99 protein-coding genes, 1 tRNA gene and 1 pseudogene (2 of these 101 cut by a window edge) are annotated in these 115,343 nt (G+C 59.1%); 41 read left to right on the top strand and 60 right to left on the bottom strand.

Annotation, left to right across the window (positions count from 1 at the left end; genetic code table 11):
• The 3 genes in view from recD to recC are tightly spaced (each overlapping or abutting the next) and all read right to left on the bottom strand, a layout consistent with a single transcriptional unit that may run on beyond the window.
• Positions 1-1,962 carry the 5' portion of an exodeoxyribonuclease V subunit alpha gene (recD, locus tag AC13E3_RS16795; RefSeq protein WP_482902256.1) on the bottom strand. The gene continues 306 nt to the left of window position 1, outside the view, so 1,962 of the gene's 2,268 nt are visible here — the first part of the coding sequence; the start codon lies at positions 1,960-1,962; its stop codon lies beyond the left edge, outside the window.
• Entirely contained in the window at positions 1,959-5,681 is a 3,723-nt protein-coding gene (recB, locus tag AC13E3_RS16790) for an exodeoxyribonuclease V subunit beta (RefSeq protein ID WP_482902255.1), read from the bottom strand. The genes recD and recB overlap by 4 nt, the downstream gene beginning before the upstream one ends.
• Positions 5,678-9,304, bottom strand: a complete 3,627-nt coding sequence (gene recC / locus AC13E3_RS16785) for an exodeoxyribonuclease V subunit gamma (RefSeq protein WP_482902254.1) — start codon at positions 9,302-9,304, stop codon at positions 5,678-5,680. The genes recB and recC overlap by 4 nt, the downstream gene beginning before the upstream one ends.
• A gap of 155 nt (positions 9,305-9,459) precedes the next feature.
• Between recC and AC13E3_RS16780 the strand changes: the two genes are divergently transcribed.
• Positions 9,460-10,245 (top strand): SDR family NAD(P)-dependent oxidoreductase, encoded by a 786-nt coding sequence (locus tag AC13E3_RS16780; RefSeq protein ID WP_053113407.1) that lies wholly within the window; start codon positions 9,460-9,462, stop codon positions 10,243-10,245.
• Positions 10,246-10,263: 18 nt separating this feature from the next.
• Here the strand turns inward: AC13E3_RS16780 and AC13E3_RS16775 are convergent, their stop codons facing one another.
• Entirely contained in the window at positions 10,264-10,554 is a 291-nt protein-coding gene (locus AC13E3_RS16775) for a DUF6482 family protein (RefSeq protein ID WP_014578848.1), read from the bottom strand.
• A 77-nt stretch (positions 10,555-10,631) separates the two neighbouring features.
• On the opposite strand from AC13E3_RS16775, the gene AC13E3_RS16770 reads away from it, so the two are divergent.
• Both AC13E3_RS16770 and AC13E3_RS16765 read left to right on the top strand, forming a co-directional pair.
• The gene (locus AC13E3_RS16770) at positions 10,632-10,973 is read left to right on the top strand and encodes a hypothetical protein (protein ID WP_288365720.1); all 342 of its coding nucleotides are present in this window, start codon (positions 10,632-10,634) and stop codon (positions 10,971-10,973) included.
• 12 nt (positions 10,974-10,985) lie between these two features.
• Complete coding sequence (locus AC13E3_RS16765; RefSeq protein WP_273045192.1) at positions 10,986-11,426, top strand: DUF4864 domain-containing protein; 441 nt, start codon at positions 10,986-10,988, stop codon at positions 11,424-11,426.
• A gap of 5 nt (positions 11,427-11,431) precedes the next feature.
• Here the strand turns inward: AC13E3_RS16765 and folM are convergent, their stop codons facing one another.
• Complete coding sequence (gene folM, locus AC13E3_RS16760) at positions 11,432-12,139, bottom strand: dihydromonapterin reductase (protein ID WP_053113411.1); 708 nt, start codon at positions 12,137-12,139, stop codon at positions 11,432-11,434.
• 105 nt (positions 12,140-12,244) lie between these two features.
• Between folM and AC13E3_RS16755 the strand changes: the two genes are divergently transcribed.
• Positions 12,245-13,954, top strand: coding sequence for a VRR-NUC domain-containing protein (locus AC13E3_RS16755; RefSeq protein WP_273157787.1), 1,710 nt, complete (start codon positions 12,245-12,247; stop codon positions 13,952-13,954).
• Positions 13,951-16,248 (top strand): ATP-dependent DNA helicase, encoded by a 2,298-nt coding sequence (locus AC13E3_RS16750; protein ID WP_227510507.1) that lies wholly within the window; start codon positions 13,951-13,953, stop codon positions 16,246-16,248. The genes AC13E3_RS16755 and AC13E3_RS16750 overlap by 4 nt, the downstream gene beginning before the upstream one ends.
• On the opposite strand, the gene cra is transcribed toward AC13E3_RS16750, so the two are convergent.
• The gene (gene cra / locus AC13E3_RS16745) at positions 16,169-17,203 is read right to left on the bottom strand and encodes a catabolite repressor/activator (RefSeq protein WP_482902253.1); all 1,035 of its coding nucleotides are present in this window, start codon (positions 17,201-17,203) and stop codon (positions 16,169-16,171) included. The two genes, AC13E3_RS16750 and cra, sit on opposite strands and share 80 nt — an antisense overlap.
• 132 nt (positions 17,204-17,335) lie before the next feature.
• Here cra and ptsP point away from each other — a divergent pair, with 132 nt between their 5' ends.
• From ptsP to AC13E3_RS16730, 3 genes are read left to right on the top strand one after another with little or no spacing between them, the layout of a single operon-like run.
• Positions 17,336-20,167, top strand: coding sequence for a phosphoenolpyruvate--protein phosphotransferase (gene ptsP / locus AC13E3_RS16740; protein ID WP_482902252.1), 2,832 nt, complete (start codon positions 17,336-17,338; stop codon positions 20,165-20,167).
• Positions 20,167-21,132, top strand: coding sequence for a 1-phosphofructokinase (gene pfkB / locus AC13E3_RS16735; protein ID WP_482902251.1), 966 nt, complete (start codon positions 20,167-20,169; stop codon positions 21,130-21,132). Before ptsP ends, pfkB begins: the two co-directional genes overlap by 1 nt.
• Entirely contained in the window at positions 21,129-22,892 is a 1,764-nt protein-coding gene (locus tag AC13E3_RS16730; protein ID WP_273157783.1) for a PTS fructose-like transporter subunit IIB, read from the top strand. Before pfkB ends, AC13E3_RS16730 begins: the two co-directional genes overlap by 4 nt.
• Positions 22,893-22,933: 41 nt before the next feature.
• Here AC13E3_RS16730 and AC13E3_RS16725 read toward each other — a convergent pair whose 3' ends face one another.
• From AC13E3_RS16725 to AC13E3_RS16705, 5 genes are all read right to left on the bottom strand, one after another.
• A complete protein-coding gene (locus AC13E3_RS16725) occupies positions 22,934-23,305 on the bottom strand; it encodes a VOC family protein (RefSeq protein ID WP_104270983.1) in 372 nt (123 codons plus the stop codon).
• Positions 23,306-23,360: 55 nt separating this feature from the next.
• Positions 23,361-24,650 (bottom strand): diguanylate cyclase, encoded by a 1,290-nt coding sequence (locus tag AC13E3_RS16720; protein WP_273157782.1) that lies wholly within the window; start codon positions 24,648-24,650, stop codon positions 23,361-23,363.
• 33 nt (positions 24,651-24,683) lie between these two features.
• Positions 24,684-27,050, bottom strand: coding sequence for a sensor domain-containing phosphodiesterase (locus tag AC13E3_RS16715; protein ID WP_482902250.1), 2,367 nt, complete (start codon positions 27,048-27,050; stop codon positions 24,684-24,686).
• Positions 27,051-27,119: 69 nt separating this feature from the next.
• A complete protein-coding gene (locus AC13E3_RS16710) occupies positions 27,120-28,673 on the bottom strand; it encodes a methyl-accepting chemotaxis protein (RefSeq protein ID WP_273157780.1) in 1,554 nt (517 codons plus the stop codon).
• Between the two features lie 204 nt (positions 28,674-28,877).
• Positions 28,878-30,134 (bottom strand): NAD(P)/FAD-dependent oxidoreductase, encoded by a 1,257-nt coding sequence (locus AC13E3_RS16705; RefSeq protein ID WP_482902249.1) that lies wholly within the window; start codon positions 30,132-30,134, stop codon positions 28,878-28,880.
• Between the two features lie 222 nt (positions 30,135-30,356).
• Here AC13E3_RS16705 and AC13E3_RS16700 point away from each other — a divergent pair, with 222 nt between their 5' ends.
• A complete protein-coding gene (locus tag AC13E3_RS16700) occupies positions 30,357-30,800 on the top strand; it encodes a hypothetical protein (protein WP_273157778.1) in 444 nt (147 codons plus the stop codon).
• 44 nt (positions 30,801-30,844) lie between these two features.
• Here the strand turns inward: AC13E3_RS16700 and AC13E3_RS16695 are convergent, their stop codons facing one another.
• Both AC13E3_RS16695 and AC13E3_RS16690 read right to left on the bottom strand, forming a co-directional pair.
• A complete protein-coding gene (locus AC13E3_RS16695) occupies positions 30,845-31,390 on the bottom strand; it encodes a rhodanese-like domain-containing protein (protein WP_273157777.1) in 546 nt (181 codons plus the stop codon).
• Positions 31,391-31,456: 66 nt separating this feature from the next.
• Complete coding sequence (locus AC13E3_RS16690; RefSeq protein ID WP_014578868.1) at positions 31,457-32,083, bottom strand: peroxiredoxin; 627 nt, start codon at positions 32,081-32,083, stop codon at positions 31,457-31,459.
• Positions 32,084-32,326: 243 nt separating this feature from the next.
• Here AC13E3_RS16690 and AC13E3_RS16685 point away from each other — a divergent pair, with 243 nt between their 5' ends.
• A complete protein-coding gene (locus AC13E3_RS16685; protein WP_482902248.1) occupies positions 32,327-33,883 on the top strand; it encodes a phospholipase D family protein in 1,557 nt (518 codons plus the stop codon).
• Between the two features lie 98 nt (positions 33,884-33,981).
• Here the strand turns inward: AC13E3_RS16685 and AC13E3_RS16680 are convergent.
• From AC13E3_RS16680 to def, 8 genes are all read right to left on the bottom strand, one after another.
• Positions 33,982-34,058: transfer RNA gene (locus tag AC13E3_RS16680), tRNA-Pro, on the bottom strand.
• A 35-nt stretch (positions 34,059-34,093) separates the two neighbouring features.
• Positions 34,094-34,651, bottom strand: coding sequence for a D-glycero-beta-D-manno-heptose 1,7-bisphosphate 7-phosphatase (gene gmhB, locus AC13E3_RS16675; protein WP_338355825.1), 558 nt, complete (start codon positions 34,649-34,651; stop codon positions 34,094-34,096).
• Between the two features lie 28 nt (positions 34,652-34,679).
• Entirely contained in the window at positions 34,680-36,761 is a 2,082-nt protein-coding gene (gene glyS / locus AC13E3_RS16670; protein ID WP_405417756.1) for a glycine--tRNA ligase subunit beta, read from the bottom strand.
• A gap of 2 nt (positions 36,762-36,763) precedes the next feature.
• Positions 36,764-37,789: a glycine--tRNA ligase subunit alpha gene (glyQ, locus tag AC13E3_RS16665; RefSeq protein WP_041645858.1), complete on the bottom strand. Its 1,026-nt coding sequence runs from the start codon at positions 37,787-37,789 to the stop codon at positions 36,764-36,766.
• Positions 37,790-37,894: 105 nt separating this feature from the next.
• Positions 37,895-39,298, bottom strand: a complete 1,404-nt coding sequence (gene trkA / locus AC13E3_RS16660) for a Trk system potassium transporter TrkA (protein ID WP_008176663.1) — start codon at positions 39,296-39,298, stop codon at positions 37,895-37,897.
• Entirely contained in the window at positions 39,295-40,596 is a 1,302-nt protein-coding gene (gene rsmB / locus AC13E3_RS16655) for a 16S rRNA (cytosine(967)-C(5))-methyltransferase RsmB (protein ID WP_405417760.1), read from the bottom strand. The genes trkA and rsmB overlap by 4 nt, the downstream gene beginning before the upstream one ends.
• A gap of 1 nt (position 40,597) precedes the next feature.
• Positions 40,598-41,533 (bottom strand): methionyl-tRNA formyltransferase, encoded by a 936-nt coding sequence (gene fmt, locus AC13E3_RS16650; protein ID WP_273069643.1) that lies wholly within the window; start codon positions 41,531-41,533, stop codon positions 40,598-40,600.
• A 92-nt stretch (positions 41,534-41,625) separates the two neighbouring features.
• Positions 41,626-42,129 carry a peptide deformylase gene (gene def / locus AC13E3_RS16645; RefSeq protein WP_008176668.1) on the bottom strand — a complete coding sequence of 168 codons (504 nt, stop codon included), beginning with the start codon at positions 42,127-42,129 and terminating at the stop codon, positions 41,626-41,628.
• A 418-nt stretch (positions 42,130-42,547) separates the two neighbouring features.
• Here def and AC13E3_RS16640 point away from each other — a divergent pair, with 418 nt between their 5' ends.
• The 8 genes from AC13E3_RS16640 to AC13E3_RS16605 all read left to right on the top strand — a co-directional run bounded on the left by AC13E3_RS16640 (position 42,548) and on the right by AC13E3_RS16605 (position 49,249).
• A complete protein-coding gene (locus AC13E3_RS16640; protein ID WP_008176670.1) occupies positions 42,548-43,564 on the top strand; it encodes a LysM peptidoglycan-binding domain-containing protein in 1,017 nt (338 codons plus the stop codon).
• A gap of 71 nt (positions 43,565-43,635) precedes the next feature.
• On the top strand, positions 43,636-44,778 hold the full coding sequence (gene dprA, locus AC13E3_RS16635; protein ID WP_273155871.1) for a DNA-processing protein DprA: 1,143 nt from the start codon (positions 43,636-43,638) through the stop codon (positions 44,776-44,778).
• Between the two features lie 45 nt (positions 44,779-44,823).
• Positions 44,824-45,396, top strand: a complete 573-nt coding sequence (tsaC, locus tag AC13E3_RS16630) for an L-threonylcarbamoyladenylate synthase type 1 TsaC (RefSeq protein WP_273155869.1) — start codon at positions 44,824-44,826, stop codon at positions 45,394-45,396.
• A gap of 8 nt (positions 45,397-45,404) precedes the next feature.
• On the top strand, positions 45,405-46,331 hold the full coding sequence (hemF, locus tag AC13E3_RS16625; protein WP_273155867.1) for an oxygen-dependent coproporphyrinogen oxidase: 927 nt from the start codon (positions 45,405-45,407) through the stop codon (positions 46,329-46,331).
• A complete protein-coding gene (gene aroE, locus AC13E3_RS16620) occupies positions 46,324-47,151 on the top strand; it encodes a shikimate dehydrogenase (protein ID WP_008176678.1) in 828 nt (275 codons plus the stop codon). Before hemF ends, aroE begins: the two co-directional genes overlap by 8 nt.
• Before the next feature lie 55 nt (positions 47,152-47,206).
• Positions 47,207-47,980, top strand: coding sequence for a motility protein A (locus tag AC13E3_RS16615; protein ID WP_008176680.1), 774 nt, complete (start codon positions 47,207-47,209; stop codon positions 47,978-47,980).
• Between the two features lie 4 nt (positions 47,981-47,984).
• Entirely contained in the window at positions 47,985-48,818 is an 834-nt protein-coding gene (locus AC13E3_RS16610; protein ID WP_008176682.1) for a flagellar motor protein MotB, read from the top strand.
• A 113-nt stretch (positions 48,819-48,931) separates the two neighbouring features.
• On the top strand, positions 48,932-49,249 hold the full coding sequence (locus tag AC13E3_RS16605) for a PA4642 family protein (protein WP_008176684.1): 318 nt from the start codon (positions 48,932-48,934) through the stop codon (positions 49,247-49,249).
• A 41-nt stretch (positions 49,250-49,290) separates the two neighbouring features.
• Here AC13E3_RS16605 and AC13E3_RS16600 read toward each other — a convergent pair whose 3' ends face one another.
• The 17 genes and pseudogenes from AC13E3_RS16600 to AC13E3_RS16520 all read right to left on the bottom strand — a co-directional run bounded on the left by AC13E3_RS16600 (position 49,291) and on the right by AC13E3_RS16520 (position 65,341).
• Entirely contained in the window at positions 49,291-49,746 is a 456-nt protein-coding gene (locus AC13E3_RS16600; RefSeq protein ID WP_273084050.1) for an Hsp20/alpha crystallin family protein, read from the bottom strand.
• Between the two features lie 189 nt (positions 49,747-49,935).
• Positions 49,936-51,486: an alkaline phosphatase family protein gene (locus AC13E3_RS16595; protein WP_482902247.1), complete on the bottom strand. Its 1,551-nt coding sequence runs from the start codon at positions 51,484-51,486 to the stop codon at positions 49,936-49,938.
• Complete coding sequence (mdoH, locus tag AC13E3_RS16590) at positions 51,483-53,588, bottom strand: glucans biosynthesis glucosyltransferase MdoH (protein ID WP_405417775.1); 2,106 nt, start codon at positions 53,586-53,588, stop codon at positions 51,483-51,485. The genes AC13E3_RS16595 and mdoH overlap by 4 nt, the downstream gene beginning before the upstream one ends.
• The gene (locus tag AC13E3_RS16585) at positions 53,581-53,826 is read right to left on the bottom strand and encodes a hypothetical protein (RefSeq protein WP_062783603.1); all 246 of its coding nucleotides are present in this window, start codon (positions 53,824-53,826) and stop codon (positions 53,581-53,583) included. Before AC13E3_RS16585 ends, mdoH begins: the two co-directional genes overlap by 8 nt.
• A 66-nt stretch (positions 53,827-53,892) precedes the next feature.
• Positions 53,893-54,429: a gamma carbonic anhydrase family protein gene (locus AC13E3_RS16580; RefSeq protein ID WP_482902246.1), complete on the bottom strand. Its 537-nt coding sequence runs from the start codon at positions 54,427-54,429 to the stop codon at positions 53,893-53,895.
• A gap of 473 nt (positions 54,430-54,902) precedes the next feature.
• Positions 54,903-55,721: pseudogene (apbC, locus tag AC13E3_RS16575) on the bottom strand (iron-sulfur cluster carrier protein ApbC); the annotation flags it as partial.
• A gap of 26 nt (positions 55,722-55,747) precedes the next feature.
• A complete protein-coding gene (locus tag AC13E3_RS16570) occupies positions 55,748-56,524 on the bottom strand; it encodes a ferredoxin--NADP reductase (protein WP_482902245.1) in 777 nt (258 codons plus the stop codon).
• 36 nt (positions 56,525-56,560) lie between these two features.
• Entirely contained in the window at positions 56,561-57,568 is a 1,008-nt protein-coding gene (locus tag AC13E3_RS16565) for a YeiH family protein (RefSeq protein WP_482902244.1), read from the bottom strand.
• Positions 57,565-57,876, bottom strand: coding sequence for a DUF971 domain-containing protein (locus AC13E3_RS16560; RefSeq protein WP_482902243.1), 312 nt, complete (start codon positions 57,874-57,876; stop codon positions 57,565-57,567). The genes AC13E3_RS16565 and AC13E3_RS16560 overlap by 4 nt, the downstream gene beginning before the upstream one ends.
• A 48-nt stretch (positions 57,877-57,924) precedes the next feature.
• Complete coding sequence (fdxA, locus tag AC13E3_RS16555) at positions 57,925-58,248, bottom strand: ferredoxin FdxA (RefSeq protein ID WP_482902242.1); 324 nt, start codon at positions 58,246-58,248, stop codon at positions 57,925-57,927.
• Between the two features lie 65 nt (positions 58,249-58,313).
• Positions 58,314-59,273 (bottom strand): HEAT repeat domain-containing protein, encoded by a 960-nt coding sequence (locus AC13E3_RS16550; protein ID WP_482902241.1) that lies wholly within the window; start codon positions 59,271-59,273, stop codon positions 58,314-58,316.
• Positions 59,274-59,281: 8 nt separating this feature from the next.
• Complete coding sequence (locus AC13E3_RS16545) at positions 59,282-59,515, bottom strand: 4Fe-4S dicluster domain-containing protein (RefSeq protein WP_135803081.1); 234 nt, start codon at positions 59,513-59,515, stop codon at positions 59,282-59,284.
• A gap of 38 nt (positions 59,516-59,553) precedes the next feature.
• Entirely contained in the window at positions 59,554-61,287 is a 1,734-nt protein-coding gene (locus tag AC13E3_RS16540; protein WP_482902240.1) for a fumarate reductase/succinate dehydrogenase flavoprotein subunit, read from the bottom strand.
• A 9-nt stretch (positions 61,288-61,296) separates the two neighbouring features.
• Positions 61,297-62,040 carry a GntR family transcriptional regulator gene (locus tag AC13E3_RS16535; RefSeq protein ID WP_482902239.1) on the bottom strand — a complete coding sequence of 248 codons (744 nt, stop codon included), beginning with the start codon at positions 62,038-62,040 and terminating at the stop codon, positions 61,297-61,299.
• Positions 62,041-62,112: 72 nt separating this feature from the next.
• The gene (locus AC13E3_RS16530; RefSeq protein ID WP_482902238.1) at positions 62,113-62,991 is read right to left on the bottom strand and encodes an ABC transporter ATP-binding protein; all 879 of its coding nucleotides are present in this window, start codon (positions 62,989-62,991) and stop codon (positions 62,113-62,115) included.
• Entirely contained in the window at positions 62,988-63,758 is a 771-nt protein-coding gene (locus AC13E3_RS16525) for an ABC transporter permease (RefSeq protein WP_482902268.1), read from the bottom strand. Before AC13E3_RS16525 ends, AC13E3_RS16530 begins: the two co-directional genes overlap by 4 nt.
• A 221-nt stretch (positions 63,759-63,979) precedes the next feature.
• Positions 63,980-65,341 carry an ABC transporter substrate-binding protein gene (locus AC13E3_RS16520; RefSeq protein WP_482902237.1) on the bottom strand — a complete coding sequence of 454 codons (1,362 nt, stop codon included), beginning with the start codon at positions 65,339-65,341 and terminating at the stop codon, positions 63,980-63,982.
• 347 nt (positions 65,342-65,688) lie between these two features.
• Here AC13E3_RS16520 and AC13E3_RS16515 point away from each other — a divergent pair, with 347 nt between their 5' ends.
• Positions 65,689-66,207, top strand: coding sequence for a hypothetical protein (locus AC13E3_RS16515; protein WP_482902236.1), 519 nt, complete (start codon positions 65,689-65,691; stop codon positions 66,205-66,207).
• A 126-nt stretch (positions 66,208-66,333) separates the two neighbouring features.
• Here AC13E3_RS16515 and AC13E3_RS16510 read toward each other — a convergent pair whose 3' ends face one another.
• From AC13E3_RS16510 to AC13E3_RS16485, 6 genes are all read right to left on the bottom strand, one after another.
• Positions 66,334-67,095: a TSUP family transporter gene (locus tag AC13E3_RS16510; protein WP_482902235.1), complete on the bottom strand. Its 762-nt coding sequence runs from the start codon at positions 67,093-67,095 to the stop codon at positions 66,334-66,336.
• A gap of 183 nt (positions 67,096-67,278) precedes the next feature.
• Positions 67,279-67,692 (bottom strand): GntR family transcriptional regulator, encoded by a 414-nt coding sequence (locus AC13E3_RS16505; RefSeq protein ID WP_482902234.1) that lies wholly within the window; start codon positions 67,690-67,692, stop codon positions 67,279-67,281.
• A gap of 617 nt (positions 67,693-68,309) precedes the next feature.
• Positions 68,310-68,720 carry a DUF6262 family protein gene (locus AC13E3_RS16500; protein WP_482902233.1) on the bottom strand — a complete coding sequence of 137 codons (411 nt, stop codon included), beginning with the start codon at positions 68,718-68,720 and terminating at the stop codon, positions 68,310-68,312.
• Positions 68,704-70,560 carry a hypothetical protein gene (locus AC13E3_RS16495; protein WP_482902232.1) on the bottom strand — a complete coding sequence of 619 codons (1,857 nt, stop codon included), beginning with the start codon at positions 70,558-70,560 and terminating at the stop codon, positions 68,704-68,706. The genes AC13E3_RS16500 and AC13E3_RS16495 overlap by 17 nt, the downstream gene beginning before the upstream one ends.
• Entirely contained in the window at positions 70,557-72,203 is a 1,647-nt protein-coding gene (locus tag AC13E3_RS16490; RefSeq protein WP_482902231.1) for a hypothetical protein, read from the bottom strand. The genes AC13E3_RS16495 and AC13E3_RS16490 overlap by 4 nt, the downstream gene beginning before the upstream one ends.
• The gene (locus tag AC13E3_RS16485; RefSeq protein WP_482902230.1) at positions 72,200-73,252 is read right to left on the bottom strand and encodes a tyrosine-type recombinase/integrase; all 1,053 of its coding nucleotides are present in this window, start codon (positions 73,250-73,252) and stop codon (positions 72,200-72,202) included. The genes AC13E3_RS16490 and AC13E3_RS16485 overlap by 4 nt, the downstream gene beginning before the upstream one ends.
• A 483-nt stretch (positions 73,253-73,735) precedes the next feature.
• On the opposite strand from AC13E3_RS16485, the gene prlC reads away from it, so the two are divergent.
• Positions 73,736-75,781, top strand: a complete 2,046-nt coding sequence (gene prlC, locus AC13E3_RS16480) for an oligopeptidase A (protein WP_482902229.1) — start codon at positions 73,736-73,738, stop codon at positions 75,779-75,781.
• A 57-nt stretch (positions 75,782-75,838) separates the two neighbouring features.
• Positions 75,839-76,093 carry a YheV family putative zinc ribbon protein gene (locus AC13E3_RS16475; protein ID WP_041645867.1) on the top strand — a complete coding sequence of 85 codons (255 nt, stop codon included), beginning with the start codon at positions 75,839-75,841 and terminating at the stop codon, positions 76,091-76,093.
• A 320-nt stretch (positions 76,094-76,413) separates the two neighbouring features.
• On the opposite strand, the gene AC13E3_RS16470 is transcribed toward AC13E3_RS16475, so the two are convergent.
• Both AC13E3_RS16470 and AC13E3_RS16465 read right to left on the bottom strand, forming a co-directional pair.
• Positions 76,414-77,736, bottom strand: a complete 1,323-nt coding sequence (locus tag AC13E3_RS16470) for a Na+/H+ antiporter family protein (RefSeq protein ID WP_104270378.1) — start codon at positions 77,734-77,736, stop codon at positions 76,414-76,416.
• Between the two features lie 116 nt (positions 77,737-77,852).
• Positions 77,853-78,083, bottom strand: a complete 231-nt coding sequence (locus tag AC13E3_RS16465) for a DUF1653 domain-containing protein (protein ID WP_104270379.1) — start codon at positions 78,081-78,083, stop codon at positions 77,853-77,855.
• 159 nt (positions 78,084-78,242) lie between these two features.
• On the opposite strand from AC13E3_RS16465, the gene AC13E3_RS16460 reads away from it, so the two are divergent.
• A complete protein-coding gene (locus AC13E3_RS16460) occupies positions 78,243-80,039 on the top strand; it encodes a sensor domain-containing diguanylate cyclase (RefSeq protein ID WP_199185491.1) in 1,797 nt (598 codons plus the stop codon).
• 14 nt (positions 80,040-80,053) lie between these two features.
• Here the strand turns inward: AC13E3_RS16460 and AC13E3_RS16455 are convergent, their stop codons facing one another.
• The 7 genes from AC13E3_RS16455 to AC13E3_RS16425 all read right to left on the bottom strand — a co-directional run bounded on the left by AC13E3_RS16455 (position 80,054) and on the right by AC13E3_RS16425 (position 87,002).
• A complete protein-coding gene (locus AC13E3_RS16455; protein ID WP_008176705.1) occupies positions 80,054-80,440 on the bottom strand; it encodes a DoxX family protein in 387 nt (128 codons plus the stop codon).
• A 16-nt stretch (positions 80,441-80,456) separates the two neighbouring features.
• Positions 80,457-80,906, bottom strand: a complete 450-nt coding sequence (locus AC13E3_RS16450) for a group I truncated hemoglobin (RefSeq protein ID WP_405417787.1) — start codon at positions 80,904-80,906, stop codon at positions 80,457-80,459.
• A gap of 2 nt (positions 80,907-80,908) precedes the next feature.
• The gene (locus AC13E3_RS16445) at positions 80,909-81,784 is read right to left on the bottom strand and encodes a DUF3034 family protein (protein WP_053113469.1); all 876 of its coding nucleotides are present in this window, start codon (positions 81,782-81,784) and stop codon (positions 80,909-80,911) included.
• Positions 81,781-84,135, bottom strand: coding sequence for a putative bifunctional diguanylate cyclase/phosphodiesterase (locus AC13E3_RS16440; RefSeq protein ID WP_482902228.1), 2,355 nt, complete (start codon positions 84,133-84,135; stop codon positions 81,781-81,783). The genes AC13E3_RS16445 and AC13E3_RS16440 overlap by 4 nt, the downstream gene beginning before the upstream one ends.
• Complete coding sequence (locus tag AC13E3_RS16435; protein ID WP_008176712.1) at positions 84,135-84,800, bottom strand: methylamine utilization protein; 666 nt, start codon at positions 84,798-84,800, stop codon at positions 84,135-84,137. Before AC13E3_RS16435 ends, AC13E3_RS16440 begins: the two co-directional genes overlap by 1 nt.
• A gap of 16 nt (positions 84,801-84,816) precedes the next feature.
• Positions 84,817-85,467, bottom strand: a complete 651-nt coding sequence (locus tag AC13E3_RS16430; RefSeq protein WP_008176713.1) for a hypothetical protein — start codon at positions 85,465-85,467, stop codon at positions 84,817-84,819.
• A gap of 206 nt (positions 85,468-85,673) precedes the next feature.
• The gene (locus tag AC13E3_RS16425) at positions 85,674-87,002 is read right to left on the bottom strand and encodes an MATE family efflux transporter (protein WP_008176715.1); all 1,329 of its coding nucleotides are present in this window, start codon (positions 87,000-87,002) and stop codon (positions 85,674-85,676) included.
• Positions 87,003-87,202: 200 nt separating this feature from the next.
• On the opposite strand from AC13E3_RS16425, the gene coxB reads away from it, so the two are divergent.
• The 4 genes from coxB to AC13E3_RS16405 are packed head-to-tail and all read left to right on the top strand — an operon-like array spanning position 87,203 to position 91,487.
• The gene (gene coxB, locus AC13E3_RS16420) at positions 87,203-88,327 is read left to right on the top strand and encodes a cytochrome c oxidase subunit II (RefSeq protein ID WP_008176717.1); all 1,125 of its coding nucleotides are present in this window, start codon (positions 87,203-87,205) and stop codon (positions 88,325-88,327) included.
• A 57-nt stretch (positions 88,328-88,384) separates the two neighbouring features.
• Positions 88,385-89,968 (top strand): cytochrome c oxidase subunit I, encoded by a 1,584-nt coding sequence (gene ctaD, locus AC13E3_RS16415; RefSeq protein WP_008176720.1) that lies wholly within the window; start codon positions 88,385-88,387, stop codon positions 89,966-89,968.
• 12 nt (positions 89,969-89,980) lie between these two features.
• Entirely contained in the window at positions 89,981-90,583 is a 603-nt protein-coding gene (locus tag AC13E3_RS16410; protein ID WP_008176722.1) for a cytochrome c oxidase assembly protein, read from the top strand.
• Between the two features lie 16 nt (positions 90,584-90,599).
• Positions 90,600-91,487, top strand: a complete 888-nt coding sequence (locus tag AC13E3_RS16405) for a cytochrome c oxidase subunit 3 (protein ID WP_273155846.1) — start codon at positions 90,600-90,602, stop codon at positions 91,485-91,487.
• Between the two features lie 9 nt (positions 91,488-91,496).
• Here AC13E3_RS16405 and AC13E3_RS16400 read toward each other — a convergent pair whose 3' ends face one another.
• Positions 91,497-91,700, bottom strand: coding sequence for a twin transmembrane helix small protein (locus AC13E3_RS16400; RefSeq protein WP_008176725.1), 204 nt, complete (start codon positions 91,698-91,700; stop codon positions 91,497-91,499).
• A gap of 80 nt (positions 91,701-91,780) precedes the next feature.
• Here AC13E3_RS16400 and AC13E3_RS16395 point away from each other — a divergent pair, with 80 nt between their 5' ends.
• The 6 genes from AC13E3_RS16395 (at position 91,781) to hrpB (ending at position 98,515) form a co-directional block, all read left to right on the top strand.
• Complete coding sequence (locus tag AC13E3_RS16395) at positions 91,781-92,518, top strand: SURF1 family protein (protein ID WP_482902227.1); 738 nt, start codon at positions 91,781-91,783, stop codon at positions 92,516-92,518.
• Positions 92,511-93,149: a hypothetical protein gene (locus AC13E3_RS16390; RefSeq protein ID WP_008176729.1), complete on the top strand. Its 639-nt coding sequence runs from the start codon at positions 92,511-92,513 to the stop codon at positions 93,147-93,149. The genes AC13E3_RS16395 and AC13E3_RS16390 overlap by 8 nt, the downstream gene beginning before the upstream one ends.
• Positions 93,150-93,213: 64 nt before the next feature.
• Complete coding sequence (locus AC13E3_RS16385; RefSeq protein WP_050898353.1) at positions 93,214-94,275, top strand: COX15/CtaA family protein; 1,062 nt, start codon at positions 93,214-93,216, stop codon at positions 94,273-94,275.
• Positions 94,272-95,192: a heme o synthase gene (gene cyoE, locus AC13E3_RS16380; protein ID WP_008176734.1), complete on the top strand. Its 921-nt coding sequence runs from the start codon at positions 94,272-94,274 to the stop codon at positions 95,190-95,192. Before AC13E3_RS16385 ends, cyoE begins: the two co-directional genes overlap by 4 nt.
• Positions 95,193-95,340: 148 nt before the next feature.
• Positions 95,341-96,012, top strand: coding sequence for an SCO family protein (locus AC13E3_RS16375; RefSeq protein WP_008176736.1), 672 nt, complete (start codon positions 95,341-95,343; stop codon positions 96,010-96,012).
• Between the two features lie 22 nt (positions 96,013-96,034).
• Positions 96,035-98,515 carry an ATP-dependent helicase HrpB gene (hrpB, locus tag AC13E3_RS16370; protein ID WP_482902226.1) on the top strand — a complete coding sequence of 827 codons (2,481 nt, stop codon included), beginning with the start codon at positions 96,035-96,037 and terminating at the stop codon, positions 98,513-98,515.
• Here hrpB and AC13E3_RS16365 read toward each other — a convergent pair.
• Complete coding sequence (locus AC13E3_RS16365; RefSeq protein WP_008176740.1) at positions 98,469-99,323, bottom strand: eIF2B alpha/beta/delta subunit family protein; 855 nt, start codon at positions 99,321-99,323, stop codon at positions 98,469-98,471. The genes hrpB and AC13E3_RS16365 overlap by 47 nt on opposite strands.
• A 141-nt stretch (positions 99,324-99,464) precedes the next feature.
• On the opposite strand from AC13E3_RS16365, the gene AC13E3_RS16360 reads away from it, so the two are divergent.
• Both AC13E3_RS16360 and AC13E3_RS16355 read left to right on the top strand, forming a co-directional pair.
• Complete coding sequence (locus AC13E3_RS16360) at positions 99,465-100,283, top strand: hypothetical protein (RefSeq protein ID WP_008176743.1); 819 nt, start codon at positions 99,465-99,467, stop codon at positions 100,281-100,283.
• 178 nt (positions 100,284-100,461) lie between these two features.
• Entirely contained in the window at positions 100,462-101,637 is a 1,176-nt protein-coding gene (locus AC13E3_RS16355) for a type III PLP-dependent enzyme (RefSeq protein ID WP_008176745.1), read from the top strand.
• A gap of 170 nt (positions 101,638-101,807) precedes the next feature.
• On the opposite strand, the gene AC13E3_RS16350 is transcribed toward AC13E3_RS16355, so the two are convergent.
• From AC13E3_RS16350 to AC13E3_RS16335, 4 genes are read right to left on the bottom strand one after another with little or no spacing between them, the layout of a single operon-like run.
• Complete coding sequence (locus tag AC13E3_RS16350) at positions 101,808-103,010, bottom strand: MFS transporter (protein ID WP_053113478.1); 1,203 nt, start codon at positions 103,008-103,010, stop codon at positions 101,808-101,810.
• Between the two features lie 12 nt (positions 103,011-103,022).
• Positions 103,023-103,418 carry an ectoine synthase gene (locus AC13E3_RS16345; protein WP_008176749.1) on the bottom strand — a complete coding sequence of 132 codons (396 nt, stop codon included), beginning with the start codon at positions 103,416-103,418 and terminating at the stop codon, positions 103,023-103,025.
• 50 nt (positions 103,419-103,468) lie between these two features.
• Positions 103,469-104,899 (bottom strand): GTPase/DUF3482 domain-containing protein, encoded by a 1,431-nt coding sequence (locus AC13E3_RS16340; RefSeq protein WP_053113479.1) that lies wholly within the window; start codon positions 104,897-104,899, stop codon positions 103,469-103,471.
• Positions 104,896-106,305, bottom strand: coding sequence for a DUF2868 domain-containing protein (locus tag AC13E3_RS16335; RefSeq protein WP_053113480.1), 1,410 nt, complete (start codon positions 106,303-106,305; stop codon positions 104,896-104,898). Before AC13E3_RS16335 ends, AC13E3_RS16340 begins: the two co-directional genes overlap by 4 nt.
• A gap of 97 nt (positions 106,306-106,402) precedes the next feature.
• On the opposite strand from AC13E3_RS16335, the gene AC13E3_RS16330 reads away from it, so the two are divergent.
• A complete protein-coding gene (locus tag AC13E3_RS16330) occupies positions 106,403-106,765 on the top strand; it encodes a DUF6164 family protein (protein WP_008176755.1) in 363 nt (120 codons plus the stop codon).
• Between the two features lie 11 nt (positions 106,766-106,776).
• Here AC13E3_RS16330 and AC13E3_RS16325 read toward each other — a convergent pair whose 3' ends face one another.
• Positions 106,777-107,688: an alpha/beta hydrolase gene (locus AC13E3_RS16325; protein WP_053113481.1), complete on the bottom strand. Its 912-nt coding sequence runs from the start codon at positions 107,686-107,688 to the stop codon at positions 106,777-106,779.
• 354 nt (positions 107,689-108,042) lie between these two features.
• On the opposite strand from AC13E3_RS16325, the gene AC13E3_RS16320 reads away from it, so the two are divergent.
• From AC13E3_RS16320 to AC13E3_RS16295, 6 genes are all read left to right on the top strand, one after another.
• On the top strand, positions 108,043-110,148 hold the full coding sequence (locus tag AC13E3_RS16320) for a 3-hydroxybutyrate oligomer hydrolase family protein (protein ID WP_053115511.1): 2,106 nt from the start codon (positions 108,043-108,045) through the stop codon (positions 110,146-110,148).
• A 109-nt stretch (positions 110,149-110,257) separates the two neighbouring features.
• Entirely contained in the window at positions 110,258-111,703 is a 1,446-nt protein-coding gene (locus AC13E3_RS16315) for a sigma-54 interaction domain-containing protein (RefSeq protein WP_008176761.1), read from the top strand.
• 327 nt (positions 111,704-112,030) lie between these two features.
• Positions 112,031-113,083, top strand: a complete 1,053-nt coding sequence (locus AC13E3_RS16310) for a TRAP transporter substrate-binding protein (protein ID WP_053113486.1) — start codon at positions 112,031-112,033, stop codon at positions 113,081-113,083.
• 116 nt (positions 113,084-113,199) lie between these two features.
• Entirely contained in the window at positions 113,200-113,838 is a 639-nt protein-coding gene (locus AC13E3_RS16305; protein WP_008176766.1) for a TRAP transporter small permease subunit, read from the top strand.
• Positions 113,838-115,202: a TRAP transporter large permease gene (locus tag AC13E3_RS16300; RefSeq protein ID WP_053113488.1), complete on the top strand. Its 1,365-nt coding sequence runs from the start codon at positions 113,838-113,840 to the stop codon at positions 115,200-115,202. Before AC13E3_RS16305 ends, AC13E3_RS16300 begins: the two co-directional genes overlap by 1 nt.
• Positions 115,203-115,215: 13 nt before the next feature.
• A protein-coding gene (locus AC13E3_RS16295) for a 3-hydroxybutyrate dehydrogenase (RefSeq protein ID WP_053113490.1) crosses the window boundary here: on the top strand, positions 115,216-115,343 show its 5' end (the start). The gene runs 652 nt beyond the window's last position; only the first 128 of its 780 coding nucleotides appear in the window; it begins with the start codon at positions 115,216-115,218; its stop codon lies beyond the right edge, outside the window.

Below are 115,343 nucleotides of genomic sequence, written 5' to 3'. Positions count from 1 at the left end.
CCGCAGGGTATAGCGGGGCTCACCGGTGTCGGTCCGATCCCAGGGCACGTTGACGGCAATGCCAATGTCGCCGTTCATCAGGCCCAGGTTGTAGTCGTTGCCGGTAATCAGCACAGGCCGGCCCTCATACCAGCCCTCGGCCCGCGGGATCAGTTTTTCAGCCAGTAACTGCTTTGCGATCCGGTCGTTGAGGCCTTCTACGCCCCAGGGGCCCTTGCGCAGGGCACAGAGCACCTGAAAGTCACTGAAGGCTTCAAGGAGCTGCACCGCCATCGCATCCCAGTCTTCGCGGGGGCTGTTTTCGTTCAGGCCATGATTCTGCAAGCGTTCGAGGTAATGGCGGTAACCAACGGGTGGTGGCAGGCTCTGACCATTCACTTGCCGGCCCTGCCCGGCATTTCGGAATGCCTCTGGTGAGCCGGTGATGGCATGTCGACACACCAGGTCCAGGGTGTCTTCCGTGTCCCCACTTTTCGACCGGCTGTTAAGCAAAATTACGTCGTCGAATTCTGCTTGCCGGATCTGGCGCAACATGGCGTTATCAAGCGCGTTAGTGTTCACTGCTTCGGCAAAGGCGCGGATACCGCTGTCCTCCCGGAACCGGTAGCTCTTGCGCAGCATGGCCACGGCCTGATCCATGGGTTGGCCGGTTTCGTCCACCAGTGACTCCGGTATCTCGCCTTCGGCCATGGCGGCCAGCCACCGGGCCGTCTCCGGTGTGTAATGCGCCAGCAACGCCCGCTGGCAAAGTTCCCCCAGTACTGCACCGGCGTCCACCGAGGCCAGCTGGTCCTTGTCGCCCAACAGGATCAGCTGGGCGTTGGCGGGCAGGGCATCAAACACCGACGCCATAAGATCCACGTCCACCATTGAGGCCTCGTCGATCACCAGGATATCCACCAGCAAAGGGTTGTCCCGGTTATGGCGGAATTTGCGGGTATCCGGCCGGCTGCCCAGTAACCGGTGCAGGGTAGTGACCCTGGTGGGGATATCATTCAGGTCCACGTTGCCCGGCAGTTCGGCAAGGGGTAACCGGCTCACTGCACCACCGATGGATTCGTTCAGTCGGGCCGCCGCCTTGCCGGTCGGGGCTGCCAGGCGGATCCGGTATTTCCGACCGGCCCGTTCGGGGGATTCCCCGGCGACGGCCTGCAGGGCCGCCAGCAGGTTGACCACGGTGGTGGTCTTGCCGGAGCCCGGCCCGCCGGTGATCACGGCGAAATGGTTGCGGGCCGCCAGGGCACAGGCCAGTTTCTGGTAATCCACCGGTTCTGACGACCGGAACAGCGTATCCAGAGCGAGAGACAGGGTGCGGGCCGGACCGGATTCCGGATCTGCCAGGGGTGATGGCAAAGCCAGGCGGTGCCGGATACCCGCCGCAATGCGTTGTTCGTAGCGCCAGAATCTGCGCAGATAGAGCCGGGTTCCGTTCAGCACCAGGGGTGTTGTATGTGAGCCATCACTTACGGCGCAGGCGCCTTCCAGTATGATCAAGCATTCCGGCAGCGTTACAAGTGCAAGCACGTCGGCGGGCTTGGGCCGGTCCGGCTCGCTGGTGCCGGAATCGGTGAGCGGCTCCTGGACCGACTCCTCTGGCGGCAGTGACAGGGTATGCCCGGCATCGGCCAGGAGATTGCCCAGATCGACGCAGACATGGCCACGCCCCACCTGATGGGAGACCAGTGCCGCCAGCAGCAGGAGCAGTGGGTCCGGGCGTTCGCCCTGCTCTTCCGAGAGCTCCCGGATCAGCCGGGCAAACCCCACATCCAGCGCGCGGATCCACTCCGCCTGCTGCCAGTGCAGCAGCAGGGTCTCGGTTCTATCCGGGCTCGAGAGCAGATCGTTGATAGCGAAGGTGGTATCACCGGCAGCGGGTATGGTCGGCGTTTCCGCAGCGATGTCCTCCGCGAACAGATCAATCTGGTGGTCGGACTTTCCGGTTTGGGAGCGGGAACGGCTCATGCGGCCACCTCCGCAACCGACTCGCCATCAAACAGGGCATCCAGTTGTTCAATCAGGGCTCTGGGCGGTTTGTCGGTGAAGGCGCCACCTGTGCTGGAATCAATGCCTCGCAGGAACAGATACACCGCGCCGCCAATGTGTCGGTCGTAGTCGTAATCCGGCAAACGGGCTTTCAGCAGCCGGTGCAGGGCCAGCAGGTAGAGCACGTATTGCAGATCGTAGCGTTTATCCAGGATGGCGTTGCCCATGGCCTGATCGGTATAGGCGCTGTTGTCTTCGCCCAGGGTATTGGATTTGTAGTCCAGCACGTAATAGCGCCCGTTGTGTTCGAACACCAGATCGATAAACCCCTTGAGCATCCCGTTGAATCGGGTCTCTTCGACTCGGGGACGGTCCGCGCGATTCAGGGTGTGCACGGTTACCAGCTCGTCGAGTTTGCGGATACTGACGTTGCGGCTTTCAAACCAGAACTCCAGTTCCGGGCGCAGGGTGATCAGGTCCGCCAGGCAGACGGTTTCTGCACCGGCCCGGTCGAGGCTCAATGGTTTGCTGATCAATGCCAGCAACCAGCGCTCCAGCGGCTCCACCCATTCGTTCCAGCCACGAGTGCCGCAGCGCCGGGTCAGCTGCTCATGAAGTAGCGGCGGGTTATCCACAACCCGTTGAAACCCCTGCTGTGTGCACCATTCCAGCAATTCGTGCAGGAAGGTGCCGGGTCCGGCGCCTTTCGGAAAGTTATGCTGGTTGCGCTGGTTGGCCATTTGAGCCGGGTTTTCCTCTTCGTCCAGGGTACTTTCTTCCAGCAGGTTCTGGGTCTGGGCATCTTCCACCTCACCGGTAAACGCGATCCCGGTGCCGGTCATGCCGGTGTATTCGATGGAGGAGTAGCTGGCAATCCACCAGTCCTCTCTGGCCTCGCGGGAAGAGACCATGGCCGGGCCAAGCGCTTCCGGCGCCGGTTCGTGGTAGTGCGTGTCGTCCGGATCCGGTAACGGGGTTATCCGGATCTCTGCTCTGCCCTCTGCCAGTTTCCCCAGGCAGTCGCTGATACGGCTTTGCCCTTCGCTTCCAATCAGGTAGCCCAGTCCGCTTTGCTGCCAGTTGTCCAGGGCCGCCGTGCCGACCCAGGTGGCGAAGCGGGCCCGGGTCAGGGCTACGTAGAACTTGCGGATATCCTCACCTAGGCGCTCCCGGTCAGCCCTGGCCACGTCGTCCGGCGACGGGTCGAATACCGTGACCAGCCTGCCCTGCTCATTGTGATAGCGCACGAAGGCCTGCTTTTCACTCTGGGCGCGAAAAGCTGTGCCAAAGGGCAGAAACACCAGCGGGTACTCCAGGCCCTTGGACTTGTGCACGGTGATGACCTTCACCAGGCCGGCATCACTCTCCAGCCGCAGGGTACGGTGTTCATCTTCCTCGTCGGCTACACGCAGAATCTGGGTGTAGTGGTGCACCAGGGCATGTTCGCCGTCCAGTTGCAGGCTGTCCTGCTGCAGCAATTCGGCAATGTGCAGAATGTCGGTCAACCGCCGTTCGCCGTCAGGGCGTTGCAGTAACCGGCCTGGCACCTCGAAATCCATCAGGAAGGTTCGCAGCATGGGCAGTACACCCTGTTTCTGCCATTGCTGCTGGTAACCAATAAAGCGCTCGATTTCCCGTTCCAGCACGAGCTCGTCGGTCAGCAGCTGATTCATGGCATGCCAGGACTGACCGAGGGTGGGTGTAGCCAGGGCCGCGCGGATATAGGCCAGCTGCCGGGGCTCGGCAAACGCCCGCAGCCAGCACAGTATTTCTTTGGATTCCCGGGAAGTCAGCACCGAATCCCGGTCTGACAGGTAGACGCTCTTGATGCGTCGGCGACCCAGGGCGTCCCGCACCGCGCTGGCCTCGTTGCGGTTGTTGACCAGTATCGCGATGTCTTTCGGGGCAACCGCCTCCAGATCCTCCGGATGTTCCGGCAAGGCAAAACCCGCCTGCCCGACCTGGCCCAGGGTCAGCAAACGGGCGATCTCGCTGGCGCAGGTTTCTGCCACGTCGGCCGTGGCGGTGCCCTTGGCAATGCCTTTCGGATTGCCGTCCCTGTCCTCTTCCCCGGATTCGTGGGTCCAGAACACCAGGCTGGGTTGAACTTCTCCGTCGATCAACCAGCTTCGTTTGGTGCCGTTGGCGTCCACACCCTGGAACGGCAGCGGTGAGGTGTCGCCCTTGCCGAACAGGAAGGCGCCGTCCCGGCTGTTCTGGTCGCTGTGTTCAAAGACCCGGTTAACCGCCGCCACCATGGACTTGGCGGAGCGGAAGTTCTTACCCAGTGTGTAGGTGCGCTCTTTCACGCCCTGCCGGGCCTGCAGGTAGGTGTAGATGTCGGCCCCCCGAAAGCCGTAAATGGCCTGCTTGGGATCCCCGATCATCAGCAGGCAGGTACCGTGATCACTGCCCGCCACGTTGTAGATGCGGTCGAAGATACGGTACTGCACCGGGTCGGTGTCCTGGAATTCGTCAATCAGAGCAACGGGAAACTGGCGACGGATCGTCGCGGCCAGCTGGTCGCCCCGGGAGCCGTGCAGCGCATCGTCCAGCCGGGTGAGCAGATCGTCAAAGCCCATTTCCGAGCGTTTCTGCTTTTCTGACTCCAGCCGCCCGGCAATCCAGTGGCTGGCGTGGCGCAGAATGTCGGATTTGGCGTTGGGCTGGTTCTGGCTGAAATCCAGCAGCGCTCCGATGGCATCAAAGGCCGGGTGATGAGGGGCAGAATCATCGCCCTTGAGAATCTTGTCGAGCCCTTCGGGCGTCTGATTCTTGAAGCCCGCGGCGCTATCGATCTTTTCCGGCAAAAGGTCGTCCGATTCCGCCCAGGCAACCAGCAAGTCCCAGACCTTGATCATGGCATTCTTGCTGGCGCCATGGAGTCGCTTGCTCTTGTTCAGATCGTTCAGCAGCTCGATGACGTCATCGCGCCACTGGCTCCAGGGGTGGGCTTTCAGAGACTGTGACTGTTCCAGACGCTGCTGAACCACTTGATCAATGGCCTGATGAACGCTGTCCGGGGGTGTGCCCAGGCTCAGGGGATCGTCAATCAGATTGCGAACACCCTGGCGCAGGTCCCCGGGGGTTTTCCAGTGGCTCAGGGCCTCGTCCATCAGCGCCGGTGGCAGAGGATAGACAAAGGTGCGCCAGTAATCCCGGGCGACCTCGTCCAGCAATTCGCTCTGGTCGGTTTCGAGGGTGAGTTTGAACAGGCTGCCGCTGTCGAAGGCGTGCTCGCTGAGCATGCGGTTGCAGAAACTGTGGATGGTGGATACCGCCGCCTCGTCCATCCATTCGGCGGCCAATAGCAGCTTCTTTCGGCATTCCGGCCAGCTGGCCGGATCCGGGTAGCTTTCATCCCGTAGCTGGTAGATCAGTGCCGTTTCCGCGGGCGGATTGGGCTCGTCGGGCGCGTCAGAAAACACCTCGGCGGCCTGGGTGAGCCGGGTGCGGATACGGTCACGCAGTTCCTTGGTAGCGGCCTCGGTAAAAGTGACCACCAGCAGGTTGGGAGGCAGCAGGTTCTGCAGAGGGCTGTCGGGCGACTGACCGTGGCCAAGCACCAGGCGCACGTACAGAATGGCAATGGTAAAGGTTTTGCCGGTGCCGGCACTGGCCTCGATCAGGGCACTGCCGTTGAGGGCCAGTGCCAGGGGATCCAGATTCGGATTCCGGTTGGTCATCTGCTCGGTCATTCCAGGCCTCCGATCTGATCTGCAGCCGACTTGTCCTGCTCGGCTTCCCAAACCGGCACGTAGAGCTGATGAAGCAGGGCTTCGAATTCACCGCTGGCCATCAGCAGCTCCGGTGTTTCAAAGGCCCCTCTCAGGTAACCGGTATCCCGCTCCAGAGCAATGGAATAGGCCTGCTGCGCCTCCGATATGGCTCGTTCATGGTCACCGACGTACTTTTTGCTGCCGTAGAAACTGGTGATCCAGGCAAAGCCGGCCTCGCAGTGAATGGGCAGCGCCCGGGTGGTGGCGTCCATCCATCCGCTGAGCACCGTTTCGAACAACGGTCTGGCCCGCTCTGGATGCAATGGAGCAAAGCGGAATTTCCGTCCCTCCTCCTTGCCCAGAACCAGGGTCTCAAAAGGTTGACCGCCGAGCTGGCCTGCCAGATGGATCAGCCAGTCCCGCATCAGATTGGCATAGCGTACTTTCTTGCTGGATCCTGAACCGGTCAGCAGGCTGGAACTCGCCACCACCAGCCGGCACAGTTCCCCCTGGGCATTGCAGCGCAGGTTGTCGATCAGATCCGCGATTTCCACCGAACCCAGGGCGCTTTCAAACCGGTAATCAAAGGGCAGCGGTTCAGCAACCGCTTCCGGCCAGTCAGCCAGTGCGTTCTGGTAACGCTCGAACAGATCGGGCAAGCGCCCCGCCAGCTCGGAACGCAGGCGGTGTTCGGTCACGCCCATACCCAGGTCCCCGCGTCGGGCCATGCGGTCCAGAGTTGCCTGCAACCGGTCGTGCAGTTCCTCTTCGCTGCTGGCTTTCAATAGCCCGTCCTGGATCAGCTCGTTGTCCAGGCGCCAGCGGTCGAGGCCGTCCAGCTCGAAATTCTCGTTGTCGGTGTCGTCGTCTTCGACATCCTCGAAGCGCACCTGCAGCCGGCGCTGGTAAAAGGTATCGATGGGCTTTTTCAGGAAAGCCGCCAGATCGTTCAGACTGATGGGCTCTTCGGGCGCCTGGTAAGGTAGTGCCGACTGTGTCTGCGCGGCAGCCTCACCACCATGGGCACTGCGCCATTCCCGCTCGTAGGTGAATAACCGGCGTGCCTCCAACACCTCGGCCAGGGGACGGGGCGAACTGTTTTCCCCCTTTCCACCCTCCTCCAGCCCGTTGGCTTTCGGGAAATAGCTCCGGCTGAACGGCTGCAACGGGTGTTGGGTCGTCAGTGCCTCGATGACCCTGGTTTCGGGTTGCCCTGACACAGACCAGAGACTGTCCAGATGATCCTGAAGCTGCCCCACCAGAACCGACGGCGGCCGTTCCGAATCGTCCTTGATGCTGCGGCCGACCCAGCTGATGTAAAGCTGCTCCCGGGCAGACAACAGGGCTTCCAGGAACAGGTAGCGATCGTCTTCCCGGCGGGATCGGTCCCCCGGGCGGTAATCCTGGGCCATGAGATCGAAATCCACCGGCGGCCGGGAGCGGGGATAGTCGCCGTCGTTCATGCCCAGCAGGCACACTTTCCGGAAGGGTATGGCACGCATGGGCATCAGGGTGGCGAAATTGACCTTGCCGGCCAGGAAACGCTGGTTCAGGCCGCCTTCATCCAGCCCCTCCAGCAGCACATCCTTGACGATGTTCAGGGGCAGGGTCTGTTCCTCAAGGCCCGCTGCCAGGGCGTCTTCCAGCCACTGCGCCAACTGGCGGCGGAAACGGTTCAGCAGCAACAGGTCGCTGCCTTCGACCTTATGGAAGAACTGCCCGAGCATCTCTGAGAACAGGCCCTCCCATTCGTCCGGTGTGCGATGGGTCTGCAGCGCCTGCCAGAGGGTTTCCAGCTGATGCACAAAGTCGTTCAGGCGGCCGGCAAGGCTGGCCTGCAGGCCCCCGATTTCCCCGAAGGGTTCCACACCGGCCCAGGGCTCATCGTCGCCCATGCCATAGCCCAGCAGCATCGAACGCAGCCCGGATTGCCAGGTGTTGCGCTCCAGCTCGGCGGGCAGGTCCAGGCTTTCCCGGTGCTGGCCGTGCAGACCCCAGCGGATATTGGCGCCCTCGACCCAGCGACGAGCCAGGGGGATCTCGTCTTCATTGATCCCGAAACGGTCCCGTATGCCGGGTACTTCCAGCAGGCTGATGATCTCACTCACCGCAAAACGGCTGCGGGGCAGTGACATCAGGGTTTCCAGAGCAATCAGCACCGGCTCGTGGTGGCGCTGGCCCTGGTCGGAAATGGCGAAGGGAATGTGGCGCTTCCGGCCCGGCTGGTAGCGGCCGAATACGGCCTGGATGTGGGGCGCGTACACGTTGATATCGGGCACCATCACGATGACGTCCCGGGGCCGCAGCGTGGGATCGACGTTGAAGGCGGCGAGAAGCTGATCGTGCAGAATTTCCACTTCCCGCTGCGGGCTGTGGGCCTCGTGGAACGCCAGGGAATGATCCCGCTGAATATCCAGTTGTCGTTGTTGCTGGCGGATTTCCTGGAGGGGCGTCAGGTTGTGGATATCGTTCTGCAGCTGATGCAGCAGGCGCGGTGCGTCCTCGTTGCCATGGTCCGAAAAAATATCGATTTTCTGGTCCGGAGTCTGGAAGCTGCCACGGTACTGGTCCGGGTTGTCGAACTCGTCCAGCAGCCGGATGTAGTCCCGGCCCTGCTTGCCCCAGGCGGCCAGCAGCGGATTGGCGTGCTGGTGCAGCTGGTCCGGATCCTCAATGGCGGAAAGTGCCGGATGGGTCCTGCCACGTTTGCGTTCGGCGGTGAGCAGCTCCCGGTCGCTGATGATGTCGGCCCAGTAGAACTGGCAGGGGTTGTGAACACACAGCACCACCTGACTGAACCGGCTCAGGACGTACAGGGCTTCCAGCGCTTGCCGGGGCAATGAGGAGACGCCAAAGACGACAATGCGGGTCGGCAGCCGGAACGGGTTGGCCGGCGCCTGAAGTCGCTGGCCCTGTTCCATGAACCGGGTATGGATCTGCGAGCGGCTGGTATGAGCGTCTGCGCCCACATCCTCAACCAGCCGGCGCCAGAGCAGGGGCTGCCAGCGGGTTTCCGCATCCAGAGGCTTTTCCTCGGCCCGGGCCGTGATAATCACGTCCTTGCCCTGCTCCCACGCAGCCAGCCAGTCGGCCCGGAACACCTGGTACTGATCAAACAGATCGGCCACCTTTTCCGCCAGCTGGAAATTGCGCAGGTCCGGATCGTTACCTTCCAGAAACCGGGCCAGCGGTGTAAAGGCCTCGTCCTGCCCCACCAGACGTGGCAATAACCGGTACAGCCGCCACACCAGCCGCCGTTTGTCGAAGGGCGACTGTTCCGGTACCTCACCGTCCGGAAGCACGGCCCGGTAGGCTTGCCAGATAAACCGGGCCGGGAACAGGAAATCCATACCGGCAGCGATCCCGAGGCCGCCCTCAAGGCCATCTTCGGTGCGCTTCTCCGCCAGCGCCAGCTTCAGCCACTGGGCAATACCGTTGCTCTGCACCAGGAAGGTCTCGCTCTCCAGTGGCGGCATGGGGTTGTGCCGACAGATGTAGACAACGGCCCGGCGCAAGTCTTCCAGATGGTTGGCGTGGATCGCGTGAAACCCGGGTTCGATCCTGGCGCGTTGCTCGGTGGGCTCGGTGGAGAGTGCGGCCATGAATTTCCTTGTCTGGTGTGCAGTTCAATCCTGTTGCCACAGGTTACCGTATGTGACCACAGATGCGGACTGTCTGAAACGTCTGATCTCCAAAAATCATAACGGCCCGTCGCGACAAACGGTGTCGTGAATTATCGGCAAAAGGGAGAAGCACTATGTGGACACTGATCACTGGCGCGGGGTCGGGCATTGGGCGGGCCCTGGCCCTGGAACTTGCTGCTCAAGGCCACGACCTGATCCTTGCAGGTCGCACCGTGTCAAAGCTGGAGGAGGTCGCGACAAAGCTCCGCGTGGAGGCGCCCGACCGTGAAGTGATGACGCTGGAAGTGGACCTTGCGGATCCCGAAAGCACCCGCAATCTGGCTCAACAGCTAAGTGATGCCGTCGATCATCTCTCAGCGTTCGTGTATTGCGCTGGCGTGGGTGAGCCGGCTGCGGATTTTGCCAGCCTTGGGCTCATCGATTTCCAGGAAGCCCTGGCCGTGAACGTGTCCGCGCCCATGCTGCTCACCCAATCGTTGTTACCGATACTCAAAGGGGGTGAACCCTCGTCGCGAATCGTGATGATTGGTGCGGGTATGGACAAGCATGCGCAACCCGGAACGGGCAGCTACGGGATCAGCAAGATGGCGCTGCGTCGGCTGGTGCGTCAGATGTCCGTTGAGTTCGACACCATGTCGGACGGGCCGGTTGTCAGCCTCTTTCAGCCGGGGCTGGTGGATACGCCGGGTATTCGAAGCCATATCGACAAGGCGGGCAAGTTAGATCTGCCCCACGCGGAGTGGCTGGCCAATCGTCTGACGTCGGGGGATTGCCTGAGTGCCGAACAGGCCGCCAGTGCCATCGTGTTTACGCTCAATCAGATACCGGAGAGCGATTTTCACGGGGCCGTTTTCAACGGCGCCGATCTGGTGGATTCGCTCTCATTCGCTGGAAGCTAGGGGAACGTCAAGCGGGCCCTAGAGAGGGACCCGCATGGTTTCGGAGCCGCTGTCAGGCATACCAATCATTTCATCGGTTCCAGTCGGCGGAATCACCTCGGTGCGCTCGACCTCGTATTCGTGGAAATGTTCTCGCACCGCGCAGGCGCCGGTGAACATGACTGGCTTGTCGTAGGGGTCCGTCAGAACGTAGCCCTGACCATCCAGATAGAACCGCGCCATATAATAGCGCCCTTCCATCGAGACAATCTCCAACAGAGAAATCGTGTCGTGCTTGTGTTTTTTCAGTTCGCCAGTGTCCATGTGCATGGGAAGTCTCCCGCAGGTTTGTTGTCGTAAGGAACAGTACGAAACGCTTTCCGTTACAGGTCATAAAACGAGCAATTATGAGCAGGATTGATTTGGTCAAAGCCGCCGTGGACGAGCAGTTGAATGACAGCTACGACCTGCTGGCCATGCGGATGCTGTTTCCCCCGGACCACGTGGAAGTAAAAATTGATCAGGAAATCAAAGACCTGTACGTGTATCCGGAAAGGCTCGATACCGGGTATCGCGACGAATGGCGTGCCATTGCCACCCGGGCCCTGTTCCGGAACGCCTTTGGCGATCACTGGCGGCCTGATGAAGATCATCTGGCCGGAGAAGGGGCGTCGGTGAGAGCAAGCTGGCTGGCGGAACGCGAATCCGGAGCCCTGATCCGACCGTATTGTTTAAAAGATGAACAATAGAGAGGTGCCATCATGGGTCACCAACACATCGTTTCCGGAAAGTGGCTGATTCCCGTGCTTCTGGCTTTCATTGGCTTCGCGGTTCTCGGGTCCCCACAGTCTGTGGCCAGTGACAAAGACGCAGAAATCCGCGACACCATCCTGCGCCAGATCGAAGCGTTTGCGAACAACGACGAGGAGCAGGCCTGGGCCCACGCCTCCGAGGGTATCAAGCGTCGATTCGGGTCGTCACAGGTGTTTGTCGATATGGTTCGTGAAGCCTACCCGGCGGTGCACAACGCCACGGCCATCGAGTTTACCCAGCGCGTGCCCCACGGCGCCTTTGAAATCCAGGTGGTGCGTTTGCAGGGGCCGGAGGGCAAGCGATGGGACGCCTATTACCGGATGGTGCTCACTGAAGGGGTCTGGAAGGTGGCCGGCGTGAGACTCCAGTCGGCCGAGCTGGGCATTTAACGGTATCAAACCAGATGGCGCCCACCATCCAGGGGCAGGGTGCGGCCCGTGATATAGGGGTTGTCCAGCAGAAACTGAAGCGTGGCGACAGCGACCTCAGCCCCCGGTTCTATTCCCATAAGCGACTTCTTCAGGGTTTTCTCCCGATACGCCTGGCTATCGCCCTGGTTGAACATGATCAGGGACGGCGCCACGGCGTTCACCTTGACCCTGGGCGCCAGTAGACGGGCGAACGACAGAGTCAGGTTAGTCAGGGCTGCCTTGCTGGCGGCATAGGCGATATGCTTCGCGCTGCCCTTCTCCACCACGTAGTCGGTCATGTGGATAATGTCGGTTGTCGAACCCTCCTGCTCCAGCATCGACCGGCACGCGAGGTTTATCCGGTAAGGTGTCATCACGTGAATCTGCATCATGGCGTTCATCACGTCTGCCGGGTCGGAGTCTTCGCTCTCTGGTATCCAGTCCGAGGCATTGTGGATAATGGCACGTAGCGTGTCCGTCCGGGATTTCAGGGCCTGGATGAAGTCATCAATGCCCGCATTCGTGGCAAAATCCGCATGGAGACACACTGCTCCCGCCTTCTGCAGCGCGTCGATGGCCGGTCGATAGGAGCGGTAGGTGACGATGATGGGCTGGCCGCGGTCAAGGCAGGCTCTGGCAAAGGCCAGGCCGATGCGTTGGCCGGCGCCGGTAATCAGGATGGGTGCGGTCATGGTGTTCTCCTGTAATCAGTGTCTTACCTACGTTAATGTCATGCCGACGGCTCAACGTGGTAGCGTCACTTTCCCGAACCATCTTGAAGGAAGATCAACCTGGCCATGTCACCGGCGAAGCGACAGAGCACACAACTGGCCACTGCGGATCTCGATAATCCGCTCTATTACCTCGAGAACATGGAAACCGTCCTTGGCTGGGTTCAGAGCCATCACGGTGACTTGCTGACAGCAGAAGAGCTGGATCGACTGGCCAGTTTTCATACCCTTTCAATGCCGGCCCGGGCCTTGCTGACCCGAATGGTGATGCGCACGGGCGATCTCTTCCGGTCGGACAAGCTCAAGTATCCGGAGCTCGGCGTACCAGAGGCCCGTGCCCTCGACGAAATCATGGAGGCAGGCTGGTTGGACACCGATCCTCTGCTCAGCCTGGATGAGCTGTTTCGGTTGTTCACGCTTGGAGAACTGCGTCCGGCCATGGAGCCGCTTTTAAAGGCGGCCGGAGAGCCCGCCAACCTGCCCAAAGGCCGGATGCGGGACGCTCTGCTTCTGCGATTTCCCGACCCTCTGATCGTTGCCGACTGGCTCGGCCAGCACGCCAGACCGGTTATCAGGCTCAAAACCATGGCGTTGTTTGACCGGGTGCGCCTGATGTTTTTCGGCAACCTCCGCCAGAGTTGGTCCGATTTTGTGCTGGTGGAACTGGGCCATCAGCAGTATGAGCCGGTGACCTTCACGCCTGATTCCCGGGCGTTCCAGTATCGTTCAGAGGTCGACCTGTATCTTGCCATGCACCAGTGCCGGGAATGGCTGGACCAGGGCGTACTCGCCCACGAGGTTTGGCAGGCGGTTCCGGCACCCTCGGATAACGCCTGGCTGACCAGCCGCCGGGACCGGCTGTTGCTGGAATTGGGCCGGCAGGCAGAGCGCCAGGGGGAACGGAAGCTGGCGTTGGAGGCTTTCGCCAGCAGCGGCCATCGGGAAGCGCGGCTGAAACAGCTCCGGTTGCTGGAGCGGATGAAGCGTCACCAGGAAGCCTGGGCCATTGCCTCCGAGTGGCAGAACCAGGAACTGAGCGATGCTGAAGCCCAGGGCCTGGCGCGGATTCTCAAGCGGCTTGCGAGCCGGCTTGGCGAGATACCGCCACCGCCCCCAGAGCAGCCGCTCATCCGGGAGATCACCTTCACCCTGCCGAAGCCAGAGGTCGGGTCGGTCGAATACGCCGTTCGGGACCACCTGTATCGGGACGAGGCGCCCGTGCTTTATGTGGAGAACACCCTGATCAACGGCCTGTTCGGCCTTCTGTGCTGGCAAACCATTTTTGCGCCGGTGCCGGGGGCCTTTTTCCATCCCTTCCATGTGGGCCCGGCGGACCTGACCCGGGAAGATTTCGTCAGCCGTCGGAAGGGATCGTTCGAGCAATGCTTTGCGCGGCTGGCGGATGGCAGTTATCGGGAGCGGATACTGGCGAATTACCGGGCCAAACAGGGCACCACCAATCCGTTCGTCATCTGGCCGGTCATCACCGAGGAACTGCTGAGCCTGGCGCTGGACTGTCTGCCACCGGCGGATCTGGAACGCCTGTTCCGTCGCCTGCTGTTGAATATCCGGGAGCATCGTAGCGGCTTTCCTGATCTGATCCGGTTTCTCCCCAATGCGGCTGAGCCTGACAAGCGTTATGAAATGATCGAAGTGAAGGGGCCGGGTGACCGTTTGCAGGACCACCAGATTCGTTGGCTCGAGTTCTTTGCGGTTGAAGGCATCCCCGCCAGTGTTTGTTACGTGCGATGGCAGGCGAGCGAGGCGATGGAATGACGGTGACAGTTGCCGTCCGGACTCTGTGCGAGTTTGCCGCGCGTAAGGGCGACCTGGACTTCCGCTATACCCCGGCACCCAGTGCCGAGGAGGGCATTGCTGGCCATCAGGCAATCCAGTCCCGGCGCGGCTACGGCTATAAAAGCGAGCATTTACTGACCGGTGAATGTATGGGGTTATTGCTTTCCGGCCGCGCCGATATCTATAACCCCCACCGAGGCCGGCTGGAAGAGATCAAAACCCATCGGGGCGACCTGTCCCGAATCCGTGAGCATCAGCGGGCACTCCATCGCGCTCAGCTGAGAGCCTACGGCGCGCTGTTGTGCCGGCAGGAAAACCGGAAAACCCTGGAGCTGGCACTGATCTATTACGACACTGGAAGAGACAAGGAAACGCCAGTGGTGGAGACCGCCAGTGCCAAAGAGCTCTGGCAGGAACTGGAAACCCTGTGTAGTCATTACAAGGCCTGGGCTGAGCAGGAAGAACATCACCGCGAGCAGCGCAATGTCCTGCTTTCAGGCCTTAGATTCCCCTTCCCCGCATTTCGCCCCCGGCAGCGCCAGCTGGCGGAGACGGTGTACAAAAACTCGGTAAAGTCCGGCACCCTTTTGCTGGAAGCCCCCACAGGCCTGGGCAAGACCCTCGGCACCCTGTTCCCGGCGTTGATGGCGATGCCAGCAGCCGGCCAGGACCGCCTGTTCTACCTCACCTGTCGCAATACCGCCCGTCAGCTGGCCATGGATGCGGTAGCCCGCCTGCGTTCGGCTCAAGCTGCCCAGCATTGGCCACTGCGAACATTGGAACTGGTCTCGAAAGACGATGCCTGCGAGCACCCGGACAAGGCCTGTCATGGCGATTCCTGCCCCCTGGCTAAAGGGTTTTTCGACCGGCTTCCTGACGCCCGGGCGGAAGCCGCCCAGAGCGAAGGCACGCTGGATCAGCACACTCTGGCGAAGATCGCCGCCGGTCACGATATTTGCCCCTACTTTCTGGCCCAGGAAATGGCCCGGTGGAGCGATGTGGTGATCGGGGATGTGAACCGGCTGTTCGATCAATCCGCCCTGCTCCACGGTTTGATTCGCCAGAACAGCTGGAAGGCCAGCGTGCTGGTGGATGAGGCCCATAACCTGGTGGACCGTGGCCGGGGTATGTATTCGGTTCGGCTGGATCAGCAGCGCTTACTGAGGATCAAAAAAACCGCACCGAAGCCGCTGAAATCCGCCATCGATCGCACCGCCCGCGCCTGGCAGAGCCTGATCCGGGATTACCAGGCTGATACAGAAAGCCCGGAGTTTCTGGAGACACTGCCGACGCAATTGCTGGGTGCCCTGCAGGCCATGGTCTCGAATCTGACCGATTACCTGGCCGATAATCCCCCGGATCTGGCCCTGCAGGAGCTGTTGTTTGAAAGCGTCGCCTTCATGAAGCTGGCGGACTCCTTTGGTGATCATTCCCTGTGTGAGTTCCAGCGCGCCGGTCGGGGGCGGGCCAGCCTGACCATCCAGAACCTCATTCCGGCGGATTTCCTGAGGGAAAGGTTCGAGGCGGCGCATTCGGTTCTGCTGTTTTCCGCCACCCTGAGCCCCGGTGTTTACTTCCGGGATTTGCTGGGGTTGCCCGAGGATTCCCGTTTTACCTCCTTGCCCAGCCCGTTCAGCGCCGACCAGCTGCAGGTGCAGTTCACGCCTGGTATCAGCACCCGCCAGGCTCACAGGGAGGCATCACTCAAACCGATTGCCGACCTGATCGCCCGCCAGTTCCGTGAGCGGCCCGGGCATTACCTGGCGTTTTTCAGCAGCTTCAAATACGCGAAGCAGGCCAGCGACGCGTTGGCGGAGCATGCGCCGGATATACCCCAGCGAGCTCAGCAACCGGGCATGTCGCCTCAGCATCGAGCAGACTTTCTGGCCGGTTTCCGGAACCCGGAGGGCAGTGTGGCGTTTGCGGTGTTGGGCGGGGTGTTCAGTGAAGGCATTGATCTGCCCGGCGATCAGTTGATCGGTGCCTTTGTGGCCACCCTGGGCTTGCCGCCGTTCGATGCCTGGCATGAAATCCTGAAGGGTCGCCTCGAAAAACGCTTCGGCGCCGGCTATGACTACACCTATCTGATTCCGGGGCTGCAGAAAGTGGCCCAGGCGGCGGGGCGGGTGATTCGCACCCCGGAAGACCGGGGGGTGATCTGGCTCATTGATGACCGGTTTCTGCAGCCGGCCATCAGCAGGTTTTTTCCGCGCTGGTGGTTTGCACAGGGCGACTCTGCCGATCCGCGGCCCGAGTCTTCAGAGACCGGTTAATCACTATGGTGTCTACAGGGCCTTCCTGTGCAATAGCCGACAGTGCCTGCTCAAGTGTCGCATTGGCGATGGCCTCATGATCCTGGGGCAGAGAGTTGACCGCCAGTGGAAGAAAGTCCAGCAGCCGGTCATCGCCGAAGGTCGCTATTTTCAGAGCCTTCGGAAGCGGGTCCGGCTGATCGAGCAGAACATCCAGAACCCCTTGAAGCAGTGTGAAAGAGGCTGTAACCAAGGCATCCGGCAAGCCATGGTCAGTCAGGATCCGACGCATCATTGCGGCACCGGAGGCGCGATCGTAGTGGAGGCCACTTTCTACCAGCGGGGCAATGCCGGCCTCATTTGCGGCCGCCATAAAACCTTCCCGGCGCTCCCGGGTCATGGCGATCTCCGGCACGGCATCCAGCCAGGCGATACTGCCGGTTTCTCCTTCCAGCACAGAACGGGTCAGGATCTCGGCTGCTGAGCGGTTGTCGCTGACTACACATCGAATCTGATCCGGAGACTGGGCGCGATCAACAGCAATCACCGGTAGACCTTCTTTTTGCAGTTGGGGATAAAAGGGGTCGTCCAGGGACAGAGCACTGGCAACAATCAGGGCGTCGCAGCGCCTTGCTTTCAGTGCTCGGGCCAGGGATTTTTCGGTCTCGGGGTCGTCATCAGAGCCGGCAATCAGGAGCTGATAGCCTCTCGCCCTCGCGCCCTGTTCAAGCAATTTGGCCAGGCGGGCATAACTGGTGTTCTCGAGATCTGGCAGAATAAATCCGAGGGTCCGGCTGGCCCCACCCCGTAGCGCTGCCGCCTGGGTATCTACCTGAAAGTTGTGCTTATGAGCCACCGTAAGCACTTTTTCGATGGTGTCCTGTTTGATGCGCCGTGCAGCCCCCTGACCATTAATGACATAGCTGGCCGTGGTTCTTGAAACGCCGGCAAGCAGGGCAAGTTCTGCAAGGGTCATGGACGACAGCTCCGATTAAAAGATTGCTTGATTTCTGATCATATCTGTTTCACCATCGATTTTAAGCATGCTGACACGATTCAGCAAACAAAAACTGATACGCAGTATCAAAACAAAAAGCGAGGCAACCTCATGCTGACGCTAACTGCCAATGACGTTCGATTGGGTGCCACTGCCTCTGACTGGCAGGACGCACTGCAACAGGCTGCTCGAGACCTTGAGCGCGCTGGCCGGACTTGCCCGGAATACCTGGCTGGAATGAACGCCCGTGAACAACAGTCTTCCACGGTATTGGGCAACGGCATCGCCATTCCCCACGGTACACCGGAAAGCCGGGATGCCGTCCTTGAAACCGGTGTTCGCATTCTTCAATTCCCCGAGGGGGTCACCTGGCACGATGGTGCGCGGGTAAATGTACTGGTGGCCATCGCTGCACAGTCCGACGAGCACCTGGATATTCTCCGACATTTGACCCGGGTACTGGATAAGCCAGGACTGGCTGAGAAGCTTGGCCATGCTACGGATGCCGCGGAACTGGTTGCCTTGCTTTCCAAAGCTCCGGCCGTTGCCAAATGCGACAGCGAGACGCTCTGTCTGGGAATAGATGCCTCCACACCGAACGAACTGGCCTTGATTGCAGCTGCACGTCTGCAGAGTTTGCGGTGCGTCGACACGGATTTTCTGGCCAGCATTGTCGGCCAACCGCCGGTGGACCTTGGTCAGGGCTTCTGGCTGACCCACCACACTGTTGGCGCCAGGCGCCCGACCCTTTCATTGGCAACACCAAAGCGTGCAACTGCGGAGCTGCGTGGGGTGTTCTGTCTGGCCGGACCCGGTGATGAGTGCCATGACCTGCTGGAGCGCATCGATACTTTCCTGGCTGGTGATGAACCTATTCTGGGCCTGAGTGCTGAGGCTTTGTTGGCAAGGCTTTCCGGCGAGGCGGCCGACGCAGTGACGGCTAAAGTCACCCTGTTGAATACCCATGGCCTACACGCGCGACCCGCCAAGCAACTCGTCCAGGAGGCGCGTCGCCACAATGCCAGTATTCGGTTGCGCCTGTTGGAAGGCGAAGGTGCCGCAGTATCCGCTACCAGCCTGACTCGGGTGATCGGCCTGGGCGCCCGCAGGGGTCAGACGTTGCTGCTTTCGGCGACTGGGGATGACGCAAGCCAGGCCATTCAGTCTCTGACCAGCGCCATTGAAGGCGGCCTGGGTGAAAAAGTTTCTCCATTGCGGTCTGCGGATCCGCAAACCAAGGTGCCTGAAGCCGAACAGGCTCCCGCACTGACGGATGATCAGCCGGTTAAAGCGGTTGCCGCATCTCCCGGACTGGCGCTGGCACCGGCTTTCGTCATGCGACAGCCGACCCTTGAATATCCGCAATTCGCAGAAGATAGCGAACAACAGATCCAGCGCCTCAAACAGGCCGTCGATAGTGCTGACGGTCAGCTTCGAACCCTGATCCGTCAGGCGGAAGGCGGCGAAGCCGCGCCTATTCTCTCGGTTCACGTGGAAATGCTTCAGGACGAAGATCTCTACCAGGCTACGTTGGAAGCGATCAACGAAGGGGCGTCCGCCGAGGCAGGTTGGTGGAAAGCCATAGATACCGCGGCCAGGGCCCAGGAAGCGCTGGCGGACCGTTTGCTGGCCGAACGTGCCGCGGATCTGCGGGATGTCGGGCGCCGGGTCCTGTCCAACCTCTGTGGCGTGGCCATGCCGACGCCGCCGGACACTCCTTATATCCTGGTGGCTGACGATCTCGGGCCATCGGATGTGGCTCGGCTGGATACCACCCGGGTGCGCGGCCTGGTCACAGCCCGCGGGGGAGCGACGTCCCACAGTGCGATTCTGGCGCGAGCCTTGGGTCTGCCAGCGGTTGTGGGTGCCGGTGAGCGAATACTGACTATCCTGAATGGCTCTGATCTGGTGGTGGATGGCGAACGGGGCTGCCTGGTGCCCAACCCCGGGGCCGAGCGATGCGAAAAGATCCGTCGCAGTTTGCAACAACTAGAAGCGTTGCAGGCCGAAGCCCATGAAAACCGCAATCAGCCTGCTACCACCGAAGATGGCCATACCATCGAAGTCTGCGCCAATCTCGGCAACACCGCCCACACCCCGGATGCCGTAGAACGGGGTGCCGACGGTGTTGGCCTGCTCCGTACCGAGTTCATTTTCATGGCCCATCCGGAGGCGCCGGATCTGGCTACCCAGGTCACTGAATACCAACATGCGTTTGATGCCCTGAACGGCCTGCCCCTGGTGGCCCGTACTCTGGACGTGGGCGGCGACAAGCCCCTGGATTACTGGCCGTTGCCCCAGGAAGACAACCCGTTTCTGGGCATGCGTGGTATCCGGTTATCCCTAACCCGCCCGGACATTCTGGAAACCCAGGTGCGGGCGCTGCTGACCGCCGCCGGCGACCGGCCCCTGCGCATCATGTTCCCCATGGTCAAGGATGTGGAAGAGTTCCGGGCTGCCAGGGCAATTGTCTCCCAGGTGCAGGCGGAGGTGGCGGCCAGTGATGTTCAGGTCGGTGTGATGATTGAAGTGCCCTCCTGCGCGTTGCTGGCTTCGACCCTGGCGCCCCAGGTGGACTTCTTCTCGGTTGGCACCAATGACCTGACCCAGTACACCCTGGCCATCGACCGTGGCCACGGGCAGCTTTCGGCTGAATCAGATGGTCTGCACCCGTCAGTATTGCGGCTGATCCGAATGACAGTTGAGGCGGCCCATGCCCACGACCGTTGGGTCGGGGTGTGTGGGGAGCTGGCCTCAGATCCCCAGGCGATTCCGGTTCTGGTCGGGCTGGATGTCGACGAACTGTCTGTGACCAGTCGTCGGGTGCCCCTGGTTAAGGCCTGTATTCGCGGTCTGAACCTTGAAAACGCCCGACAACAGGCTGAAAAGGCGCTGTCTCTGGCAACGGCGTCCGAGGTACGTGATGCCCTGGAGGCCTGGTGATGGCCCGTATCCTGACAATCACCCTGAATCCTGCTCTAGATCTGAGTGTTGAGACGGCGCCCCTCACTCTCGGAGAGGTAAATCGAACAGGTCATACCCTGATGGAGCCGGCCGGAAAAGGCATCAATGTGGCTCGGGTGCTCGCGCGTCTGGGCCATTCGGTCACCGTTGCAGGCCTGTTGGGCGACGCCAATGCCGCGCCCTTTGAACGTCTGTTTGAGGCAGAGGGCCTGCAGGACAGTTTTGTACGCGTTCCCGGCCAGAACCGAATCAACATCAAGATTGCTGAGGCTGGCGGCCGGGTAACCGATCTGAATGGCCCCGGTTTCCGGGTCCCGGATGACGCAGTTCAGCGCCTTCAACTCCGCCTTAAATCCCTGCTGCCGGAATGCGACGCGGTGGTCATCGGAGGCAGTTTGCCAGATGGCTTTCCGCCTTCTGGATTGGCAAACCTTGTCGAGCAAGCTTCCCAAGCAGACAAACCGGTATGGCTGGATACCAGTGGCGAGGGTCTCAAGGCCGGCATCAAAGCTGGCCCCTTTGCCATCAAACCCAACACGGATGAGCTGTCTGACTGGGCCGGCACACCCCTGAAGGATTTGGCCTCAGTGGCAGCTACGGTTGACGGCATCCGTGCCGGCGGCGTGTCCCACGTGGTGGTATCCATGGGCGCGGATGGCGTGTTCTGGTCGTCAACGGCCGGCACCTTGAGATCGCAGGTACCTCCGGTCTCGGTGGTCAGCACCGTGTGCGCCGGCGATACGCTGCTGGCGGGCATGCTTCACGGTGTGCTTCTGGGCCAGCCCGACGAGGCAATATTGAAGTTTGCCACCGCTTTGTCTGCCGAATGCGTGCAACACATTGGCGTCGGAGACCCCGAGGCCCCGGACTTTCCCTCCCTTCTCCAACAAACCCGGGTGCAGCCGTGGCCCGCGGAAAACAACACCGGAGAGATACGGTTATGAATCTGATCATTGTGACTGCCTGCCCCCAGGGCGTGGCGACTCGTTTTCTGGCTGCCCGGGCCCTTGAGCGTGCGGCGAACCGGCGCGGCTGGTCTGTTACCACTGATACTCGAGGCCCGGATGGTAAAGCCGACAACAAGCCCAGCGAAGAGGCTATCCGACAGGCCGATCTTGTTATTGCCGCGGTCGGTGTCCCGGTAGATCTGGACGCCTATGCAGGCAAGCGGCTGCTGCAGATTCCGGTCACCGCGGCCCTGCCAGACCCGGACGCCATCCTCACCCGGGCGCAGGCGGAGGCCACACCCTGGGACCCGGCAATGGCCAGTCAGGAATCTATCGCAACCAGTCCCGGTGTCGGCAGTGGCTCTGCCGGTAAGCGGATCGTTGCCGTTACTGCCTGTCCCACTGGCGTCGCCCATACCTTTATGGCGGCGGAGGCACTGACCGCTGCCGCGGAATCCGCGGGCCACAAGATCCGGGTGGAAACCCAGGGCTCAGTTGGCGCGCAGGATCCTCTAACTGCCGAAGAAATTGCTGCTGCCGACGTGGTGATCCTGGCCTGTGACATCGAGGTGGACCCAGGACGCTTTGCCGGCAAGCGGGTATGGCGGACCTCGACCGGTGCGGCCCTGAAAAAATCAGCCGATACCGTCCGTGATGCACTGGCCGAGGCCGTGGTTTTTGAAGGCGGCCAGCAGAAAGCTACCAGTGGTGCCGGAGGCGGCGAAAAGCGAGGGCCCTACAAGCACCTGCTCACCGGCGTGTCCTTCATGTTGCCCATGGTGGTTGCTGGCGGTTTGCTGATCGCACTGTCCTTCGTGTTCGGGATTGAAGCGTTTCAGGAGGAAGGCACGCTGGCCGCTGCCCTGATGCAGATTGGTGGCGGCACGGCGTTCAAGCTGATGATTCCATTACTGGCTGGTTACATCGCCTGGTCGATTGCCGACCGTCCCGGTCTGGCCCCGGGCATGATCGGTGGGTTTCTGGCGGGTGAGTTAGGAGCTGGGTTCCTCGGCGGTATTGTGGCGGGTTTCCTGGCCGGCTATGTCGCGCGCTTTATCAGCCAGAAACTGCCGATGCCGGAGAGCATCGAATCGCTGAAGCCAATCCTCATAATTCCCTTGCTGGCCAGTCTGGTGACGGGCCTGGGGATGATCTATGTGATCGGAGAGCCCATGGCCGCCATCATGGGCGCCCTGACCGGTTTCCTCGAGAGTATGGGAACGACCAATGCGATCCTGCTTGGTGGCATTCTGGGCGCCATGATGTGCTTTGACCTGGGAGGACCTGTCAACAAGGCGGCCTATACCTTCGGCGTGGGTCTGCTGTCTGAGGGCAGCGGCGGCTCGGCACCCATGGCGGCCATCATGGCGGCAGGAATGGTACCGGCCATCGGCATGGGTGTGGCGTCGTTCATCGCCCGGCGTAAGTTTGCAGAGGCGGAACGCCAGGCCGGACGGGCATCATTTGTCTTGGGATTGTGCTTCATCTCGGAAGGTGCAATACCGTTTATGGCAAAGGATCCGTTGCGGGTTATCCCGGTGTGTATGATCGGTGGCGCAATTACCGGTGCCCTGTCGATGCTGTTCACCGTCAAGCTGATGGCACCCCACGGCGGGCTGTTTGTGCTTGCCATTCCGAATGCGGTTAGTACCGTATTGCCCTATCTGATTGCGATTACCGTGGGATCACTGGTGATCGGTTTCGGTTACGCGTTGCTGAAAACCGGCAAGGCGGAAGTGGCGACAGCGGTAAGCTGAAAATGTAAAAATTGCGGCCCTCGTCTGAGGGCCGCAATTAATCAACCGAATACAAAGAACGCCAGCTTGTTACCGTCCGGGTCTTTCACATAGGCGCCGTAGAACTGGTCCGGAATTCGCTGCCCGGGCTCGCCGTCGCAGGTGGCACCAAGTTCGATCGCTTTCTTGTACATGGCATCCACACCCTCTTTGGAACCCGCAGGAAGGGCGACCATATTGCCGTTGCCGGGATGGTTGGGCTCTTCGTTGAAGGGAACGCAAACGGCGATCATGGGCTCGCTCATGCGCTTGCCGATAAAGGCGATACGGCCCATGTCCAGAAGCAGCTTGGCCCCCTGGTCGCTCAACAATTCGGCATAGAATGCCTTTGCTCTTTCCATATCACTGACGCCAAGGGTGACGTATCCGATCATGCTTTTTCTCCATTCGGGTTGTTGTCGAACGCCAGAATACGCTGTTTTTTGGCTGTCAGCTCTTTTCAGCGCCGATTTCGCTGACGACGACCTGATTTCTGCCTGCCCGTTTTGCCTGGTAAAGCAACTGGTCGCATGTGGACAGCAGATCCCGCACACCGTTTATGCTTTGGTCCCAGCATACGACCCCGGCACTCAAGGTAACGTTGAAGGGAGTGTCATCTTCACTGAGAAAACTCTCTGTCTCCATACCGATACGCAGGGACTCGGCAACTTGGCGAGCATCACCTAAGGTGGTGTGAGGCATCAGAACGATAAACTCTTCGCCTCCCGTGCGCGCAACAATGTCGGTTTTGCGAGTCCGCGTTTCGATCAGATTGGCCACCGTGCGCAATACCTTATCGCCGGTGAGATGGCCCCAGGAATCGTTGACGCTTTTGAAGAAATCGATGTCCAGGGAAAGCAATGAGAACGGATGGTTATAGCGGGCGGATTGGTCAGCCAGTTCCTCGAGTTTTCTGAGCAGGTATCTCCGGTTATAGAGCCCTGTCAGTTCATCGGTAATCGTGAGGGCCTCCAGCTGGAATTCCAGGCGCTTCTGGTCGTCGATATCCGTAATAACGCCATGCCAGGTAGTACTACCGTCGGGATTTCGCTCTGGCTGGGAAACCCCTCGCAACCATTGGGTCTGGCCATCTTTGATGATGCGGTATTCACAAACCCATTCGCTTAGCGTCTTGCGGGAGAGTTCGATAGTCTCGTGAACTTTTGCGACATCCTCTGGGTGAATGGTTTCGAACATCCGTTCCGGGTTGGTCTGGGTTTCCGCGGCCGTTACGCCATAGAAATCCTTGGCCTTGCGGCTCATATAGGGGAAGTGAAAACTGCCATCTTTATTGAGAGTAAAGGTATATATGACCCCGGGGAGAGATTCGGCAAGCTGCTGCAGCTGGTGCTGGGAAACTTTCTCTTCCGTGACATCAAGATGCGTACCCATCAGCCAACGGCTTTCTGCCGTCTGGTCATTGTTGAACAGGGTTCCGCGGGTGTGGATGTAACGCCAGTCACCGTCCTTGTGAAGCATGCGAACCACGCACTCGAACTTGGTGGCCTCCCGGTTAAGGTAAGCATTGAGAGCCTCGTGCGCTGATTCGACATCGCTGGGATGACTGAGGCGCTCCCACGTCTCGAAGGATAGAGGTTCAAGCTCTTCCAGGGTATAGCCGAGCATACTGGCCCAGCGTTCGTTGAAGATAATTTCGCCGGTGTCCAGATTGTATTCCCAGGTACCCGCGCCAGTACCATCGAGAATGGCATTGAGCCTTGTTTCTGCAGACAGATGCATGTGATCCCTCACACGAAGGCCGCGATTTCGCGGCTAGTTCTGGCCCGAACGATAACGGGCCCAAGTGAAAGTGTTGGCCCATTCGAGCGCTTCTGCAAGTGGAAGCGGTGGGCTGTAACGATAACCCTGGCCAACATCGCAGCCAAGAGACAGTAGACGCTCCTCCTGTTCGGCCGTTTCTACCCCTTCTGCCACAGTACGCCTCTGAAAACTCTGGGACAGGCGCAAAATCGCTTCTACGATCATCGAGTTATCCTGGTTCCCGATCAGATCTCCCACGAAGGTTCGATCTATTTTCACTTCCTGGGCCGGCAAGGTCCGGAAATAGTTCAATGATGAGTAACCGGTGCCGAAATCGTCCAGGGAAATGCCCAGTCCGGCATTGCGGCAAACACTGAGGTTTTTCATGACCGTGGTGGTGTCGTCCAGGGCAGTGGTTTCAAGGATTTCTATGATCAGCCGGTCCCGCACCTCGTGAGGGCATTCGTTCATGGTGCCGGTGATGTCATCCGGGAAGTGTTCGCTCAGGAAGTGGGAGGGGCTCAGGTCGATGCTGACGGTATACGGCAACCCCAGGTTCATGAATTCGCAGATCACGCCGACTGCGCTTTCCATCACGAACAGGCCAACCTGTCTGGCGTATTCGGTGAATTCAAGGTGCTCCAGGAATCGGGCCGGCGACAGAAGCCCCTCCTCCGGGTGGTTCCAACGGATCAGTGCCTCAAAACCCTCTACCGATCCGGTGCGGTAGTTGATCTTGGGTTGGTAGTAGAGCTCGAACTGCTTTTTCGCCAGTGCCTCGTCAACCTGCTCGAGAACGCGGACACGCTCTTTCCGGGTATAGTGGGAGGCGAGGTCAAACAGGCTGTAGCTGTCTTTGCCCGCATCTTTTGCCGCATACATCGCTTGGTCGGCATGCCGGAGCAGTGTATCCGGATCCTCGGCGTCGTCAGGATAAACGGTCACACCCATGCTGGCCGACAGTTTCATGACAGAATTCTGGTAACTGATCGGGCGGCGTACAACTTCCAGAATGCGGTTGTAGACCGTCGAATCCTCCACATCCCGGAGTATGGCGACAAATTCGTCTCCCCCGAGACGACCGATGGCGTCATGTTGCCTCACAGTTGCTTTCAGGCGTTCGGAGATGATTTTCAGGACTGCATCACCAACTGCGGGGCCATGTTGGTCGTTGATGCCTTTGAAGCCATCCAGATCGATAAAACAGAGGGCAACTGTGCCTTCTCGCAGGTTCGCCTCGTGCAGCTCCTGGGTGAAAATCTCAGTGAGTTTCCGGCGGTTGGGCAAATCGGTGAGGGCATCGTAGTTCGCCGCTTTTTCAAGGCGTTTCTGGTGTTGCTGCTTCTCATGGTGCAACCTTTTGCGCTCGATCAGGTTGCCGAGGGTTTGCAGCAAAGGCTCGAGCTCTTCGGCCAGTTTTACTTTGTATCCGCCGAGACGGTTCGCCAGCCCCACCAGTCCAACTTGTTGATCTCCGGAAAACACCGGAATACCGATATAGGCATCAATATCTGGGTGCCCCTGAGGGAGCCCGCCGCGGCGAGGGTCGGTCGCGACATCGCTGGAAATGACCACCTCCCCCGAGGTCATGGGAAGTGCAATCAGGGTGTCCAGGCGATCGAACACAAGCCCCCGTCGTTCGACCTGTTGATACAACGCCTGGGTTTTGGGGTTCCAGGCAATATTGGTGATCGCTCCGATTTTCAGATAAGGGGCGCCATTCTCTTTTGATAGGGTTTCGCCAATAAACCCGAACTGGCTGCCGGTGAGCGACAGGAGATCGTTGAGCATCTGCTCGAAGGCCGCATTCTGGTTGTCACTGGTCAGAAAGACATTCAAAGCTCGCTGGATCGATCGGTTCAGGTGAGACACTTCCACGAATTCATGGTTCTCGATCGACAGGTACGTTCGCTCGAGCTCGTCCTCGATCATCGTGGCAAGGTTTCGGAGGATGTCCAGATCCAGTTCCCCGAAATCACGGGGCTGATCGTCGATGATGCAAATGGTGCCAATTTTGAAACCGGTCGGCTCACGTACTGGCATGCCGGCATAGAAGCGGATGTTGGGATGTCCGGTAACCAGTGGGTTCTGTGAAAAGCGAGGGTCCTTTGTAGCGTCGCAGACGATAAACGCCTTGTCCTGCTGAATGGCATAATCACAGAAAGCAACAGGGCGGGGGGTCTCGCTGACATCAAGGCCCTGACGCGACTTGAACCATTGACGGTTGGCATCAAGCACCGAAAAAAGCGCCGTTTTTACACCATAGTACTGGCGGGCAATCCGGGTAAGCCTTTCAAAACGGTCTTCCGGGGGCGTATCGAGAATGCCCAAACGCTCAAGGGCGGTGAGCCGTCGTTTTTCCAGGGTACTGCTATCCATGGTCGTGACTCACTTTGCTAGGCCAGGTGGTTATTTTTTGAACAAAGTTCGGCGGCGTCCATCCTCCTGTCACTTGAAACGTACGACCAGCTCGTGCAAATCGTTCGCAATCTGCTCAATGTTTTTAACGCACTCGGTGGACTCTTCACCTTTGGACAGGTTGTTGGATGCCAGATCCGAGATTTTCTCCACTTGCTCGTTGATCTGATCCGACACCTGGGCCTGCTCCTCCACGGCAGCTGCCATCTGCATTGCCATTTCGGCAATGTTGGAGACGGATTCAGCAATGTCATTAAGGGTGCTCTCGGCCGAAAGCATTTTTTCCATGCCCTCGTCTGCCGAAAGCTTGCCCTCGTCGGCTTTCTGGTTGGCCTCCTCGGAGCGGGCAATCAGTTCGCTGACAATGCCATGGATTTCACTCGTTGAATTGCGGGTCCGGGATGCCAGGCCCCTTACCTCTTCGGCCACAACGGCGAATCCGCGTCCATGCTCGCCGGCCCTCGCCGCTTCAATGGCGGCATTCAGGGCCAGCAGGTTGGTCTGCTCTGCAATCTCTTCGATAATTTTTGCGGCTGAGGCTATCTGCTGAGTCTGCTGAGCCAACTCGCCAACGGAAGCGCTAATGCCATGAACGGAACCTTTGAGAGATTCAATGGCTTCCCGGGTCCCGCGCACAACGGAACGCCCCTCATTGGCAAACTCTTTTGCGCCATCCGCCCGCTCTGCCGTGGACTGGACGTTCGAGGAGACCTCCGCAATGGTATGGGACATCTCGTGTACGGCTGCCGCAACCTGTTCGGTTTCGGCCTGCTGCTGTTTGAGTGCCTCCTGAGCTTCGAAGCTGACTTCGCGACCTTTCACAGAATACAGTCGCATCTCATCGGCGGAGTCTTCAAGCCGGGTGAGTACCGCATCAAGGTGAGCTTGTTGGGCCTTTACTGCAACCTTGATACGCCCAAGTGGCAAATCGTCATCAGTGTAGCTTCTTGCGGCCAGATCATCTGTGAAGCTGTGTGCCAGTAGCCTGGTGACCGAGCCCATCAGCTGTTTTCGGGCCAGATGCATCCAGCCGGCATAGGCAATCACGCCCCCAGCCAGCACAAGCTCGGACAACATTTTCTGATCGGCAAGAAACAGTGCCCCTGTGACAATGAAAACAAGCGCCAAAAAGATGGTGGGGGGTTGGACGCGGCGCCAGAAAGGGGTTCCTGTTCTGCCCGCCCTCAGGGCTGCGTATAGCTTTTCTGCGCGCTCGACGTCCTTCCTGTCGGGACAGGATCTCACGGACTCGTAGCCGACTACCTTGCCGTTTTCGGTGACCGGGGTAACGTAGGCACTGACCCAGTAGAAATCGCCGTTCTTGCAACGGTTCTTTACCAGGCCCATCCAGGGCTGTCCGGCCTTAAGGTGTGCCCACATGTTCTCATAGGCGGCGGGTGGCATATCGGGATGCCGGACAATGTTGTGAGGCTGGCCAATCAGCTCGTCCCGGCTGAAACCACTTATCTCCACAAAGGCCGAATTACAGTGCCTAATCTTACCTTTGAGATCTGTGGAGGAAATAAGTTTCTGATTGGGTGAGAAGGTTTTTTCGTTGTCCGTAACCGGTAGGTTTCTGCGCATTATCAACCCTGACATTAGCGTAAAAGACTTATTACTAAGTCAGGGTAGGACAAATATTGCAATAACTCTATCGGTGGGAACGGTGAAGGGCCTCAGGAATTTCCCTAATGACAACGCCCGAGGCGCTACCCGCCAACGCGACACATGGCGCTGGCGGGCCGTTTGTTCGTGGGGCAGCCTCCATTGGTAAGCCTCTCCCAGGGGTTAACGCTTTGCGGGCCGGGCCAGCCACTCATGCCCCTTCAACATCCCGTGCCAATACAGCGTTGGCAGCTGCTTGGCCTTCAACCACCAGGCGGCCCGGGTGGCCTTGGTGCCATCGTTGATCCATTTCGGGAAGCTGGGCTGAAGTACGCCGCCATAGCCAAATTCTGCGAGCACGATCTTGCCGTTTTCGACCGTCAGAGGGCAGGAGCCATAGCCCAGGTAGGCGGCTTCAAGCGGCTGGTTTCGGAGCGTCGCCACGAGGTTTTCAGCCACCACGGGTGCCTGCTTGCGCACCGCGGCAGCGGTTTTTGCGTTTCCGGTTCCGCTCACGTCGCCAAGGCCAAAAATGTTGGTGTAGGTTTTATGGCGCAGGGTATCGTCCTCAAGATTCAGCCAGCCGCCTTCATTGGCCAGTGCGGATTCCCGGATCAGCTTCGGTGCCCGCTGGGGCGGCACGGCGTGCAGCATATCAAAGCTTACTTCGCGGTCCTGGCTGTTGCCCTCGCCATCGGTTGAGCGGAAAACGGCTGTTTTCGAAGGCCCGTTCACGGCAACCAGTGTGCTCTGGAAATTCAGATCGATGCCGTATTTTTCGACATAGGCTTCCAGGGCCGGGACGTAATCGGCGACACCAAACAAGACGGCTCCGGCGTTGTGAAACTGGATATCCACATTGTTGAGCACGCCGTGCTTGAGCCAGTAATCGGCAGACAGATACATGGCTTTCTGAGGGGCGCCGGCGCATTTGATCGGCATTGGCGGCTGGCTGAAAAGAGCCCGGCCTTTCTTGAGCTTCTGCACCATGTCCCAGGTGTAGCTGGCCATGCCTTCCCGGTAATTGGATGTGACCCCGTTGGAGCCCAGCGCTTCGTCAAGACCGTCGATGCCGGCCCAGTTCAGCTCTAGCCCGGGAGCGAGCACCAGGGCTTTGTATTGCACGGAGGAACCGTCACCCAGAGAAACCTGGTTGTTGTCCTGGTCGATGGCGGTTACCGGTTGCTGGTACCAGGATACGAATTTTGGCATCACTTCTGACATGGGCTTGGAGGTGACTTCTGGCCGGAAAACCCCACCACCCACCATGGTCCAGCCGGGCTGGTAGTGGTGCCGGTTAGCCGGCTCGATAATGGCGATGTCGATATTGCCATCCCGTTTGTGGATGCTGGATGCCACCGATATACCGGCTGCTCCGCCGCCCACGATTACGACGGTATGGGTTTTGACGCTGCCCGTGGTGGTTGTGTTGCTGGTCATGCCTCGAACCTCTTGTCTTTGTTTGCTGTGCGCGAGTGAGCTTGAGATATATTAAAGCCTACCAAACTTAATGTTCTATCGTTAGCATAAATGGAAATATACAAGGTTGGCCAGCTTCGGCACAGGCATAGCGTCGAAAGTGACTTTGTCACTGAAGGCTCGATTTTGCCCAGGTACATTGGTTTCAAAGTTTTTCGATCAACCCAAAAAGGAGCTTTTCCCATGATCAAGTCAATCAAAGCCATCGCCGCGGCTGCGGTTATTGCAGCCGTACCTTTCAGCGCTTATGCCGACAGTCATAAAGGGGGTGTTGAAGAAGTGCTGGTGATCCTGTCCAGCGATTCGCTGCAGACACAGGGCATGGCGATGGTGCTTTCGAACACCATGGCCCAGCAGGGCGCCAAGGTAAACGTGCTGCTGTGCGACAAAGCCGGTGACCTGGCACTTAAGTCCTACGAAGCGCCCGCCCTCAAACCCAAAGATGTGACTCCGGGGCAGATGCTGCGCGGTCTGTTGAAAAACGGTGGTGAGGCGAAGGTCTGTGCGCTGTATCTTCCGAACAGCGACTACGGCAAGGACGATCTGATTGACGGCGTGGGCGTTGCCATGCCGCCGGAAATGGCCGGCCAGATGCTCAACCCGAAGATGCGTACGTTCACTTTCTGAGTTTGCAAGCCCGGTGTCCAGTGACCCGGGCGTTTATATCTGACTCAAGGACGATAGATCTTGTCGGCGTTCAGCGTCATGGACCATGGCAGGCCGTCATTCTGCCAGCCATTTACAATTCTCATGCCTTTCTTCTTGCCTTCTTTGGCGCCACTTCCCTGAAAGCCGTGGTCAATGTACTTCACATTGGTGAAGCCGCGCTCCAGCAGGTATTCCGCGCTTGGCTTGCCACGGCTGGACCCGGAGCGGCACATGGTAATGACCAGATCATCCCTGGTAAGGCCTTTTTCCTTCAGGGCCTTTTCTACCTGTGAAGCGAACTCCGGATTGGTGTTCATGGCAAACCGACCCTTGTCATCAAGGAAAGTCGAGCGATCGGCGAGTTTGAACGGGATATTCTTGTCGACCACATCGGTGAATCCGATAAACATGATTTCAACCGGATCCCGGACATCCACAAACAGGAGTTGGTCTCCCTGCTCCTGAACCATGTCATAGGTTTGCTGTGGGGTGAGGGAAAGTGCCTCTTCCGCCTGGGCGCTGAAGGCAATGGCGATAGTGGCGAGCAGGGCTGTCAGTATATGCTTCATGATGGTTTCCTCCTGCATTGGGGAGGCCCGCCGAACGACGGGCCCCTTATCTATCCGCGAGTCGGATTAAAGCTTGGTGGTGCGGAGATACGGACGGATTTCATTCCAGCCCTGCGGGAACAGACCCTTGGCTTCCTCGTTGGAAATGGAGGGCGGAATGATCACGTCGTCTCCTTTGCGCCAGTCGGCCGGCAGGGCAACCTTGTTGGCATCACCGGTTTGCAGGGCATCGATGACCCGGAGGATCTCGTCGAAGTTACGGCCGACCGCCATCGGGTAGGTCATGGTCAGACGGATCTTCTTGTTCGGGTCGATGATGAACACGCTGCGCACGGCTGCGGTTTCGCTCTCACCGGCGTGGATCATTTCGTACAGCTCGGCCACTTTGTGGTCAGCGTCGGCAACGATCGGGAACTGGAGGTCGCAGTTCTGGGTGTCGTTGACGTCTTCAATCCACTTTACGTGCTCTTCCACGGTATCGGTGGAAAGACCCAGGGGCTTCACGTTGCGGGCTTCGAATTCTTTCGCCAGCTGCGCGGTGCGGCCCATTTCAGTGGTGCACACCGGCGTGAAGTCGGCCGGGTGGCTGAAGAAGAATACCCAGGAATCACCTGCCCAGTCGTGGAAGTTGATCTGGCCGGCGGTGCTGTCGATGGTGAAGTTCGGGGCGGTAGAGCCAAGCAATAAACTCATGATGAATCTCCTGTCGGGTTTTGCTGGTGGAGGCGGGTTGCCTCTTGATGTCGGAGTAACAATAACCCGCCGGGAGGCCCTTAGCCAAGAAAGTTATATCTATAGAACAAATAGGTTTAACAAATTGAGGGCGGGCCTTTCTCAGTAGATCGCTCTACCGTGAGGGTTACTTCTCTGTCCTGATAAAGCGTTTACTCTGTGGCATGCTTCAGATTGTGCCCATAGTCGCAGGCCCCCTTGAAAATGATCGAAAGCCGAACTTTCGCCCCTCTCGCACTCCTACTGCTCACAGGTCTGCTGGCAGGTTGTGCGTTGCCATCCCTGAAAGACCGCTCACAGTCTGTTGCATTCGTTCAGGCGCAGACGGCAGATACGCGCCTTGGCAGCGCAGTTGGCAGAGAGATTGAAACCCACCCCGATCTCAGTGGTATTACAACACTGGAGGATCCGCTGGACGCTTTCGTTGCCCGCGCTTTGCTCGCAGAGGCCAGCGAGAGATCCCTGGATGTCCAGTACTACATCTGGCGGGACGATATTACCGGCAAGCTGCTTCTGTACTCGCTATATCGCGCGGCCGAACGTGGCGTTCGGGTTCGGTTGCTCCTGGATGACAACGGCATCGCCGGCCTGGACGATCTCCTGGCGGCGTTAAATCATCACGACAACGTCGAGGTTCGGCTGTTCAATCCGTTTGTGATTCGTAGTTCCCGGACTTTGGGCTTTCTGACGGACTTTGGTCGCCTGAACCGCCGGATGCACAACAAGTCATTCACGGCTGACAACCAGGCCTCCATTATTGGCGGCCGCAACATTGCTGATGAGTATTTCGGTGTGGGTGACGGTACGCTGTTCGCGGATCTGGATGTTCTGGCGATCGGGCCCGTCGTGGAGCGTGTCTCCAGGGATTTTGATCGCTACTGGGCGAGTCAGTCCGCGTATCCGGTGGATCGGTTGCTCGCAGGCGCCGATGATGAGGATCTGGATGCCATGGCAGCAAGTCTTGCTTCCGTCGAACAGGATGCTGAAGCCCGGCGCTTCGTGGCTGCTTTGCAGAATTCGGATTTTCTCAGGGAATTGCTGGACCGGGAGGTCTCTTTTGTCTGGGCGCCGGTAGAGATGGTGAGCGATGATCCTGCCAAGGCCCAGGGGCTCGAAGGAGAGCAGAGTCGATTGAGCCAACAGTTGGCCCTGGCGTTGGGTGAACCTGAAAAGACAGTGACCCTGGTTTCGCCCTACTTCGTTCCCGGTAATCGTGGCGTCGAGCTGTTTCGCGAGCTTGAAAGCGCCGGTGTGCAGGTGCGGATTCTCACCAACTCCCTGGAAGCCAACGACGTCGCCCTGGTGCATTCAGGCTATGCGAAATACCGGGAGGCCCTATTAGAGGCGGGCGTTGAGTTGTTCGAGCTGCGCAAATTCAGGTCTGAGGATGAAGACAGCAAGTCGAGCCCTCGCGGCATTGCCGGCAGCTCGGCCGCCAGCCTTCACGCCAAAACCTTCGCCGTAGATGGTCAGTCGCTTTTCGTTGGTTCCTTCAATTTCGACCCCCGTTCAGCGAATCTGAACACCGAGCTGGGTTTTCTGATCAAGAGCCCGGAGCTGGCGACCGCACTTGAATCCGCCTTTCCCGAGAAAGTCAGACTTGCGGCTTATGAGGTTATGCTGGATGAAGACGGCAATCTCCGATGGCTGGAGTTCACGGGTGCAGAAACGATCGAGCACCACCATGACCCGAATACCGGCCCTTTCAAACGGGCATTGGTGTATCTGTTCTCTTTGTTGCCTGTGGAGCCGTTGCTTTAGTTACGTAATCAGCGCTGTGATTGACGGCCTCGACGATAAGTCGATTTTTTGATGCGTACCGCTAGGGGGGAAAAACGGGAAGGGAATAAACGGGAAAATGGTCGGCGTGGCAGGATTCGAACCTGCGACCCCTTCGTCCCGAACGAAGTGCGCTACCAAGCTGCGCCACACGCCGATCAACGGCCGGTATTATACGGATTCGCTTTGGTTTTACCAGCCCTCGGCGGATAAAAGGGCATCCGTAAATTTGCTCAGATTATCGTAGATACTGACATCGGCGCCGGGTATAGGCCGGGCCTCCAGATGGCGTTCGGTGTCCAGGCCGTTGCCAGTTCGCACGAGTACCGGACGGCACCCTTCGGCGTGGCCGGCTTCCAGGTCCTTGCGGCTGTCTCCCACCATGATGACCCCTTCAAGACTGGCGAGATGAAAATGCTCGCGGATCTGCTCCAGCAGGCCGGTGAGTGGCTTGCGGCAGCAGCACTGGTCGTCGGGGTGGTGGGGGCAGTAGGCAATGAAGTCGATGCAGCCACCCTGGGCTTCCACCAGCTGCTCGAGCTTCTCGTGCATGGCATCCAGCTCATCGGTGTCGTAGTAGCCGCGGCCGATGCCTGACTGGTTAGTGGCGATGGCAATGCGATGGCCGGCAATACAGAGCCGGGCCACCGCCTCAACGCTGCCGGGAATGGGGTGCCATTCATCCGCCGAGCAGATGTAGTTGCCATCGTACTCGTTGATGACCCCGTCCCGGTCGAGAATGATCAACATCGCTGTGCGCGTGCCCCTTGGTCCGGTCTCAGCCTGCTGTGGGCAGCAGGGAGATATCCGCAACGCGCAGGAACAGGTTGCGCAGGCGGTTCAGCAACGCCAGCCGGTTGTTCCTTACCGCCTCGTCGTCGGCCATGACCATCACTTCATCAAAGAAGTTGTCCACCGGTGCACGCAGGCTGGCCAGTGAGCTCAGGGCACTGGCGTAGTCGCCGTTCTCGAACAGCGGCAGAACTTTCGCGGCCTGTTGGTCGACCTGCTCGGCGAGGGCCTTTTCGGCGCTGTCCTGCAGCAGGCTGGCGTCGACCGTTTCGCCGATGCTGTCGCCACCCTGTTTGGTCAGGATGTTAGAAACCCGCTTATTGGCGCCGGCCAGGGCCTGCGCTTCGGGCAGCTGCCGGAAGGCTTCCACCGCTTTTACCCGGCGGTCGAAATCCAGCGGGCGGGTCGGACGGCGGGCGTGAACGGCCAGGTAGACCTCGGCGCCAATGCCCTGCTCGTCGTAGTGGGCACGGAAGCGCTCCAGCATATAGTCCACCACGGTGCTGGCGGTGTTCTGCTCGGTCAGCAAGGTGAAGTTCTCTTCGGCCCACTCGCAGCAGGTTTGCAGGTCCAGCGGCAGTTCGCGCTCGATGATAATGCGCAGCACCCCGAGGGAGGCCCGGCGCAGGGCGAACGGGTCCCGTGTGCCGGATGGCGGCTGGTTGATGCCGAACAGGCCCACCAGGGAGTCCAGACGGTCCGCGATGGCGATGGCACAGCCGGTCAGGGTTGTTGGCAAATCGTCGCCAGCGAAACGGGGCATGTACTGTTCGTTCAGTGCCTTGGCCACGTCTTCCGGTTCGCCGTCATTGGCGGCGTAGTATTGGCCCATGATGCCCTGCAGGTCGGTGAACTCCAGGACCATTTCGGTGACCAGGTCGGTCTTCGCCAGCATGGCGGCGCGCTCGGCGAGGGCCGGATCACTGCCGATGGCGTCGGCGATTTTCTTGGCCAGTGCGGCAACGCGCACAGACTTGTCGTAGATACTGCCCAGTTTTTCCTGGAACACGATGGGCTTGAGGGCGTCGATGCGATCCTCGAGTTTGGTCTTCCGGTCGGTCTCGTAGAAGAACGCGGCATCGGAGAGCCGGGGCCGGATCACTTTCTCGTTACCGGAAACAACCTGTGACGGGTCCTTGCTTTCGATGTTTGCCACGGTGATGAACAGCGGCAGCATTTCCCCGTCGGCGGCCACCACGTGGAAGTACTTCTGGTGTTCCTTCATAGAGGAAATCAGGGCCTCCGCTGGAACCTCGAGGAACCGTTCCTCGAATCGGCCCATCAACGGCACTGGCCACTCGTTGAGCGCGGTGACTTCGTCCAGCAGGTCCTCATCGATGACGGCCTTGCCACCGGCTTCCTTCTCGGCCAGCTCGGTGACGCCGGCGCGAATCTGTTCCCGGCGCTCGGCGAAATCGGCAATCACATAGCCTTCCTGCTTGAGGACGACTTCGTAATCACCCGGCGTAGGTACGATCAGGGATTTCGGGCAATGGAAGCGGTGACCGCGGGTCTTGTTGCCCGGAGTCAGGCCCATGATGGGCGCCTCGATCACCTTGTTGCCGAACAACATTACTACCCAGTGGACCGGACGCACGAACTCGGTACGGTGGCCACCCCAGCGCATGCGCTTGGGAATCGGCAGGCCGGCCAGGGATTGCTCCACCAGTTCCGGCATCAGCTCTACGGTGGGCTTGCCCTGCTCGACCGTGCGGTAGACCACCCAGGCACCCTTGTCGGTTTCCAGGGTGTCGAGCTGGTCCGGGGTTACGCCCAGAGAGGTGGCAAAGCCGGTCAGCGCGCGGGTCGGATTGCCAGCGTCGTCGAATGCCGCCTTGACGGCAGGGCCACGTTTTTCAACCGACTTGTCCGGCTGGGAGTCAGCCAGATCCCGGATCCGCACGGCCAGGCGGCGCGGAGCGGCAAAGGCTTCAACCTTGCCAAATTCGATGCCCGCTTCTTCCAGGCCCCGGGCAATGCCCTGGGTGAAGGCGTCAGACAGCGGCTTGAGGGCCTTGGGGGGCAGTTCTTCGGTGCCCAGTTCGACCAGAAAATCCTGTGTTGCCATGGTTATGCGTTCCCCTGTTCCTGCTGTGCCTTCTTCGCTTTCTTGCCTTTCTTGCTTTTCGCCTTGTCGTCGGCGGCCTCAGCGGCGGCAAGGACTTCCTTGCGCAACGCCTCGGGGGCGAGCGGGAAGCCAAGCGAGCGACGGCTGTCGAAGTACGCCTGGGCGACGGCACGAGCCAGGGTGCGAACCCTCAGGATGAAGCGCTGACGCTCGGTAACCGAGATGGCGTGGCGGGCGTCCAGCAGGTTAAAAGTATGGGAGGCCTTGAGAACCTGTTCATAGGCTGGCAGGGCCAGGCCGGCTTCGATCAGCCGTGCGCTCTCCCGCTCGTGAACATCAAAGCTATGAAACAGGAACTCGGTGTCAGCGTGCTCGAAGTTGTAGGTGGACATCTCCACTTCCTGCTGGTGGAACACGTCACCGTAGGTGACCACACCGTCCGGGCCCTCGGTCCAGACCAGGTCGTACACGCTGTCGACGCCCTGCAGGTACATGGCGATCCGCTCAAGCCCGTAGGTCAGTTCGCCGGTCACCGGGAAGCATTCCAGGCCGCCAACCTGCTGGAAGTAGGTGAACTGAGTCACTTCCATGCCGTTCAGCCAGATTTCCCAGCCCAGACCCCAGGCGCCCAGCGTCGGGGACTCCCAGTTGTCTTCTACAAACCGGATGTCGTGAACGAGCGGGTCCAGACCCAGCGCCCGCAGGGAATCCAGGTACAGTTCCTGGATGTTGTCCGGTGATGGCTTCAGAACCACCTGGAACTGGTAGTAATGCTGCAGGCGGTTCGGGTTCTCACCGTAACGGCCGTCGGTAGGACGGCGGCTGGGCTGAACGTAGGCGGCGTTCCAGGTTTCCGGCCCGATGGCACGCAGGAAGGTGGCCGGGTGGAACGTGCCGGCACCCACTTCCATGTCCAGTGGCTGGAGGACCACGCAGCCATGCTGCGCCCAGAAATTCTGCAGAGCCAGGATAAGGCCCTGGAAGGTCCCGATATCCGGAGTTGTCTGTTTCGTTGCCTTGTCTGTCACGACGGTTGCCTGCTGATCAGTCTGTGTGTGGCGCCCCGGTTGTCCTTCGGGGCGCTCCGAAAAAAGAAAGGCGCATTATACGCGTGCTGGCTGTGTATTTCTAAGTCAGAAGAAGGTAAGACCCACCTGGAACAGTTTTTCCACATCCCGGATGCGGGTTTTGTCCACCAGGAACAGGATTACGTGGTCGTCCGGTTGGATCCGGAGATGATCGTGGGCGATCAGAACTTCATTGCGGCGCACGATGGCGCCGATGGTGGTGCCTTCTGGCAGGTTGATTTCATCAAGCCGTTTACCGACCACTTTTGAAGACCGGTGATCCCCATGGGCAATGGCTTCGATTGCCTCTGCCGCGCCCCTGCGCAGTGAGTGAACGTTCACAACATCGCCCCGGCGAACGTGGGTCAGAAGGCTGCCAATGGTGGTCTGTTGGGGCGAGATGGCCACATCGATGTCGCCGCCCTGAATCAGGTCCACGTAGTCCGGATTGTTGATCAGGGTCAGGACCTTGCGAGCGCCCAGGCGCTTGGCCAGAAGCGAAGCCATGATGTTGGCTTCATCGTCGTTGGTCACTGCGCAGAACACATCGGTACTCTCGATGTTCTCTTCCAGCAGGATATCCTTGTTGGCGGCGTTGCCCTCCAGCACCACGGTCTTGCGCAGGTTCTCCGAGAGCATGACACAGCGCTCGTGGTCCCGCTCCAGCAGTTTGACCTGGTACCGGTTCTCGAGGGTATGGGCAAGCCGCTGACCGATATTGCCGCCCCCGCAGATGAAGATGCGCTTGTAGGGTTTGACCAGGGGTTGGAGTTCGCTCATCACCGACTTGATGTGGTCACCGGCGGCAATGAAGAACACCTCGTCCCCGTCTTCAATCACCGTGTTGCCCTCGGGCATGATCGCCCGGTCTTTGCGGAAGATGGCCGCCACCCGGGTATCGATCTTGGGCATGTGGGTGCGCAGGTAAGACAGCTCATGGCCCACCAGCGGGCCACCCTTGGTGGCACGGATGGCCACAAGGCGGGTCAGGCCCTTGGAAAACTCCAGTACCTGGAGGGCGCCGGGGTTCTCGATCAACCGGGTGATGTGTTTGGTCACCAGGTGTTCGGGGCTGATCAGAACATCAATGGGAAAACCCCGCAGGCTGTCGAGGTCCTTGGTCTGGTCGCGCTGGTAGAAAAGTTCGGATTTCGCCAGATAGGCGTTGGCTCGTACCCGGCATATGGTGGTCGGGGTCTTGTACAGCAGTTTGGCCACCTGGCAGGCGACCATATTTGTCTCGTCACTGTTGGTGACGGCAATCAGCATGTCGGCGTCTTCGGCCCCGGCCTGTCGCAGTGCCGTGGGATAGGACGCCGCGCCCTGAACGGTGCGGATGTCGAGCCGGTCCTGCAATTCGCGCAATCGGGCACCATCGCTGTCGATAATGGTGATGTCGTTGGCTTCGTTGGCTAGGTTTTCGGCAAGGGTACCGCCGACCTGGCCGGCACCGAGAATCAGGATTTTCATGGTTCGGGTTTCTCCAGCACGGCGTAGAAGAAGCCGTCATGGCTGTCCGGATCCGGGAGCAGTTGCCGCCCCGCACCCATATCGCGTCCCCATTGAGCTTCCGGCTCAACGAGAATGGCATCGGTCTGCTGCTTGCAAAACCGCTGAATTATACGGTGGTTTTCCTGCGGGAACACCGAGCAGGTGGCATACACCAGCCGGCCTCCGGGTTTCAGGATAGCCCACATTGCGTCCAGCAACCCGAGCTGTATGGCCGCCAGGGGGGTAATGTCCGATTCACGGCGCAATAACTTGATATCAGGGTGGCGGCGAATCACGCCGCTGGCGCTGCAGGGCACGTCCAGAAGAATGCGATCGAATGCCTCGCCGTCCCACCATTGTTCGGTCGCAGCCGCATCCGCCTGTTTCAGGGTGGCGTTGAGGTCAAGTCGATCCAGATTCTCCTGAACCCTGGGCAGGCGATCAGCGGATTCGTCGATGGCGACCACTTCCGCCAGCTCGCCACAGCTCTCCAGAATCGCACAGGTTTTGCCGCCGGGAGCGGCACAGGCATCCAGAACCCTCTGGCCAGGCGCCAGGTCCATCAGGGTGGTACACAATTGTGCGGCCTCATCCTGCACGCTGACAGCGCCATCGGCGAACCAGGGCAGCCGATCGACAGGAACCGGAGTGGCCAGTTGAATGCCGTGGGGTGCGAAGCGCGTTGCCTTTGCTTCGATGCCGGCCTCAGCCAGCAGGCCAAGATACTCATCCCGGGCAAAACGGAGGGCATTTACCCGCAGGGTCATGGGGGCCTGGGCATTGTTGGCGTCGAGAATGTGCTGCCAGTCTTCCGGCCAGTTGTGGCGGAGCTTTTCCACCATCCACACCGGGTGGCTGAACCTGCCGGCATCGTCTGCCGGTTCTTGTGCGCCTTCCCGCTCCGCGGCCCTGAGGACACCATTCACCAGCCCGGTCAGATGGGGTTTGTCCAGGGCGCGACAGGCTTCAACGGTTTCATTGAGAACGGCGTAATTGGCCTGTTGGCTGAAGCGCAACTGGAACAGGGCAACCAGCATCAGGTGATGGATGATGCGGTCGGGCTTGCGCAGAGGTTTTTTCAGCCGGCTGTTGAGCTCGCCGTCCAGGCGGTAAAACCAGCGGCAGGTGCCGTAACAGAGCGCCTGGAGAACCGGACGTTCATTGGCGGGCAGGCGGTTCAGTGCGGGCGGCAGGCACTGGGACAGGGACTGGCCATTCTCCACGGAAAGCATCACACCCGCGGCGATGGCGCGCATGGGGTGTTGTCGGTCGCCCATCTCAGCGCAGCTCCTGGCCGGGCATGAGCAGCTCCTTGCCGCCATTGATCAGGTCGTTCACGCTTTGGGCGCGGGAGCCCGGCAGCTGGAGACGGGTGATGCGCAGGGTGCCGTTGCCGCAGGCAATGTCGATCCCGTCCCGGTCCCGTTGTACTACGGTGCCGGGGAAAGCGTCGCTGGCGGTAACCAGGGCCTGGGCTTCGTGAATCCGGATGCGTTGGTCACCCAGATCGGTGTAGGTTCCGGGCCAGGGGTTAAAGGCGCGAACCAGCCGTTCAATCGCTATGGCATCTGCGGCCCAGTCAATATGGCCTTCAGTCTTGCTCAGTTTGCTGGCGTAGCAGGCCAGCTGGTCGTTCTGGAATTCCCCGGTGAGTTCGCCCTTCTGAAGAAGCTCCAGGGCCTTGATGATGGCCTGGCCTCCGAGTTCAGCCAGGCGGTCATGGAGACTGCCGCCGGTGTCGTTGTCCTCGATGGTGGTCAGGGATTTCAACAGCATGGCGCCGGTATCCAGGCCCTCGTCCATCTGCATGATGGTGATGCCGGTTTCCGCATCGCCTGCCGCTATGGCCCGCTGAATAGGTGCGGCGCCGCGCCAGCGCGGCAGCAGCGAGGCGTGGATGTTCAGGCAGCCGTGGGTTGGAATGTCCAGGACCGCCTTCGGCAGGATCAGACCGTAGGCCGCGACAATCATCACGTCCGGATTCAGATCGGCCAATTGTTTCTGGGCGTCGGGCGTTTTCAGTGTTTCGGGCTGGAAGACCGGGATCCCGTGGTCCAGCGCCACCTGCTTGACCGGGCTGGGCTGCAGCTTCCGGCCACGGCCGGCGGGACGATCCGGCTGGGAGTAAACGCCAACAATGGTGTGGCCGGCTGCAATCAGGGCGCGGAGCGCGGTTGCCGCAAAATCCGGTGTACCAGCAAAAACAAGTCGCACGGTGTAGTGATCTCTGTTCCGTTGTATACGAAAAGACCGGGTCATGACCCGGTCCGGAATAGTGTCTGGTTTTGGGCTAGGCCAAAGCCTGATCAGGCACTTTTCTTGTGCTGCTTCTCCAGCTTTTTGCGAATGCGGTTGCGCTTGAGAGAGCTCAGGTAGTCAACGAACAATCTGCCGTTCAGGTGATCCATCTCATGCTGGATACAGACAGCCAACAGGCCTTTCGCTTCCAGTTCAAACGGTTTGCCGTCCCGGTCCATTGCACGGATCATGCAGTGTTCGATCCGCTCAACGTCTTCGTAGAAACCGGGCACAGACAGGCAACCTTCCTGCATGGCTTCTCGTTCGCCGTCCAGCACTTCCACCTCGGGATTGATGAACACCCGCGGCTCGCTCTTGTCCTCGGACAGATCCATAACGATGATCTGTTTGTGCACATTCACCTGGGTGGCCGCAAGGCCAATGCCGGGCGCATCGTACATGGTCTCGAACATGTCGTCGATCAGCTTGCGGTCGGCGTCTGTCACCTCTTCTACCGGTTTGGCAATGGTGCGTAGACGGGGATCCGGGTATTCGAGAATCTCTAGTATCATAGGTCGGTCTTTTAGCCTGTATGTCGGGATGCCCGCGGTATTGTGCCGGCATGCCTTTTGACTTTGCTGCTCTTTGTAACAGTGTGAAACTGATCTCCGAAATGCGACAGCGTACTGCGCAAATTTTCACCTTGCCTCTACTATTATCGGGGCAAGGCCCCAGCTTTCAACGGCTGGAGGGGTTCTCAAGCTTTATAAGACTATTATCCAACAATTCGTCGATTGAGTACAAACTGATCAGTTAATAGTTAAAATCTTTCAACGACGGGATAGAATTTACTGGAAGAACAAAAGATAACATCACAATTTGCGAGACTTCTTCTATAGTAACTGGAATAACAACGTAATAAGCTGCAGGTAACTGACTGCATCCCAACAGAATGCAAAGAATCAAGGCACGCGATCAAGGACTTACACAATGAGGAAACTGCTGTACGCTCTGGCAGCAACTACGCTGCTTATAACCTCCTGGGCTCATGCTGCACCGGAGCTGCGGTCCGATCATCCCGAGCGTTACACCGTAGTTAAGGGTGACACCCTCTGGGACATTTCGGCCCGTTTTCTGAACAACCCCTGGTACTGGCCGGAAATATGGCATGTAAACCCGCAGGTCGCCAACCCTCACCTGATTTATCCCGGTGATCGCCTTGCCCTGGTTTATATTGATGGCAAGCCCCGTATTACGAAGGTTGCCAGCAACGATGTCGTAAAGCTGTCGCCCAAGGTACGTTCCGAGCCCATCGATACGCCCATCCCGGCGATCCCGCTTGATGCCATTGGCAGTTTCCTGACGGACACCCGTATTGTCAGCCCGGAAGAGATCAACGGTGCTCCGTATGTTCTCGAAGGTGAAGACGGCCGGATTATCACCGGTGCCGGCGACAAGCTCTATGCTCGCGGAGAAAAGCCTGCAGACAAGGTGGGTGTATTCCGTCGCAGCAAGGAATTCCGGGATCCGGATACTGGCGAGTTCCTCGGTCTTGAGGCGCGCAGTATTGCCCGTGGTGATGTCGCCCGGGAAAACGGCGATGTGTTGACCGTAAACCTGACCAGCTCCAGCGAAGAAGTTCGCATTGGTGACCGACTGATGGTGAGTGAAGACCGCCGTCTGACCACCAGCTTTGTGCCCAGTGCTCCCGACCAGGATATTGAAGGGCAGATGATCTCGGTTGATGGCGGTGTAAGCCAGATCGGTCAGTTTGATGTGGTTGCCATAAACCGCGGCACTCGGGAAGGTCTGGAAGCTGGCAACGTGATGGCCGTGCTGAAAAGCGGCAACCTGGTTCGCGATCCGGTGACCGGAGAAACCATCGAGCTGCCCTCCGAGCGTGCCGGGTTGCTGATGGTGTTCCAGGCTTATGAAAAAATGAGCTACGGTCTGGTGCTGCAGGCCAACCGCGTGTTGACGGTGGGCGACAAGGTGACCAACCCCTGATTGACTGACTACCGATAGACGCAACGGCCGGACCAGGAAGGTCCGGCCTCGCTGTTTTCAAGGATGATGCCGTGTTTTCCTCTGCCACAGCCCAATGGCTGTTCCTGACTTGCCTGCCCGGCCTCGGCCGTACCCGTCGGCGTGAACTGCTGACTGAATTTCCTGATTTGCCCCAAATGCTTTCCATGAATGCTGCAACCCTGCGGGCCGTGGGCATGACTGCAGACGCCATGGCCGCAATCCAGGCCTGGCAAAAGCAGGATGATGCGCATCCGGCGGTTCGTGAGGTGCGGACCATAATGCACGATTGCCAGAAGCATGCCGTCGGTATTCTGACCTGGGGAGATACCCACTACCCCGAGCAGCTCCGGCACATTCACGACGCGCCCCTGGTGCTCTTCACCCGAGGTGATACGGAGCTCCTGGCACGGGACCAGATCGGTATCATCGGTAGTCGCAAGGCTACGCCCGCCGGCCTGGATCATGCCCGGCGTTTTGCCGCCGAACTGAGCGCCCGCGATCTGATGGTGACCAGCGGTCTGGCGCTCGGGGTCGATGGCGCTGCCCATGCGGGGGCACTGGATGCGGGGTATCCCACCGTCGCGGTGATTGGCTGTGGCCTCGACCGCGTCTACCCTCACCAGCATCGCCGCCTGGGTGAGCGAGTCGTTGCCGACGGACTGATGATTTCCGAGTATCCTCCTGGCACGCCGGCAAGAGCCGCGCACTTTCCCCAACGTAACCGGATTATCAGTGGCCTGAGCCGTGGGGTGCTGGTGGTCGAGGCGGGACTGCGCAGCGGCTCCCTGATTACCGCGAGGATGGCGCTGGAGCAGGGGCGGGAAGTATTCGCCATTCCCGGCTCGGTGCACAGCCCTGTTGCCCGGGGGTGTCATCACCTGATCAAACAGGGGGCCCGCCTGGTGGAAACGGTGGAGGATATCCTGGAGGAGCTTGGTGCCTGGTGGTCCCCGCCGCTGGTAACCGAGGCGGCTGGCACCCCGGAACCGAAGCCCGGAGGCAAGGGCCCCCTGGCTGGCCTCGACGGCCGTGAAATCGCGGTGTTTGAGGCTTTAGGGTATGATCCACAGTCAACCGACGCACTGAGTTCAGCAACCGGCCTTCCTGCCGATCAGCTTATGCAGTCCCTGTTGCTTCTGGAGTTGCAGGGGCTTGTCAGCTCGGCACCGGGAGGCTTTCAGAAAATCGCCTGAACCCCGTGTGATCATCTAACCGGATCAACGTCTGACACAAGCAGTATGGCCCATTCCCACCCTCTATCTGACTGGCAATTGCACTGCGCTCGCCGCATGGTTCTCGGAGGCGGCGTTATTGCCTATCCCACCGAGGCTGTCTGGGGGCTGGGTTGTGATCCCTGGGACCAGGAAGCGGTGGAGAAGGTTCTGGAGCTGAAGCGGCGCCCGGTCGAGAAAGGCGTGATTCTGGTGGCTTCTTCCCTTGACCAGGTCCGCTTCCTGCTGGATCCCCTTCCCCCTCTGCTCCGGGCCGAGGCCGAGCGGCACTGGCCCGGCCCCGTGACCTGTCTGCTGCCAGACCCGGAGCGACAGGTGCCGGAATGGGTGCGCGGAAAGCACAGTTCCATCGCGGTTCGGGTCAGCGAGCACCCGGTGGTGCGGGCGCTCTGTGAAGCGACGGGCATGCCCCTGGTCTCCACGTCCTGTAATCCGGCCGGGCGACCGCCTGCCCGCCATATCTGGCAGGTGCGCGGGTATTTTGGCGATCAGTTGGACTGGATCGTTCCGGGAGCACTGGGCGGTAATCGCAAACCCAGCCGTATTATTGATATTGTCAGCGGTCAGCAACTTCGTTAGGAGCGTTTATGGCACAGCAACCCGATAGCCAGGCGGTCAAGCAGTATCTGCTGGGCCTGCAGGAGTCCATCTGCAACCGTCTGGAGGCCCTCGATGATGGCGCATCGTTCATCAAGGATGCCTGGGACCGGCCCGAAGGTGGTGGTGGCGTCAGCCGGGTGATCACCGAAGGCCGGGTGTTCGAGAAAGGTGGTGTTAATTTCTCTCACGTTATGGGCGATACCATGCCAGCTTCGGCCACCGCCCATCGTCCCCATCTGGCTGGTGCACCCTGGCAGGCCATGGGTGTGTCCCTGGTGATCCATCCCAACAACCCCTATGTGCCGACCTCCCACGCCAACGTGCGGTTTTTTATTGCCACGCCGAAGAACAGCGAGCCGGTTTACTGGTTTGGCGGCGGCTACGATCTGACGCCTTACTACGGTTTTGAGGAAGACTGTGTGCACTGGCACCGGACAGCCCGCGACGCCTGTGAGCCATTTGGAGAGGGCACCTACAAGCGCTTCAAGGACTGGTGCGATGATTACTTTTATCTGAAACACCGGGATGAACCCCGGGGTGTTGGTGGTCTGTTTTTTGATGACCACAACACCGGCGACTTCGAGCAGGATTTCGGCCTGATGAAAGCGGTGGGCGATAGCTACATAGACGCCTACGAGCCGATCGTCCGGCGCCGAATGGATCATCCGTTTGGTGACCGTGAGCGGGATTTCCAGCTCTACCGCCGGGGGCGCTACGTGGAATTCAACCTGGTCTATGACCGCGGCACCCTGTTTGGCCTGCAATCCGGCGGTCGCACCGAATCCATACTGATGTCGCTGCCGCCGCTGGTGCGCTGGGACTACAACCGGACCGCGGAGCCCGATTCGGAAGAAGCCCGGCTGACAGACTATTTCCTGACCGGGCGGAACTGGCTGGAGACCCAACATGACTAACGATCTCTACGCGGTAGTTGGCAACCCCATCAGCCACAGCAAATCGCCGAGGATCCACAGCCTGTTTGCCAGCGAGACCGGTGAGCCGGTTGAGTACACGGCCATCCAGGCGCCACTGGATGATTTTGCCGGCACGGTGAGGCAATTCTTTGAACGGGGTGGCAAGGGCCTGAACGTAACCGTGCCCTTCAAGGAGGACGCCTGGAAGCTGGCGGACCGTCGTACCGAGCGGGCCGAGAATGCCGGGGCCGCCAATACCCTGTATCTCGATGACGAGGGCCGGCTCACCGCTGACAACACTGACGGGTGCGGTATTGTGCGAGACCTGGTTGTGAACCACGGTGTTGTCCTTGGGCAGGCACGCATCCTGGTGCTGGGGGCCGGTGGCGCGGTTCGTGGTGTTCTGGGGCCGATCCTGGCGGAGCATCCTGCCGCCATTACCATTGCCAACCGGACGGTTGCCAAGGCTGACGCGCTGGTTAAGCTGTTTAAACCCGTGGCGGGCGAGACCGCGCTTTCTGCCTGCGGATTCGAACAGCCCCGGGAGCCTTTTGACGTGATCATCAACGGTACCAGTGCCAGCCTCCAGGGCGATCTGCCACCGCTGTCACCGGAGGTACTCGGAGAGCAAACGGTGGTCTACGACATGATGTATTCTCTGCAGACCACCACCTTCAATCAGTGGGCACTTGAACAGGGCGCACAGATCGTCCATGACGGGCTTGGTATGCTGGTGGAGCAGGCGGCTGAATCGTTCCGGATCTGGCGCGGCATCAGCCCCGCCACACGTCCTGTCATTGAGGAATTGCGTAACGACTGAGTCGCGGCCCCCGGATTGGGCTATGCTCAGGGTCAACATTCCGTAGGGATTTTCGATGGATATTCTTACCCTTGTGGGGCTTGTGGCTGGTGTCCTGATCGTCTTGCTGGCGATGCTGGCCAACGCCTCCTTCCTGACGTTCCTGAACCTTCCGGGCCTCGCCATTGTGCTGGGCGGAACCTTTGGTGTAACCCTGATCAAATTCCGCATGGCGTCGGTGATGAGCGCGTTCCGCCTGGCCATGTCTGCCGCGTTTACCGACCGTATGGCGCGGCCGGCGGAGCTGATCCGGGAAGTGGGCGCGCTGGCCATGGTGGTGCGCAAAGAGGGCATTCTCGGCCTGGAAAACCACCAGACGGATAATGAGTTCCTGCAGAAGGCGATCAATCTGTGTGTCGACGGCCACCCGCCGGAACTGGTGGAAGAGGCGCTGGCCCAGGAAACCCAGCAGACCGCCGAGCGATACGAAGTGGCCGAGCGGGTGTTCCGGGGTATTGGCGAATCGGCCCCGGCCATTGGCATGCTGGGCACCCTGGTGGGTCTGGTACAGATGCTCAATACCCTGGATGACCCGTCCTCCATTGGCCCGGCCATGGCGATCGCCCTGCTCACCACCTTGTACGGTGCGTTTATTGCCCAGCTGATTGCCCTGCCCCTGGCCGACAAGCTGCAGCTGAAAGCCGAGGACGAGGCCCGGAACCAGATGCTGATCATCACGTCCATCAAGAACATCATGCGCGGCGAGAATCCCCGCGTAATGACGGAACTGCTGTCCTCCTTTGTTACCCCTGAGCAGCGCACCGGCCTGGCGCCGGAGCGGGAGGCCTGAGGGTTTGGAACTGGTCCAGAAGAAAAACAGGAAGCGTCTGCAGAACCAGACGCCGGCCTGGATCGTCACTTTTGCCGATCTGGCCACCCTGCTGCTGACCTTTTTCATACTGCTGCTGTCGTTTGCCGAAATGGACGTTGAGAAGTACCGGGCCATGGCCAACTCCATGGCCGTGGCCTTTGGCTCCAGCAACGTCCTGGCGGAGGATATTGGTGGCTCCCCGTTGACCATGATTGAATCGGACACGGTCTCCCTTCCCGAGCCCACAGAATCCCAGGCACGGGAGCCCGAGTTCATTGATGAGCGCGCGGAGGGTGCCGCGCCCACCCAGATTCCGGGTGGTGTGATCGATCTGGCCAGCCGGATGATCCGGGAACTGGAATCGGAGGTGGCTTCGGAAGCCCTGAGTGTCAATTACGACCAGAACCAGGTGGTGATCCGCTTCTCCGAGGAGGCTACCTTTCGATCCGGCGAGGCCGCCATCAAGCCCGAGATGATCCCGATTATCGAACGGGTGGTGAACGTGCTGTCGGCGTGTACCGGTGATGTGTTGGTGTCCGGCTACACCGATAACCGGCCCATTTCCAGTGACCGCTACCGCTCTAACTGGGATCTTTCCGCGGCCCGTGCCGTGTCCGTGGTGCACGAGTTGGTGATGAATCGGCAGGTGCCGGCCGAACGGGTGGTGGCGGCCGGGCGTGCCGAGACCAACCCGCTTGCGCCGAACGACACACCGGAGAACCGGGCCCTGAATCGCCGGGTGGAAATCGCCATTCGCAATCCCGAATGCAACGACGAGGTGCCCACCGGCGATCTGCCCGTCGAAATCAGGCCCTGAGCCTTATATCTGAGGCGTAGCTTCTCATTCGCAATCCATATAACTGTCCAGCTTTCAGGGCTTTATACTGTGCGCCCGATAATTCACTGGCACAGCGAAGCGAGAGAGCAACCATGAGTGGACCGGATAAGCCGAAAGTGATTGGCGAGGAATGGAGCGATGAGCGGGTCAGGAGTTTTCTGGATATCCGCCCCTGGGATGCTGCGGAGAATGCCGACTATAACGCTCTGTTGAAAGCCTACCAGGCCATGCGAGCGGAAGATTTCGAACGCTTTATCGGATTTCTCGTTGCCGAAGGACGGGATCTGAATGCCACCGGCCCGGACGGGGAAACCATTCTGGACCTGATTTCCCGGCATCGCCGCAGTGTGGATTATGCCCGCGCGCTGGAAAAGGCCGGTGCCAAAAAAACGGCCGCAGCCGGGAACTGATCCCGCTGCGGCCGTGCGTTATTGCCTGAGGTTGTCGGCGTTTACTGCACGTCGACTTCAATGGCCTTGGGCTCCTTCGGCTCGGCTTTCTGGAGCGTCAGGGTCAGCATGCCGTCCTTGAAGTTGGCCTTCACGCTGTTCTCATCGACATTGTCCGGCAGCGTGAAGCGGCGCAGGAAGCTGCCATAAAAACGCTCTATCCGGTGGTGCTTCTTGTCGTCGGTCTCGTTTTCACTCTTGCGTTCACCCTGAATACTCAGAACGCCCTCGTGTACCGTTACCTTTACATCTTCCTTGGACATACCCGGCAACTCTGCCTCGATGGTGAAGGCCTCAGGAGTTTCTTTGATGTCTACGGCCGGCGCCCAGTCGCTGCGGCTGAATACGTCTTTACCTTCGCGCTCGCCGCCTGAGCGGGCCAGGCCAAACATGCGGTTGTAGCGGTTCATCAGGTCTTCGAACTCATTGACCGGATTCCAGCGGGTAAGATTGCTCATAAAGCATCCCTCCTTTTCAAACGAAACGAATCTGAATAGTTGAGCATCAGCTTCGATCGCGGAACTGCTCCATGCCGGTAGCGCCTGCCGGATGGCTATCCGTGAACCTCTGCTAATTCCGAATGTAGGTGCAGCAAAAATGTTTTCAAGGGTGGGGTTGGTCGAATTTAGATCAGGGTCAAATTGGCTTCAGAGTTCCCCGAAATGCCGGTGTAAAAACGGACGGAATCGGCTCATGGTGGCGCCTGCCGTCTCCGGATCGGGCCGGATACCGGGTTGGAATCCCGGGAGCTCGCCGGACAGCAAAGGTTCCACCAGCGATGGGTTGGCACTGATGACATGAACGAGAACATCCCGGCTGGCATCCTCGCCGGTGATCAATGGCGCCGGCTGATGGTCACCCAGAATGATCATCAGGGCGTCCTGGCGCAGGTAGTGGGCGGCGAAGCCTCCGGCAACTTCCAGAGCATAGGCAATCGCCTGACCGTAATGTTCCCGGACCCGGTCCGGATCGCGCCACAGCGAAACCGGCGCCTCGCCAGCACCCTCCCAGCGCCGGAACACTTCACCGTTGCCGATGCTTTGCCAGTCATCGAGCACCGGCAGGATCGGCACCCAGGGGGCGTGGCTGCTGATCAGCGCCAGCTCGGCAAAGAGCGGCCCCTCATTCGCATCGCGAATGTCCTGAAACCGGTGCCAGGTGTACTGGTCGGGCATGGTGACCCAGTTGAATGGCGGCCCCTGGTAACCCAGATCATCGTGATCGTAAATCCGGTCGTAGCGGAACAGCCGGCCCTCGGGCCAAGCCTGGGTGATTGCCGGCATCACGGCGACAGTGCTGTGCCCTGTACTGCGGAAGTCATCGATTAGAGTGGCGTAGCCGGAGCTGAGGAGGGTTTCGTAGGCAAGCTGGTTGTGGATCCACTGGCCACTCAACACGGATAGATGACCAAGCCAGGACTGGCCACCCTGGATGGGTGATTGCAGCCGGCCAGTCACCACCGACAGCCCGGCCGCATCAAGGGACCGGCCCAGCGCCTCAAGGCCCGGATTGACGAGTGACCGGTAGCGCTCGTCCGTGACCGTCGACACCCCGTAGGATTCGATAAAACCCAGAATGACATCGGTATGTGCCAGCCTTGGCAGGGGCGTTGCCCGGCCTTCCCGCCCTGGCAGCGCACTCAATTCGTTGGCAAAGTTGCGGGTTGTCTGGTGAGTGTGGGTGATCAGGGAGGCCTGATTGGCAACGAAGGCCAGCGCCGGGCTGCCAATCCAGGGCGTGATGGCCCCGGCCAGAAACAGGCCGGCCACAAACCAGAGCGGTTTGCCCAAGTGTGCCGGCGAGTGGTGCGCCAGCCGTTCCAGGCCATGGCGAAACAGCCAGCCCACGCCTGCGAGCAAACCCAGCAGAGCGGTGAGGGCTGCAATCGCCAGAGCCGCCCCCAGGTTTGTGTTGAGCAGATTCCAGGCCGCATCCAACAGGCCAACTTCAAGATACAGGTTCAGGCCGCGGCCGAGACTCTCCCGAACCAGGGCATCTGCCAGAACAAGCAGGAACAGAAACGCGTAGGCGACGGCCAGCGAACGAGCGACGCGGTATCTCCGCTCGGGATCCCTGAGCCCGCAAATGATGGCCCATAGGATCAGGGCCTCCAGAGAAAGCCAGGGGGTGTTACCCGGCAATGCCAGAGATGGAAACAGGAACAGCCCGTTCAGCAGAAAAAGCCAGACCAGTATCACGAAGCGACCTCAACCCAGGCGATCTGTTCCTGCCGACGGGGCAGGGGCACCGGTATCGGCGAGTCTCCCTCAACCGATTGTGCCATACGAGTCAGTGTTTCCCGCCAGGGTGATTCATGGGAGGCATGCCAGACGCGCCAATGCAGGGCGGCTAACGCCTCTGGGTGGTTGCAGATCAGGCTGAGCTCCCGGTGAGTCAGGCCCTGCTTTCCTTCCGTGGCGCAGCGATCCACCAGAGACGCCAGGGCCCGCGCTTTCTTGCCCCTTAATGGCGAGGCACTTCGCCTGTGGTCCCGGGCGGAAACGGGAGACAGAACCATCTGTTCGAACCAGTCCAGGCCGCCCGGTGTCCGATGACCCATAGGTGCGGGACCGGCAAGATCAATCACCCTCGTTGTCCGGTAATCTTCGGGCACCGCCAACCATTGCCCTTCGCCCGGTTTTCGGCTCAGCCACCAGGCCAGAGCCGGTGAAAACAATACCGGTGCCAATACGGGCAGGGCCCAGGGTGTCAGCGACGGCGCGTGCCATTGGATCAGGCTGAGCGCCGCAACGGCGGAAGCCAGCAGGAGGGCAAAGTGCCGAAGGCTGAGCCCCGGCTTGGCAGCGCCGGACCGGTTCTGTCCCTGCCAGCCAACTCTGAGATTCGACAGCGCGCCCCCAACATGGAAGGTGTGAATCAACATCCGGATGGGGGCCAGCGCCAGTGCTGCGAGCGTCTCCATCAGCGTATTCCCCGAGAGCCTGAGCAGCCCGCCAAACCGGGTAGTGCGCTTTGCCAACGAGTGGTCCGCTATTGCAAGCAGCCGGGGGCCGAACAGCAGCACCGAAGTCACCAGGACCAGCAGAAAGCCCGGACCAGAGCCTGTGTCCGTGGTAGCCATCACGCCCGGCAAAGCCGGCGTCGAATCGGCCAGCGCCACATAGCCTGACAAGCCCAGGAAAACCAGCCAGAGCGGAGAGGCCAGGTACGAGAAAATTCCGGTTACCAGGGCCATCCGATGGGCGAGCCGGATCTTCCCCAGGGTTGCCAGTAACCAAAGATGCTGGAGGTTGCCACGGCACCAGCGCCGGTCCCGGATCAGGTCATCCTCGAGGGTCGGCGGTGATTCCTCAAAACTGCCGGCGATGGCAGGTTCCAGCCAGACCTCGTAGCCGGCCCGTCCCATCAGTGCCGCTTCGATAAAATCATGGCTGAGTACCGGCCCCCGGAATAGACCGGGTCCCCGAAGCTTGCGCAGACCACAGTGGGCCATGAACGGCGCCACCCGGATAATCGCGTTGTGGCCCCAGTAGGTGGCCTCACCCAGCTGGATGGCCGCCAGTCCGGCACTGTAGAGCCTGCCATAACAGCGGTTGGCGAACTGCTGCAGCCGGCCAAAGCGGGTTTCTGCCCGGGCCAGGCGGGGTGTGGTCTGGATAATCCCCGCCTCGGGCCGGGCTTCCATGAGCTGTATCAGCCGGGTAATGCAGTTGGCACTGAGCAGGCTGTCGGCATCCAGAACCACCATATAGCGGTAGCGGCGACCCCATCGACGCAGGAAATCCGCGATATTGCCGCTCTTGTAGTTCAGGTTGATGTTGCGCCGCCGGTAGAACAATTGCTGGCCAGGGCCGAGCTCCCGGCGTATTTGTTCGCAGGTCGCCTGTTCCTCGAGCCAGATTTCCGGGTCCCGGCTGTCCGAGAGCACATAGAAATCAACGGATTCCTGCTGTCCCGTTCGTTCGAGATCGCGGATGATTGCTTTCAGACCGCCGAGGGTGCGCTGCACCGGTTCATTGCAAACGGGCATCACGACGGCGGTAGGTGCGACCGTTGCGTCTTCGGGGTTAGGCCGCCCAACGCGCCTGGACAGGCTCCAGGGGTCGCCGCCAAAGCGGAGCGCAACAAAGCCAAAAATGGCGGTCCAGAAGCCCACGCCGATCCAGGCAAATAGGAGCCCGAAGACGGCCAGCAACGTGGCAGTCGTTCCTCCATTCGCCTGCTCCGGCACTGTCTGGGCAAACAAATAGACGCCGACCAGGGTTTGAGCGGCCACCAGGAAAACAAGCAGAAGGCGTCGCCGGAACGCGACCGGGCGCCAGCACGCGGCGCTATTCACGAGGGTAACCGATACTGGCCCGCGTAATGGGTGGCAGAGGGCGCCCCTGGCATGGCCCGGGCAGGGTAAACCACTCAGGCATCCGCGCCAGCAACTGCCCGTTGCTCAAGGCCGGGTTTTCAGCGGCGTGTACCTGCAGCAGGCTGTGCAACCGCGCCCGGGTTTCGGGACCGGTATCGTGGCCTGCCGCGCGCAGGTAGAGCAGTGCTCGATCAAACGGTTGGTCTGGTGTGTCCACAGTGGTCTCCGGGATCAAAGGTTACCCCGACAGATACGGCCACGGCGGTGACTTCAGACCACTGGCTTACTGATCGTTAAGATACTCATCCTTCAGGCGGACATAGTTGGCGGCGGTGTATGTGAAAAAACCGCGCTCCTTCTCCGTCAGCGCCCGGGCTTTCTTGCAGGGCGACCCCACGTAGAGATGCCCGGATTCGAGCGTCTTGCCGGGCGGAACCAGGCAGCCCGCGGCAACAATCACCTCGTCCTCCACCACGGCGCCATCCATGATGATGCAGCCCATGCCCACCAGAACGCGGCTGCCAATGGTGCAGCCGTGCAGCAGCGCCTTGTGACCCACAGTCACGTCGTCCCCCAGTGTGAGCGGATAACCACCGGGGTTATAGTCACTGGCGTGAGTGATATGCAGAACCGACCCATCCTGGATGCTGCACCGATGCCCGATACGGATTTTGTGCATATCACCACGCACGACGGTCATCGGCCAGATGGAAACGTCATCGCCGGTTTCAACATCGCCAATCACCACCGCACTTGGATCGACCCATGCCCGTTCCCCAAAATGTGGCGTGATACCCTTGTGTGAACGTATATTCGTCACCCCTTTAGCACTCATGTTACATGTTACCAATTCGTAAGTGATTGAAAAGAAGAGAAAGAGTCAAAGTTACACTTTTTCCGGTTTTTACTCGAATCATGTGACGATATTGTGGCCGGTTCTGGCCAGAGATTGCTAGCTTGAATCGGCCGTGAGGGTCGCAAAGCGAACATTCGGGTTGGGCGATAGCGCCTTGGCTTCGCGGAGCCGAAGTGTAGCGTCGGTGCGTCCGGCGACAGTCATTTGTTATGTTTTAGAGAATGTCTGAATAACTGAGCGCTTGAATCAGACAAGCGTGATAACCTCGTCTGATCCGCAGACCGCTGGCACCTTTCGCTGCAATAGACAATGCTGTCCCAGTCCTTCGCCTATTTCTTGCGCCAGGCGAAGGGCCGGTTGGAGACCGGGTGGATTGTCCGGGAAAATAGTATCTCTTGTGCATGCCACATTTACCCTAGGGATGCGCCCACAGACCTTTACTCCATCACGATATTCGGCATAGCCTGGCTACCACCATTCTTTAACTTCGCTTCCTCCCGTAGCTCCAGCTCACTGACCACTCGGGTGGCGATCGATTGATAAGCACTGGCCAGCGTTCCCTGGGGATCAGTCACCATCACCGGTTGGCCGGAATCGGAGCCGGTGCGAATGCGGATGTCCAGGGGTAATTCCCCCAGCAGTTCGGTCCCGGCCTCCTCTGCCATTTTCCGCGCACCGCCCTCCCCGAAGATGTGCTCTTCGTTTCCGCACTTGCCACAGATATGGGTGCTCATGTTCTCGATGATTCCCAGTACCGGCACGTTCACCTTCTCAAACATTTTTAGCCCCTTGCGAGCATCCAGTAGCGCGATGTCCTGTGGCGTGGTGACGATCACTGCGCCGGATACCGGCATTTTCTGGGCCATGGTCAGGTGGATGTCGCCGGTGCCCGGAGGCATGTCCACAATCAGGTAGTCCAGGTTGTCCCAGCGGGTTTCGTACACCAGCCGGGTCAGGGCCTGAGTGATCATCGGGCCACGCCAAATAATCGGCGACTCGTCATCCACCAGAAAACCGATGGACATGGTCTGGATACCATGGCCGACCATAGGCTCCAGAATCTTTCCGTCGGTGGTGTCGGGCAGGCCGCTCAGGTTCAGCATGCGAGGCTGGCTCGGGCCGTAAAGGTCGGCATCCAGAATCCCCACCCGGGCACCGGTATTGGCAAGCGCCATCGCCAGATTGGTGGTGGTTGTGGACTTGCCGACACCGCCCTTGCCGGAGGCAACGGCAATCAGATGTTTTACACCGGGCACGGGATTGGACATGTTAATTCCTCCTGTTATTGCTCGACAAAAGCACGCTCAATCACGTAGTCGCCACGCACACCCTGCTGGGGAGAGCCTTTGAAGCCCATGCTGTCCAGCATCTTCGTCAGGTCTTTCAGCAACCCGGGGCTGCCGCAGAGCATGGCCCGGTCGGTTTCCGGGTTCAGGGGCGCTAATCCGATGTCATCCGTCAGCTTGCCGGACTCGATGAGGTCGGTAATCCGGCCCTCGTTGCGGAAGGGCTCCCGGGTCACTGTGGGGTAGTAGATCAGTTTGTCGCCGATGATTTCCGACAGGAATTCGTGGTTCGGCAGTTGTTTGGTCAGGTAGTCGTGATAGGCCAGTTCGCTGACTTCCCGCACGCAGTGCACCAGAATCACTTTTTCATAGCGCTCGTAGGCTTCCGGATCGCGGATGATGCTCATGAACGGTGCCAGGCCGGTGCCGGTGCCGAACAGATAAAGGTTTTTGCCTTCGTTCAGGTCGCCCATCACCAGGGTGCCCACCGGCTTGCGGCCGATGAAAAGCTCATCGCCTTCCTGAAGATGTTGTAGCCGTGATGTCAGCGGGCCGTCCTGAACCTTTATGCTGAGAAATTCCAGGTATTCCTCGTGGTTGGCGCTGACAATACTGTAGGCGCGCAGCAGGGGCTTGCCGTCTACTGGCAGGCCGATCATTACAAAATGGCCGTTTTCAAAGCGCAGGCTCTGGTCGCGGGTGGTCCTGAAGCTGAACAGGGTGTCGTTCCAGTGGTGAACGCTGATGACGTTTTCGGTTCCGATTGCAGCCATGGGTTAGTCCTCCGTGTTGGCTATATCAATGAAATTTCACAGTGAAAAAGTGGCCATGGAAGTCATGGCGGTGATAACGAGCAGGGTGCTGAGCATTGCAAGCAGCGCAAATGGGCGCCAGCCCTGGGCAATCAGTGATGACAGACTGGTACGCATGCCCAGCGCGGCCATGGTGACCAACAGGCATGCCTTGGATGCAGTAGTCAGGGCGTCACGCAGTTGTTCCGGCAGCCAGCCCAGGCTGTTCATGGCAAAAAGGGCGACAAAACCCAGCAGAAACCATGGGTGTTCGGCTTTGCCGGCATTATTCCGGTTCAGCATTGCGCCCAGCAGCAGGACCAGGGGTGCCAGCAAAGCAACCCTTAACAGCTTGGTCAGGGTAGAAATATCACCGGCCGTGTCGGATACCAGGTAGCCGGCACCGGCTGCCTGGGCGACATCGTGAATGCTGGCGCCAAGCAATAATCCGGTTTGTGAGTCAGTGTACCCAAGTGATAAAAACAGCGGGGGCAATGCCAGCATACTCAGGGTGCCCAGTGCGGTAACGCCCACCACAACACCCAGCAAGCGGCGATCTTCAAGCTTGCCCTGGGGAATTACCGCAGCAACGGCAATGGCGGCAGACACCCCGCAGATTGCCACGGCGACTCCGGCCACCAGGCTTTGTAGGGTGGGAAGCCCCAGCCAGCGCCCCAGCAGAAGCGCCGAGCCGATGGTAATGGGTACGCAGGTGAGCACCATTAACAGCGGCAGGCTGCCGACGGTGAGTAGCTGTTCAACACCAATGCGCGCCCCGAGGAAAGCAATGCCAATCCGCAGAACCTGACGGCTGCAGAAAGCCACGCCGGGCTGCAGACGGGTATCACTGGCCTGGCTGGCAAAACCGAAGCCCAGCAGCAGAACCAGCACCAGCGCAGGCGCACCGTAGTGGTTAGCCAGAAAGCTTCCGGCCAGGGCCAGGACCACGCAAAGGGCGGTGCCCGGATAGCGCAGCCGCGCAGGGGCCCACCAGCGAGTGTCTATGGCGCGCAAAGTCTGGTTCATGACACCTGCTCGCTCAGTTCCCTTAGAAAGCCCCAGGGATACAGGCCCCGGTAATGGCCGTCGCTGAAGAAAAACTGCAAGCCACTGACGCCGGACAGCTCGACTTTTTTAATGCTGATATCGGCATCAATCAGGCTCAGCCGCCCCATGCGCTTTGCCTGGGTGCAGTGTGAGCAACCGCAGGATCTCCGAAGCAGCAGGCAGCCAATTTGCGCGGTCAGACCATCAGGCCAACTCAGCTCCAGCTCATTGAGTTTGCGTTTCAAGCGAACTTCTTTTGGTGGTTCTACCAGGGTCTGTACAGACATTGTGGCCTCCGTATTCTTGCAACTCGTTATGACAAGTTCAGTGACAACTCAGCGCTCCAGGTACTGAAGTTTGTCCGGCTTATCCACCCACGCTTCGGCTTCCGGCATCGGGGCCGAGGTGGAATCAATTACTGGCCAGATCTGCGCCAGATCAGCGTTCAGCTCAATGAAATGCCTCTGGTTCTCGGGCAGATCTTTCTCGTCGAAGATAGCGTCGGCTGGGCACTCAGCTACGCACAGGCTGCAGTCGATACAGGTTTCCGGGTTGATCACCAGAAAATTGGGGCCCTCGTGAAAGCAGTCAGTGGGGCACACATCAACACAATCGGTGTATTTGCAGCGGATGCAGTTTTCAGTCACAACAAAGGTCATGGTGGTCTCCTTACTGTTGGCGGTGGCCACAGGCCGACCCGGTGCGGAGCGGGCCGGCCGGTGGCTCAGGCCGCCTCGTCCAGTTTCGAAATGGCCCAGCGGGCCAGTTTGCGAACGTCCGGGTCGGGGTCGTCCATGGCAATTTCCACAAACGGACGACAGTCGCTGTGGGCAATCGCCCCGAGTGCGCCGATCGCGGCTTTGCGAAGGTTGCTCATGGCATCTTTCGAGCACTCTCCGAGCACCGGAATCGAGTCTGTAGAGCCCAGTTTGCCCAGAGCATCCACTGCCTTTTCCCGAACCTGCCAGAGCTCATCTTTGGTGGCGTCCATCAAAGGCTGGACAGCGGCCTGGTGGTCCAGCTTGCCGATGCTGTTGGCGGCTTCACAGCGCACTTGCCAGTGGCCATCTTTCAAAAGACCGATCAATGCCTGCCCAACCTGTTGCGGGGTGGCGTAAACCAGGGCACCAGTGGCGGCCCGGCGAACTTCCGGGTCATCATCATTCTGGGCGGTTTCCACAAGAGCGGGGATATTTTCAGACTGTTTCAGCCAGCCAAGCACGCCAACCGCCTCGCGGCGCACGCGGGGGTCACCATCAGTGAGACGCTTGAGGGCCGGGCTTTGTGCAGCTGGCAGCCGCAATGGCTTAAGCGCCCGCAAAATGCCGGACACCACAAAGCCGTCCGAGCTGTTGTCCAGTGCTTTCAGAAGCGGTTCACCGACTGCCGGGTCTTTCAGGTCGGCCAGAGCATGGGCGGCGCTGTTACGCACTACCTCGTCGTCGTCGCCGAGCGCAGCAATCAGGGCATCGGCCATGTCGGCCGCCTCGAATTCGTCGACTACCTTGGCGGCCTCCTGGCGCACGTTGGTGTCTGAATCATTCAGGGCATGGATGACCAGTTCGACCGCTTCAGGTTCGCCGGAATCCACCAGGTCCATCACAGCCACGCGGCGAATACCCGGGTCATCGGAAGTGAGTTTTACGGCAATAGCCTGTAGTTCGGGATCGTCATAGGTTTTCATGGCTTACCTCAGCGCAGCAGGTAGGGAATGTTGACGGTGACGGCGTCAGTGGGGCAGTCGGCCTCACAGGGCATGCAGTACCAGCACTCGTCGTATTTCATGTGGGCCTTGCCGGTAGCTTCGTTTATCCACAACACGTCCAGCGGGCACACGTCGATGCACACGGTGCAACCTTTGTCGGCGATGCATTTGTCCTCGTCTACGATGACGGGAACGCTTGAATGATGGTTTGCGATAGGCATGTGTTTGTCCTCTCTCGGGAAATCTGTTTTATGAAGTATCAGCCGTTAGCCGCTTTCTGGACCCGCATCTTGCGATAGGCATCTTTTTCCTCGCCCAGGGATACCAGGTAATCCGCAATGGGCCGCTTGCCACTGGCCATCTGGCCGTTCTCGTCTTTGAACAGGCGGCTGTGATAGAACCACTCGGCGTCGTTCTGGTCCGGGTAGTCCACGCGGTAGTGGTACAGCCCCCAGCGGGATTCCGTGCGGTACAGCGAAGCGCGGGCGGCCATCTCGGCGCAATCGATGATGGATTGCACTTCCATGGCCCTGAGCAGTTCGTGCGGGTCGCGGGCGCAGAGCTGCGGCACGTCTTCTCGAACCGCCAGAATCCGTTCCAGCCCGATTTCCATTTTCTTGGTGACCTTGGGTGGCTGCAGGTAATCGTTTACCAGGCGACGGACCTTGTATTCCATCTGTTCTGGCGGAATGCCGTCCGCCACTTTCATGGGTGCCTGAATGCGGTCCAGTTCGGCCTTGATGAAATCTTCGTCGAGCTTTGGCTCGCCCCGGTCCTTAATGAACTCGACTGCACTTTCGCCACAGATCTGGCCGTACACGAAAGCGCCCAGCATGTAGTTGTGGGCCACACTGGCCATGTCGCCAGCGCAGTAAAGGCCGGGCACGGTGGTGGCGCCGGTTTCATCGGTCCATACACCGGAGGCTGAATGGCCCGAGCAGAAGCCCACTTCCGAGATGTGCATTTCAACCATGCGCTCGCGGTAGTTCACATCGCGGCCCTCATGGAACCGGCCCCGTGACGGACGTTCGTTGGTATGCAGTACCGTCTCGATTTCCTCGATGGTCTCTTCAGCAAGGTGGTCCAGCTTCAGGAACACCGGTCCGGTGCCGGATTCCAGCTCCTTGAAGAACTCCAGCATCATCTGGCCAGACCAGTAGTCGCACTCAATGAAACGCTCACCGAAAGCGTTGGAGGTGAAGCCGCCCAGGGGGCCGGTCACATAGGCGCAGGCCGGACCGTTATAGTCTTTGAGTAGCGGGTTCACTTGGAAGCACTCCAGGTTCGCCAGGTCGGCGCCGGCGTGGTATGCCATGGCATGGCCGTCGCCGTTGTTGGCGGGGTTTTCATAGGTGCCGAACAGGTAGCCTGAGGTGGGCAGGCCCAGGCGGCCGGCGGCACCGGTCGCCATAATCACCGCTTTGGCGCGGATGATGATGGGCTCGGCGGTGCGGGTGTTAACGCCGATCATGCCGGCGATCTTGCCGTCCGGATCCTTGAGCAGGCGGGTGGCAGTGAAGCGGTTTTCAATCTGCACCCGGTTGCGGCGCAGGCGGCGGTAAAGGATCTTTTTGACGTTATGGCCCTCCGGCATGGGCAGCACATAAGTGCCCAGGTGGTGGACCTTCTTCATGTCGTAATCGCCGGTTTCATCTTTCTGAAAGTGCACGCCCCAGGAATCCAGCTTCTCGATCATCGGGAAGGAGCGGGTGGCGTAGGCCATCAGCGCGGGCTGGTGCACAACGCCATCGTTGGCGATGGTGATTTCCTTCACGTACTGCTCAGGCGTGGCATGCCCGGGCACGACGGCGTTGTTGAGGCCGTCCATGCCCATGGAAATGGCGCCGGAACGTTTAACGTTGGCCTTTTCCAGCAGCATCACTTTAAGGTCCGGGTTCTGTTCCTTGGCGGTGACTGCGGCCATGGGGCCTGCAGTGCCTCCACCAATCACCAGCACGTCGGTGTCGATCACAGGGATGTCATTGATTTTCATGGTGCGCTCCTATTTCCGGTCAATCCGGAACTGGTATTTGAATGAATCGCCGCGATAGCAGAGATATTCGAAGTCGATGGGGCGGCCATCCTGGTTGTGGGTCAGTCGTTCCACGCGCAGAATGGCTTCGCCGGCTTTCAGGTTGAGGTGTTGCTGGGTTTCGGCATCAGCCAGTACCGCGTCCAGTCCTATGTCGGCTCCGCCAAGGGGAATGCCGAACAGGTTCTCCAGCATCGGAAAAATGTCGCCGGACAGGTCCAGGCCAAACATCTGTTTGCCGATGTCCATGGGGAAGTAACTGTTGTCAATGCACACGGGGGAGCGGTTGAGGTATCTCACCCGCTTCACTTCCACGCATTCGTCAGTCGGTTCTAGGTCCAGTGCTGCTGCCACGGCTTTCGGGGCCTTCATCTGTTGGATGCTGAGTACCCTTGCCGAAGCCTCGTAGCCTTGTGCGGCCATGGCTTCACCGAAACCCTCCAGGCGCTGTACGTTCTGCACAGCCTTAGGCTTGCTCACAAAGGTGCCCTTACCTTGGGCGCTGAATACCAGGCCTTCGTTATGAAGGTCCCGCAGGGCCTGGCGGATGGTTATCCGGCTTACCCCGTATGTATTCATCATTTCGTTTTCCGACGGCAGTCGCTCGTGCACTTCGTAACTGCCATCCAGAATCTGCCGGCGCAGGCTGTCACGAATCTGGACGTACAATGGCAGCGGCGATTGCCCGGCCATCATCTGGGTCACGTTGTTCATCGCGCAATCTCCCGGTTGTTATGACAGGTCATGGCGAGTTGGGGCGAGTTCAGGCCTGAATAGCGCATGGTTTCACCCCTTTCCGTTCTGCTGTTTGAAAGCGTTGAGGGTTTCTTTGCGGATCAGGTCCAGACACTGGCGCTTAAGGGCCATGAATTCCGGGCTGGTCAGCAGGGACTGCTCCCTGGGCCTTGGCAGGTCAACATCAATATCGGCGATGATCTTTCCCGGGCTGGCGCTCATCACCACAATCCGGTCGGACAGGAACACGGCCTCGTCGATGTCGTGGGTTACAAACACCACGGTGTTGCGGAATTCCCGCCAGATCTCCAGCAGGTTTTCCTGCATCATGATGCGGGTCTGGGCATCCAGTGCGCCGAATGGCTCGTCCATCAGTAACACGCTGGGGTAGTTTGCCAGGGCGCGGGCAATACCCACTCTTTGCTGCATACCGCCTGACAGGGTGTTGGGGTAGGCGTTCTCGAAAGCCGCCAGGCCAACCAGTGACAGGAAAGTGCGGGCAACGCTGTTGGCCTCCTGACTGCCGACACCGGACATCAACGGGCCGAATGCCACGTTTTCTTTGACGGTTTTCCAGGGGAACAGCGAATGCTGCTGGAACACCATGCCGCGATCAGGTCCGGGTTCGGTGACTGCTTCACCGTCCACTTTTACTTCGCCACTGGTCGGTTTGACGAAGCCCGCTATGGTATTCATCAGCGTTGATTTGCCGCACCCGGACGGGCCAAGCAGGCAGATGAATTCGCCGGGGCGAATGGTCAGGCTGGCATCCTGAACGGCGACATGAGGGCCGCTGGCGGTATCGAAGACGATATCCACGTCCCGGACGGAAATCCTGCCCCGTTCGGCACCGGGCTTGCCGGATTTTGCCTGTAGCCGGCTGTGGTCCAGCACCGCCAGGCGGTTGTCGTTTGCAAGGGCCTCGTTCATGACCGGCCTCCTTTGGCTTGCCACTTCAGTAGTGGGTTACAGCCCTTGCGGACCAGAAGGGTACAGAGGGTGCCCAGGCCGCCAATGGTCAGCATGCCGATGATGATCTGCGGGTACTGGATCAGGGTGTAGGAGTTCCAGGTGTAGTAGCCGATGCCATACTGACCACTGATGATTTCCCCGGCCAGCAGCGAGAACCAGGCCACACCCATGCCAATCGCAAGCCCCGCCACAATCGAGGGCATGGCACCTGGTAGAACCACATGCCAGAGGATGGCTGTTCGGCTTGCACCCAGGCTCCGGGCCGCGCGAACCAGCACACTGTTGGTTTGTTCCACACCGTGAACGGTGTTCAGAATCACCGGAAACAGGGCGCCCAGGAAGGTGATGAAGATGATGCTGGACTGTTCGGAAGGCAGCATTAGAATCGCCAGGGGAATCCAGGCTACCGCAGGGATCGGCCGTAACAGCTCGATGTAGGGCATGATAATGTCTTCGGCCCAGCGAGAGCGGCCCATGGCTACACCCAGCAGCACCCCCAGAATGACTGCCAGCCCATAGGCAATGGCGACCCTTTCAAGGCTGTGCAGAATGTGCAGGTAAAACTCCTGGCCGGTCAGTTCTGCCATGAGTGCAGCACCCACAACCGAAGGGGCCGGGATATTGTCGAAATTGATGTAGAAGTTGAAGCTCTGCTTTGACGCCAGTTCCCAGAGGAGAACAGCCACTATCAGAGCGGTGATCCTGACTAGGTAGCGGGGCCCCATGCTTTTGAGCCAGGTAACTGAAACGCCTCGCGGTGCTTCTGTTTTCTGCCCGGCACCCACGGCCGCCGGTGTCGCTTCTTTTGCGGCCTGGCCTGCTACAGCAGAGGCGGTCGCACTCAGAGGCTCGGCGGTGCGAATTGCCGCGTTACTTTTGCTATCCATCGTTCTTGCTCCTCAGATCATTGCCGGGCGGTCGCTTTAGGCGGCCGCCCGGCAAAACATCAGTTCGCCATTGCCACGGCACTTACCGGGGTAACCGGGGTGCCGCCGTTGTCGGCAATGTATTGTTCTGAGTCAGCTTTCTTCAGGAAGGCTACAACTTCACCGTCGTCACCGCGCACCATGAAGGACGCCTTTCCGAAGAGCTTCAGGCCGGTCAGGTTGTCGTAAACGTAGGTTGCGTTGATTTTTTCGCTCGACGTTTCCATGGCTGCCAGCATGTCGGCAATGGAGTCATAGGTAACGATGCCTTTATCGGCGAACCAGATTTCGGCAGGCGCAAATTCAGGATTGTTGGGCTGGGTTTCCATAACCGAATTCACCAGGGCGTCGTAGTCCATGTCCATGGTTTTGTAAGCGGCCCGCAGATGCGAGTCGTCAAGCCAGCCATCGAAATCCAGATCCGGGACGCTCACTTCACGCTGCAGCAGGGCGTGGTCGTACTCCAGTGCGTCTACCCATTCCGGCTTGATGCTGGCTTCAAAGGTGGTGATGCCCCCCTCACTGAAGTACAGGTAGAGCACCTCTTTTTCCACGCCGGTCCACTCGGAAACCTTCACTGCGGCTCGCATAGGGTCGCCCTGGATCCATTTCTGAGCTTCCAGGGTGGCCGTCAGGTAGCCCTCCACCAATTCCGGATACTTATCGGCGAATTCCTTTCGCACCACGGTGCCGTGAAAGGTAGGAATGCCAGCTTCACTGCCGTCGTAGATTTTCCGGCCAGTCTCCCGGAACTCCATGATTTCAGACCAGGGGCAGAAATCGGCATGAGCATCAATCCGGCCGGCCTGTATATTGGCGGCACCAACGGCAGGGCTCTGGTTTACGATCCGGACCTTGTCGCTCAGGCCGGCTTCGCTCAGTGCCTTGAGCGTCATGCCCCAGGCTGCACTGCCCACTGGTACCGAGAGAGTCTTGCCTTCCAGGTCCGCCAGGGTCTGGGTGTCGGAATCAATGGGCACCACGATGCCATTACCGGTGCCGCGCAGGTTGTAACCGGTCACCCCGATAAAGCGGGTTTCCTGCTTACCGGTCTCCTGGAACTTGGCGCCATTTACAATCAGGGGATAATCCCCCATTACGCCGAAATCCAGTTTGCCAGCCAGCATCTGGTTGGTAATGGGTGGCCCGGAATCGTAATCCCGGTAGATGATCTCGTAATCAACGTCTTCGTATTTGCCGGTGCTAGGCAGGTGTTTTTCCAGCAGCTCCAGTTTCTCAAGGATGATGCCGCCGGGAATGGTGTTGGTCACCATGCTCTGGTGGCCGATACCGATACGGATGGTTTCTGCGGAGAGGGCGCCGGTGAATAGCGCTAGTGATCCGCAGAGCGTAATCGCCGTAAGTGTTTTAGAATCTCTCATCGTCTGTTCCTTCCCGTTTTGATTTCACTTGTACTAACAAGTCATGACCCGTAGCGTAGGTGTTGCACCTGCTGTGCCAGAATCAGGAAGTCGGTTTGAAAGCGTTTGTTTTTATTGGCTTTGTGAAAGCAGATCCGCAAGAAATGGCCAAAGAGTGAACAATGGTTCAGCGCTCGTGTTTGGTGCGGGCGGGTCTGGTCGGTGCAAGGAAAGCGCAAAGCGATTTGCCGGTGCTATAACAAGTAGTGCAAGTTCTTTGGCGGAAAATTGAAGAGAGAATTACTATGGCGGAATTTAACGATGAGTTACCGGCACCGTCAGTGATTATGTTCTACTAACGTGGGCCCTTGGTAGATACGCACGACGCCCTGTTCAGCGCCATGGAAGAGATGCGGTCGCAACTGGAATCGTTAGGTCTGGTAGAGCGACCTATACCAGAAGACAAATACCGATCTGCTGATTGGTTTCAGCATGAATTTCGGTATTGCCTGCTTCATTCATCCGCTCCTGCGCCTGCTGGCGTTTCTATGCGGCCATATCAGAAGCAGCCTGCGCTGAAGTTGAAGCGGTGCTACGGGCCCTTGTGTTCTGTCCTAACATCAGCCCCCACTGCTTTGCTGGCGTCTGCGTTTGCCGAACCGCTACCACTGGCGGAAACGCCGTTGCGGGTACTGGCCTGTGCGCTTATATTGGCTTTGACCTCTTCACAGGCATTGGCCGAACCTTCAGCGGCAAACGCGCCGGTTGAAAAGATGGGACTCGTATTTGCGGACTTCGAAGCCCATGGTTTTCAGCTTTACGGCCACGCACAAGTCAACCACCTCTTCCTCACCAGGCGGAATATCCGGATCCAGCGGGTTGGTTGAGTTAGGCTAACCGATGGCCACCATTTCCGTGGTCATGTTGATCCATTCCTGCTCGTTGATCCGGTTGATAAGAGCTGTCTGCAGGGGTTGGCTGAGATTCACCATCATCGCGTTTTCCTCGGTCTGTCAGAAATAGCTGTTTATAATTTTGAGACCCAGCACCAACAGGGTTGAGAGCATCAGCAGCGTCGTCATCACATCAAAGAAAAGATCGGGCAGCCGGTTGGAGATCAGCTGGCCCAGCACTACGCCCGCCAAAGTAGGCAGCAGGTAAACGGTGATCCCGGCAAGCACCGCGTCGGACAGCCCGCTGAGGGCCACTGAAATCACCAGCATCCCGCTGTAGGAGCCCACCATCAGTGCGAACACCGTGGCGCGGACCCGGGCCGGGTTCAGGCCCCGGGATCGCAGGAACACCAGCGCCAGGGGGCCGGGCATGGCCAGAGTGGCGCTCATCACCCCGGATGCCATGCCGTAGAACAGGCTGGCCCGTTCCACTGCCGGCGCCGCGGGTTCCATCACCGCCGGGCTGACGTCCCGTATCAGCACCGTAACGTACCGCACCAGGCTGTAGGCCAGCGCCATCAGTGCTGCCACGCGGATGGCATTGATCGATGCCACCAACAGCAAGGCACTACCCACCACCAGGCCCGCCAGGGTGCCAATGGCCAAGCGGGTCAGCTCGTAGGGCATAATCCGCCGGCGCACAAAGGGGGCAATACCCGCGACAATCAGCAACGTTAGCGCCCCTGTCATCTGGATGGCATCCACCGGCTCATAGTACGCCAGAAGCAATGGCGCAACGATCAGACCGAAGCCCAGACCAGTGGTGATCTGCACCAGGGCGCCGAGAAAACAGACAACCAGAATCAAGGGTTCCATGGACATAGTCGGGCCTTAAACGTCCGCACGCTTTCAGCACAGATGAATTCCATGCATTCACGTTTGATTTCCAGAAACTCAGCCTCAGACGAGATCATTTGATACCGTGACCGGGGCAAGGATTGGCATTGTCCTTCACGATGCGCCTAGGCGCCGTCCAGAATCGTCCGTTCAATCTGAAGGGCGGCGCTACCGGGCTTCATATTCGGGAACTCCGCCAACTCGCAATTGCCGGATCCTTGCCACCAGAGACCCGACCGCCAGCCGAAGACAGTAAGCAACCTTGTCAGTGGCTTGTTCGGTTGTAATGGAAATCAGCTTCGAAAACGCATGCTTGCCAATGCTGGCAGCACTCTCACCGAAGCCTCTGAGAGTTGACACGTCGAACTGGGCTTTAGGCATGGATACAAAGGTGCCTTTACCGTTGATCTTGAAAATCAGGCCATCCGGCTGGAACTGGCTAAGCGCCTGGCGAATAGTGACACGTCTGACGGAGTAATGCTTAATTGTCTGCCGTTCACTGGGCAGTTTCTGGTGGGGCGCATAAGTGCCGTGCAGAATCTTTTGCCAGATGCCCTGCTTCACCTGCTTAAAAAGCGGCATTGGCATCACGCCTGCATCACTCAGTAGCCTTTCCATATCTGCCTCATCACAACTTGTTATAACCAGTTATATTAGCTTTTGCATAGGTTGTGCCAGGCTTCAAATGACACTTTATTTCAATAGGTTGTGAGTTTTCGTATTCTTAGAGGTCGTGAAAAATGCGCTGCTCTGAGACAGAAAGCCGGGCAAAGCACTCTTTATGTGCGACGTTTGGCATCCGGTTTCTTCGGGAAGGCAGGCCTGTCTTAATACGGAATCGGAAATTGTGGTCGTCTGTTGGCCCAGGGGCAGGCGAACTCAAAGGCTGCGGCTGCCCGAAAAATCGCGGTTTCCTTGTTGGTCGGCGCTACTTTAAAAATCCGATTTTAGTTGCACTGCTGATTAGAGTTTTCCACCCGTTGGTTTTTTTGCCAAATACCCTAACGGCGTCAGGTATTCCAATGAATCGGGGGAGGTAATGGCGTAACGCGGCCTGGTAAAAAGGCCTGCTCTGTGGTCAATTCAGTCATTTCTGAACGTTCGCTTTTGTTTAATTGGGTGCAAGGGAAAAGTACCGGCCGAACTGGCGACTCATGTCACAATAACGCGGCTGGGGCGGCAAAAATATGTATATAAGACTACTCACTTAGTTTACCCCTAAAAACTGTCACGTTTTTACTTTCCAAAATTGCAGAGAGACGACGATTTTCGAGCTCCAAGGTCGCGTTTTTGGAAGCGAGTTCATTGCGTTGCTCAGTCAACTCCACGATTTTTTCCCGTAACTGACGGTTCTTGGCGCGCTCTTCTTTGAGTTTCTCGTGTTTCGCATCACGCTGGTTCTGAATTGCTTTATTTGCATTACCCCTGATGCGTTCCATCAAGTCAGGGTAGTCTTTGTGGATCAGGGCACGACTGACTCCGGCCTCCTCAGCCACCGCCGCTACGGAGATTTTTCGCTCCTTCTCCACGACCTTGGGCTGGCCGTTTTCCAGTCGAACAATGGCCAGACGGATACGCTTGTGGGTGTCTGATTCAGATGGCTTGGGCATCAGCCAGTTGCTCCTTGAGGCAGTTGATGTCCACGCCGAGATTGGCTAACACCTTCTCACAGCGTTCCATGGTGCGCTCGACGGTTTTCAAGCCGGAGTCGGTCAGGTCGTCGATCTGACGCAGTTCAATCTGTTGTAGGTAGAGCCCTTCCCAGAACGGTTTGTGGGTATCGTCGATACAGCCGTGCTCACAGCCTTCGCATTGGCCACCGGCGCAGTCCACACCCGTGTCATTGGTACACCAGGCGATGCCTGTGGAGCGTAGGTACACCAGCTCGCTGATGGCCTCGACCATCACCCGCCGATCTTTGTAAGTGCGCACCTCCTCGGTGCGGCTGCGCATCTGACGGATGTGACCGGCCATGCCACCGGACAGCGGCGTATCGGGCTCCAGCCAGTGACCCACAATCGCCTGACGTTTGTGATCAAACGCGGCATAAATTTCGTCGTACAGCTCCAGATCCTGAGCCTCATTCATCACGTACAGGATGGTCATATCGAGGCTCCAGTGCTTGAAGTGATCCCGCAGATACCTTAGATCGCCAAGCTTGTGGTGGACCACGTAGTTGGCGAAGGTGCGCCGGAACTGGTGCGACGACAGCTTCCAGTCCAGCCCAAGAGCCTTCGTGAAGTTTTTTAAGGCCGTATCCAGAGATGCACCACTTAGCCGGGTAAGGCGGTTATTATGGTTCGGCGGGGATTTGGTCAGTCCCACCGCGCCGGAGATCGCCCGTAGACGGGTTATTTCCTGTAGGTCTTCCGCCTCCTGGGCCGCTTCCAACGCTGCTTCCAAGTCATGCTGGAAGGGTGCTGAGAGCCGCTCCAGGACATTCACGGCTTGGATGGCAATCTCGGGGCATAACCAGGAGGTCTTGCCCGCATGGGTTTTGTCCGAGCGGGAGACAAGGAAATAAAATCGCTCGCCGTCCCGAACCTGGCTGTACCAGTCGCCCCGTTGGATCTGGCCCAGTTCATGGGCGCGGATGCCGGTGGTGGCCAGAATGATCACAAAGCACCCGTCTCGCAGGTTGGTCAGCGTTTGTTTGAGGGCTGCCACTCCCCGATCCCAGCCTCGGGTTTTCAGGAAGCGGGTTTTCTCTGTAGATTGGGTAACCGGGAGTTTCGAGCGCGGTTGATAAGCCGCCACAGCATCCCGGTGCGCCAACAGATCGTCGGCTTGGCGGAGCAGTGATTCCGCGTGCTGGAACAGCTGCTTCAGAACGTCATCGGGGATGATCTCAGTTTTGGATTTGCGATCCTGTTTCATTCCAGCCAACGCCGTGGCCGAGCTGTCGGGCCAGGGGTGATCAAAGCCGCTCGCAGTGTCCCGGAGGCCCTGCCAGCAGAGTTCGATCGCAAAAAATTTGTAAAACTTTGTCGTCTCACTCAGCGGTTTTCCCGGCTTGTTGGGCAAGGTCAAACGGCTGACGTATTGCACGTAGCGTAACGCTACCAACGGGGTCACCTGCGCGTGCGAGCGGATGCCCTGACCGTGTAGCCAGTTCAGCCAATGCACCAGGTTTTCGAAGCGAGTTCTGATCGTCCCGTTGGCCAACGAACTCTCCGCCCAAATAGAGCGTGCAATCACGACTTTGGCTTCGGCACGCAGTTGCTCGCCGCTGATCCGCGTGAAGTCCAGCTTACGGTGGCTGTCGCGATGGTTGCCGGTGTCCTTGGATTTGGGCAGCCACCACTGCGGGTCTTCGTAACGTGAGAGCGCGTAGAGTGTGCCCTCGGCCCGGTCCGTGGTCACGATGCCATGCAGCACCTCTCCACCGGGCAAGGCCTTCAACAGCCGTTCGCGGTCGCCCAGCAACTCTGCGCCTGTGATTATGCTCATACCACCATCCTCGCCATGCTGAGGTCTCGCCAGAAGGGGTGGGGGTTGTGTTTGGCCTTTTCCCGTTGCTCGGACACCAGAGTCGCATCAAAGAGAGGAGCAATCTCCTCATCGATCAGACGAATGACTTGCTTAAGGTATTTCGCCCAGCGCCTGCCACCAAAGGTGTCGTAGTTACGCATGGCGGCCCAGTAGAAGCTGAACAGCCGATACAGGTCGTCACCAGTCACCACAAAGCTCTTGCATCGGAAGCAGCCCAGGTAGTCCTGACACGGCTCGCCATTTTTCGGGGCACGGTGCCCTCGACGGACATCCTTACACGACGACACAGGCGTTCGATCACTGGTAATGATCGTCGATGTGCTGAGCATGGCTTCCACGCGGGCTTCGCCCAGGAACCGCATATTCGTTTCGGCTTCGGGCGGCGCTTCCCAGTAGTGGGCGTCGCCGGTTTGAACCGTGTGTCGCCCCGTTCTGGCGGTAATCAACGGGTCCTGCCCTGACAGCTCCCACACGCGATTCAGGAGCGTCTGACGCAATCGACTGACGTTTAAGGCGAGCGGCTTGCCATCGTCTGTTTGAAGCCGGTGTTGGTCGACAAGTCGCTTGATATTCCTCTGCAAAATTGACGGCGTAAGTCGGCAAGGTTTTCCCGCCGTAGTTCCACCACTGCTCTCGTAGACCAGCAGCCGATGTGGGTCATCGAACTGGGCGCGTATCGCGGCGTTCCTCGTATCGATCAAATCAATGGCATCGGCGGCATAGAGATGGATACTGGCCATCTCGGCCACTTCCTCCGACTTCCGGAGGGCTACCACGTGCGTGGATCTGCCACGGCGTTTAAAGCTCACGAGCAGGCGCAGGTTGGCTTTGAGCGGGTGGGGCTGCACACAATCCGCGGTCAACTCCAAGATGGGCGTCGCGTTCATGCCGGTGGACAGCGCGATGGAAAGGACGCACACGGTCAAATCGTAGTTGGTCAGCGGCTCCGAATGAGCCACGATGCGTTCCATCTCGATCCTTAACGCTTTGATCAGAAACCGCTTCTCGTTCTTGGTCAGGGCTTTCTGACTCTTAGTTCGCTTATTGAGGTTCGGGAATGGATTGCGAGGCCAGACGGTTGCCATGTTCGCCTCCGGCCAGAAGCCGAACCGATGACAGGCCCTGAGCAGAGATTTGGTAGTAGTGAAGTAGTTCTTCTGAGCCCCGTAGTCGGTGGGTTCGTTTCTCAGGTACTGGAGAAATTGTTTGATGGTGTCGGCGTTCAGATCCGCCATGGTCAGGCGTTCACCGCTGGCTGCGTGAAGCAGCGACAGGAAGGGCGCAAAGTAACGAAAGCCAGAGCTCCAGTAACCCACAATCGTGGTCGGGCTGAGGGACTTCCCCTTCGTTTTGACGCTCTCGGCAACCAGCTTTTCGAGGGTGCGCTGGCAGGCCGCGGTGATGTCGTCAAAGCCCTGACCGTAAAACGGACTGACGTCTGCGGATCGCCTGTTTGATGTGTTTTCGGGAAAGGCAACGACGGTGTTCGCCGGTTTTGAAACAGGCGCCTGATCAACCGTGGTTGTTGTCGCCTCGGTCGCCGACTCGCCAGCGTCCTGAACCTCAATCTCACGCTCCTCTATCGTGAAATCCTTTTTCATGCGCAGGCTGCCTCCCTCGCTGTTTCTTCAATTTCTTCCTGATACCTGGTGCGCAGATCGTCTTCGATGTCGTCGAGGAAATGCAGGTATTTTTCCGTGGTCGTGATGCTGCTGTGGCCCAGCCGATCCCGCACATAGATCAAAGGATTGAACGTCGTGCTCTTGCGAGACATCAGCGATTTCAAGGTGTGCGTCGCATAGGTGTGACGCAGGATGTGAGGATGGCAGGCGAACGACAGGTCCAATCGGTTCAGTGAATTATTGAGCGAAGTTGGAATGCTCCAGGGTTTGCCCTTGGCCGTTACGAAGAGGGTTTTCGGCTCTGTCCCGTATCTTCGGATCGTTTCATGACGTTCGTGAATCACGTAATCCCAGAGGTCGGCCATCAAGGAAATCGGGATATGAATCGTCCGTGGCTTGCCGCCCTTGGTGCTCATCTGTTGGGGATCAAGCTCAACCACTACATGACTTCGAGCAGAAATCGATTGGGGCGCTGACACACAAGTGACTGGAAACGTTAGCAACTCTTCTTTGCGCAAACCGGTTAGCAAAGCCAGTCGAACGATCAATCGAAGCGTCTTGTTCTTGATGGTTTTCAGCAGTTCATCGACCTGCTCTTTGTTGAGAACTTTGATCTTGGTTGGTGAGGTTTTCAGCAGCACATCAGGTTTAACGGCATACCCTCCCGATGTGTCCGTGTGTGCCAAGAAACCCTTGGGCTGCCGGACTCTTACCGTCTCAAGGTCATAAGGCAGAGTGCCTACCCAACCTTGCTTCAGAGCAAATTGATAGAACTTGATGACCAGATGCAGTCGACGGTTTACCGTGGAGGCACTGAGGTTAAATCGATCAAAGGAAACATCCCGATACAGGGCTAGCAGCGTTTCGTGGTTTCGGTGATCAAGCTCTCGCCAATCAAACCCATTGGCTTCGATGAATTCAAAGTAGTCACACAAGTCTCTTCCGAATGTTTCCCAACTGCCCCGACTTTGGACGCTTCCACGTTTTAAGCAGTGATGAACGAGAAACTCCATTCCTTCGACAAACACATCATGGTTGCCTTTAAGAAGAATGGGGAACCCTTGATAAGAATGGCCCCTGACCCCAAACTCTGAAGTAGATAAAAGGAACTCCACCATTAACCCTCTAATACTGTATTTTTAATCAGTATATCTGGTTTCTGATTGAGTTCAATTAAGGGTTACATGTTCTGTAGCACAAAACATTACATAGTACCTGTTAAAGTGAAATTGAACGCGTATACCCGGAGGCCCGGGGCGCCTGTGGGAGAGGTCCTTCCAAAACTGTCTGTCGCCATGGATGGCGACAGTCAAGCGTCACATGGGTGAGGCTGAGCGTTTATGAAGCAAAGCTTCATGCTTCAGCCGAACGACTGCAATCTATGATTGCAGGCCGGACCCCGGAGGGGTGCCGCCAGGAGCGTGTTTTGGAAGGACCTCTCCCACAGGTGCCAGCCCCATAGAATTAAGAAACCAAACTACCCAAGATTCGACGAACTGAGAAGGGGACCTATGAATAACCCGTTACTGACTGACGACCTGTTGCCGAAGTTTGACCATGTTCGCACCGAGCACATGGAAACGGCAATTGACCAGATTCTCAGTGAAAACCGGATGAAAATCAGCCAGCTCGCGGAGCAGGACGATCCCACCTGGGAGACCCTGGCGCAGCCGATGCAGGCGCTGGACGACAAGCTGAGCAATGCCTGGTCGGTGATTTCACACCTCAACGGCGTGATGAACAACGACGAACTGCGCAAGGTGTACAAGAACTGCCTGGAGAAGCTCACCGAGTACAGCACCGAGGTGAGCCAGAACGCGGCCCTCTGCGACGCCTACAAGAAGCTGGCCGAGCGAGACGATTTCAAGAACCTGAGCGAAGCCCAGCGCAAGTCTGTGGAAAACACCCTCCGGGATTTCCATCTGGGTGGTGTCGACCTGCCGGAAGACAAGAAAAAGCAGTATGCCGAGTTGTCCCGGGAGCTGTCCGAGCTGTCCAACAAGTTCAGCGATAACGTGCTGGATGCTACCCAGCACTGGTTCAAGCACATTACCGATGTTGATGAGCTGGCCGGTGTTCCCGAAACCGCCATTGAGAGCGCCAAGCAGGCCGCCCGCCAGAAAGAGCTGGAAGGCTATGTGATCACCCTGGATTTCCCCAGCTTCTTTCCGGTCATGACCTACTGTGACAACCGGGATCTGCGCCGGGAAGTCTATGAAGCCTTTGTGACCCGCGCCTCCGACCAGGGCCCGGATGCCGGCCAGTGGGACAACACCCCGGTGATGGCGGAGATCCTCAAGCGCCGCCACGCCCAGGCCAAGCTGCTGGGCTTTGACAATTACGCCGAGCGCTCTCTGGCCACCAAGATGGCCCGCAGCAGCGACGAAGTGCTGGACTTCCTGAACCAGCTGGCGGCCAAGTCCAAGCCCCAGGCCGAAAAAGAATTTGCCGAACTCAGGGCGTTCGCGAAAGACGAGTACGGCGCCGAGGAACTGCAGGCCTGGGATATCGGCTATTACAGCGAAAAGCTTCGCCAGAAGCGCTACGACATCTCTCCGGAAACCCTGCGTCCCTGGTTCCCGGTGAACAAGGTGGTGCCCGGACTGTTCCGTGTCGCTGAAAAGCTGTTCGATATCCAGATTGAAGCGAAGCCGGAAGTGGAAACCTGGCACGAGGATGCGACTGCCTACTGTATCAGTCGCAACGGTGAGCCCCTGGCCTGGTTCTATCTCGACCTCTATGCCCGCCAAGGCAAACGTGGCGGTGCCTGGATGGCCGATTGCAGGGTGCGCTGGCGCAACCTGCGTGGCCAGCTCCAGTTGCCGGTAGCCTTCCTGACCTGCAACTTCACACCGCCGGTCAGCGGCAAGCCGTCACTGCTGACCCACGATGAGGTCACCACCCTGTTCCACGAATTCGGCCACGGCCTGCATCACATGCTGACCCAGGTGGACGTGCTGGATGTGTCCGGCATCAACGGTGTCGCCTGGGACGCCGTCGAGCTGCCCAGCCAGTTCCTGGAAAACTGGTGCTGGAATCCGGAATCCCTGGGCCTGATCGCCTCGCACCACGAAACCGGTGAGCCGCTGCCGGAAGATCTGCTGCAGAAACTGCTGGCGGCCAAGAACTTCCAGTCCGGCATGGGCATGGTGCGCCAGCTCGAATTTTCACTGTTCGACTTCCGCCTGCACGCGGAATTCACCGACGAAGCGCCCACCAACCCGCTGGATATGCATCGCAAGGTGCGAAGCGAGATTGCCGTGGTGGAAGCCCCGGAATTCAACCGCTTCCCCAACTCCTTCTCGCACATCTTTGCCGGTGGCTATGCGGCTGGCTACTACAGCTACAAGTGGGCGGAAGTGCTGGCGGCCGATGCCTTCTCACTGTTCGAGGAAAAAGGTATCTTCGACCCGGAAACCGGCAAGGCCTTCCTCCATAATATTCTGGAGAAAGGCGGCTCACAGGAGCCGATGGAATTGTTCAAGGCCTTCCGGGGTCGCGAACCGCAGGTGGATGCGCTACTGAAACAAACCGGCATCACGGACGAAGCGGCCTGACCCAATTTGAGCCGGCAGTCGTAAAGGCTGCCGGTTGTTCCAAACGGGAGTATTTATATGGCGAGTCCAAAACGTTTTATCGCCGGCGCCGTCTGTCCTCGCTGCGCGGAGATGGACAAGATCATGATGTTCACCACCGACGACGATGACCAGGTTCGCGAGTGCGTGGCCTGTGGCTTCACCGATGCAGTGTCTGACGCCGAACAGCCGTCCAACCCCGAGCTTGAGACGCGGGTGAACAAGCGCAAGAACGAGGACGATCACACGGTCAAGCAGGTCGTGTTCTTCAAGTCTTCTGCCGACGACGAGTAAGCTGTTCTTCCTAGCCTGCAGGTTTGCGGGCGGAGAGGCCATGGGAATGCTTTTCTTCTGGGGAAAAGCAACTCGCTTCGCTCAGACATCTTTTCCCCGCCAGAAAAGCACACCCACACCCTCTCGATCTGACTCAAAAGATATCTCTTTAAGGCAAATTCTTTTCAGCGATATCTGATGGTTTCTATGTGAGGGGGCCGGGATATTTTTCCCGCCGGAAATTGATGTCTGAGCGCAGCGAGTTGCCATTTCCAAGGGAAAAATATCCCGGCCCCCTCGCAACTCCCCTCAACAAGCAGGCTACAGAAAAACCTCCCAGCTCAAAGAACCATAGCCGCCAACCACCCAAAGCCAAGCAGCGGCAAATTGTAGTGCAGGAACGTCGGCACCACGGTATCCCAGATGTGGTTGTGCTGGCCGTCGGCGTTCAGGCCGGCGGTGGGGCCGAGGGTGGAGTCGGAGGCCGGGGAACCGGCATCCCCCAGGGCGCCGGCGGTGCCGACCAGGGCCACGATGGCCAGGGGGCTGAAACCCAACTGCAGGGCCAGGGGCACGTACAGGGCCGCGATAATGGGGATGGTCGAGAAGGACGAACCGATACCCATGGTGATCAGCAGACCCACCACCAGCATCAGCAGCGCCGCCATGGCCTTGTTCTCGCCGATGGTCGCCACGGAGCTGTCCACCAGGGCGGCAATTTCACCGGTTTCCCGCATCACTTCGGCAAAACCAGACGCGGCGATCATGATGAAACCGATCATCGCCAGCATCTTCATGCCCTCGGTGAACAGGTCGTCGGCCTCCTTCCAGCGCACCACACCAGACAGGTTGAAGAGCACGAACCCGGCCAGGGCGCCCAGGATCATCGAGCCAAGCCAGAGCTGCACTACAAAGGCGGTGACGATGGCCAACAGAGCCATAACCAGGGTGCGGGGGCTATAGCTGGTGTCTACCCGTTCGGCTTTGGTGATGGTTTCCAGGTTGTAGGTGCGGCCACTGCGGTAGCTGAAAAAGACCGCGATCAGCAAGCCGCACAGCATGCCCAGTGCCGGCAGGGCCATGGCTTTCATGACGCTCAGGCCGGAGGCATCGACGCCGTTGGCGTTGATCTTGGCGATCAGGATCTCGTTCAGGTAAATGCCGCCAAAGCCGACGGGCAAAAACATGTAGGGTGTAATCAGGCCGAAGGTCAGCACACAGGCAACCATGCGGCGGTCCATGTTCAGTTTTGCCATCACGTACAGCAGCGGCGGTACTACCAACGGTATGAAGGCAATGTGGATCGGCAGGATATTCTGGGACGAGATGGCAATGGCCAGCAGCAGGCCAATGATCAGGAAGCGGATGCCGTTAACGGCGGCGCCTTCTTCCTGGCGACCGACCAGGGCCAGGGCCTTGTCGGCCAGGGCGTGGGCCAGGCCGGACTTGCCGATGGCAACGGCGAAAGCACCGAGGGTGGCATAGGACAGTGCCACGGTGGCACCGCCGCCCAGGCCGCTATTGAAGGCTTCGATGGTGGCTTCCAGGGACATTCCTGCAATCAGGCCGCCGGATACGGCACCGATGATGAGGGCAACAACAACGTGAATGCGGCACAAACTCAGGACGAGCATGATGGCAACCGCAGCAACAACGGCATTCATGGCAAAACTCCGGGTAGGAATTAATGGTTTGTCCGGCCCCTTGTGGGGACCGGCATCATGAAAAGCGCGGTAATGTGCAGGAAATGGTCGCGGTAGTCAAAGCGGTTGTGTAACGGTCAGGCTTCATCAAGGCGGGCAAAGCGGGGGACCTGTTCGCCGGCCATTTCCACGGTTTCCCGGAACATGGTCAGCGGGCGTACCCAGAGGCTGTAATCACCGTACAGGCAGCGATAAACCACCATCTGTTCTTCAGTTTCACTGTGCCGGGCGATCCCGAGTACTTCGTAATCCTTGCCCTTATAGTGCCGGTAACGGCCAGGGCGTATGTCGTTCTTGCGTTCGGTCATTCTCGGCCTCGATGGTTTCAGGCTATGCTGGCCTTGCAGTTATAGAGGACGCAGCACGCGCAACCGTCTAAAATGGAAGCAACTGCAAGGATGCAAAAAGACTCAGTCAGGGCCTGAAAGTGTAGAACACCAGGAAGGGCCCGGAAACCGGAAACCGCTATGATGCGGCAGTTATCCTGCATCCTTCTGATTTTTCTGTCGCTGGCATGCCTGGCCAGCGCGCCTGTTCAGGCCGCTCCCGTAGCCTTTGACTGGCTGGAAGCGCCCGCCGATGAGCTGGCACTCGAAGACGTTCGCGCCCTGCCCCCGGGCGCCTGGCAGAGGTTTGGCTCAAATGAGGTTTTTAATCGCGGGTTCAGCGATGGCAGTTTCTGGCTGAGAGTCGAGATTCCGCCAGAGCCGGTGAACCGGGTTCTGGAAATCGGCTATCCGTTGCTGGACGAGGTGTCCGTGCACTGGGTGGTTGATGGCGAGCTGATCCAGACCCACCATACGGGCGATACCCTCCCGTTCAGCAGTCGCCCGATTTATCACCGCAATTTCGTCTTCCTGGTACCGTCGAATACCGATACGGCGACCGCCTTTGTGCGCGTGCAAACGCTCGGGTCGGTACAGATTCCCGTGGCAGTCACGCCTTCGGCCGAATTCCTGGCCAATGAGCAGCTGTCTTACGGCTGGCAGACGATGTTTCTGGGTATCATCGCTGCGATGGCGCTCTACAATCTGTTTCTGTTTGTCATCGTGCGCCATTCCACCTACTTCTGGTACGTGCTGACGGTTGTGTTTACCGGGCTGGTTCAGCTCAACTTCAATGGTGTGCTCTTCCAGTGGCTGTGGCCGAATGCCCCGGGTATCAACCGGTATTTCACCATTCCGGTTATCTGTTTCGCTCTGTTCTCCGCCATTATCTTCGCCATCCGTTTTCTCAATATCCGGTCCTACAGCCTCAGAAGTTACCGCTTCCTGCAGTGGATTCTGGCCGCCATTTCTGCCAGCTTCGTCTTTACTCTTTTTGGCAGTTACCAGACGGGGATTGTCCTGGTCAGCGCGATTGCGGCAGTGGTCACTCCCGCGGTCTGGTTCATCGGTTTCCTGGTCTGGCGGAAAGGTCAGGTATTGGGCGGTTTCTACGTTCTGGCCTGGACGCCATTGCTGATCGGCCATCTGATTCTCGCGGTCAGCAAGCTTGGCATCATGCCCCGCAGTTTCCTGACCGAGTTCATGCCTCAGATCGGCGTGGCCCTGGAGGTGGTTCTGCTTTCCTTTGCGCTTGCCTACCGGATCAACCTGGAACGTCGCAAGCGCCATGAGGCCCAGGAGCAGGCGCTGGCGATCCAGCAGCAGGCCAACCTGACCCTGGAGATGCGGGTTCAGGCGCGCACCGACGAACTGGAACGGGCCAATGAGCAGCTCAAGGCGATCAGCCTCACCGACGGTCTGACCCATGTGGCCAACCGGCGTCGGTTCGATGAAAAACTCAACGATGAGTGGCGACGGGCCCAGAGACACGGTCACCCGTTGAGCCTGTTGATGCTGGATATTGATCACTTCAAGCGGGTAAACGACGAGCTGGGACACCTGGTTGGCGACGATTGCCTGACCGCGGTGGCCGCCTTGTGCGTCGCAGAAGTGCAGCGTTCCGGGGATCTGTTGGCCCGCTATGGCGGCGAGGAATTCAGCATCCTGCTACCAGCCACGCCTGAGGAGGGAGCGGTTCGGGTGGCCGAGCGAGTGCGTCAGGCGGTGGCCCGTTCCCCGGTGCATTCCGGGGAACGGGTGGCTCCGGTCAGTCTTACCATCAGTGTGGGCGTGGCGTGCCTGGTGCCAGGGCCAGATATGGAGCCCCAGGAGCTCATCCGTCAGGCCGATGAGGCGCTATACGCGGCCAAGGAGTCTGGCCGTAACCGGGTTATGGTGGCGCGGGATTTCAGGGCGGCGAGCGCACCTGGTGCCTGAGGTCTCCCGGATCTTCAGTTCTTCAGTTTGTACCGCCCTGGTCCGAGGAATATCACTGCAACTGCTGTAAAGAGGAAGAAGCCCTGCAGCTCCAGCGCCCAGCCGCCGCTGCGCCCAAGGCTCAGGAGTTCGTTGCCGTGAACCAGGATGATGGCAAACAGCATGTTGAAAATAATCAGCAGCGCACCGATCCGGGTCTGATACCCAAGGATGACCATCAGCGGCGCGATGATCTCACCCACGTACACCCCGTAGGCGAGGAAGGTTGGCAGGCCGTGGCTGGCCAGCTCCCCTTCAATGAAGCCGATGCCGTTGAGCAGCTTGGCAATGCCATGGAACAGCATCAGGCCGCCCAGGGTCAGGCGGATAATCAGTTTTCCCAGATCAGCGTTTTCGAGCAAGGTACAGGTCTCCGTTCTACAGATTGCGAATGTCAGGGTAAAGCGGCAGCAGTTGTTTGATCAGTCGGTTCTGGGCGCCGGTTGGGATATCGTTCTGTTCCATGGCCAGAATCAGGTTCTCGGCCAGGGCATTGAACTGGGTGTCCGTGATGTCCATGTCAGAGTGCAGTTCACGCATCTCTCGCCCGGTATAGCTGCAGGGCCCACCGCTGAGCTCGCACAACTGATCCGTGAGGTTCTGGTGAAACCGGGCGACATCCATGCCTTTGAACTGTTGGTTGATGCGTTCGTCCTCGACGATCAGGTAGAGCAGGTCCTCCACCACGTTTTCAATGCCTTCACGTTCACCGAGCTGTTGATATAGGGAATCATCGGGTTTGTTGTTCAGACTCTGGCAGCCACCTAGAACCAGTGCGATCGCTGACAACAGGGCGACGAACAGGGGTTTCAGGTTCAGGTTGGTCATGATCAGAAACTCCCCTGCAGCGACAGATACAGACCTTGCTGGTCTTCCAGGGTGGCAACGTCACCCAGGTTGACCAGGGCCCCTGTGACAGCCAGGCGACGGTCCGGCACCCAGGCCACGAACAGGTCCCACCAGTCATTCTCGCTGGCAAAGCCCAGGTTGTCCGGCTTTTGACGGTATTCCGCGCCCACCAGCCACTGGCGGTTGAGGAAAAGCCCGACGCTGCCCTCCATCATCAGTTCGTGGCTGTTGTTACGGTCGCCGCCAAAGCCCAGGAGTCCACCCTGGTTGGCCCGGGTAGCCCTGGCGGTCAGGTTTACCAGCAGGTTTCGCTCCTTCACCGCGGCGAAGAACAGCTTGCTGCCACTGACATAGACATCGGTGCCACTGTCATCCCGGGCGCCGATCGCCGAGGGTACGGTGAAATCCCTCTGGCGCTTGTACTGAACGCCCGCAGACCACTGGCCCCAGGGACTGTACAACACATCGCCGGCGAGCCGGACCTTGGCGCCGAAAATATCCTGATTCAGTTCATCCTGCTCCAGGCCAAAGCCGTCCTTGAGGGTAAACACCAGGCTGTCCAGATCCAGGGTCTGGCGGGCCACGGTGATCTCCAGGCGGTTATTCCAGTTCAGCCCGGCACCGGTCACCGAGAGAGAGTAATCGTCCACTTCGGCCCGGCTGAGTGCCACGGTGCCGCCCCACTCCTCGTCGCTGGCGTAGCTGCCCAGTAGAGCCCAGGGAACCAGGCCGCCGCCGGCACTGCCCTCAATGGTGGTGACGCCTCCGGTCGCCCAGATCCGGCTGCCGATGTCGGCCATGGCGGCCGGTGCCATCAGAAGCGCCACGGTCAGTGTCATCAGACGTCTCTTTATCATTCTGAATACTCCGGGTTGGGTCGGCTCAGCTCTCCTTTGCGGGCAGCCAGGGACAGCGCAGTCTCCGGCAGATCCTCGGGGGCAATCGGGCGGCTCAGGTAAAAACCCTGGCCGAGGTTGCAGCCCCAGTGTTGCAGCAGCTGCCAGGCTTCCAGGTTCTCGATCCCTTCTGCCACGACCTTCAGCCCGAGGCCGTGGGCCATATCAATGGTGGACCGGACAATCAGCTGGTCCTGGGGCTCGGAATCCAGCTTCAGCACGAATGACTTGTCGATTTTCAGCTCCTGTACCGGCAGCTTGCGCAGCTGGGACAACGAGGAGTAGCCGGTGCCAAAGTCGTCCACCGACAGGGTCACTCCCAGCGCCCTGAGCTGGTTCAGGGTGGCCATGGCCTCTTCCGGATCTTCCATCAGGGCACTTTCCGTGACTTCCAGGGTCACCCGTTCCAGATCGTGGTGCCAATCGTGAAAGGTTTCCGCGATGTGCCGGGTCAGGGCGGGCCAGGTGAGGTCCATGGCGGACAGATTGATGGCAACGCCCGCGTCAACACCCTGCTCGTGCCACCGCCGGGCATCGCTGGCCACCCGTTGAAGTATATGGGCCGTCAGGTCGTGGATCTGCCCTGACTGTTCGGCGAGAAAGATGAACTCCTCGGGGGAAATAAAGCCCAGTTCCGGGTGAATCCATCGCACCAGGGCCTCTACCTGCACCAGTTCGCCGCTCTGGCTATTAAGTTTCGGCTGGTAGTTCATGTGCAGCCCGTCGCCCATGATGGCGGCGTGCAGGTCGGTGATCAGTTTCAGTTCTCTGAGGTGACTCTCATCCTGCCCCGGCTGGTAACGGGTGAAGGGTTCGGGGTGGGCCTCGGCCTGTTCGAAGGTGAGATTCAGCCTGCGACGCAGGGCATCGGTATCGGCGGCGTCCTCTGGCAGTTCCATGGTGACGATGGTAACTCGCAAGGAGAAGGGCGTTTGGTCTACCTGCAACGGGGATTCGATGACATCGTGCAGTGCCCGGACCCTCTGGTCGCCGGCTTCTGGCGGCAATGAAGGAATCAGGGCCAGGAACTCCCCTCCGCCGGTGCGGGCAAGGATTCGGGCATCCTGCAGTTCCTGCTGCAGCCGCTTGGCAATGCCAATCAGGACCTTGTCGCCGAATTCCAGACCCAGAGTATCGTTGATGTCGGAGAGGTCGTTCAGTCGGATTCCCACCAGTGTGGCCCGGCCTCGGTTATCAAACAGCTCGGCGGCCTTCTGCATCAGAGCGTTCCGGTTTTTCAAGCCGGTGACGTCATCGTGGGTCGCTGCATAGCGGATCTGGGCTTCCCGTTCCCGCAGGCCCGACAGCATGTCCCGGAGGGCGTTGCGGAGCTGGGTCAGTTCGCCGCCGGCCCGGATGGCCGGTGCCTCCGGTGTGGTGCCCTCACCGATAGCCCGCGCGTAGCTTGCCAGCTGCAACACCGGGCGCCCGAGGTTCCGGGCAATGACCAGCGCCAGCAGAATGGCGAAAATCAGGATAGCGGTTACCAGCAGCGCGATTTCAACCGCTCGCTGGTAGTAATTCTGGAGCGTGGCATCACGGCTAATAAGCAGCACGGCCTGGACCGCGGCGGGGTCTGATTCGCCCAGGTTGATTATCCGGGTGAAATAACCGGCACTTTCAATAAAATTGGCGTTGGCGGATGCGCCTGCAAGCTCCTGCTCCAGCTTGGCATCGATGCTGGTGGTGGCGGCAAAACTGTTCAGGCTGTCGTTCTGGTTCGATCGCGCCCTGAAAATCACCGAGGTGCCACTGAGCCGGGCAATGACCTCCGCCAGGGACTGGTCCAAGGCAAAGCCGCTGACAAGCCAGGCCCGAAGCCCCGGGGCCTCTATCGGGATGATGAGAATCTCGTAGCCCCTGCCATCAATGGCCCGCAGTGACCGGGTAAACCCATTACGACGGGTGCTTGTCAGCTGTTCCTGGCTGACGGCAGGAAAAGGGTTTTGCAGGGTCGAGGCCAGGGGCTCTCCCTGACTGTCCAGCAAGAGCGCGAAGTCGGCACCCACCCTGCCGCTGTGGTTTTCCAGGGCACTGTCGATGGTTGCCGGGTCGCGGCTGGCAATGGCCGAGCGAAAGCCGAAATCCTGCACCACAACACTGAGCCGGGACAGTTCCAGATCGGTCCGGCGATCAATGACCTCGTTGGTCAGCCGCTCTCCGATGGCCAGCTGTTCCAGTGCACGGCTTTTCTCATCCTCGAACAGGTACACCATCAGCAGGGCGACGATCACCAGGCTGACCAGCGCCACCAGAGAGATCATGGCGGCAATAAGCCGGCCCCGGAATCCGAGACGAGATACCAGACCCATCAAAGCTCCCGAAAGCGCTGCTGGAGACGGTCCAGCGAGCCTTCTGCGGCAGGCTCGGGCTCAAGATTGAGGGTGACGATTGCGGACTCGCTATCACGTTCGATTTCACGGGTGACCGGGCGGGTATTATCCGGCAGCCGTGGGTGCCAGATCTCAAGTGTCACCGTGCCCTGGCTGCCCTCGCTGGGCAGTGTATCGAGCGACAGGGTGACCTTGCCGGAGGTATCTGTCCGGCCGGTGTCAGCGGTGTCGGTGACCACCACAAAGCCCTGCATGTGGTCGTGAATGTTGCAGCCCAGTTCAACGATGCCTGGCTTGTCGAAAACAATGGGAGCCGCCGGGCGGTCGGCGTAAAGCTCGATGTTGAAGGTTTTTGCCGGCGAGAAGGAATACACGTGATGCTGGGTATTGTCGCGATTCGGGAAATCCACGCTGGAGCCGACTGGCACCACCAGTACATGGGGATGGAAGGCGCGATCCTTCTGATAGATTTCGGCAGAAACCGGTGTTGCCGGACGGGCACTGTCTACGGAAACCACGGCATTGGCCACGGGTTCGGTGTTGCCTTCCAGGGTGACGGTTACGGACAGCTCGTACGCGTTGGCTGTCGATACCATGGCAGAAATCAACAGTCCCGCCAGCACTGCAATCGCTGATACTTTCATTAAACCTCTGAACCTGTCAGGCCAGGCCGGACCCGAGAGAAAATCGAATGTGGTTCCTTACCAGCAGATTTTCCCAGTAATGCCGCATCCAGTCCCAGGCGGCGTTGTTCACCTGCTCGACAAACGGGTCGAGGTTGAGTTCGTAGTAGTCCGGCGTGCCTGCTATCTGCAACACGGTTACGGTGATGGAGTCGTCCAGCTCGTTGGCAAAGGGCTCGCCGATAAGCTGATGAGCCAGAAGATTAGCACGAGTTGCTTCCATATCCACGATTTCGCTGGCCCGGGTACACCGGTTGTTTTCGTACATTTCTTCCATCAACCGATGACAAAGGTAGGCGCGGATCAGTAGGCCATCGAGACCGTCGTAGCGAACCAGGAGCGCTGATGGCTGAGTAAAATACCGGATGGCGGCATTCACAAAGGGCTCAAACAGATCGGCTTTTCCGGCTTCCCGGGCACAGGCTTCAACGCATTCGATGAGCCTTGGTGCCATTTCGATGTACTCAACCACGAACTGGAACAGGCAGGTGGCGGGCTGATACCCCTCAATAGTGACCGCAGACGGGAGCGCGGCAACCTTTTCGTGAAGCTGTCGGAGGAAGGTCCCGGAGCGGGCTTCCTTGCGCCGCGCCTGGTCAATAATCTCAAGGACTACCTGTGGTGTCATTTCAGGAGAAGCCGATGTCTGAACGAATTGAGGTCGCAAGGCGCCTCCCGTTGTTAGCAACTGATAGCAACGAGTTCCCGGGCAGGAGAGGAGGGCTGGCTACCACATCGTGCCTGCCTTTTCAGACAAGTGTAGCCGAGATTTTTGCGACTGCTTTTCCGCTGTGATGAAAATACCCGGCTGTAATGTTACGGATTGAATCTGCGTCACTGGCTCTGGAACCAACGGTCGTTCCTGGTATGGGACCAGCACAGCCATCCCATGCTCAGGGCCCGCGCTACCATCAGAGAGATCAGCGCGAACCAGAGCCCGTGATTGCCCCAGCCCGTGGTCAGCCACCAGACCGGTGCAAACACGGCCAGGGCCGAAAACAGCATGGTGTTCTGCATGTCCCGGGTTCGGGTTGCGCCGATAAAAATCCCATCAAGAAGAAAGCCCCAGACTGCGGCAAAAGGTAGCAGCCAGAGCCAGGGCAGGTAGCGCCAGGCGGTGGCTCTCACTTCCTCGATACCGGTTAGCAGTGCAATGAGCCAATGCCCGCCGGCCACAAAAACAATGGTGAGCAAGAGGGCGCCCCAGAGTGACCATCGCAGGGCACTTCGAAAGACCACCCGGAAGCGCCGCCGGCTGCCTTTGCCGATAGCCTCGCCAATCAGCGCCTCGGCAGCATTGGCAAAACCGTCCAGGGCGTTGGAGATCAACAGAAGAAAGGTGATCAGAACGGCATTGGCAGCGAGGATGGTGTCTCCCTGACGGGCGCCCTGGGCGGTAAAAAATGCCAGCACCAATAACAGCGCGATGGTTCGGACCATGATGTAGCGGTTAACCTGGAGAATCCTCAGGTAATCCTCGAGTTTGCCGAACAGAGCCTTCGTCAGCCCCTGCCCCTCAGGCATTCGCCGTAATACGATCAGGAAACCGATGGCGGCGGCACCGTATTCGGCGATCACAGTGGCAATGGCCACGCCACGGCTGTTCCAGCCAAGCACGGTAACAAAAAGAATATCCAACACGATGTTCAGGCCGTTTGCTGCAATCAGCATGATCATCGGGCCCCGTGGAAACTGGGTGCCGATGAGCCAGCCAACCAGCGTGTACTGGCAGAGAACGGCCGGCGCGCTCCAGATCCGGATTCCGGCGTACTCGGCCGCCAGTTCGGTCACGTTGTCACTGGGATTCATCAGGCTCAGGCCGGTCTGTATCAGAGGCTGGTGAAACAGAATGAGAAGAAGGCCGATCCCGGTTGCCAACAGGATCGAGCGCAGCAGCAATGCCACCTGACTGAAGTTGTCCCGCTTGCCCCATGCCTGAGCGGCCAGGCCGGTCGTGCCCATGCGCATGAAGCCAAAGGTCCAGTACAGGATGCTGAACAGATTGGCACCAACGGCGACGGCGCCAAGATACTCCGGGCTTTCCAGGTGGCCGAGCACGGCCGTATCCACCAGTCCCAGGAGAGGGACGGTGAGGTTGGTGAGCATCAATGGCCAGGCCAGGGCCCAGAGACGTCGGTCGGTTGCCGGCAAGTTAAAAGGCATATGCGTTTTAATTCTTAAAAAATTCTGTTTAGCTTTTTTGGGTTTAGCCGATTTTTTAGTCTTTTTTTGATCTGTGTCTATACTCCAAGCTGAGTATCCGAAAGCAGGCTTCCACTCTGGTTTTGCGGTGTATGCGACGCCGAAAATGCCAGCGGGATAACGCAAAATCCGACAAGAATAACACTCTGTGGAGACACAGTATGCGCGTGCACGCTCAGCGGGCAGGTGCCCTTTTAGGCGGTCTGATGTTCCCCGCCTGGTCCATGGCGGACTGGACACTGAACATGACCCCCGGGGTGACCGGCACCAGTAATGACATTTTCAGCCTTCACATGACCATACTCTGGATCTGCGTCGTCATTGGCGTCGTGGTTTTCGGTGTCATGTTCTGGTCTATTTTTGCCCACCGTAAATCCCAGGGCGCCAAACCGGCGAACTTCCACGAAAACACTCTGGTCGAGATTCTCTGGACCATCATACCTTTTGCGATACTGGTTGTTATGGCGATTCCTGCCACTGCAACTCTGGTGGACATGTATGACACTTCGGAATCGGAAGTGGACATCAAGGTCACCGGCTATCAGTGGAAGTGGCAATACGAATACATTAATGAAGATTTCGGTTACTTCTCGAATTTGTCCACGCCCCGGGATCAGATCGAGAATCGCCAGGCCAAGGGAGAGAACTACCTCCTCGAAGTGGATAACCCGCTGGTAATTCCTGTCGGGAAAAAGGTTCGCTTTTTGTTAACGGCCAACGATGTCATCCATTCCTGGTGGGTTCCGGATTTTGGCGTCAAGAAAGACGCCATCCCGGGCTTTATCAACGAGACCTGGACCCGGGTCGACAAGCCCGGCATCTATCGCGGCCAGTGTACCGAGCTTTGCGGGAAGGATCACGGCTTCATGCCGGTGGTTGTCGAGGCGGTGCCCGAGGAGGAATACAACGCCTGGGTCGCTGAAAAGAAAGAGGCCGCCGAGCGAGAACGCCAGCTGACCCAGAAAGACTGGACCATGGCAGAGTTGATGGAGCGCGGCGAGAAAGCCTATCAGACCGCCTGCGCCGCCTGTCACCAGCCGAACGGTCAGGGCGCGCCACCAGCCTTCCCGTCTCTGGTCGGAACCCAGGTCGTTACTGAAGACATGGCAGCCCATATCGACATCGTTGTGAATGGTGTCTCGGGAAGCGCCATGCAGGCCTTCGGCAATCAGCTGAGTGAAGTGGACCTTGCAGCCGTGATTACCTACGAGCGTAATGCCTGGGGTAACAACACCGGCGAAATGGTCACTCCGAAAGAAATATTTGATTACAAGAACCAACAGTAATCATCGCCAGATAACAGATATCACCAGCCACAAAAAATGGCGGTAACGGGGGTTTTCATGAGTGCGGTTGCAGATACCCACGCCCAGGATCATCATCACGGCCCGGCCAAAGGCATAAGCCGTTGGCTGTTGACCACAAACCACAAGGATATCGGGTCCATGTACCTGATATTCAGTTTCACCATGTTCCTGCTCGGCGGGGCCATGGCAATGGTCATCCGGGCGGAGCTTTTCCAGCCGGGGCTGCAGATTGTGCAGCCGGAATTCTTTAACCAGATGACCACCATGCACGGCCTGATTATGGTGTTTGGTGCGGTCATGCCGGCGTTTGTCGGGCTCGCCAACTGGATGCTGCCGCTGATGATCGGGGCGCCGGATATGGCATTGCCACGGATGAATAACTGGAGTTTCTGGCTGCTTCCGTGCGCCTTCCTGATCCTGGTTTCCACCCTGTTCATGGAAGGGGGTGCGCCCAACTTCGGCTGGACCTTCTACGCCCCCCTGTCGACGACCTACGGGCCGCCGAGCACCACCTTCTTTATCTTTGCGGTTCACATAATGGGTGTCTCGTCGATCATGGGTGCGATTAACGTGATCGCCACGATCCTGAATATGCGGGCACCGGGCATGACCCTGATGAAAATGCCCCTGTTTGTCTGGACCTGGTTGATTACCGCGTTCCTGCTGATTGCAGTCATGCCGGTACTGGCCGGCGTCGTCACCATGATGTTGATGGACATCAACTTTGGCACCAGCTTCTTCGATGCTTCCGGCGGCGGTGATCCGGTACTGTTCCAGCACGTGTTCTGGTTCTTCGGGCACCCCGAGGTATACATCATGATCCTCCCGGCCTTCGGGGCGGTCTCCCATATCATTCCGGCATTTTCCCGCAAACCCCTGTTTGGCTATGCCTCCATGGTCTACGCAGTCGGTGCCATTGCTCTGCTCTCGTTTGTGGTCTGGGCGCACCACATGTTTACGGTGGGTATTCCCATCGTCGGCCAGCTGTTCTTCATGTACGCCACCATGCTCATCGCAGTGCCCACCGGGGTGAAGGTTTTCAACTGGGTGGCCACGATGTTCAGGGGCTCATTGACCTTTGAGGCGCCGATGCTGTTCTCAGTTGCCTTCGTCATCCTGTTTACCATCGGCGGTTTCTCCGGCCTTATGCTGGCTATTGCGCCGGCAGATTTTCAGTACCACGACACCTACTTCGTAGTCGCCCACTTCCACTACGTGCTGGTACCGGGTGCGATCTTCGGTATCTTTGCCTCCGCCTACTTCTGGCTGCCCAAGTGGACCGGGCACATGTATGACGAAACCCTGGCCAAGACCCATTTCTGGCTGTCTTTTGTTGGCATGAACCTGGCGTTCTTCCCGATGCACTTCCTGGGACTGGCAGGCATGCCACGACGGATTCCGGATTACGCGCTGCAGTTCGCCGATTTCAACATGGTTTCCAGTGTCGGTGCATTCATGTTCGGTGCCACACAGCTGTTGTTCCTGTTTATCGTGGTCAAGTGCATCAGGGGTGGCAAAGAGGCTCCGGCCAAGCCCTGGGATGGTGCTGAAGGTCTCGAATGGACTGTGCCCTCACCGGCGCCATACCACACCTTCGCAACGCCGCCGGTAGTGAAGTAGGGGGCACTGGCTATGGCAGAACAACAGGCAAATAGCGCCGGAGCCCCCAAGGGCAATGCTCGAGTGGTGGGCTGGTGCATGGTCAGCGTGGTCGGCATGTTTGCCTTTGGATTTGCCATGGTGCCTCTGTACGACGTGTTCTGCGAAATTACCGGGATTAACGGAAAGACCGGGGGGCGGTACGAATCCACCGAGGTGGCAGAAGCAGACGTGACCCGAACGGTCAAGGTTCAGTTTCTCGCCTCCAACGGACCGGGGATGACCTGGAAATTCCGCCCGGTTGTGCGGTCGGTGGATGTTCACCCCGGTGAGCCGACTACTGTGAATTTCTATGCCGAAAACCCGACAAGTGAGCCAATGGTAGGCCAGGCGGTCCCTAGCCTCGCGCCTTCAGAGGGGACGCTGTATTTTCATAAGACCGAGTGCTTCTGCTTTAACCAACAGCCTCTTGAAGCGGGTGAAAGTACCGAAATGCCTCTGATCTTTATCGTCGACAAGGACTTGCCGGCGCATATCACCAAACTAACTCTGTCTTACACGCTCTACGATCAGGGTAAACAGGTGTCGGCAGCACAAAACTCCCGGAAAGAAACAACAACAAACGACAACGGATAAGCCATCGGAGACTGTCATGGCGGATAACCAGACCTATTACGTTCCGGAACAGAGCAAGTGGCCGATCGTCGCCACGATTGGCCTTGGGGTAACTCTTTACGGGGTGGCCTCAATCATGGTGAATGGCAAACAGGGGGACAGCACAACCGGTGCCTGGATAATGTTCTGGATCGGCGCCCTGATTATGGCCTACATGCTGTTCGGGTGGTTTGGAGCCGTCATCAAAGAGAGTCGGGCGGGACTCTACAGTGATCAGATGGACCGCTCGTTCCGCTGGGGGATGAGTTGGTTCATTTTCTCAGAGGTGATGTTTTTCGCCGCGTTTTTCGGTGCGTTGTTCTACATCAGGGTGTTTGCGGTGCCCTGGCTTGGTGGCGAGGGTGACCGAGGTTCCTCGAACATGTTGTGGGAGGGCTTTCAGTCGACCTGGCCTCTTATCAACAATCCCAGCCCGGAAGCTTATCCCGGCCCCAAGGAGGTTATCAGCGCCTGGGGCCTGCCTTTGATGAACACGATCTTGCTGGTGACGTCTTCATTTACGGTAACCGTGGCGCACCATGCATTGAAGGCAGGTAATCGGGCGAAGACCAAACTTTGGCTGGCTGCAACCATCGCTCTGGCCGTGGTCTTCATGTTTGTTCAGGGCTATGAATACCTCCATGCCTACCGTGACCTCGACCTGACCCTGCAATCCGGCATCTACGGCAGTACGTTCTTTATGCTGACTGGCTTCCACGGTGCCCATGTGATGCTTGGCACATTGATGCTGGCCATTATGCTGGTGCGAATCAACAAGGGCCACTTCACTGCGGAAAACCATTTTGGTTTCGAGGCAACCGCATGGTATTGGCATTTTGTCGACGTGGTCTGGCTGGGATTGTTCGTGTTCGTTTACATCATTTGATCTGCGTAGTCAGGGAGTCGGATTAAGAGTCAGGCTCCCGTTCCACAGAGCAATCAGTACCACAGCCAGGAGCAGTATGCTAAGCGTCACCCGGACGGCCAGAGAGTTAACAACCCGATTGGTCTTGCCGCCGTCTTTAATGAGAAAAAACAGGCCACTGAAAAGGCTTACAACCACAGAAAGCATCAGGAAAACAATAACTGCTTTGAGCATGGGACTTCCTGTTTTTATTGGTTTGATGGATGTACGGTTCGCAAACGGTTCCGGACTCGCTGAGGTCACTATAGCAGAGCATGTCTGATTCGCAGGGCAAACACCGCCGATGGCAGTTTGACTGGCGGCTGCTGGTGTTCAGTGGGGTCTTACTGCCGATACTTATTGGCCTCGGTGTCTGGCAGCTGAATCGGGCGGAAGAAAAACAGCTTCTGCTGAACCAGTGGCAGCAGGAAGCGGAAAACCGGGCCTGGCAGGACATAGTGTCCGGTGATCTGACCCGTGGTCGGCCTCTGACACTGACCGGGATGTACGGAAGCCGAAACTGGCTGCTGGATAACCGGACCCGTGATGGCATCCCGGGTTATGAAGTCCTGACAGAGTTTCGTCCTCTGGAAGGGCCGCCGGTTGTGGTTAATCGCGGTTGGGTCCAGGCGCCGCGAACCCGGGATCAGCTCCCGCAGCTGGAAACGCCGGAAGGGATTTTTACCCTGGAAGGTCGACTCAGTGACTATCCGGTGCCGCCGGTGCTGGTGGATCAGCCAGAGGCAGGCGGTCCGTGGCCCCGGCGGGTACAGAGTCTGTCCGGAGAGGCCGCACGAAAGGAGATTCCGGATCTTCCCGACAAAATAGTAAGGCTTTCCGGCAATCGCCAGCCGGGCGCTTACCGGGCGGATTGGGAACCGGACCTGATGGGGCCACAAACCCATTACGGATATGCCACGCAATGGTTTGCGCTGGCCGTGGCGCTGACTATATTGACTATAGTGGCGAGTTACCGAAAGACAGGAGCCAATAATGACAATGACAATGGCTAACCGGATATCCGACCAGGAACACAACGAAGGGCCAACCCCGGAACAGGTGCGTCGCGGCCGTCGCACGGCATTCCTCCTGTTTGCGCTGGGTTTTGGCCCGATGATTGTTGCAACCATCATGTTTTATACCGGCTGGCTGAACCCGGCCGGCCACACCAATAACGGCGTTTTGCTCCAGCCAGTGGCCCCGGTTTCAACGCTCAATCTCGAAACGGCTTCCGGTACTCCGCTGGCAGAACGCTTTGGCCCGGAAAAAATCGATCCGGACTGGCTTATGATTGTGGCTTCCGGCCAATGTGGTAGCCAGTGTGAAGAGCTGCTCTATCTGGCCAGGCAGGTGAATATCGCCCTTGGCAAGAACGCTAACCGAGTCTCCCGGGCTGCCGCACTGGGTAGTGTGCCCTCCGATCTGCAGGCGCGTTGGTCCTCCGAATACAGCTCCATGGAGCGCCTTGTGCCTGCGGCGGGTGCCCGGCCGGACTGGCCAGCCGGTATCAATCCGGAAGCGGAGCCGCGCATCCTGCTGGTTGATCCGTTCGGTAATGTGATGATGCATTACGGTTCCGAACATACTGGAAAGGATATGCTGGAGGATCTCAAGCATCTGCTCAAACTGTCGCAGATCGGTTAATGGCCAGAGCGGAGAGTCAGCCTTGAATCAGTCATCTGTTTCCCCAACCACGGCAGCCCACAAGATGGCAAAGTGGGCAACCTTTGCCGTTTTGCTGGCGGTTGTCGTGATCATGCTGGGTGCCTGGACCCGCCTGGTGCACGCAGGGCTGGGGTGTCCTGACTGGCCCGGGTGCTATGGTTTTCTCACGGTGCCCCAGAGCGAATCGAACATTGCCATAGCGAATGCCCGTTTTCCCGATACGCCGGTGGATGTGCAAAAAGGCTGGCCCGAAATGATCCACCGTTACGCCGCCGGCACCCTGGGGCTGGTGGTGTTCGGCCTGGCGGCCTACGCGGTTCGTAACCGGCGCCAGGGTGTTCCGGTAAAGCTGCCTTTGTTTATCGCCGTTTTCATCATTCTTCAGGGCGCTTTCGGCATGTGGACGGTGACCCTGAAACTGTGGCCCCAGGTGGTGGCGCTGCACCTGCTTGGCGGCTTTACCACCCTGAGTCTGCTGGCGTTGCTGGCATTCAGGTTGCGACGTCAGGCCAGGCAGACGCAGGATCGGGAACCACCGCTATCAACCGCCCTGTCGGGTTTCCGGCCCTGGCTCTATGGCGGGCTGCTGTTAGTGGTGATGCAGATCGCCCTGGGGGCCTGGACAGCGGCCAATTACGCGGCCGTTGCCTGTACCGATCTGCCTACGTGCCAGGGCCAGTGGTGGCCTGAGGGCATGGATTTCCGGCACGGCTTTGACGTTACCCAGCACGTGGGCCCCAACTATCTGGGAGGTCAGCTTACCGCTGACGGGCGGGTGGCGATCCATGTTACACACAGACTTGGTGCTGTGGTGGTACTATTCTATTTCACGGCATTGCTGGCGTTGATGTGGCGGCGACGGGGCGAATCCGGACTCGACAACCCCGTTAAACTGGTGGCGGTCCTGCTGGGTGTCCAGATCCTGTTGGGTCTGGCCAACGTGATTTTCCATATTCCCCTGTCCATCGCCGTGGCCCATAACGCCATGGGCGCAGGACTCCTTCTTTCAGTTATTCACCTGATCTGGCGGCATCAGCTATTACTCGAACCACATAGCGTCCCGGCAACACACACAACAACAATGAACCAGGAGGTTACGGCATGAGCGAGCAAGTGGAAGCACTGCCGGCCCAGGCAATTGCGAGCGACTCCAGAACAACCATTTCCTGGCGTGACTTTCTGGAGCTGACCAAGCCCAGGGTTGTCGCGCTGATGATCCTTACCTCGGTGATCGGCATGCTGCTGGCGGCGCCAGGCGTGCCCGGTTGGGGCGTGTTGGTCTGGGGCAATCTGGGTATTGCCCTGCTTGCCGGCTCGGCTGCGGTGGTCAACCATGTGGTAGACCAGAAAATTGACACCGTCATGGCTCGCACCCGCAAGCGCCCGGTGGCCACAGGCAAGATCTCGCCTCTGGATGCGATCCTGTTCGCAACGATACTCGCGTGTGTTGGTATGGCCGTGCTGATGTGGCAGGTGAACCACCTCACTGCCTGGCTGACCCTCGCCTCCCTGGTGGGTTACGCCGGTGTTTATACCTTGTTCCTCAAGCGGGCTACGCCCCAGAATATCACCATCGGAGGTCTTGCCGGGGCCATGCCACCGTTGTTGGGCTGGACCGCTGTGACCGGCCAGGTTGAGGGCCACGCTCTGCTGCTGGTGCTGATCATTTTTGCCTGGACCCCGCCGCATTTCTGGGCTCTGGCTATCCATCGCAAGGAAGAGTACGCCAAGGCGGGCATTCCCATGCTGCCGGTCACTCATGGCAACAAGTTCACCGAGCTGCACATCCTGCTCTACACCCTGATGTTGCTGGCGGTCAGTCTGCTACCTTTTGTCACAGGCATGTCCGGCGGTATCTACCTGGTGGGCGCCCTGGCCCTTGGCCTGCGCTTTCTGCAGTATGCGGTAAGGCTGTTGAAGGGTGACGATCGGCGGGTGGCCCTGAATACCTTCAAGTATTCCATCACTTACCTCATGGCCCTGTTTGTGGTATTGCTTGTGGATCATTTTGTATTCTTTTGAGTCAGACATTGTGCTGACGCAGGCGGGGATGGCTTTCCGAAACACGCTGTAAATACGTCCGTGTACGCCCGGCTACGCCATCCATGGCTCCGCACGGTTTCGGAAAGCCATCCCCGTCTGCTTATCTGATCAACGAAGTGGACCACCCATGAAAAGCTCCAGCTCTATTCGCCTTACCCTGTTCTGCCTTCTGCTAATCGTTGTTCTGATCTTTGGACTGGTTGTTGGACGGCAGGTATTTCTGGTGGGTAACCAGGAACCGATTCCGGCGCCGGAGCTGACGGAGTTCAATACGTATGTCTATGATCAGCCTCGTCAATTGGCAGAGTTCACGCTGACGGATGAGAACGGTGAAACGGTCACGCGGGAGAGTCTGAGGGGTCGCTGGACCATTGCATTCGTGGGCTACACCAATTGCCCGGATATCTGCCCGGCAGCCATGGCCAATTTGCGCCAGACCGACAAGCTGCTGTCCAAGGAATTGCCCCAGCCTGACTATCTGCTGGTCAGCGCTGACCCGGAGCACGATACGCCGGAGAAACTCAAAGCCTACACGGACTTCTTCGGTGAACATTTCCATGGTCTGACCGGAGATCTGGACACCTTGCGGGAACTGGCCAAAAGCCTGAACGCGGTGTTTGTCCATCGTGAGGTGGATGGCGAGCTGCTGGTGGATCACAGCGGCCATTTTGCGCTGCTGAACCCCGACGGCGAACTTGCTGCTGTGATCCAGCCGCCCCATAATCCGCACAACCTGGCCGAGGCCTTTGAGCGGATTTACCAGTGGGCAAAGGCCAATCGTGAACGGGTGAGCTCCTGACGCTTCAGAAACCCGGAATCCGATGCTCCCTATTGATGCCATTCTTCCAGACCTGAAAGCGGCCCTGGAACGCACGACTACCGTACTTCTGCAGGCTCCGCCCGGTGCCGGTAAAACCACCCGTGTGCCTGCCGCCCTTCTGGATGCGCCCTGGCGCGGTGACGGCAAGATCCTGATGCTGGAGCCCCGTCGGCTTGCAGCTCGCTCTGCCGCCCGGTTCATGGCCCGGCAACTCAATGAACAGCCCGGACAGACGGTAGGCTATCGCACAAGGCTGGATACCCGTGTGTCTGCGGCCACCCGGATCGAAGTCGTGACCGAAGGCATCCTGACCCGGCTGATCCAGGCGGATCCGATGCTGGAGGAGTACGCGGCGGTCATCTTTGATGAGTTCCATGAGCGCTCTTTGCAGGCGGATCTGGGCCTGGCCCTGGTGCTGGAATCGCAGCAGGCGTTGCGGGAGGATCTGCGGTTGCTGGTGATGTCCGCAACCCTGGATACCGGGCCGATTGCGCAAGTGCTTGGAGACGTTCCCGTAATAACCAGTGAAGGACGGGCGTTTCCGGTCGATGTTCATTACCGGCCGTTGCCGCGCAGTGGCCGCATGGTGGATCAGGTTACCGCTGTGGTTCGGGAGGCATTGGCTGATCAAAGCGGCTCACTGCTGGTGTTTCTGCCCGGTGTGGGTGAGATACGTCGGGTTGAGCAACAGCTCCGTGCAAACCTGCCGGACCGGGTGATGCTTGCTCCACTATACGGCAATCTGAAATCGGAGCAGCAGGACCAGGCAATCTCGCCGGCTCCCGAAGGCCAGCGCAAGGTGGTGTTGGCTACGGCTATTGCCGAAACCAGTCTGACCATTGAAGGGGTTCGGGTTGTTATCGATTGCGGTCAGCAGCGTCGGGCCGTTTTTGATCCCAACAGTGGCATGACCCGCCTGGTCACTGGCCGGGTATCCAGGGCTTCTGCGGAACAGCGTAAAGGCCGGGCCGGCCGGATGGAGCCCGGGGTCTGTTATCGATTGTGGAGCGAATCGGAACAGTTCGGATTGGCCGATTACACGCCGCCCGAAATTCTGGAGGCCGATCTGGCACCCTTGGTGCTGGAATTAGCCCAGTGGGGCGCGCGGGAAGCCGATGCCGTCGCCTGGATTGATAAGCCCCCTGCCGCCCATTGGAGGCAGGCTGTGGCCCTCCTGCGGTGGCTCGATCTGCTCGATTCAGACGGAGCTATTACGGACCACGGCAAAGCGGCCCGGGAGCTGGGTATACACCCGCGACTGGCGCATATGGTGCTGAAAGGCCGTTCTATAGGGCTCGGAGGCGCGGCTGCGGCCGTGGCCGCCTTGCTGGAAGAGCGTGATCTCCTGGGCCCCGGAACTGGTGCGGACATGCACGAGCGGGTTCGGGTGTTCTTCGGGGAACGGCGGGATCGCACGCTGGATGTCGCTCGCCTGAAGGCTGTACGCCAGTCGGCCCGGCGTCTTTCCGGGCCCGGGACGACTGAGGCAACACCGCCCTCGGAGACCGAAATCGGCCGATTGCTTGCCCTGGCCTATCCGGACCGTATTGCCAGGCGGCGATCGGATAAGGCGGCGAGGTATCAGCTCAGTAATGGCAAAGGTGCGGTACTGAGAGAGGATGATCCCCTGGCACGGCACGAGTGGCTGGTGGCGGCCGAGCTGGATGGCCAGGCCCGCGAAGCCACGATTTACCTGGCCGCGCCGGTGGACATTCCGGACCTGGAGCTCGACCTGGCTGACCACATACAGGAGATCGAAGAGGCACTGTGGGACGACAGCCAGGGTAAAATTCTGGCGCGGCGTGCGCGAAAACTGGGTGAACTCGTGCTTCAGGAAAAGCCGCTCGGCCGGGTGGATCCGGAACTGGTCCGGCAGGGGCTGCTCAGCGCGATTCGGAAGAAGGGCCTGGAAAGCCTGCCCTGGAGTGATGGCAGTCGCCAGTGGCGTGCCCGAATGAGGTTGCTCGCCAGAACCTTCCCGGATTCCGGCTGGCCGGACACCGATGACGCGGCGTTACTGGATAGTCTCGAGGTTTGGCTGGGCCCGTTTCTGGTCGGCATGACCCGATGGTCCGATCTGGCCCGGATCGACTTGCTGGCGGCCCTTAACAGCCTGATTGATTACCCGGCCCAGCAGCAGCTTCAGAGTCTGGCGCCAACACATCTGACCATACCGACCGGCCAGCGGGTGAGTCTGGATTACACCGCCGACAATGGCCCGGTGTTGGCGGCCAAGCTCCAGGCGCTGTTTGGCTGGAAAGAAACCCCTGCCGTTGCCGGTGGGCGGGTACCGGTGGTGCTTCATCTGTTGTCCCCCGCGCAACGGCCTCTGGCGGTCACCGCCGATCTGGCCAGTTTCTGGCGTAACGCCTACCCCGAGGTGCGCAAGGATATGCGTGGGCGGTATCCCAAGCATCCCTGGCCGGAAGATCCGTTTACCGCCGAGGCTCAGCAGGGCACGAAAAAACGCCCAACTCGCTGATGCGTTTGCTGACCAGCGCGTGTGGCACCCGCTCAAAGTAGATATTCCGTGGCGTTATCCAGTCTCCCGGCGGTGCGTTGAGTTCTTCCGCGGGCATTTCCTCGAGTTCAACCGACCCGGGGTCGGCGTCGCTGTTCCGGAAGCTGTCGGCAAGAACCCAGAGGGGCTTCCCGGCCGCATGGGCCGCCAGAGCCAACAAGTGTGTACCGCTTTTGTTGATAAAATGCCCATTGGAAAGCCAGGTATCGCACCCGGTGATCACCAGGTCAGCCTGGGGCACAAACAGCCCCATCTGCGCATCGGTGATCAAGGTGACGGGTATGGCTAGCTCGTTCAGCGCCCGTGCCAGGGAGTGGCCCTCGAAGCCCGGGCTGCTCTGGGTGCAGATGACAGAGAAGGCCTGGCGCTGTTCCGCCATGTTACGAAACAGCGCCAGTACCGCGGAGCTGGCGCTATGGGTCAGTATCACCGGCGACTCTGGCAGAAGATCGAGGGCTTGCCGGGCAATGGTTCCGGTGGCATTTTCCAGCTGGTCTCTGATGTCCATGACGGCCTGAAGTGCGACCTGAACATCACTGGAAAGACGCTGCTCGATCATGGCCAGTGCATTGCCAATCACGATCATGCTCGGGCGTGCCGCCCGGAGTTCTGCCAGTAGCCTCAGAAATGTCTCGCCCTCTGGCTCGACCTCGTCCAGGTAAGATAGCAGTTGATCGAGGGTGTTCATTGCCAGCTGTGTAGCGCCTGACCGGGAGTCCGCTTTCAGTGCGGCCAGAAGGGACTTTGCCCTCGCATCAAGTTCCTGCATTCCGCTCTTCCGTGCTTATGTGCTGCTTCAAGGGTAGCACCTGTACGGTCTTTTCCTGATGTCTGGAGGTGAAAATAGCACTTGCCTGAATGTCAGCCCTGTATAAAATACGCGCAACTCAACCCCGAGTGCGCAGTATCCATGCACCTTGTTTCCTTCGATATTTTCCGAACCCTGGGTTTTCCCGACACCACCGTCCTCAAGCCGGACCAGTTTTTGCGTCATAAAGAACTGTTGCGGGAAGCAGATTGGGTCCTGTTTCCAGAGTACTGGCAGTTAAATGCCCTGGTTCACGGTCTCAAGTGCCGGGTGTTTCCCAGCGAAGCCAGCTACCGCATCGGCCACGACAAAGTGGAGATGACCCGTGCATTCCAGACGGTGGCCCCGGAGCACACGCCCTGGACCATGATTGAGGCCAACGGCCCGGTGGAACGTGACATGATCTGGGATGCCATGGTGCATCCGTTCGTGGCAAAGCTTCCCAAGGCCAGCATGGGCGAAGGCGTCTGGCTGATTGAATCCCGCGAGGACTGGCGCCGCTACTGCGAACGCACCGACGTGCTCTACGGCCAGGAATACCTCCCTCTGGACCGGGATGCGCGAGTTGTGGTGGTTGGCGATCAGGTGCTGACGGCTTACTGGCGAACCCAGGCCGATCAGGGCTTCTACAACAATGTGGCCCGGGGTGGCCGCATTGACAACAGTCCGGTTCCCCCGGTGATGACGGACCTGGCGTTGCGGCTGGCCAGGGATCTGGGTGTTGATCACGCAGGCTTTGATATTGCGCTGGTGGATGGCCACCCTTACGTACTGGAATTCAACCGGCTGTTCGGAAACAAGGGATTGGGCCAGGGCACGGAGCTCCAGGAGGCGATTCTCGGCTATCTCCGGGAACAGACCGAACCGGAAGACCCGGACGGCCCCACCGAACCACCGCCGATATGGCCGGTGGCGGTCTAGGAATTCCCGCCAGAATTCATGCCAGTGGCGTTGCCAGTATTGCCCATTACTTATGGGTAGATATGCTCATATCCGGGCCCTCAAAAAAGCCCGATGATCGCGCTATCTAACGGGTGCTGCAGCGTTGCTGTAGTGCCTTTTTTTATGCCTGTTTGCCCTGTGGAGGGACACACCACCCATGACCGAAGCCGCTAACGCCAATATCGCCGATTACTACGAAGCCGACACGTTCAAGCGCATCAAGGACTTTGCCGACGGCAAGGAAACTCCGTTTGTGGTGATCGACACCGCAACGATTGACCGTCAGTATGACGAGCTGGTCGAGGGTTTCCCCTACGCCAAGGTTTACTATGCGGTGAAAGCCAACCCGGCCCCGCAGATCCTGACCATGCTGCGCGACAAGGGTGCCTCTTTCGATATCGCGTCGGTTTACGAGCTGGACAAGGTGATGGCCCTGGGTGTGACCGGTGAGCGGATCAGCTACGGCAATACCATCAAGAAGGCGAAGGACATTCGCACCTTCTACGAGAAAGGCGTTCGTATGTTTGCCACCGACTCGGAGGCAGACCTTCGCAACATCGCCAAGGCGGCCCCGGGCTCGAAAGTGTATGTGCGTATCCTGACCGAAGGTACCCTGACGGCAGACTGGCCGCTGTCCCGCAAGTTCGGCTGCCAGACCGACATGGCCATGGACCTGCTGATCCTTGCCCGTGACCTGGGTCTGGTGCCCTACGGCGTGTCGTTTCACGTCGGTTCCCAGCAGCGCGAGATTGGCGCCTGGGATGCGGCCCTGAACAAGGTGAAGGTGATTTTCGAGCGTCTGAAGGAAGAAGACGGTATCGAGCTTAAGATGATCAACATGGGCGGTGGTTTCCCGGCCAACTACATCACTCGCACCAATGAGCTGAAGGTGTACGCCGAGGAGATTGCCCGCTTCCTGCACGAGGACTTTGGTGCGGAGCTGCCGGAGATCATCATCGAGCCGGGCCGATCGCTGATTTCCAACGCCGGTGTTCTGGTGAGCGAGGTGGTTCTGATTTCCCGGAAATCCCGTACTGCCCTGCATCGCTGGGTGTTTACCGATGTGGGCAAGTTTTCAGGCCTGATCGAGACCCTGGATGAGGCGATCAAGTTTCCGATCTGGACTGAGAAGGCGGGCGAAGGCGAGGACTGTGTGATTGCCGGGCCGACCTGTGACAGTGCCGATATCATGTATGAGCATCACAAGTATCCGTTGCCGTTGAATCTGGCGATTGGGGATCGGATGTATTGGCTGTCTACCGGAGCCTATACAACGACATACAGCGCCATTGAGTTTAATGGGTTTCCTCCGTTGAAGGACTATTACATCTGACCCTGTATTAGTTCGGAGTCTGGCCGCGGGGCGGGGGTGTCCTTTCCTCTGGGAAAAACAACTCGCTTTGCTCAGACATTTTTTCCCGGCGGAAAGGACACCCCCGCCCCACGGCCGTTCCGGCTGGATATGGGGAGTCCGCGAAGGGAAAATTGGTATTCAGAGAAGGATCAGCTTTCGGGCTGGTCCTTTTTTCGTTCCAGGTTCAGGGTAAAGGCCAGGGGCAAGACCAGCAGGCCGTAGGTGATCATCAGCATCAGGGCATGGCGGGCATCGCCGGTCCAGTCGGCGACGACACCGCCAAGCATAGGCACGCAAAAAGCGACGGTGTAACCGACCAGGAAGGTGCCGGCGGAGAGGCGGCCAGTTTCGGCGGCGGAGACCACCAGCGGGGGTATCGCTACGAGCAGGATCAGGAGCATGCCGGCGACCAAGCTCATGAGGGTGGCACTGACGATGGACCACCAGCCGGTAAGCATGACCGCGCCAATGGCGCCGAGCAGGCTGATGCTGGCCAGGGTGGCGATGACGCCACGACGCCCGACCCAGTAGCGCGCCATTTTCAGCATGATCAGGGAGGCGAAGACCTGGGCAAGGTTGTACCAGAACAGGGCATCCGGCAGTTTGTCGAACTGGCCCTGATGCTGCAGCAGGTTGCCCATGTACGCGTTGAGGCCAAAAAACAGCGAGCCGGAGAGGCCGAGCAGTAGACCGATTCTCAGGGTCAAGGGGTTATGCCAGTCCGGTAGCCAGGCTACTTTTCGCACCGGTTTGGCCCGGTCCCGTTTGGGCAGGAACAGGGCTGCGGCAACCAGCAGCGCCGGGAGTGACCAGGCCACCAGGGTGGCGCGCCAGCTGTTGTCTAGCAGGGGCATGAGCACAGGCAGCGTGATGCCGGCACCGATGAACTCACCCATCAGCATGCCGTTCATGTAGATCGCCGAGCCTAACGCGAGGTGGTGGGGGTCCAGCCACCGGGGCAGTAGTGCCGGCAGTGATGGTTGCATCATGGAGACGCCGATGCCCATGACGGCACTGGCAATCATCAGGGTCAGGGTGTCGGGCATCAGGCCGCGCCCGGCGGAGCCGATCACCATAATCACCATGGCCAGAGCCAGGGTATTGCGGGGGCCAATCCGGGCAATGGCCAGTGAGCCGGGCATGGAGCCGATGGCCAGCATCAGGATGGGCAGGGTGGTCAGGGCGCCGGTGAGTGCCTGGGTGAGTGCCAGTTCGTTGCTGATGAACGGCGCCAGGGGCGGCGCGACCAGTACCGGTATCCGCAGGTAAACGCCGGCCAGCCAAAGCAACACCGCCACCGGCAGCAGCTTCGCTGGCGGTGGCGGTGTGGTCGCGGCCTGGTATTCAGCCACGGGCAAGACGATTCAGTCTTCGCTGGTGTCCGGCAGATAGGCACCGTCTTCGTCGTGGACTTCACGGCCGGTAACCGGTGGGTTGAAGGCACAGATCAGTCGCATGTCTTCCGTGCCACCGTACAGGGTGTGCTGGTCATGCTTGTCGAGTGCGTACAGGGTTCCGTCAGTGATCTCGTGGGTTTCACCAGTGGCTTTGTCCAGGATCTTGCCGTTGCCGGCAACACAGTAGACCGCTTCGAGGTGATGCTTGTACCAGAGGTTCAACTCGGCCCCGGCAGGGATGATGGTTTCGTGGAAGGAAAAGCCCATGCCGTCTTTCTTGAGCAGCATGCGGCGGCTTGTCCACCCTGGGCCGGTGACTTCCCGCTCGGTACCGATAATGTCTTGCACTCGTACGATTTTCATGAGCATTCCTCATTTTGTGATGGAATAGCCTTTTAGTATAAACATCCCTTTCAGGTGCGGTTCAACCGCCAATCGTCGTAAACGGCCATGGCCTGTTCGATCGAGGTGGCGAATCTTTCCCGCTGGCGTTCATCCAGGGGGCGCCGTTTCCGGCACTTGTCGAAGGCTTTCTGAATTTCTTGTCGGCTCGATTTTTCAAGTCGCTCGAGCCAGTGATGGTCTGCTGGCTCAAGGTCCAGCAGGTCGCGACCAGCGTGATTCCGATGGGAGATATGCCACCAGTGATCCACGGCCCTTCCCAATACAACATAGCCGAACTGGCTGTCCTGTACAGGACCGAAGGTGGCTGTTTTCAATCCGTCCCTTAGCACGCCGATGCTCAGCGCCGGCAGGGCCAGCCGATCGCCGTAGAAATAGCTGCCGGCAGCACCGATCAAACCGCCCACCAGAGCGCCGGTTCCAAGGGAGGAGCCGAAGGTCAGCGCGTCGATTCCGGCGCCACTGACGGCGCCCGCGCCGAAGCCGGCGGTGGCCAGGTAGCGCTTGCTGACCGCCCAGGCTTTGCGGCTGTCTTCCGAGAACAGGTCGTGTTCGCTGTGCCACTCCAGTTCGGGCTCCTGGCGACGGATGCGCTGGTGCTGATAAAGATGTTCGATATCCACGCGCAGGGTCTGTTCCCGCTTGCGCTGGTGACGATACCAACGTTCCCGCAGCTGTTCGGCCAGGGAGCCGTCACTGGTTTCTGCAGCCTGGCCGGCGGTAAGCGTCCGTTTTTCCTGGTAGGACATCATGCTCTCCAGTGTCCCGGCGATCAGTACTGCGGCCTGATGGCGGCGCTGCTGCCGCTGGGCGGACAGGTAGTGAGTGGCCTGTTCCAGTGGTGTTTCCCAGTCCGGCTCCAGTTGTCCGAAAGCCCGTAAAAGGCCCAGATGTTGCTCGAATGGGGCGCGAACAGCGTCGAAACGGCGGACAACCTGAAAGAACTGGCCCAGCGCGGCCTGCCAGGTATCACTGTAGTCGTCGGCACCGATGCTGTTGATCAGGGCCAGGCTCGGGCGGCCGGTCCAGCGCAGGATGGTCATTTCTGCCTCGTGCTCTGCGCTGTAGGGCACCGAGCCGTCCACCACGTAGATGATCCCGGCGCCTTCAATCAGCGGTCTGAGAAGCTCACATTCATCGGTGAATCGGCCGTCCCCCTCATGCTGTGCCACAAAGGCTTTGACGGTGTCTGCGTGATCAGAGGCGGAGACACTGTGAGCTTCCAGCCACTCCATTACCCGTCTCGGCCGCTGGAATCCGGGCGTGTCGACCAGAGTGTAGAGGGTCTGGCCGTCCACCTTCAGCGGGTAAGCCTGATGCCTGCGTGTGGTGCCGGGTTCCAGGGCAATGGCAATGGCATCATTCTGGGACAGGGTCGCCACCACGCTGGATTTACCCTTGTTCGGGTGTCCGACGACCGCAAACGTGGGTATCTGAGTCATGACCCGTCCCCGATGGCTGTGTAGGGATCCCGCATCTGGAGCCGGGGCAGAGACACCTGGACGAACTCGCTGCCCAACCTTTGGGCAAATCGCAGCCAGGGCTGGATCTGGTGGGCATCGGGTTGCTGATTGCTGTCCGTGGCCAGTGGCACCAGCGCGACCCTGGCGTTGTCGGGCCAGATGTCCCGGGCGGCCGCGAGGAAGTCCTGAAGCTCGCCGGTCGGGGGTTGCCAGCAGCGAACCAGCAGGATGACTGCCTTGGCGTTGTTTTTCAGATGCTCGGCGATCCGGTGCAGAGCCTGATCATCGTCCGAAAGGCTGGCGCTGCCGCCGGCCGTGAGCACGAGCTGCTTGCCTGACCGAAGCGACTCTGGCAATTCCGGTTCACCGGCGCCGGCCCAACACAACAGAATGTCGCTGTCGGGCAGTGGTAGCAGGTTGCCTCGAGTGTCGGTGTCCGGAAGATCGTCGGCGTCATGATGGCTGTTGCCAGTGTCCAGGGCGGGTGTTTCCATGCGATACAGCAGGGCGTGCATGGCTGGATGACTGGTGAGCAGGCGCCGGGATTTTTGCCGGGCCTGCACGGACGCACACGCCCAGAGAATTATCCTTGGCAGAAGAACCCAGGTTGCCCACATCATGGCCACAAACGGCCACCACAGGCCCCAGAGGGCCGGGTCAGGACTTGCCGTTGGGTTACCGGCCCGGAAAAAACGCGTCGCCTCGACCAGCGCAAGATCCGGGGCCGCGGCAGGCCAGAGCCAGGCCCAGGGCGTCGCAATGGCCTTTACCAATCCGTGATAGCTGGTGGCGGCAGTGTCCAGCGTGGTGCTCCAGCCGAAGGCGAGGTCCTGCAAGACGACCATGGCCAGCAAGGTAAACAGCCCTGCGATGGCGAACGCAATGCCGCCCAGGTGAGCCGCTCTGGCCATCAGAACAGGCTGAAGCCTGGTGAAGGCGCCATCTCCCGGGTTGACCCCCAATCGACGTGCCAACCAGCGCCAGGGCTGCCATCCGGCCATGGCTTGCACGGTGGTGAACAGGGCGAATATCAGGTGCAGCAACACGAACGCCAGGAAAACCGTGATGTTGATGCGCTGGCCGCCGTCATAGAACAGCAGCCCGGCCATCGCCAGCGTGCCCGCAACCGCGCCTGACACTGCAAAACCACCGTTGATCCGGCGCCACGATGCCAGTGTCCGGTCCGCGGATGTCGGGGTTGTCCGGGGACCGCTGAGGCGGTTCAGGTGGGCGAGCCAGCGGGCCGCGTCCGGGGCCTCGCCCTGCTCTTCACAGACGAGAGCAAACTTGCGATCGCGTCGATGCAGGAAGGTAGGCGGCTGTGATCTGTCCCGTTGCGCCTGGCTGTCAAACTCCAGCAGCAATCGGAGGGGGTTGTCGGTCATTCAGGGTTCCGGTGTCGAATTCGGGCTGTCGGGCCCCGTCGGGCTTTAGTGCTAGGATATAGGGATACCCGCACCTGATACCAGACAACGAGAGTCCATGCCCCACCATCTGATGAACCTGCGCCATGTACCCGATGACGAGGCCGAGGAAATCCGGGCCCTGTTTGATGCCCACGAGGTAGCCTATTACGAGACGCCACCAAGCCGCTGGGGCATCAGCATGGGCGGTTTCTGGGTGCACGACGACGATGAGGCGGCCAGGGCCAGGGCGCTGCTGGATGAGTATCAGAGGCAACGCTATGAAACCCAGCGACAGGCCTACGAGGAGCACCTGGCCCGGGGCGAATCCGGCGGTTTCTGGTTCATGCTCAGGCAGAGGCCAATCCGGACTCTGGCGGCCTGCATTGCCATTCTGGTCATCATGGGCCTGAGCCTGCTGCCGTTCATCCGGATCGGATAGCGACCCGGCAATCAGTCGCTGTTTTTTCGGTCGAGGAATGCGATTGCCTCGTCAACCGCATCGCCGGCTGTGAGAAAGCTGGTGACATGTCCTCGCAGATGCATTTCATAGAGTTCGCTGTATACCTGATGACTTGCGAGAGCGTCCCGGAAACGTTCGGCCTGGCTGAAGGGCACAAGCATGTCCACGGCGCCGTGAAAGAGGAAGAAGGGCGGTGCGTTGGCCGTCACGTGACTGATCGGTGAGGCACTGCGATAGGTGTCCGGCATCGCCTGCTGCTCGCCACCGAGGAACTGCCGGATCAACTTGCCCGAACCGAACGCCATGAGGTCAGACGGCAAGCCGCCGGCGACAACAGCGTGCAGCCGGGACTCCGGCCCGCCGTAGGGCTCGTTCAGCTCGCTGTCGGAGCTTGCCACCAGGGCCAGCAGGGCAATCAGATGGGCGCCGGATGAAAACCCGAAACCGCTGACTTGCTTGCGGTCTAGGCGGTATTTGTCGGCATGCTCGTTCAACCACTGGCGGGCGAGCTGGAGATCATGCAGCTGCGCCGGGAAGGTGTATTCCGGTGCAAACCGGTAGTCGATGTTCAGCACCGCGAAACCGTGGCTGGCCACTTCTTCCGCGATCCAGGCCATGTCTTCACGGGACCGTCGTTGCCAGCCACCCCCGTGAACCATCAGGACCACCGGATGGCGATGCCCTGAGGCCCCGTTCTCGGGCAGGTAAAGGTCGGCGAAGAGTTGTTGTGGCCAGTTATCTGGGGAGAACTGTAAATTGCGCTCTACCTGAAAGGATTGCTCTCCCGGCAAGGCCGCGTTCTCTGGTCCATTGTGGTGGGTCGCGCATCCGGCCAGCAACAGCAGGCTGCCAATCACGCCGACCAACCCACCCCGTCTGCCCCCTGTTCGGTAACCGGGCACTGGGCTCTCCTTTTTCAGGCGAATTGAGGTTTCACATCAAATCTACGACGCACTGATATTGATGGATGCCGGTACGGGGCGGATTGCCTCATCCAGACTCCATTGTCCGACATTCAGTACAGTGTCCGGTTTCAAGGACAATCTCTGCAAGGCTCGCAATAGGCGTGTTTTTTGATGATTGCCGGCCCCGGGACTGTCCGGAAATCCGGAATTATTCTCTCAAGTTCAAGTAATAGGTAATTTTAATATATATAAATCAGATACATAGCCAATTGGCACAGGATGCGCATGGCGTTCCCGGGGCCCGGCTTGCGGCCTGGTCTGTTCGTTTACAACAACAAACAAGGAACGATCATGAAACGAATAATGCTCTGCGCCCTGATCGGCGCCACGGGGTTGACCCTCTCAGCTTGCAAGGATAATCCACCGTTCAACGAAATCCCCGATTTCATTCAGGGCGATATCAGTCAGACCAGCTACGACGGTATCACCGATGACCTGCTTACTGCGGGCCTGGGTGCCAGCGGTCTGGCCAGTGCGCCCGGGCCTGCATTCGCAGACCCTTTGAACCCTACCGCTGCAGAACTCCGGCGGTTGGCGATCTATAACAACTACCGCGCACTGGTGGATACCGCCCCCGGAGGCGGTTATGGGACCTTCTTTGGTCCGCAGGTTAACGCCAGCGGTGAAGGCCTGATTGCGGGTGAAGAATTCATTGCCTACATGTCTGTGCCCGGAACCGACGTGCCGGTTACGGTGATGGCCCAGGTGCCCGATAGCTTTGACCCGGATCGACCCTGCATGGTCACGGCGCCGTCCTCCGGCTCCCGGGGCATCTACGGTGCTATCGGTACGGCCGGCGAGTGGGGCCTGAAAAAAGGGTGTGCTGTCGTATACACCGACAAGGGCACAGGAACAGGTTCCCATAACCTGGCTACAAACACCGCCCAGCGGATTGATGGCACGCTCACCTCCGATGTCGAACCAGTGCAGTTCCGGGCCGACCTGACCGATGGGCAGCGAGCGGATTTCGACAGCGCGTGGCCGGATCGGTTTGCCTGGAAGCACGCTCACTCCAGAGCCAATCCGGAAGCCGACTGGGGCCAGCATGTACTGCAGTCCATCGAATTCGGGTTTTACGTGCTGAACGAGAAGTTTGGCCGTGAGCTGGGCAACGGCGAAACGCTGCTGACCATCAAACCCAAAAACACCGTGGTCATTGCCTCCAGTGTCTCCAACGGTGGTGGTTCTTCCGTCCGTGCAGCCGAGCAGGATACGAAGGGCCTTATCGATGGAGTGGCGGTGTCCGAGCCCAACGTGAACCCGCAGGTGGACCGAAGCTTCACCATACGCCAGGGCGAGGGCCCGGAGATTACCGAGCACAGCCGCAGCCTGCTGGATTACACCACGGCCCTTGCCGTCTATCAGGGTTGTGCCAACCAGGCGCCGGCGATCCGGGACGATGCGCCATTGAACGCCACCTTCAATCCCCCTGCAATCGGCGAGAATATCTGTAACTCCCTTGCCAACAAGGGTCTGGTAAGTGGTGCCACGCTGGATGACCGGGCTACCGAAGCGCTGCGCATCCTGAACGAGGACTTTGGTATTCAGCCGGAGCAGAATCTGTTGGCGCCGGTGCACTTCGGGCTCGCCGTAGCCCAGAGTATTTCCATGACCTATGCCAATGCTTATAGTCGCGCCGGTGTCGAGGATCGTGTCTGTGATCTCAGCCTGGCGGCCGTGGATGGCGCCGGGGCAGTGGCTCCGATAGCGCCGGGGGTAGAGGCCGCTCTGTTCTCTATCAGCAATGGCATTCCGCCGTCGGCCGGGGTGAACATCGTCTACGATGGTGCCGATGGTCAGCCCACCAATCTGCCTGCCAGTGCTTCACCAAGTACCAACCAATTGGACTATGGCCTGGATGCACTGTTGTGCCTTCGTAGCCTTGCCCAGGGCAGCGACGCCGTCAGCGGAGCTGATCTGCAGGGCTCTGACGCCGAGCTGGCAACGGCTATTGCCGAGGGTATCGCCGAAGTCCGTGCCTCGGGTGATCTGCAGGGCAAGCCGACGGTTTTCGTGACCGGCCGTGCCGATGCGATTCTACCCATCAACCACACCTCCCGGCCCTATTTTGGCCTGAACCAGCGAGTGGAGGGGGAGAAAAGTAACCTGCGGTACTACGAAATCCTGAACGCGCATCACCTGGACGTACTTAATGGGTTCCCGGGCGTTGCTGACCGGTATGTGCCGTTGCACCACTATTATTTCCAGGCGCTGGACCTGGTCTGGGCGAATCTGACTGAAAAGCGGGCGTTGCCGCCAAGCCAGGTAGTCCGGACGGTGCCACGGGGCGCTATCACAACACCGCTGGCGGAGGTCAACCTGCCGGCGATCAATCCCGCGCCGGATGCTGGCGACCGGATTGTCTTTACTGACAATCAGGTCCGGATCCCGGAATAAGTGTGACACGCGCCGGCCCGTTGCGGGGCCGGCTTCGTTTGCCCCCGGTCCGGGGGCCCCATATACTTCCGTCACTGCACCCGGCCTGTCGGGTGCGAGGGTTATCCAGATGAATGACATTCGACCCGTTGGTGCGCGGTACATGACACAGCTGTTTTCTGACAACAATAAAAGTGGCCTGACCAGAGACCTGATCGAAGCCCTGTTTCCCATGTTCGAGGAAGCCAGCGCCGGTGCCATCGCCGTGGACTGCGATGCACGGATTACCTGGATTAACAGCAGCTACTCCCATCTTCTTGGCCTGGGCGATCCGTCTACCATCATCGGCAAACCGGTGCGCCAGCTAATCCCTCACACCCGAATGCCCGAAGTGGTCGAAACCGGTAAACCCCTGCTGCTGGACATCATGGAGCACAACCAGCAACAGTTGGTGGTAACGCGCCTGCCGTACTACGACGACAACGGAAAAATCGTCGGTGCCGTGGCCTTTGTACTTTACGACGACCTTCAGCCCCTGACGCCACTGGTGTCGAAATACCGTCGGCTCCACCAGGATCTTGCGGCCGCGCGCAAGGCGTTGGCGAAAAAGGCACGAGGTACTCGCTACAGCCTCGGTGATTTCGTTGGTGCCAGCCCGGCAGCGCTGGAGGTCAAGCGTCGCGCGCGCTTGGCGGCCGGTCGCGATATGCCGGTTCTACTGCTGGGAGAAACGGGCACCGGCAAGGAAGTACTCGCCCAGGCGATTCATACGGTCTCGGGACGTGCGGAGAAACCGTTCGTGGGAGTGAACGTGGCCGCCATTCCGGACAACCTCCTTGAGGCCGAGTTCTTTGGCGTCGCACCCGGCGCCTACACCGGTGCCGATCGCCGCACCCGGGAAGGCAAGTTTCAACTGGCTAACGGTGGCACCCTGTTTCTCGACGAGGTGGGTGACATGCCGTTGCCGCTGCAGGCCAAGCTGTTGCGGGCCCTGCAAGAGGGAGAGATTGAACCGCTGGGCTCCAACAAGGTGGTTTCGGTGGATGTTCGGGTTATTGCTGCCACCAGCAGAAATCTTGAGGTCATGATCTCCGAAGGTACTTTCCGCTCCGATCTTTATTACCGCCTTAATGTCCTGGAAATCCCCATTCCACCCTTGAGGGATCGGCTGGCGGATCTCGGTGTGCTCTGCGAAGCGCTTCTTGAAGAGATCTGCGAGGGTCTGGAGTTGCGTGGTGAGATTACGGATGCCGGCGTCTCGGCGCTGGGCAGTTATGACTGGCCGGGCAATATCCGTGAGTTGCGCAACGTTCTCGAGCGGGCAATGACCATGGGCGAGGAAGGTGGCTTGCTCGATGCCGACGCGATTTTCAAGGTGTTGCCCCGAGCCGGGACGCGCCCGGTGTCTTCTCTTGCACCGCAACCCGTGAGGCCGTTGTCCCAGACACTCGCCGAGGCAGAGGCCCAGGCGATCGAAGAAGCTCTGGTGGCAAGCCGTGGCAACCGTACCCGGGCTGCCAAGCTGTTGGGTATATCCCGATCTGTTCTGTACGAGAAACTGGCCAAGTTGTCCTGAAATCCGGACGACTGTCTGCTCATCCGTACAATCCCTTACGACTGACGTCTAATGATGTCCTAAATTCCGGACACTTTCCCTCGTGCCGGCTTCGACCGCATTTTATAACTTGCTGAATTATATCAATAAAACTAAGATGGCATAGTGTCTGCTATATCCGAGGCGCAGGACGTCAGAACAATGCACAGAACAAGACTGGCGCTAACTGTTGGACCCCAAACATCACCCTGTCCGTCTGTTCCTGCATTCTCTGATTATACTCAGTTCAGGCCTTTCTGGTTGAAAGCCGCCAGGCCAGACAAAACAACAAAGTTAGGAGACTTGCCAATGAAACTTCTCAAGGCTCTCACCGGTGTGGCCGGTGCGATCGCTCTTACCACGGGCTCCGCTTTTGCAGACGATCTGCGCTGGAAAATGCCCGTAGCCTTCGCAACCAACCTTCCTGGCCTCGGTTCTCCCGCTGCCTGGGTTGCAGACAACCTCACTACCGCTTCTGATGGCAGCATCCAGGTCCGTGTCTATGAGCCCGGCAAGCTGGTTCCGCCGTTCGACATCCTGCAGTCCGTCTCAGACGGCAAGGTTTCCGCCGGTTACACCTGGATCGGTTACGACCAGGGCAAAGTGCCTGCGATTCCCCTGTTTGCCGCTGTTCCCTTCGGCATGAAGCCGCCTGCCTACATCGGCTGGTATTACTACGGTGGCGGTCATGAAATGCTGCAGGAAACCTATGCCAACAAAGGCTTCAATGTTCACGCACAGCTGTGCGGCATCATTGGGCCTGAAACAGCGGGTTGGTATTCCGAGCCCATCGAGACCCTGGAAGATTACAAAGGCCTGAAGATCCGCTTCGCCGGCCTCGGCGGCAAGGTCCTCGAAAAGCTGGGCGCCTCTGTCACCATGATGCCTGGCGGCGAGCTCTACCAGGCACTGGAGAAGGGCACCATCGATGCCACCGAATTCTCCATGCCAGCCATCGATCAGATCCTCGGCTTCAACCAGGTGGTCAAGTACAACCTGTTCCCGGGCTGGCACCAGCAGTTCACAGCCCAGTACATGCTGATCAACAAGGACGAGTGGGCACGGGCCACCGAGGCACAGAAGGCGCTGGTTGAGGCTTCCTGCACCGCGGCAACCACCCGTGGTCTGGCCGAGGGCGAGTACAAGAACGGCAAGGTTCTGGCCGAGTTCCAGGACAAGGGCGTTCAGGCTGACCAGATCCCCCGCGACGTTCTGCTCAAGTTGCGCGAAGTAACCGAGGAAGTGCTTGAAGAAGAAGCTTCCAAGGATGCTGACTTCAAGCGTGTCTATGAAAGCCAGCAGGAGTTCATGGAATCCTACAAGGTGTGGGATACCCGCGCCTATGTTCCGGCGGACCTGTAAGGTTCGGGGCTGACCCAGGGCACCGGACGCAATGCCGGTGCTCTTTGATTTAGTCTGGATGGCCCTGCGGGGCCATCCTTGTTTCACGGCAGGCTTTCTGAACGAGGAACTGTTGTATGACAGTGTCTGATAAAGGCTCTCCGCCCGAGGTGCATGCATCGGCGTCGGACGCCGGTCAATTTATTCATCATCACACCGAGTTTCCAACCACCTGGCTAAGCCGGGTTCTGGACGCCGTGATTTCTGCAATAGGCAAGAGTGCCTCCTGGCTCTGGATTGTGGTCACGGGCGTGATTATCTACGCAGTGGTGGGGCGCTATGCCTTTGGCATGGGGTCGGTCACTCTGGAGGAAGTTCAATGGCATCTGGCTGGCGCGGGCTGGTTGTTGGGGCTGGGCTACACCCTGGTAACCGATGATCACGTGCGGGTGGACGTTATCCATGAGCGCTTGTCGTTGAAAGGCCAGGCCTGGATCGAGCTGTTTGGGCTGGTGTTCCTGTTGTTGCCGTTTTTGGTGTTGGCGGTCTACGAAATGATTCCCTATGCCGTGAGCTCCTGGGAGCAGGGCGAGACCAGTCAGGCGCCGGCGGGCCTTCCTTACCGCTGGATTCTCAAGGGCGTTCTCGCGCTGTCGTTTGGGCTCCTGATCGTCGCGGCCCTGTCCCGTCTGCTGAAAGTGACGGCTTTGCTTTTCGGCTTTCCGAAGCCAATCCGGGTCGAGTCCGGTGAGACCAAGAAAGAGGATGCGTCCTGATGGAGCTTGAAACCCTATTTGTAATCGGCATGTTCCTCACCTTCGGGGCGCTGCTGATGACCGGCTATCCGGTTGCTTGGGTACTGGGCGGCACCGCGGTTATCTGGACCGTTGTTGGTGTCGTCGCCGTTGAGAATTTTGGAGCCAATCTGTGGTTCGATTATCAATCTTCCATGGGGCTTGTGCCCGAGCGAATCTGGAAGGTGGTCAGTAGCGAAACCCTTGTGGCACTGCCCATGTTTATATTCATGGGCATCATGCTTGACCAGTCCGGCGTAGCCGAGCGACTGATGAACAGCATGGTCAAACTGTTTGGCGCCGTTCGCGGCGGCTATGCGGTGACCGTCATCGTTATCGGCGTTCTGTTGGCCGCGACCACCGGTATCATCGGGGCGTCCGTCGTGCTCCTCGGCATGTTGTCCCTGCCGGTAATGATGGAGAACAAGTACGACAAGGGCTTTGCGGTGGGTACGGCGTGTGCCACCGGAACCCTGGGTATTCTGATTCCGCCCTCCATTATGCTGGTTCTGATGGCCGACCGCCTGGCGGTTCCCGAGGCGTCAGTCGGTGACCTGTTCATGGGCGCCTTCTTCCCCGGCCTTATGCTGGGTGCCATGTACGTGGCCTACGCGATTATCCGTCCGATGCTGCAGCCGAACATTGCGCCGGTGCCGGAAGGTACCGAAAAAGTGAGCTGGGCCATCGTCTGGGAAGTGGCAAAGGCAGTAGTGCCAACCGCCGCGTTGATCCTGGGCGTACTGGGTTCCATCTTTGCCGGCATAGCGACTCCAACGGAGGCTTCCGGTGTGGGCGCCCTGGGTGCTCTCCTGCTGGCACTGATGTCTGGCCGACTGAACCTGAACGTGCTGAACTCTTCCATGCAGCAGACGACGCGCACGGCGGCGTTCATCTTTGCCATCTTCCTGGGTGCCACCGCGTTCTCCGTGGTCCTGCGGGGTCTGGGCGGCGACCAAGTGATCGAAGACGCTCTGTTGGGTCTGCCGTTCGGTCCTTATGGCGTGATTCTGACCATTCTGTTCGGCGTATTCCTGCTCGGCTTCTTCCTGGACTGGGTGGAAATCACACTGATCATCCTGCCGCTGGTTGCCCCGGTTGTGCAGAGCCTTGGCTTTGATCTGGTCTGGTTCACCATCCTGTTTGCCATGTGCCTGCAGACCTCTTTCCTGACGCCACCGGTCGGATTCGCGCTGTTCTACATCAAGGGTGTAGCGCCGCCGGAGATCGCCGTTACCGACATCTACCGTGGCGTTATACCGTTCATCATTATTCAGCTGGCAGCGCTGGCTATTGTGTTCGTGGTACCGGAAATCGCGACCTGGCTGCCCAGCGTGGCTTACGACTAAGGAGAAAATAACCATGCGTCTGGAAAACCGGATTGCTTTGATTACCGGTGCCGGTCGCGGCATCGGCCGGGCCATTGCCGAGGCCTACGGCCGCGAAGGCGCCAAGGTCGCTGTGGCTGATCTGACACTCGAGGCGGCCCA

It is taken from the genome of Marinobacter sp. L-80 (assembly GCF_056859395.1).
Note: the sequence above shows the minus strand (reverse complement) of the source record. Positions and strands in the feature narration are given on the sequence as shown.

Excerpts from the sequence above, each read along its gene's own strand:
- recB (WP_482902255.1), bottom strand. The coding sequence starts at position 5,681 with ATGACCGAGCAGATGACCAACCGGAATCCGAATCTGGATCCCCTGGCA.
- recC (WP_482902254.1), bottom strand. The coding sequence starts at position 9,304 with ATGGCCGCACTCTCCACCGAGCCCACCGAGCAACGCGCCAGGATCGAA.
- AC13E3_RS16780 (WP_053113407.1), top strand. The coding sequence starts at position 9,460 with ATGTGGACACTGATCACTGGCGCGGGGTCGGGCATTGGGCGGGCCCTG.
- AC13E3_RS16775 (WP_014578848.1), bottom strand. The coding sequence starts at position 10,554 with ATGCACATGGACACTGGCGAACTGAAAAAACACAAGCACGACACGATT.
- AC13E3_RS16770 (WP_288365720.1), top strand. The coding sequence starts at position 10,632 with ATGAGCAGGATTGATTTGGTCAAAGCCGCCGTGGACGAGCAGTTGAAT.
- AC13E3_RS16765 (WP_273045192.1), top strand. The coding sequence starts at position 10,986 with ATGGGTCACCAACACATCGTTTCCGGAAAGTGGCTGATTCCCGTGCTT.
- folM (WP_053113411.1), bottom strand. The coding sequence starts at position 12,139 with ATGACCGCACCCATCCTGATTACCGGCGCCGGCCAACGCATCGGCCTG.
- AC13E3_RS16755 (WP_273157787.1), top strand. The coding sequence starts at position 12,245 with ATGTCACCGGCGAAGCGACAGAGCACACAACTGGCCACTGCGGATCTC.
- AC13E3_RS16750 (WP_227510507.1), top strand. The coding sequence starts at position 13,951 with ATGACGGTGACAGTTGCCGTCCGGACTCTGTGCGAGTTTGCCGCGCGT.
- cra (WP_482902253.1), bottom strand. The coding sequence starts at position 17,203 with ATGACCCTTGCAGAACTTGCCCTGCTTGCCGGCGTTTCAAGAACCACG.
- ptsP (WP_482902252.1), top strand. The coding sequence starts at position 17,336 with ATGCTGACGCTAACTGCCAATGACGTTCGATTGGGTGCCACTGCCTCT.
- pfkB (WP_482902251.1), top strand. The coding sequence starts at position 20,167 with ATGGCCCGTATCCTGACAATCACCCTGAATCCTGCTCTAGATCTGAGT.
- AC13E3_RS16730 (WP_273157783.1), top strand. The coding sequence starts at position 21,129 with ATGAATCTGATCATTGTGACTGCCTGCCCCCAGGGCGTGGCGACTCGT.
- AC13E3_RS16725 (WP_104270983.1), bottom strand. The coding sequence starts at position 23,305 with ATGATCGGATACGTCACCCTTGGCGTCAGTGATATGGAAAGAGCAAAG.
- AC13E3_RS16720 (WP_273157782.1), bottom strand. The coding sequence starts at position 24,650 with ATGCATCTGTCTGCAGAAACAAGGCTCAATGCCATTCTCGATGGTACT.
- AC13E3_RS16715 (WP_482902250.1), bottom strand. The coding sequence starts at position 27,050 with ATGGATAGCAGTACCCTGGAAAAACGACGGCTCACCGCCCTTGAGCGT.
- AC13E3_RS16710 (WP_273157780.1), bottom strand. The coding sequence starts at position 28,673 with ATGCGCAGAAACCTACCGGTTACGGACAACGAAAAAACCTTCTCACCC.
- AC13E3_RS16705 (WP_482902249.1), bottom strand. The coding sequence starts at position 30,134 with ATGACCAGCAACACAACCACCACGGGCAGCGTCAAAACCCATACCGTC.
- AC13E3_RS16700 (WP_273157778.1), top strand. The coding sequence starts at position 30,357 with ATGATCAAGTCAATCAAAGCCATCGCCGCGGCTGCGGTTATTGCAGCC.
- AC13E3_RS16695 (WP_273157777.1), bottom strand. The coding sequence starts at position 31,390 with ATGAAGCATATACTGACAGCCCTGCTCGCCACTATCGCCATTGCCTTC.
- AC13E3_RS16690 (WP_014578868.1), bottom strand. The coding sequence starts at position 32,083 with ATGAGTTTATTGCTTGGCTCTACCGCCCCGAACTTCACCATCGACAGC.
- AC13E3_RS16685 (WP_482902248.1), top strand. The coding sequence starts at position 32,327 with ATGATCGAAAGCCGAACTTTCGCCCCTCTCGCACTCCTACTGCTCACA.
- gmhB (WP_338355825.1), bottom strand. The coding sequence starts at position 34,651 with ATGTTGATCATTCTCGACCGGGACGGGGTCATCAACGAGTACGATGGC.
- glyS (WP_405417756.1), bottom strand. The coding sequence starts at position 36,761 with ATGGCAACACAGGATTTTCTGGTCGAACTGGGCACCGAAGAACTGCCC.
- trkA (WP_008176663.1), bottom strand. The coding sequence starts at position 39,298 with ATGAAAATCCTGATTCTCGGTGCCGGCCAGGTCGGCGGTACCCTTGCC.
- rsmB (WP_405417760.1), bottom strand. The coding sequence starts at position 40,596 with ATGGGCGACCGACAACACCCCATGCGCGCCATCGCCGCGGGTGTGATG.
- def (WP_008176668.1), bottom strand. The coding sequence starts at position 42,129 with ATGATACTAGAGATTCTCGAATACCCGGATCCCCGTCTACGCACCATT.
- AC13E3_RS16640 (WP_008176670.1), top strand. The coding sequence starts at position 42,548 with ATGAGGAAACTGCTGTACGCTCTGGCAGCAACTACGCTGCTTATAACC.
- tsaC (WP_273155869.1), top strand. The coding sequence starts at position 44,824 with ATGGCCCATTCCCACCCTCTATCTGACTGGCAATTGCACTGCGCTCGC.
- hemF (WP_273155867.1), top strand. The coding sequence starts at position 45,405 with ATGGCACAGCAACCCGATAGCCAGGCGGTCAAGCAGTATCTGCTGGGC.
- aroE (WP_008176678.1), top strand. The coding sequence starts at position 46,324 with ATGACTAACGATCTCTACGCGGTAGTTGGCAACCCCATCAGCCACAGC.
- AC13E3_RS16615 (WP_008176680.1), top strand. The coding sequence starts at position 47,207 with ATGGATATTCTTACCCTTGTGGGGCTTGTGGCTGGTGTCCTGATCGTC.
- AC13E3_RS16605 (WP_008176684.1), top strand. The coding sequence starts at position 48,932 with ATGAGTGGACCGGATAAGCCGAAAGTGATTGGCGAGGAATGGAGCGAT.
- AC13E3_RS16600 (WP_273084050.1), bottom strand. The coding sequence starts at position 49,746 with ATGAGCAATCTTACCCGCTGGAATCCGGTCAATGAGTTCGAAGACCTG.
- AC13E3_RS16570 (WP_482902245.1), bottom strand. The coding sequence starts at position 56,524 with ATGGCTGCAATCGGAACCGAAAACGTCATCAGCGTTCACCACTGGAAC.
- AC13E3_RS16565 (WP_482902244.1), bottom strand. The coding sequence starts at position 57,568 with ATGAACCAGACTTTGCGCGCCATAGACACTCGCTGGTGGGCCCCTGCG.
- AC13E3_RS16560 (WP_482902243.1), bottom strand. The coding sequence starts at position 57,876 with ATGTCTGTACAGACCCTGGTAGAACCACCAAAAGAAGTTCGCTTGAAA.
- fdxA (WP_482902242.1), bottom strand. The coding sequence starts at position 58,248 with ATGACCTTTGTTGTGACTGAAAACTGCATCCGCTGCAAATACACCGAT.
- AC13E3_RS16550 (WP_482902241.1), bottom strand. The coding sequence starts at position 59,273 with ATGAAAACCTATGACGATCCCGAACTACAGGCTATTGCCGTAAAACTC.
- AC13E3_RS16545 (WP_135803081.1), bottom strand. The coding sequence starts at position 59,515 with ATGCCTATCGCAAACCATCATTCAAGCGTTCCCGTCATCGTAGACGAG.
- AC13E3_RS16540 (WP_482902240.1), bottom strand. The coding sequence starts at position 61,287 with ATGAAAATCAATGACATCCCTGTGATCGACACCGACGTGCTGGTGATT.
- AC13E3_RS16535 (WP_482902239.1), bottom strand. The coding sequence starts at position 62,040 with ATGAACAACGTGACCCAGATGATGGCCGGGCAATCGCCGCTGCCATTG.
- AC13E3_RS16530 (WP_482902238.1), bottom strand. The coding sequence starts at position 62,991 with ATGAACGAGGCCCTTGCAAACGACAACCGCCTGGCGGTGCTGGACCAC.
- AC13E3_RS16525 (WP_482902268.1), bottom strand. The coding sequence starts at position 63,758 with ATGGGGCCCCGCTACCTAGTCAGGATCACCGCTCTGATAGTGGCTGTT.
- AC13E3_RS16520 (WP_482902237.1), bottom strand. The coding sequence starts at position 65,341 with ATGAGAGATTCTAAAACACTTACGGCGATTACGCTCTGCGGATCACTA.
- AC13E3_RS16510 (WP_482902235.1), bottom strand. The coding sequence starts at position 67,095 with ATGTCCATGGAACCCTTGATTCTGGTTGTCTGTTTTCTCGGCGCCCTG.
- AC13E3_RS16505 (WP_482902234.1), bottom strand. The coding sequence starts at position 67,692 with ATGCCGCTTTTTAAGCAGGTGAAGCAGGGCATCTGGCAAAAGATTCTG.
- AC13E3_RS16500 (WP_482902233.1), bottom strand. The coding sequence starts at position 68,720 with ATGCCCAAGCCATCTGAATCAGACACCCACAAGCGTATCCGTCTGGCC.
- AC13E3_RS16495 (WP_482902232.1), bottom strand. The coding sequence starts at position 70,560 with ATGAGCATAATCACAGGCGCAGAGTTGCTGGGCGACCGCGAACGGCTG.
- AC13E3_RS16490 (WP_482902231.1), bottom strand. The coding sequence starts at position 72,203 with ATGAAAAAGGATTTCACGATAGAGGAGCGTGAGATTGAGGTTCAGGAC.
- prlC (WP_482902229.1), top strand. The coding sequence starts at position 73,736 with ATGAATAACCCGTTACTGACTGACGACCTGTTGCCGAAGTTTGACCAT.
- AC13E3_RS16475 (WP_041645867.1), top strand. The coding sequence starts at position 75,839 with ATGGCGAGTCCAAAACGTTTTATCGCCGGCGCCGTCTGTCCTCGCTGC.
- AC13E3_RS16470 (WP_104270378.1), bottom strand. The coding sequence starts at position 77,736 with ATGAATGCCGTTGTTGCTGCGGTTGCCATCATGCTCGTCCTGAGTTTG.
- AC13E3_RS16465 (WP_104270379.1), bottom strand. The coding sequence starts at position 78,083 with ATGACCGAACGCAAGAACGACATACGCCCTGGCCGTTACCGGCACTAT.
- AC13E3_RS16460 (WP_199185491.1), top strand. The coding sequence starts at position 78,243 with ATGATGCGGCAGTTATCCTGCATCCTTCTGATTTTTCTGTCGCTGGCA.
- AC13E3_RS16450 (WP_405417787.1), bottom strand. The coding sequence starts at position 80,906 with ATGACCAACCTGAACCTGAAACCCCTGTTCGTCGCCCTGTTGTCAGCG.
- AC13E3_RS16445 (WP_053113469.1), bottom strand. The coding sequence starts at position 81,784 with ATGATAAAGAGACGTCTGATGACACTGACCGTGGCGCTTCTGATGGCA.
- AC13E3_RS16440 (WP_482902228.1), bottom strand. The coding sequence starts at position 84,135 with ATGGGTCTGGTATCTCGTCTCGGATTCCGGGGCCGGCTTATTGCCGCC.
- AC13E3_RS16435 (WP_008176712.1), bottom strand. The coding sequence starts at position 84,800 with ATGAAAGTATCAGCGATTGCAGTGCTGGCGGGACTGTTGATTTCTGCC.
- AC13E3_RS16430 (WP_008176713.1), bottom strand. The coding sequence starts at position 85,467 with ATGACACCACAGGTAGTCCTTGAGATTATTGACCAGGCGCGGCGCAAG.
- AC13E3_RS16425 (WP_008176715.1), bottom strand. The coding sequence starts at position 87,002 with ATGCCTTTTAACTTGCCGGCAACCGACCGACGTCTCTGGGCCCTGGCC.
- coxB (WP_008176717.1), top strand. The coding sequence starts at position 87,203 with ATGCGCGTGCACGCTCAGCGGGCAGGTGCCCTTTTAGGCGGTCTGATG.
- ctaD (WP_008176720.1), top strand. The coding sequence starts at position 88,385 with ATGAGTGCGGTTGCAGATACCCACGCCCAGGATCATCATCACGGCCCG.
- AC13E3_RS16410 (WP_008176722.1), top strand. The coding sequence starts at position 89,981 with ATGGCAGAACAACAGGCAAATAGCGCCGGAGCCCCCAAGGGCAATGCT.
- AC13E3_RS16405 (WP_273155846.1), top strand. The coding sequence starts at position 90,600 with ATGGCGGATAACCAGACCTATTACGTTCCGGAACAGAGCAAGTGGCCG.
- AC13E3_RS16400 (WP_008176725.1), bottom strand. The coding sequence starts at position 91,700 with ATGCTCAAAGCAGTTATTGTTTTCCTGATGCTTTCTGTGGTTGTAAGC.
- AC13E3_RS16395 (WP_482902227.1), top strand. The coding sequence starts at position 91,781 with ATGTCTGATTCGCAGGGCAAACACCGCCGATGGCAGTTTGACTGGCGG.
- AC13E3_RS16390 (WP_008176729.1), top strand. The coding sequence starts at position 92,511 with ATGGCTAACCGGATATCCGACCAGGAACACAACGAAGGGCCAACCCCG.
- AC13E3_RS16385 (WP_050898353.1), top strand. The coding sequence starts at position 93,214 with ATGGCAAAGTGGGCAACCTTTGCCGTTTTGCTGGCGGTTGTCGTGATC.
- cyoE (WP_008176734.1), top strand. The coding sequence starts at position 94,272 with ATGAGCGAGCAAGTGGAAGCACTGCCGGCCCAGGCAATTGCGAGCGAC.
- AC13E3_RS16375 (WP_008176736.1), top strand. The coding sequence starts at position 95,341 with ATGAAAAGCTCCAGCTCTATTCGCCTTACCCTGTTCTGCCTTCTGCTA.
- hrpB (WP_482902226.1), top strand. The coding sequence starts at position 96,035 with ATGCTCCCTATTGATGCCATTCTTCCAGACCTGAAAGCGGCCCTGGAA.
- AC13E3_RS16365 (WP_008176740.1), bottom strand. The coding sequence starts at position 99,323 with ATGCAGGAACTTGATGCGAGGGCAAAGTCCCTTCTGGCCGCACTGAAA.
- AC13E3_RS16360 (WP_008176743.1), top strand. The coding sequence starts at position 99,465 with ATGCACCTTGTTTCCTTCGATATTTTCCGAACCCTGGGTTTTCCCGAC.
- AC13E3_RS16355 (WP_008176745.1), top strand. The coding sequence starts at position 100,462 with ATGACCGAAGCCGCTAACGCCAATATCGCCGATTACTACGAAGCCGAC.
- AC13E3_RS16345 (WP_008176749.1), bottom strand. The coding sequence starts at position 103,418 with ATGAAAATCGTACGAGTGCAAGACATTATCGGTACCGAGCGGGAAGTC.
- AC13E3_RS16340 (WP_053113479.1), bottom strand. The coding sequence starts at position 104,899 with ATGACTCAGATACCCACGTTTGCGGTCGTCGGACACCCGAACAAGGGT.
- AC13E3_RS16335 (WP_053113480.1), bottom strand. The coding sequence starts at position 106,305 with ATGACCGACAACCCCCTCCGATTGCTGCTGGAGTTTGACAGCCAGGCG.
- AC13E3_RS16330 (WP_008176755.1), top strand. The coding sequence starts at position 106,403 with ATGCCCCACCATCTGATGAACCTGCGCCATGTACCCGATGACGAGGCC.
- AC13E3_RS16320 (WP_053115511.1), top strand. The coding sequence starts at position 108,043 with ATGAAACGAATAATGCTCTGCGCCCTGATCGGCGCCACGGGGTTGACC.
- AC13E3_RS16315 (WP_008176761.1), top strand. The coding sequence starts at position 110,258 with ATGAATGACATTCGACCCGTTGGTGCGCGGTACATGACACAGCTGTTT.
- AC13E3_RS16310 (WP_053113486.1), top strand. The coding sequence starts at position 112,031 with ATGAAACTTCTCAAGGCTCTCACCGGTGTGGCCGGTGCGATCGCTCTT.
- AC13E3_RS16305 (WP_008176766.1), top strand. The coding sequence starts at position 113,200 with ATGACAGTGTCTGATAAAGGCTCTCCGCCCGAGGTGCATGCATCGGCG.
- AC13E3_RS16300 (WP_053113488.1), top strand. The coding sequence starts at position 113,838 with ATGGAGCTTGAAACCCTATTTGTAATCGGCATGTTCCTCACCTTCGGG.